The sequence below is a fragment of the Wenyingzhuangia gracilariae genome, from assembly GCF_056387575.1.
Genome location: NZ_CM150748.1, coordinates 2,055,344 through 2,170,686 on the forward strand (window position 1 = coordinate 2,055,344; position 115,343 = coordinate 2,170,686).

The following is a 115,343-nucleotide window of genomic DNA, read 5'->3' on the forward strand; positions in this document are numbered from 1 at the left end:
ATTACTTCTTCATCATAGGTAAATATTTTTCCAACATAAGGATACAGTACAAAAAACAAGAGAGCTAAAGATACCGAGACCACCAATGCATATTTTGTAATTATTCTTACCAATAACGCTAAATCTTTGTAATTATTTTCTCCTTTTAACTTTCCAGAAATAATGGCAGATACACTCGCATATCCATCAATAAAAAAAGCAAAAAACAACCAAATTTGAAAAGCAATAGTAAAGGCTGCTATGTAATTAGATCCGTATTTAGTTGCATAGGCATTAGACATTACCAAACTTGTGTTTAACGCAATGGTTCTTACCAGCATATTTAAACTAATTCCAATAGTTCTTTTTAATTCTGGATGGACTTTGAATATTATTTTTAATCGAAATGGTGTTTTTACAAACAACAAAATTAGTGCAAAAACAAACATTACAAACTGAGCTATTAAACTTGCCCAAGCAGCTCCTTCTATATGCATGGCAGGAATTACCCCTTCTATTCCATAGACCAACAAAAAATCTAACAGAATATTTAACACAGCTCCTGTGGCACTAATTACCATAGGCCAAAAGGTATTTTGTAAGCCTCTAAAAATAGAAAATACAGAAACAATAAACAGCAACAATGGAAACCCCAATGCTCTAATTCTGTAATAAGAAACCGTATAATTTAATACCAAACCATCAGCGTTATAAAGCTTAAATATTTGAATTGTTAATACATATGTAATTGCATAAACAATGCATCCTAGAACAATATTAATGGCAATCATTTGAGCAGGCAAACCTATTATTTTATCTAACTCTTTTTTACCTAAATACTCTGCTACTAAAGCAGCAATAGCCACTTTACTTTGTGTAAAAATCCACCCTAAAGTTGCAATAAAAGAACCTGCAAGCCCAACCGCTGCCAATGCCTCGGTTGCATTTATATTTACATTTCCTACAACTGCAGTATCGGTTAAAGAAAGTATGGGCTCTATAACTCCAGAAATAATAGCCGGAACCGCAATGCTGTTAATGTGTTTAAAAGAAAATCTATTTTTGCTCATTGATGAATTGAATCGATTCTGCTACTACTTTTTGTAAGTCTAAGGGCATTTCATTTTCTGTATAAGGCTGACTATTTCCCATAGCATGATTCATATTTTCTATCCAAATTAACTTACTATTTGGATTCCATTTGTTTACGTTTTCTGATTCTATAGGTTTTACCACAACATCTTCTGTACCGTGAACTAGTAAATGATTTGCTTTTAAATTTTTAGCCGCTTGCTCAATATCAAACCTTTCTTTGTTGTTGATATAATCTTTGTAGAACGAAAAATAATGAGGCATTTTTTGATGTGTTCTTGCGTTTTTAACAAAACCAACTCCTCTAACTTTCCACCACCATAATTTAAAACCTGTAGGAAAACGAGCTTTAAAGTCTGATACTCCTGCCCAAGAAATTACATTTTTAATTTTAGGCTCTTCGTTTGCTTTTAGCGTTACAATTCCTCCTCCTCTAGAATGTCCTATTAGTGTAATATTTTCTGTATCTATTTCTGTTTGTAACTCATCATGATCTAAAATAAAATCTATAACCGATTGCAAATCGTCCATTTCTTTGGTAAATGTATTTTGACCAAAAGCTTTTAAATCAGGAAAATCTATGGGTTGCTCTACCGTTCCTCCATTGTGCGAAAAACTAAACTTTGCAAAAAAGAAGTTTTGTTTAGCAAACTCAGTAGCCATTAAGTTCCACGCTCCCCAATCTTTGTAACCTTTATACCCATGACAAAAAATAACTATCGCTTTTTTTTGTCCGTTTTTGGTATAATGCAAGTCTGTTAAAATTGGTTTTTTATGTTTTCCTTGTACCTGAATGTTTTTATGAACCATTATACTTCTTTTTTAAATTTTTTATCTAAGTTCTCTACAAAAGTAAGTTTGTTGTCTAGAATTTCATCAATTAACGCAAATAAACTCTGTTTAAAATCTTCTAAAAATTCGGGAGTTACTGTATGTTCTTTTTCAAATCTATTCTCAGAAAAATTCATCGCTAAAAAACCTGCTTGAAAGTTTTTAAAAGAGTAGATTCCTGTTTGCAATTTATTCTGTTCAAGGTCAAAACTTTCTGTTTCTGTGTACAACAAAACATAAGTCATTACCTGTAAAATTTTATGGTATTTGTAATCTGTCATAACCAAAGATAAATCTGACAATTTTAAATCTTTAGTTTCTACTTTTCCTGTTTTATAATCTACAATTCTTCTTACTCCGTTTACCTCATCAACTCTATCTATTTTTCCTTTTAAAACTACTTTATGTCCGTTAGGTGTTAGCAAATCAACACTATATTCTCCTTCTAAACTTTTAACAATTATCTCTTTACCTTCTTGAATTTCTTTTAATTCTTTATTTAAAAAATTCATTACAAATTGATTGGCTACTTCATAAATCAATCTATTTTTTCCTGTAGTAAGATCTCCTTGTTTAAAGTGTTCTATGAATTTAGAGGACACCATTTCTTTGGCCTCTGATTTCATTTTTTTAATATCTGCTGGTATTAAAATTTTATTCAAATAGGGTTTGTATAAAAACTCTAAAGAATCGTGAACCACGGTTCCTAAAGTATTATGAGCTACCTCTTCTTCTACTTTGTCGGTTTCTCTTATTTTTAAAACAATTTTCTGATAAAAACCTAAAGGATCATTAACATAATCTATAATTCTACTTGGTGACACTCCTTTATTAAAATAGTTTTTTAACAAAGTAATCACTCTTTCTGTCTTTACAATTTCTCTAGGTTTTACCGTAGACATTTGTACTGGAGCCACTACTTTTTTATGAGTAACGTCTTGTTCTTTATCTATTAACAGTTGTGTTAAAAATCTACTCATTTCTCCACCACCAAAATCATTAGGTTGTGTATTATATAATAAATAAATATTCTCTGCTCTTTGAATTAATCTGTAAAAATGATATGAAAAAATAGCATCTTTAGCTAAATAAGTAGGCATTTTAAAGTGTTTCTTTACTTCAAAAGAAATAAAAGAACGCTCCGTTTTTCCAGAAGGAAGTATTCCTTCATTTACAGAAGAAAGTATTACATTTTTAAAATCTAAACAACGTGTTTCTAACACCCCCATTAACTGCATACCCTCTAAAGCCTCCCCTTTAAAATCAACCGTTTCTAAGGGTAATAATTTTTTAAAAATTTTATGCAATACTTTAATATTGGTAATGTATTGATATTGATTGTTTAGATTGATAATTTCTTGAAATACTTTTCTATACCCTTCTACATACAACAACTCTATTCCTTCTAATTTTTGATCTAAATGGTTGATGAAATCAATAATTCTATTTAGAAACTCTGACACACTTAATTTGTTCTGAAACAGAGCTACAATAACGGCATGAATCTTATATTGTTTGCAAAGATGTACAATAGTTTCTTGACTAATAAACACCAAATTATTTTGGGTAATATGCGCTATTATTTTGGCACTAATGTTTTCGGTAATTTTACCCAGATATGGATGTCTAAAAAAAGATAATAAGTCTTTATAATAAAATGTTTCTTTTCCTAGTTTTTGCTGATTTAAATGAGCATCAAACAAAGACTGAAACAACCCCGACAAAGGAATATTACTTAACGCATACCCCATAGTAACGTTTACTTTGTTTACATTTTGTGGAATGGAATTTAAAACCACAGGCAAAATAGATTCTTCTGCCAAAACAAATGCTGTTTCTTCTGGATTTATAGTACTGTTTAAAAAAGAAGTAGCTGCTTTTATTCCGGTAACATTTAACGGAGTTCCTAAAATTTGAATGTTTTTTTTCTGATTAAAATGGTTCTTTACAAATTTTTCTTTTTCAAGGGTTTGTAAACATTCCCATTCTTTAAAAAACTTTCTAATAAACAACCCGGCCTCGTGCTTATCTTCTAAATAATATTGATCTACATCCCAATAAATATGGTTGTGTTTCAATTCTAAAAAACTTTTAAAAATTTCTTCTTCGGCTGTATTTAACGCATTAAACCCAATAAAATGAAAATACTCGTCCTGATGAACTTTTAAATATTCTTTATGTTTATGATATGCTTCTTTATAGACCAATCCTTGATAACCCGCATTTTTTTCTAACAAAGAAACACTCAACTTTTGATAATATACATATAGATCTTTTACAAAAGACATGTAATTTTTTACTGTACTAGTAACTTCCTCTTTTTTAGGCGACCAATCTTTAATATTTTGAATATCTGTTAAGTAAGAAAATATTTCTTTAGGCTCTACTAAATGTCTATCTATTTCATTAAAATCTTGTATTGCTATAGTTGCCCACCCTATAAACCTTTCAAAAGTGTCTGGTTTTTCTCCTAAAAAAGTTTGATTGTAAATGGTAAAAAATTCAAAAATTAAAGAAACCTGATCCATGGTTTCTAAACCAGAAATTTCTTTAATAAACTTTTCTATACTTATAATTTTAGGCAAAAAAGAAACAGTCCCCTGTAACTCTTCTTTAAAACATTTTTTTAAATAAATTCCTGCTCTTTCGCTAGGAACAATACATGTGGTATTTTTAAAATCCTGATGTTTGTGTACAATAGCTTTGGCTGTTTCTGCTAAAAAAGTATTCATGTTTTTATATAAAAAGAAGATATATAAAGGAACGGATTTTTTAAATACTATAAAAAATTAGACCTTAAAAAAGCCGTTCTAAATTAGAACGGCTTTTTTAAACTATTGTTAAGTTTATTTAGAATTTAAGGCAGTAATTACCACTCTTCTATTTAAAGCTCTACCTACAGCTGTTTTGTTAGAAGCAATAGGTTTGGTTTCTCCATAACCTTCTGCTTTTAATCGCCAATCTTCAATACCGTGTGTTCTTAAATAATTTACCACTGCTTGCGCTCTATCTTTAGATAATTTTAAATTGTAAGCATCGTTCCCTTGACTATCACAATGTCCTTCAATTTCAAACCTAATTCCGTCAAACTTTTTCATTACACCAACAATTAAATCCAATTTTTCTGTTACTCCTTCTTTAAATTCCGTGCTATCTACATTAAACTGAATTGTTTTTGCATATTCTCCTAACTGATCTTTAGCTTGCTGAGTTAAAGCTATTGGACAACCGTTATTAGATTTAGGTCCTCTTTCTTTTACACAATTATCTATATTATCTGTAACACCATCTCCATCTGTATCTGGCCAAGGGCATCCGTTATTTTTTAAGGGACCAAATTCATTAGGACACTTATCATTTTTATCAGCCAATCCATCATGATCTGTGTCTGGACATCCACCATCTTTTACAGCTCCTGGTATGTTTGGGCATTCATCTTTGCTATCTTCCACTAAATCTCCATCGGTATCTGGGCACCCCATAAACCTTATAGATCCTTTAGTATAAGGACATTTGTCATTAATATCTAAAACCATATCTCCGTCCGAATCTGCCTTTTTATTTTTTACTGGTTTTCCAAACCTGTAAACCAAAGATACCGAGTGTTGAAAATGATATCCTGGAACATACTTGACATTTCCTATATGAGAATCTCCAAAAACTTCATTTGATTTATAAGCGGTTTCAAAGTTTAATCCCAAAGATTCATTAAACCATGTGTTAAAACCTAGCGCAGGTGACAAAACACCTCCCATATCTTTATCTACCCAAATAGTTCCAATACTAAATTTAGCATACGGATCAAACCATCCTGATTTTCCCCATAGTTTATTAATATCATATCTTATTCCTAAATCTACAGAATAATAATTCTCTTCGGCAACAGTCCCATTTGCTCCTTCATCTATTTTATTAAAAGAACCTGTTATGTCTGCACTAAATCCATTTTTTAAATACCTAGCTACATACAAACGCGTAATAAAAGGAACGTTGTTCAAATCCTTATCTATTCTTATGTAATCTTTAACTTGTGTTCCTAACCTTCCTATTCCTGCATTAGAAATATCAATAAAATTGGTTCCAACTCCTATTGCCCATGGTTTTTTTTCATTCTGAGAAAATGATTTTACAGAAAAAGCCAAGAGCATTAATAACGATAATAGTGTAATTTTTTTCATAATGTTTCTACTTTTTGTTTCCTCAAAACTACTAATTATGAGTACTGAAAAAACAAAATTGACGAGCATCAACCCTATCTACAACAAATACATACAGTCTAACAAAAGCAAAAAAAAACATAAAAACCTAACAAACAGAAACTTAACAACACAAGCAAAATGATTGTAAAATTTAAAACCATCCTTTAAATTGACAATTATCAACATAAGAATTGACCTAATGCAAAAAGGGCATTCCTATATAGGAATGCCCTTTAATTTTAAAATTTTATTCTTCTTATTTTTCAATAGCTGTTAAAACAACTCTTCTGTTTAATGCTCTACCAGCAGCAGTATTATTACTTGCAATTGGCTTTGTTTCTCCATAACCTACAGCGTGTAATCTCCAGTCTTCAATTCCATGAGAAGTTAAATAATCTACCACAGCTTGTGCTCTGTCTTGAGATAACTTTAAGTTTTTAGCATCGTTTCCAGAACTATCAGAATGCCCTTCTACATCAAAACGAACACCTTCAAATTCTCTCATTACATTTACAATAACATCTAAAGTTTTTGTTACACCAGGTTTAAATGCTGTTTTTCCTGAGTTAAACTGAATTGTTTTTGCATATTTACCTAATTGTTTTTTAGCTTCTTCAGTTAATTTTACAGGACAACCATTGTTAGATTTTGGTCCTCTTTCGTTAACACAGTTGTCTAAATTATCCGTAACTCCGTCACCATCTGTATCTTTCCAAGGACATCCTCCGTTAGCTACAGCTCCATATGTTTTTGGACATTTGTCTAAATGATCTGCTAATCCATCTTTATCTGAATCTGGGCATCCTCCATCTTTTTTAGGTCCTGCCAACGTTGGGCATAAATCTTTATTATCTGCAACTCCATCTCCGTCTGTATCTGGACATCCTCCAAACTTTCCTGCTTTATTAGGACAAGCATCGTATTTATCTGCGACTCCATCTTTATCTGAATCTGGGCATCCTTTAGTAGCTATAGTTCCTGCCAATTCTGGACATTCATCTTCGTTGTCCGCAACACCGTCTCCATCCATATCAGGACATCCTTTTAATTCTTTTTTACCTGCAATTTTAGGACAAAGATCATCTGCATCTAAAACTCCGTCAGAATCTGTGTCTTTAGCTCCAAATTTTAACACTAAAGAAATAGAGTGTTGAAAGTGATAATCTCCAATATATTGAGCACTTCCTACTCCACTTGCATCAAACAAAGCACTTGTTTTGTATGAACTTTCAAAGTTTAAACCTACTTTGTCATTAAACCAAGTATTGAATCCTAATGTTGGAGACAATTCCAAAGCAGAATCATCTTCTACCCATGCTCCTCCAACACTAAATTTAGCATACGGATCAAACCATCCTGTTTCTCCAAAAATTTCGTTCAAATCATATCTTAAACCAAAGTCTAAAGAGTAATATGTTTTTTCACTTACTTCTCCTCTAGGAACTTCATCTATAGAATTGATAGCTCCAGCAATGTCTACTGTAAATCCTTTGTTTAAATATTTAGCTACGTACAATCTACTTAAGACTGGTAATACATTATTATCAGAAATACCTATGTAATCTTTAAATTGACTAAATGGACTAGAAATTCCATATTGAGTAACATCTACCATGTTAATACCTACTCCTATTGCCCATGGGTTTTTTTCATCTTGTGCAAAAACTTTTGCTGACAAAATAAAAATAGCAATGAATGATACTATTGTAATTTTTTTCATAATAACTTAAATTTAGTTTGTGCAAATGTACAAAACTAACATACGTTAGGTCTAAAATTATCGTTACATTAACTTAATCACAGGTTGTGATGTACATAAAACACGTTTTTATTTAATTTAAAAGATAAAAAAAATTACTTATTTATAGCTTTTTAATTTCAATTTCATGGTTGCAATACACCAAATATTTATTTTGAACTACATACCCTAAGTTTTCTAAAATATTGGCATAGTTTTCTATTTGCAATTGGTGTTGAGTATAAAAACTTCCTGTTTTATAATCTATAATAATCGCTTTATTGTTCCAAAAAACAACTCTATCCATTATATTAACCTTACCACTTTGGGTTAAAAAAGATCTTTCATTATAAACTTCTACACCTTCTTTATAATAAGCTTTCAATTCTGGATGATGAACAACGTTGTCTATAATTTGTTTTGCTTTACGCTCTACTTCTTTAGGCAAGCCCTGTTGTTGAATATAGGTATGGGCTAAAGAAATTTGTTTTATGGAGTTAACTTTTTCAAAAGCTTGGTGAATTATGTTCCCAAATAAAGTGGCTTCATTATCTTCTTCCTTCTGCTGAACCACTACAATTTGATTTTCTTTTTTATCGGTGCTTATAAAATTTTGCAACACCCAACCATCTTCGGTTTCTTCTGGCCTTGATAACCTTTTAGGGCTTCCCAATTCATAAACAAACTCATTACCTTTTTCCGAAATAAACAATTTAAAATAATCTGAATAATTTTTGATTGTTTTTGATGTGCCTTTTTTGCTATCGCACAGCACAAACAACTGTTCTTTTGCTCTAGTTAAGGCTACATACAATAAATTAAAATTATCTAATTGTATATCTTTATTTACTTCTTCTAGTGCTGTTTCTCCTTGGCTGCCATACATTGCAAGTTTACTAGACACTGGTATTTGAAAACTTTCAAAATTGTTAAACAATTCTTTTTCTTTTGTATGATACCAAATTTTTTCGTTCTGAATGTATTCTGTATCCAAATCAAATGGAAAAATGACTACTGGAAATTCTAACCCTTTAGATTTGTGAATGGTCATAATTTGCACTGCACTTTGTGTAGAAGAAACCTCTACGGTTAACTTTTCTCTTTTACGTTCCCAAAAAGTTAAAAATGCTTGAAGACCTCCTGATTCTTTTAACTGAAATTGCAACACCAAATCTAAAAAAGCTTGTCCAAAAACATCCATAATAGATTGCAGATTAAAAGCTCTTATTATATACTCCAACCCATCGTATAAAGACATTGAAAAAAATTCGGCCAATTTAAATTCAACACCTAAAAAAGATAATAACTCTTCTACATTCTCTGTTTTTAAGCAAGTTTCATAAAATTCGTGTTCCGCAATTTCAATTGCCAAATGCCCTTTAAAAAAACTTAAAATTTCTATCAATTCTTCTTTATCATCTTTGTTATCTAACCAACGCATAAAACGGACAAAGAACTGAACTAGTGGATTGTTTTTTAACAACAAACTATCTGGCGATATTACTTCTATTCCTTTAGAAACTAAATAATTTGCCACAGCTACTCCGTGTGCTTTTTTACGAGTTAACACACAAATATCTCCTTTACAAAAACCTTTTTCTTCAATTGCTAAAATTTGTTGATATACTTTTTCTGAATAAAACTCTTCAAGTTCAAATTCTTCGTTTCTTTCAAAAACTTCCAACCTTACATATCCTCCTTCTTTTGAATTTATTCCTTGATGTTTTTCTTGATTGTAAATTTCCTGATAAACAGGGTCTTTTAAATAAGATGATATAAAAGAAAAAAACTGATTGTTAAAGTTGATTACATTACTGTAACTACGATAGTTGGTTCCTAAAGTTAGCACCTCTTTATCTACAAAGAATTGTTTGTTATTTGGGTTGGATAAATCTACAAATTGCGAAGCTTTTCCTCCTCTCCATCTGTATATGGATTGTTTGGCATCTCCCACCAACATTAAACCTCCTTTATTCTGAGACAATGTGTTATGAATTAATGGAATTAAATTTTGCCATTGCAATTCCGATGTATCTTGCATTTCATCAATAAAAAAATACTGAAATTTTTCGCCCAAACGTTCATAAATAAAAGGTACAGGTTCGTCTTTTATTTGTTTGCTTATAAACCTGTTAAACTCTGCATTTAACCTAAAGTTATTTTCTTCTTTTAAACTAGAAAACTCTTTGTTTATGTGACTAAGTACAGCTAGTGGCACCAACGATTTTAAAATCTTTTTAACTAAAAAGTATTGTCCTAAGTGGTCTTCACATAATTTTTGAGACATTGTGTATATGGCAAACAACTCGTCTTGAATCAAATCAATTTTGTCTCTATCGGCTAATTTGGAAGGGTCTTTAGGTTTAGTTTTTGCATACAACACTCCTTTTTCCATATTTCCAATCAATCGTTTCCCTGCCAACTCTTCTTCTTTTAGCATCCAACTTCCTAAAAACTTTTTAAAATAATTGGGCAAATCACCACTTGCAAAAGAACTGTGAGTAATCCCGTTTTCATCAATTAAAGCTAAGGCTTGTTCTCCTACTTCTTTAAATGCCTTTTCGGTATCTTGTAAATACTGTCTTAATTTATTTTCTAATGTTTTAAAATCAGACAAATTGGTGTTTACCAATTTAGAAACCTCTATTTCGTTTTCTTCGTTTAGCAAAAGACGAGCTACATCTATTAATGATTTGTTGATATCCCAAGACTTATCATTATTTACTTGATGAAGTGTATAATTTACCAACGTTTCTGTTAATTCTGTATCATCTCCAATTCTAGATATTAAAATATCTATAGTTTCTTCTAACAAAGGTTCTGCATCCATTTCCACTTCAAAATCTAGAGGTAAACCCAAGTCTAAAGAAAATGTTCTAATTAATTTATGCGTAAAACTGTCAATGGTAATAATGTTAAAACTGGCATAATTATGTAAAATGTTTTTAAGAACTTTTGTTGATTTTTCTTTTATTTCATCATTGGTTAAACCCGTTTCTTTTTTTAATACCTCAACAATTTGATTTTCTTTAGCTACTGAAGCATCTTTTAACGTATTCAACACACGTTGTTTCATTTCTGCAGCTGCTTTATTGGTAAATGTGATTGCCAATATTTTCTGAAATTCAAAATCTCCAGAGGTTAGTACTATTTTTAAATACTCTTTTACCAAGGTAAATGTTTTACCACTTCCGGCAGAGGCATTGTATACTTTAAAGAAACATTCTGAAATCATAGCTTAAAAAAAAAGAGATTGTCTAAATTAAACAATCTCTTTTAATTAAAAGGTTTCTAAACCTTACTCTTTTTTAGATGTATTTACTCTTTTTATTTCTTCTGTAAACACATCTAAACTTGTATTTTTCTGCACAAGTTCTACAGCTTTTTTTACTACTTGTTCGTGTGTAGATAAAGGAAAACCAATTCCTACAGCTAATTTTTCTAATAATTTTACAGACAATTCATAAGATGCTTTATCTACCAACAGCATGTCTGTAAGCTTGAACAATCTTTCTATTCTTTCCTCGTAATTAGACGGTGGATTCATAGGATATTGTTCTGGTTTTCTAATAATACTCCTATAAGCTAAATCACTAATATTTAACTCTGCCTTAATTTTTTTAATCAGCTTAATTTCATCTCTATTTAGCTTTCCATCAGATTTTGCAATCTTTACAATATTTGCTAAATGACCTCTATTTTTCTTTTGTGTTCCGCTAAGGAAAATATTTAGTATTGACATATTTTTTGTTTTTTTATAACGTTGTTTCTTAAAAATAAGTTTTTAAACTCACTTTTACAACTCCAAAAAACATACCAGCTTCCTACAAAATTATCCTCTAAACAAAAAGAAGTTTTGCTTAACTCCTTCTAATTCAGAGTTTTTATTATCTGATATATAAGAAACTGCCTTGTTTGTAAATTCAGCTCCTTTTGTTGTTAAGCTAACAATTTCACCATCAATTTCAATCATATTATTTTGCTTAGCTAATTTTAATACTTTTTTAGCTCTTTGTACACTCCAATTAATATGCTCTTGCAAATGATTTATATTACGTTCTTTTTCTTCTTCATGATTGGCTATGTGCAACAAAAATACTAGCAGGGCTACTTCTGTTTTTTGTTGCTTAATTTTATACCATTGCGAAACATATCCTTTATTAGGAGCAAATAAGTATACTCCAAAAAAAAGAACTCCCAGAACAGTTGCAATAGTACCAGCAATAGAAGCATTAATAGCATGCGCACACCAATATCCGGTTATAGAGGCAAATACCCCAACCAAACAGGCACCTACCATCATTTTTTTTAAATTGTCTGTAAGTAAATACACGCAAGCTGCTGGCACAATCATAAATGCAACTACCAAAACAGCTCCAATTGCATCAAATGCTCCAACCGTTGTTACCGATGACACAGTCATTAATCCATAATGAATTCCAATAGGAGTAAACCCTAAAGAAGCTGCCAATCCAGAATCAAACGTGGCTACTTTTAATTCTTTATAAAACAACAAAAGCAAACTTATGGTTAGTGTTAAAATTCCTCCTATCATCCACAAAGATTTTGGTCCCATATCTACTCCAGCATAAAACCACCTATCAAAAGGAGCAAAAGCAACCTCACCTAACAAAACCGCATCTACATCCAAATGCACATCTCCAGCATTTTTAGCAATGAGTATAACCCCCACACTAAATAAAGAAGGAAACACCAAACCAATGGCCGTATCTTCTTTTACCAAACCTGTTTTTTGAATGTATTCTACCAACACCACTGTTAAAACTCCTGTAAGTGTTGCCATCAAAATTAATAGAGGTGACGCTAGATCTTGAGTGATAAAAAAACCGATCACAATTCCTGGTAATATAGAATGACTAATTGCATCGCTAATTAAGGCCATTTTTCTTAACACTAAAAATACCCCAGGCAATGCACAAGTAATGGCCACCAAACTTAATATGATTTGTATTTCTATTTGTGGATTTGTCATATTTGTTGACTATATAGGTTTTTAGCAACTTGATATCCTTTTTCTGTTAAAGACCAATCGCTTTTATTTAATAAAATCAAATCTTCGGACTGCAATCTTTTTAAGCTTTTACGGGAGTATCCTTGAAAATTATTTAACAACTGTATTTTGTGTGGATGAGAAATATTATCGTGGGTTTTTACAATATCGTACATAAAAGACAGTGTTTTCATCAACTTTAAATCGTTCCTATTTTTCCACAATTTTATTTGCTTAAACAACAACCCTCTAATAGGCGAAAACACAAAAGATATCACTACAAATAACGTAGCTATTAACACAATTACAGGACCTGTAGACAAGTTGTTTGCACTGGCACTAATTGCGGTTCCTAGCACCCCAGAAAAAGCACCAAACAAACCTGCCAACACAACCATTTTAGACAAACTATTGGTCCATTGTCTTGCCGCAGCAGCGGGTGCCAATAACATCGCACTCATTAACACCACCCCAACTGTTTGCAACCCCATTACAATGGCAATTACAATAAAAGAGGTAATTAATGTATTTATAAACTTTACATTAAACCCTAGTGTTGTGGTATAATCAGCATCAAAAAGCACCATTTTAAATTCTTTCCAAAACACAATCACAATAAGCAATGCTACCCCTGTTAACACAGACATTAACCAAACATCTGCTGCTAACAATGTAGCCGCTTGTCCAAACAAGTATTTTTCTAACCCAGATTGATTTGCATTTGGTAATTTTTGAATATAAGTTAACAACAACATTCCAAAACCAAAAAAAGTTGACAATACAATCCCCAAAGCCGTATCAGACTTTAAATGAGTTTTAGAAATAATTCCTTTAATAAAAATAGCCGCCACCAAACCACTTAACAACGCACCTAATAACAAACCATTACTGTTTTTTACTCCTAAAACCAAAAACACAATGGCTATTCCAGGCAACGATGCATGAGAAATAGCATCGCCCAACAAACTTTGTTTTCTTAACACCGCAAAACTTCCCAACACCCCACAAACAGCTCCCAAAACAGCGGTTCCAAGAGTTATAATTTGCAAGGTATAATCTCTCATTAACAAATCTACATACTCCCTTATCATAACTTTCCTTCCGTAATACTGGTTTTGTAATTTATTCCATAGGTTTTGGTTAAATTATCATCATTAAAAATATCTGCCACAGGACCTGTAGCTATTTTTTTTACGTTTAAAAACGTTACCCAATCAAAATATTCTGGAACCGTTTGCAAATCATGATGCACTACAATTACTGTTTTCCCTGCTTTTCTTAATTCTTTTAAAATCTGTATAATGGCTTTTTCTGTAGTAGCATCTACTCCCTGAAAAGGTTCATCCATAAAATAAATGGCTGCATTTTGCACCAAAGCTCTAGCCAAAAAAATACGTTGTTGTTGCCCTCCAGACAATTGAGAAATTTGTCGGTTCTGAAACGGCAACATTCCTACTTTTTCCAAAGCCTCTAAAGCTTGCTTTTTTTGTTTTTGCCCTGGTCTTTTAATCCAACCTAAAGCACCATAAGTCCCCATCATTACCACATCTAAAGCAGTGGTCGGAAAATCCCAATCTACACTTCCTTTTTGCGGAACATAAGCCACCAAATCTCGTTGTTTTTTATAGGGTTTTCCATACACAGTTACAGATCCTGCCAAAGGTTTTATAATATCTAAAATAGATTTTAACAAGGTAGATTTTCCTGCTCCATTAGGCCCCACAATAGCCATTAACACTCCTTCTGGAATTTGCAAATCTATATCCCACAACACAGGTTTGTAGTTGTAAGCTACCGTTAAATCATCAATAGCTATGGCTATTTTTTGTTCCATAATTTTTGTTTTTGGGTGTTCCCCTTCCCAAAATTTCGGGAGGGTCGTGCTTTCCTTACTCGCTTTTAAAGACTCTCGACTCCGCCCGAGCACCTTTAAAGAGCTCAAACAGGCCAGTCAATCACTAACACAGTTTATAAAAAGAATATAATATTTATAGAATTATCTCAGTTCTCGACTTCGCTCGAACACCAAATTCTGTACTCCTCCATACCTACTTCAACGCATCCACAATCGTATTCACGTTGTATTTGTACATTCCTATATAATTTCCTGTTTCTTCGGTAAGATTTCCCAATGCATCAGAAAACAATTCTCCTCCAATAATTACTTCTTGCCCTTTAGATTTTACCGATGCCTGCAAAGCTTCTACCGTTCTTTTAGGCACAGAACTTTCAACAAAAATAGCCTTGACTTTATTTTGTATAATAAAATCAGAAATACGCTGCACATCTTTAACTCCAGCCTCTGTAGCTGTAGATAAACCTTGCAAACCCACCACCTCAAAATCAAACTCTTTTCCAAAATAAGAGAATGCATCATGTGCCGTTACTAAAATTCTTTTTTCCTTAGGCAACTCATCTATTTTGGTTTCCATTTCCTTTTTTAAATCCCTTAATCTTTTTGTGTAGGCCGTTCCGTTCTTAGCATACAATGCTGCATTTGTAGGATCTATTTTTATCAATTCGTTCACCAACAATTCAGAAATGCTCCTCCAATTGTCTATAGAAAACCATATATGCGGATCGTGAGAACTTGCAAATGCTTCTGAATTTATTATTTGCTCATGGTTTAAAAAATTTCCTAAAGCAATGGTTCTTTTTCCCATTGCATTCATTTTTTCAAACACATCTACCAACTTACCTTCTAAATGCAAACCATTATAGACTATTAAATCGGCTCCACTTAATTTGGCCACATCTCCTTCTGATGCTTTGTACAAGTGGGGATCTACACCTGCTCCCATAATTCCTTTTACATCTATAGCATCTCCTCCCAACGTTTTTACCAAATCGGTAATCATGGTAGTAGTGGTAACTACAGTAAACTTTTCGTTTTCTTTTTTAACTGTTGGTTTACAGGCCGAAAAACCAATTAACAACACCAACAATGAGCTTAGTTTTTTCATCTGTTTTAATCGTTTTGCTTTACGTATAAGTTGCTAGAGATTTGTTGCGATATAGATATTTTTTGTCCGTTAATTAAAAGCAACATAGAGTTATCAAAGTTCTCTTTATGCAACACCTTTATTTCTGCTCCTAGTTCAATATCGGCATTGTCTAAATACTTTAAAAATGCGCTAGAACTATCTTTTACTCCTACAATTTTACTTTCTTCATTTACTTTTAAAGTAGACAAAACCGTAACATTTCTTTTGATAAAATTCCCATCCTTATCCGGAATAGGGTCTCCATGTGGATCGTATCTAGGAAACTCTAAAAAAGCATCTAAACTATTGGTCAATTTTACCGATTTAACATGCTCTAGCTGCTCTGCCACTTCGTGAACCTCATCCCATTGAAAACCCAAATAACGAACCAAAAACACCTCCCAAAGTCTATGTTTACGGATGACATGTATGGCTATTTCTTTACCACTAGTAGTTAAAGAAACTCCTTGATATTTTACATAATTCACCAAATCTTTTTCGGCTAATTTTTTAACCATATCGGTTACCGATGAAGCTTTGGTTGCTAACTTTTCTGCTATTTTATTAGTACTTACCGCTTTGTTGCTCACAACAAACAAGCTATATATAGCCTTTAGGTAATTTTCTTCTGTTTGTGACAAATCAAATTTCATTATTACAAATATAGAAAAATTAACAACACATTGTTTTAAAATTATTTTTAGACAAGTCTAAAAATTTATATAGATTTACATAAATTATTTTATCCCTAAAACTAAAATGAAAAAAATAACATTTCTACTCTTGCTATTTACCTTTGTTTGTAATGCACAACAAACAATTCTTAAAGGAAAAGTAAATTGTAATGGAGTACCTGTGCTTGCCAATATTTCTATTAAAAATGAAACTAGCACTAGCACAAATATAGATGGGTTTTATGTTTTAAAAACCAAACAAACAAATCCTGTTGTTTTAGTAGAAGCTATCGGTTACAAAACTCAGGAAGTTTCATTATCATTATTAAATCAAAACAACAAAACAATAAACTTTGAACTTAAAGAAGATATTTTGGGCTTAGACAAAGTGGTTGTTACCGCCACAAGAGGTTATTTAAATCGCAAAAAAGCTCCGGTAATTGTAACCGTTACCGATGCCAAAGTTTTAGAAGCCACACAAGCTGTAAGTTTGTCTGAAGGCTTGAACTTTCAGCCAGGATTGCGAATGGAAACCAATTGCCAGAATTGTGGAACCTCCGAAGTAAAAATGAATGGTTTTGGAGGTTCTTATTCCCAAATTTTAATAGATAGTCGTCCTATTTTTAGCGCTTTAAATAGTGTTTACGGATTGGATCAAATTCCAGCAAACATTATTAAACAAATAGAAGTGGTTCGTGGTGGTGGTTCTGCTTTGTACGGTTCTAATGCCATTGCTGGAACCATTAACATCATCACAAAAGATCCATCGGAAAACAGTTTTAATATTGGGAGTAATTTGGCTTTGATTGGAGGAACATCCGAAGACAAAACTTTAATGTTTAACGGAACCGTAATTAATGAAGATTTTAACACAGGTATTGCACTTTTTGGAATGAAAAGAAATAGAGATGCTTATGATGCCGACAACGATGGTTTTTCTGAAATAACCAGTCTAGAAAACACTTCTTTTGGTTTAAAAGCCTTTACTAGACCTAACGACAGAAAAAAAATAACCGCTGAGTTTAATGCAAATAACGAGTACCGTAGAGGAGGGAACAAGTTGAATCTTCTTCCTTTTTTGGCAGACGTGACCGAACAAATAGAGTCTACCGTTGTTTCTGGAGGATTGACTTATGAATATTTAACTCCTAACAAACAAGATAATTATTCTACATACGCTTCTACCTCTGTTTCCAAAAACAAAAACTTTTATGGAGGAATGGCTGGTAACGAACAAACAGATGCAAACATTAAAGAAAGTATTGAAGGTTTTGGAAACTCTAAAGACATTACCTTTGTTACCGGAACGCAATACGCTCATAAATTCAACAATTTTTTAAACAATACAGGGACTTTTACAGGAGGTATAGAATACAAATACAACAATATTGATGATCGAAAAGAAAACCCAGATTTTGAACCTATTTTACAAACCACTCACATTCTTGGAATGTATGCACAACAAGAATGGATTGTTAACCATAAACTTAGAATTTTAGGAGGACTTAGAGCAGATATTCACAATTTAGCGGATGAATTTGTAGTCCTAAATCCTAGAGCAAATATTCTATACAGCATAAACAAAAATTTAAGATGGAGAACCAGCTATGCCAAAGGCTTTAGAGCTCCACAAATCTATGGTGAAGATGTACATGCAACATTAGCTGCTGGAGAAATTAGCAGAATTAGAAATGCAGAAGGATTAAAATCTGAAATATCGCATAGCTTTTTAACCTCCCTAGACTTTACAAAAGAATTAACCCACGGAGATTTTTCTTTGGTTACCGAATTCTTTTACACCAAATTAAACCACGCTTTTGCTTTAGAACAAGGAACAGAAACAACTCCAGATTCTAGTATTTTTGAATGGATTAGAAGCAACTCTTCAGGAGCCAAAGTATATGGAGTAAATATAGAAGCAAAATATGCCCCAAATCAAAAATGGTTAATCCAAACGGGTACTACCTTGCAAAGAGCTTTTTTTGATGAAAAAATAGCATGGTCAGAAAATCAGCCAAACGAGGCCACCACAAAATTTAATAAAACCCCTAATATTTACGCTAATTTTGTAACAACGTATGCTCCCGTAAAAGAGTTTCAAAATAACTTATCGGGAGTATTTACAGGCCCTATGTATGTTCAACATTTAGCTGGGTTTATTCCCAATGACAAGCTAGAAAAATCACCTGCTTTTTTTGAACTTAACTGGAAAAGTTCCTATCAGTTTTTTATCGATGATCATCAACATACGTATTTTGAAGTATCAGGAGGAATTCAAAATATATTTAACAGCTATCAAAGTGATTTTGATCAAGGAGTAGATAGAGATGTAACTTACATTTATGGACCACAAAGACCTAGAACTTTTTTTATAGGATTAAAATTTGGAATGTAATCCCGACATTTTTAACATAAAGTAAACTTCAATAGCAAATGCTATTGGAGTTTCTATTTTTAGTTCATCAAACTTTGATGAATCATTGTTTTAAGTAATGTAGGCTCACTACCAGGTCCAATAGTTAATAGTTTGGCCCCTGTAATAGGTTCTCCATTAAAAGACCTAACAAACACCTCTCCACTTGGGGTTCTTTCAAAATAAGTATATCCTTTTTCTTGCCCAATTATAGTACATCCTTTTATTCTAAGTATGCTTTTGGGTAGCTTTTTACAAATAGTATATATACTATCTACATTGGGCAAATTTGGTAAATCTACAGAACAAGAGGCCCAATGTGCTTTTTGATGTTCTAACTTTTGAGCAATGTTTTTAGAAGGTACATGCTCTGGCAAAAAATCAACCTCAATTTTATCCATAGTAGTAATTTGAGCCAAAGGATTTAACCTCTTCAAATCAGCCACAACAAGCTCTAATCTACTTTTAGAAATTTCATCAATATGAGTTAACACTATTAAAGACGATACTTGAACTTGACTGGCTTCCAACTCATTATGCTCTCCGCGTTTTTGCCAGTTTTTAACATCTACAACAGATATTTGTATGGGAGGCAAAAACTGCTCGTTTAACCCCACTCCTAAAAACTCCATTAAAGTACAAGCATCAGAGGTTCCGTTGGCTTCTATAAACGTAATTCCATTAGGCCGTTTTGGAATCCGATTGACATAATCTCTTAATTCATTAATTCCACTACAACAAATACAACTCCCTGTTAACGCTTTAATATGTTTGATGTCTACCTGCTTTAAAAACTGCTGAGCATCTATATATGCATTTTCATAATCATTGAGAATAATAAATGGATTCCATTCTTTTTTGTAAGAATGACTAACTAAATAATTTAACAATGTGGTTTTACCAGCTCCTAAAAAACCAACAATAGTAATAATAGCTTCCATTCTTTTATTTTTTCTTAGGTCTAAAAGGTTTTATCACCTCTTGATTACACTCTAAATAAGGACCTTCCATTAAATCTATACAATAAGGTATGGCAGGAAACACAGCATCTAAACATTCTCTTATAGACTTGGGTTTTCCGGGTAAATTAATTATTAAACTATTCCCTCTAAGTCCCGCTGTTTGTCTTGAAAGAATAGCCGTAGGTACATGTTTTAAAGATTCTGCTCTCATGAGCTCTCCAAAGCCAGGCATCATACGATCACACACAGTCTCAGTAGCTTCTGGAGTTACATCTCTCTTAGCGGGACCCGTACCTCCTGTGGTAATAACCAAACAACAATTTTGATTATCCACCATTTCTACTATGGATTTTTCAATCACGTCCTGCTCATCTGGAATAATTTTATATACTTTTTCCCAAGTAGATATTAAATAATCATGTAAGGTATCTATAATTGCTTTTCCGCTTATATCATCATAAATCCCTGCACTTGCCCTATCACTTATGGTAATTATTCCTATTTTAATGGCTGACATATATTATGTGTTTTTTCAATAGCTCTTAAAATATTTAAGTCTAAACTACATATTTTTCTTATTATCCATTTGCGCAGCATTTATTTACATTGCATTGGCAATACTTTTTATTGTATAGGTGCAATCCTATTAATGTTATTGCAGGTATATATATTATTTTCTCGTTTAAAGGGAACCATACTAATTTTTCATTTACAATTACCATAAACAACACCGTCCAACTAAACCAAAGAGCAGGTTTCATCCACATACTTGTGGTTGTTTGTGTACTACGATAAATAGCAAAACAAGAAATAACTAAAAAAAAATAATCTATAAACTTCCACCATGTTGGTACTCCATGGCTACATGCCAATGAACAACTTTGCACCATAAAAATAAAAGGTGTGGCAACACAATGCACTAGACATAAAGTACTTGCTATAGCACCTACATTGTCTGATTTTTGATTTGATAATATCATTAAAAATATTTATTACAACTAAGTTGCAATAATACACAAACACAGCTACAAATGCAACAACGATGCATTTAGAAAATTAAAAGAGTATTCTTCTTATGATCTACTTAAAATTTAACAGAAACCCATTCCACAATAAATACAAAACTTAGGACAATCATCTTAGGCATCCAAACAACAAGAATGTGTGTAATCAACCTGCACTTGTTTTTTTTATCTTTTGTATACTCATTTTTATCAGCACATAATTTTAAGAACAAAAAACACACAACCCCCCTTTAAAACAAAGGCTATTGATTTTATACACTAGTAAAAACAAACCATCTATTTAAAATAAAACCAAGCAAGCTAAAAAAGTTCTGTTTCGTTTTTTTACGTTGATAAATTCGTATTTTAGCTACCAATCATAATAACAAAATAAGGACTCATAATGGCAAAAGAGACAAACGAAAAAGAAGCTAAATTAAAAGCATTACAACTTACTTTAGACAAGTTAGACAAAACTTATGGTAAAGGTGCTGTAATGAAAATGGGAGAAATGGCTGTACAAGATGTAGAAGTAATTTCTTCTGGATCTTTAGGTTTAGATTTAGCTTTAGGTGTTGGAGGATATCCTAAAGGTCGTATTATTGAAATTTACGGGCCAGAATCTTCTGGTAAAACCACTTTAACTATTCACGCCATTGCAGAAGCACAAAAAGCGGGAGGAATTGCTGCTTTTATTGATGCAGAACATGCTTTTGATCGTTTTTATGCAGAAAACTTAGGAGTTGATATTGACAATTTAATTATATCTCAACCAGATCATGGAGAGCAAGCTTTAGAAATTGCAGAAAACCTAATACGCTCTGGTGCTATTGACATTATTGTAATTGACTCTGTAGCTGCTTTAACTCCTAAAAGTGAAATTGAAGGAGAAATGGGAGATTCTAAAATGGGATTGCACGCTCGTTTAATGTCTCAGGCTTTACGTAAATTAACAGGAACTATTAGCAAAACAAACTGTACGGTTATTTTTATCAACCAGTTGCGTGATAAAATTGGGGTAATGTTTGGAAACCCTGAAACAACAACAGGAGGAAATGCCTTAAAGTTTTACGCTTCTGTTCGTGTAGATATTAGAAGAAGAACACAATTAAAAGATGGAGATACTGTAATAGGAAACTCTACCAAAGTTAAAATTGTAAAAAACAAAGTAGCTCCGCCATTCCAACAAGCTGAATTTGACATAATGTATGGAGAAGGAATTTCTAAAGTTGGTGAAATTTTAGATATTGGTGTAAACTATGGAATTATTAAAAAAAGTGGTTCTTGGTTTAGCTACGGTGATACCAAATTAGGACAAGGTAGAGATGCTGTAAAAGGATTGATTAAAGACAATCCTGAATTGGCAGAAGAACTAGAAGCAAAAATTATTGAGGCTATTAAAAATCCAGAAGGAGAAGAATAAGCCATACAAACACACGTTATTAAAAAGCTCACTAAAACATGGTTTTAGTGAGCTTTTATTTTCTACTTTAACTTCTAAAAAATTAAAGATTAATACCTACAAATGCTTGATACATGGTATTAAAAGCATCCGTATTTTTGTAAGCCGAAGTTAATCCGTGGTAATACCTTACCCCAATAGTAATTCCTGGATTAATTGCAATTCCAATTCCTCCATTAATTCCCAAATCAAACGTATTTGGAGTTGTAGTTTCTGTAGTAGAACCAAAAATCAAATCTGTTTCTTCTTTTTTATTAATATTTACTGCAAACTGAGGTCCAACTTCTATATACAAAGGTTTTGCTACATAACCTTTAAACATTAATGGAACTTGAATATAATCCATTTTTACCGTACTAGCTGCACCATCTTTAAATCCTAATTGTGAATAAATAATTTCAGGCTGAAAAGATACATTTTCTGTTATAGGGTGCTCTCCATAAACACCAATATGAAATCCATTTCTATGATCTACATCATTATCCGCTTTTAGAGAAGACAAATTGTAACCAGCTTTTATTCCAAAATAAGATTCTTTTTCATGTTGTTGAGCAAATGCCATAGTTCCTACAAACAACATAATTGATAAAATTTTACCTTTCATACTATTAAATTTTATGGGTTAGTATGTTTTGTTTTCCAAAAAACATACCAAATCAATATTTACTTTTCTATAGGCACCACAATATGAACGGTAGTTCCTTTGTTTTTTTCTGATGATATTCTTAACTCTCCTCCAATATAGTTAACACGCTCTTTCATAAACCTTAATCCATTTCCTGTTCCTTCTGCGGTATTAGAAACATTCTTTGTATCAAAACCTACTCCTCTGTCTTCTACTTTAATTTTTAAATAAGAATCTGTGTGGTCTAGAGTTATTAATATGTGTTCAGACTCCGAGTATTTTAATGCATTGTTTACAGCCTCTTGCACAACTCTATAAATATTTACCTCTACATTAGTTTCTAACCTCTTATCAAACTCCGATACGTTTTCATATAGCACTTTATGCCCGGTAAAGTTGCCTACCATATTGCTCATTTTTCGAATTGCAGAAGCAACTCCATGATCTGTTAATTCTGGCGGAGCTAAACTAAACGTAACCGCTCTAACGTCTTTAATTAATTGACCAAACACCTCTTTTAAAGACAATAAACTTTCCTCTGCTTTTGTTTGGTTTGTTAAATCAATTCCATCAATACTAAAACGCAAAGCCGTTAACATTTGCCCAATTCCATCGTGTATATCTTTCGCAATACGTTTACGTTCATCTTCCTGAGCTGTCATAATTTGTTGCGACAAATCTTTTTGAGACTGTACCTCTGCTACAAATTTATTTCTACTAACTCTTTGCATTTCTAAACCTGCGTGTTTACGTTTGGTAATATCATGACACACAATTAACCTACGCTTAGAATTTTTAAGATTGTCCATATTAATAATAGACATTTCTATCCAAAACACATCTCCTCTGTGGTTGGTTAATCTAAGTTCTTTGTTTACTAATTCTCCAGTAGCGGTGCTTAATATTTTACGAATTTTATGATGTTGATTGTGTTTGTATGTTAAAACTTCTTCAAACTTTCTAAAGGTTAAATCTTCGTTATGCCCTAAATACTCTTCAAATTTTTTACTGATATAAGCAATTCTATTCTCATCGGTTATGGTAGCATATAACACGGCATTGTTCACCGCAAAATTTAATTCTCTAAAACGCAGTAAAGTGTTTTCTCTAGAAGACAAAGGCCTATCTGTATTATGAACATTGTTTTTAATGGCTAACAAATCTGTAATTAAATCTAAATAACTAATATAGGTAGGCCTAATTAACTTGAACAAAATCCAACCTAAATACCCTAAAACAAAAACCGAAATTAAGGCTAAATTTATTTTTAAATTGTTAACATCTTCCTTGGTCATTAAGACCGTATTTTCTTCGGACAATTGATTTTGTATGACATAACTCAATACAATTACAATCACAAACAACAGAAAAAAGGCTCCTGAAATTTTAGATCTTCTTTTTTGTAAAATTGATCGTTCTCTATCCGATAAATACGTATCTAACAACCCCATAGTTTATGCTAATGCTTTTTGTACCAATGCCAATCCTGTTGATGAAAATGGCAATTGCAATGCTGCATTATGACCTTTTTCAGACATTTTAGCCCATGTTTTTTGAACAATATCTATTATTTTTTCTTCACTGTGTTTACTTGCAAACTCATCAAAATAATACTCTAAAAAAACCAAACAAATTACATCTTCTATAGCTTGTGTTAATTCATTTTTTTTCAGTTGTTTTTTTAACAACATCATTTTTACCTCCTCAATTAAATCGTTATCATACCCTACAGAACTTAAAATTTCTTCTGCTTTTTGTGCATGTAATTTTTTCAACTCATTTCTCCATTTTAAATAACCAACTCTATCCATAGGATACTCTTTTCTAGGTATTTCCCATCTACAAATGTGTTGGCATCTGGCGGCTAATTTTAAAGACTCCGGAGCATCTGGTATAAACTTCTCCAATCTCTGTGTCATTCTTACCCCATATATATATTCTTTTGCAAATGTTTCCCCATTATACACTTCTGTATTAGGATCTTTTTTATTTGCTTTATCTATTAACTCTATAGCTTTCTGGTATTTCATAATTATTTATTTACGCTTAGCTTATTTACTTTTACAAATTTGATACTGCAAAGTTCGTTAAAAAACATACAAATTTTACTCTATTGTCAAAATAATAGCTAATTCGATCAAAAATTACGTAGATTTTTTTGTGTATTTACGTAATTTCGTTGTAGTTTTACGTAAAGTTTTATTAAGTATCTGATATTATATTATTTAAATGAATCAAATTAACATTCTACTGGTTGATGACCACTTACTTGTAAGAAATGGATTGCGTTCTTTACTAGAAAGTGAACCAAATTTTACGGTTGTTGGAGAGGGAACAAATGGGCAAGAAGGTGTTGATTTAACACTAGAATTAAATCCAGATATTTTAATTATTGATGTTAGAATGCCTATTATGAATGGTATTGAAGCTGTTGCCAAACTTTCTGAAATTGGTACAGCAACCAAATCAATAATTCTTTCTATGCACGATTCTGAAGAGTATATTTTAAAAGCAATCTCTGCAGGTGCAAGTGGCTATTTATTAAAAGACACAAACAAAGATGAATTTGTAAAAGCCATTACAAGTGTACATAACGGTGGAAAATACTTTAGTGGAGATACTACTGATGCTATTGTAAAAAGTTTAATTAACGGAACTAGTAACCCTGCTAGAATTAGCCCTATACAACAAACTAGCAATGCCGTTTCTAAATTAACCAAAAAAGAATCGGAGATTTTAGAATTTATTTTGAACGGTTTTACCAATTTAGAAATTGCTGAAAAATTAGGAAAGAGTAAACGAACCATAGAAACACACCGCTTTAACTTAATGAAAAAACTAGATGTAAAAAATCTTGTTGAACTATCTAAAAAAGCACAAGAATTAGGTTTTCTATAATTCCCAACCTACATCATATTATTTATTTTGATAACTTTAGTAAGAAATTAACTTGCTATGTTAGAAAAAGTATACGCTGCTGCCTTTTTGGGAGTTGATGCCACTATTATTACGATAGAAGTAAATATAGATAAAGGTATAGGATATCATTTGGTTGGATTGCCCGACAATGCTGTAAAAGAAAGTAATTTTAGAATTCATGCAGCTCTAAAAAACAACAACCTACATTTTCCTGGTAAAAAAATAACCATTAATATGGCTCCTGCAGATATGCGTAAAGAAGGAACCTCTTACGATGTTTCTTTAGCTGTAGGTATATTAGCAGCCTCAAAACAAGTAGATTCTCAAAAACTAAAGGAATACATTATAATGGGCGAACTGTCTTTAGACGGAAGCTTACAATCTATAAAAGGAGTATTACCCATTGCCATTGAAGCTAAAAAACAAGGATTTAAGGGAATTGTTTTGCCAGAAAAAAATGCTAAAGAAGCTGCTTTGATTGATGATTTTGAAGTTTATGGTTTAAAAAATTTAGATGAGGTACTTAATTTTTTAAACAATACGCAAACATTTACCCCTTTGCTATTTGACACCGAAAAGTATTTAAACGAAATTGAAAACAAATTTAGCTACGACTTTATGGATGTTAAAGGGCAAGAGTCCGTAAAAAGAGCTTTAGAAATTGCTGCTGCTGGCGGACACAATGTTTTACTAATAGGCCCACCAGGATCTGGTAAAACTATGCTAGCCAAAAGACTTCCTAGCATTCTTCCATCTATGTCTTTAAACGAAGCCATAGAAACCACTAAAATTCATTCCGTAGCAGGAAACACCAAAAACAAAGAAGGATTAATTTTAGAACGTCCCTTTAGATCACCACACCACACAGTTTCCGATGTTGCTTTGGTAGGAGGTGGACAATACCCACAACCCGGAGAAATTTCTTTAGCCCATAACGGAGTATTATTTCTAGATGAACTTCCTGAGTTTAAACGAAGTGTTTTAGAAGTAATGAGACAACCTTTGGAAGACAGAGAAGTTACTATTTCCAGAGCAAAATTTACCATTACCTACCCTAGTAGTTTTATGCTTATGGCAAGCATGAATCCATCTCCCAGCGGAGACTTTATTAATGATGATAACAAAATACAATCTTCCTCTTTAGAAGTTAAAAAGTATTTAAATAAAATTTCTGGTCCTTTGTTAGATAGAATTGACTTACACATAGAAGTAAACCCTGTTCCATTTGAAAAATTAAGCAATGAAATTCCTGCTGAGCCCAGCAAAAAAATAAAAGAAAGGGTTCAAAAAGCTAGAAACATTCAAACAGAACGATACAAAGACAAAAAAAACATTCACTACAATGCACAAATGGATGTAAAACAAATTAAACAATACTGTAAATTAAACGCCGAAACTAAAAATCTTCTAAAAAAAGCAATGGAATCATTCAATCTTTCTGCTAGAGCTTATGACAGAATTTTAAAGGTAAGTAGAACCATAGCCGATTTGGAAAATTCACAAAACATAGCTCCTCAACACATTGCAGAAGCCATACAATACAGAAGCTTAGATAGAGAACATTGGATTTAAAATCAACTATTTTTTCTTTTTAGATAAACATTGTAAATCAAACCAAACATAATTAACAAAACTCCTAAAAGAGTCCAAGCATTGTATATTTCTCCAAACCAAAAAGCTCCTATTAAAATCATAAAAACAACTTCTAAATATTTTAATGGTGCAATAATGTTTGTTTCATAAGATTGAAATGCTTTTGTTAAATACAATTGCCCCACATAACCAAACACACCTAAACTTAATAGCAATATCCATTCTATTAAATTAGGTTGTTTCCACCTACCAATAGACATTACACCTCCAAAAATAAATGCCATTGCCATAAAATAATTAATAATTACTAACGAATTTTCTGAGTTTCCTATTTTACGAATTAATACAAAAATTATCCCTAAAAATATTGCTGACAACATAATTAAAATTAAACCTACAGAATTTACATCTACTCCAAAGCCTTTAATAATGACAACTCCAACAAACGCTATTACAAACAAAAGCCACTGCAAAGGTTTTATTTTTTCTTTTAAAAAAAGAAATGCAAAAATTGCTGCAAAAATTGGTGATGTATACCTTAACGAAACCGCAGTTCCTAATGATAAATAATTTAAAGACTCAAAAAAACAAGTTAAAGAAATTACACCTGAAAGCCCCCTAAGGAGTAACCATTTTTTTTGATTTCCTAAAATTGGTATTTTTTGTTTTATGATTAGCGGAATTACAAAACACAATGTTCCTATAGACCTAAAAAACACAATTTGATAAGCACTAAAATCATTTAAATATTTTGCAACAGCATTCATAAACGAAAATGCTACAACGCTAAAAACCATATATAAAATTGCTTTGGAGCCTTTCATAAACAAATACTTTACTACTTAAAAAGTGTTAGAGCTTATAAAAATAGTATTAATAGGTTTTAAACCATGCTTACAAGCATGTAAATATCTAAAATTAACAGAAAACCTTTAACGGAGTTTCTTAAATTTAAGATATAAACAGTATCTTTATTTACCCCTTATTAAATAATTTTTACATTGAAATATAACAATATACAATCCCCAGTAATTGTTACTTGCGGTTTTATTAGCACCCTTATTGGAGCTATTGTTTTGGTTGGTTGGTTTTTAAACAAACCAGAAATTATCCAAATAAACGCTGCATTTGTACCCATGCAATTTAACACCGCTTTAGGATTTTTTCTGAGCGGAATTAGTCTTTTACTAGCACACTTTAAACAACACACAAGAGCAAATCTAATTATTGGTTTTGTTGGCTTAATAGGTATTATTACATTGTTAGAATATATAGCTAACATTCACTTATTTATAGATGAGTTATTTATGAAACATTACATAACTCATAAAACATCTACACCTGGTAGAATGGCCCCTAATACCGCACTGTGTTTTTTCCTTACATCTATTGGTATTTTATACACAAATACAAACAAACACATACAATTAAGTTCTTTTATTAGCTCTTTAATATTTGGTTTAGGGCTTACTGCTTTTGTAGGTTATTTTATCAATATAGAAGAAACATACGCTTGGGGATATTACACCCAAATGGCCATACACACTGCTTTTACTTTTATGGTTTTAGGTATTGGGTGTTCCTTTTTAAGTTGGAAAAACCTTACCTCTAACAAATCTAGAACCTCTGCTTTAATGGGCTATTTAATAGCCATTCCCGTTACCATCCTTTTAATTGATGTAAACACTCCTCTTGGAATTGGAATTGGAACTATTTATGTAACTCTAATATTTCTTGGCTGGTTTATAAACATCAAAAATATTACGCTATACTTAGCATTGTTGGCTACTTTTTTAATTTACTTAGGCTACAAATACTCCCCCACAGGTAGTTCTCCGGAAATTGCCATGACCAATAGAATTTTGTCTGCTTTATCGGTATGGATTGTTGCACTTTTGTTGTGTAGCATAAAAAGAAATACGCTTAAATACAAACAAAAAACACAAGAGTATACTTCAAAACTAGAATCTAAAAATAAAGAACTAGAACAATTTGTATACATATCCTCTCACGATTTACAAGAACCTTTAAAAGTAATCACTTCTTTTGTAGATTTTTTAGAAATGGAATACAATACAAACGCAAATAAAGAAGTCTCATTTTATATTTCTTCCATAAAAAAATCTTGTGAGAAAATGAGTAATTTAATCAACGGGCTTTTAAACTACGGAAGAATAAATGCAAATCGCAAAAAAAAGAAAGTTGATTGCAATATACTTTTGAAAAAAATTATTCAAAAAAAAGAGATTCTTAGCAACACCAAAGAAATAGATATTAAACTCTTAAAACTACCTACTGTTTATGGTAACAAAAAGAACTTATCTATTTTGTTTTCCAATTTAATAGACAATGCTATTAAATTTCAACCACCTAATTCTACTCCAAAAATTAAAATTTATGCCTCTGAAAACTCAAATTATTGGGAGTTTTATGTAAAAGACAATGGTATTGGTATTGAAAAACAATATCTAAACAAAATTTTTCTTATTTTTAAAAAACTTCACCATTCCGATGTATATGAAGGTGATGGAGTAGGCTTAGCACAATGTGCTAAAATTGTAGAACAACACAATGGAAAAATTTCCGTTATATCAACCCCAAAAAAAGGTAGTACATTTCTATTTACCCTAAAAAAAGAAAATGAAACAACTAAAAAAAATTCTATTAGTAGATGATGATGAATTGATAAATTTTATACATAAAAAAATAATATCTACCTCTGGTAAAGTACAAGAAATTACCACCGTAAGAAGTGCATTAGAAGGTATTGAACATCTAAAACAAACAGCTGATTTGCCAGATTTAATTCTGTTAGATTTAAATATGCCTGCTATTAACGGATGGGAATTTATTGAAAAAACAAAAGAGTTAAGTATTCAATCAATTCCAAAAATCATTATTCTAACAACCTCTGTAAACCCCGATGATAAAATTAGAGCCTCTAAACTTAAAGAAGTTCATGAGTTTCTAAACAAACCTCTTAAACCCGAAATATTTTCAAATGTAATTAACAAACACTTTAGTGAGTCTTTGTAACTATAGAATTATAAGTTTTAAAACCTGTGTTCTTATTTTACTGCTTGATATTTTAAATCCTTTTTATTAATTTAGAAAGAGTTGAATAAACTAAAATCATAAATTATGCTACCATTTAGAACAGAAATAAGAAACAGCCCTAAAAGTCAAACCATTAAAGTATATATTAACGACACGTCGTGCGACAAAGAATGCAAAGAGTTGTTGGATAAAATAAGTGGTATTGAAACTATAGAAATTCAAAAATCTGTTAGCAGAAATAGAGTTGAAGAAAATTTAACCATTTACATAAAAGAGGATGCTGATGTTAACAGGGTTCAAAAACTAGTAGAAAATAAGTTAGATGAGCATTTTGCTTTTGACTAAAACAAACATAACGGTATTTTTAAATAAAAAAAGAGCGTTTTCTATAAATAGAAAACGCTCTTTTTTTATGCTTTACTTAATCTTATTTGTAAACTTCTTTTACAAACTCTTCATAAGAAACTTCTTTTTCTTTAAAAGAAACTTTCTCTTTAAATAAATCTAACATTTTAGAACTAATTAATTGAGATTGTAATCTTTTAGCCTCATCTTGATTTTGCAATACACGCATTGCAATATCTTCTAATTCTTTATCTTCAGGATTGTTTTGTCCGTATTGAGCCATTTGTTGTTTGATAAACCCAATAGCATAATCCTTTAATTCTTGAAAGTCAACTTTTACATCATTATCTGCCATCAACTTCCCTTCTATCAATTGGTAACGCAATCCTTTTTCAGATTTTTCGTACTCAGCAGCAGCTTCTTCTTCTGTTAAAGGCTTTTCTCCTGCAGTACCTAACCACTTAATTAAAAACTCTTTTGGTAAATCAAAAGTTGTGTTTTCTATTAAGTTTTCTGTAATCGCGTTTAATAAATATTGATCTGCTTGTTGTGCAAATTGCCCTTCAGCATCTTCTTTTATTTTAGCTCTTAATTCATCTTCTGATGACACAACTCCTTCTCCAAAAATTTTGTCAAAAAACTCTTGATTAATTTCTGCTGCTTCTGTGTAATTAATTGCTTCTACTGTAAAAGTTAATGGAATTTCTAACCCTTCTACCTCATCTACTTTTAAACCTAAAGACTGAGCTAATTTTGTGTTCTCGTTAAACAAGTTTTTTGTTTTTAACTCTAAAACATCTCCTACTTTAGAACCAATAAACTTTTTTGCGTTTAATTTTCCTTTAATATCTTCTAAAGTTACTGTAGCTTTAGTTTCAATTGCTTTTTCTTCATTTTTAAAAACTCCTTCAATTGTAGAATTCTCAGCAACTTCTTCCTGATCTATTTTATTCCCTAAACGAGTCTGTAAATTTTCAACTTCTTTGTTAATCAAATCATCGTTTGCAACAATATTGTATTTTGTAACTTTTGCCTTAGCTAAGTCTACATTAATTTCTGGTGCCAATCCTAATTCAAATTCAAAAGAAAAATTTTCTGTATCCCAGTTAAAGTTTTCATCCATTTTTGGAAGTGGATTCCCTAAAATGTCTAATTTTTCTTCAACCAAATAGTTGTTTAAAGACTCTTGTAATAATTTGTTTACCTCGTCAACCATTACAGATTTTCCGTATTGCTTTTTTACCAATCCCATTGGTACTTGCCCTTGTCTAAATCCAGGTATGTTCGCTTTTTTACGGTAATCTTTTAATACAGAAGTTACTTTATCTTGATAATCTTCTGCTGTAATATCAACTTTAACTATTGCATTTAATGCATCGATATTCTCTTTAGTAATGTTCATTGTGACTATTTTATTTAAAATCTCTAAAAAATTGGGTGCAAAAATACGTTTTTTTTGTTAAGCTACAAAAGGTATAATTAATTGTTGCTCAATAGCTTTAATTCTTTTGCTTCTTATTTTAAAAAATCAATAAGCTTATTATAAAATTCCAATGGATTTTCGGCATGCAACCAATGTCCTGCATTTGATACTGTGTCTATTTTTGCATTTTCAAAATGGGCCGTTATCAATCCAAAATCATCATCTAAAATATAGTTTGATTTTTGACCTCTTAGAAATAAGGTTTCTCCATCATAAGTAGTAAAAGAAGACAATGCCTCCCCTACTTCGGGATTGTGTTCTGTTAAACTAGCCAAATTAAAACGAAAAGCCATTTCGGTTTTGGTTTTTCTGTACACGTTTTTAAGCAAAAATTGACGAACTCCTTCTTCTGGAATGGTTTGTTTTAAAACATCATCTACCTCTGATCTTAATTTTAACTGAGAAAAATCTACACTGTTTAAAGCATTTATAATAGTATTATGATGCGGTGCGTAATATTTTGGAGCAATATCTGCCACCACCAATTTTTCTACCAACTCTGGATATTCCACAGCAAACAACATGGCTGTTTTTCCTCCCATAGAATGTCCTAAAACAATAGCTTTTTCAATATTTTTTACTTCAAAATAGTGTTTCAAATCTTCCACCATTAATTCATAACTAAACTCTTCAGAATGAAAACTACGTCCGTGATTACGCTGATCTACCAAATGAACTTCAAAATCTTTGGCTAATTTATTTGCGTGCGATTTCCAGTTATCTCCCATCCCAAAATATCCGTGAAGAATAATTAACGGAAAACCTGTACCTACTATATTTGAATGTAACAACTCCATTATAAAACGTCTTGTAATTTATACAAATACATGCTTACTACATTTTGCAAACCATAATACAAAGCTTCTGATATTAAAGCATGTCCTATAGAAACTTCATCTAATTCTGGAATGTTTTTAGCAAAAAAGTTAATGTTTTTCAAACTTAAATCATGCCCAGCATTTACTCCCATTCCTAATTGCTTGGCCAATTTAGCAGCTTCGGCATATTCAGTAATTACTCCTGTATTTCCTTTTGCATATGCTACCGCATATTTTTCGGTATACAACTCTACTCTATCAGCACCTGTGCTTGCTGCTGCTGCTATCAAAGCAGGGTTTCCGGTATCTATAAAAATAGACGTTCTTATTCCTGCTTCCTTAAACTCGGCAATAACATCTGTTAAAAAAGATTGATGTGTAATGGTATCCCAACCAGCATCAGACGTAATATTATCATCACCATCTGGCACCAAAGTTACTTGAGCTGGTAGGGTATCTAACACTAGTTTTTTAAATTTAGGAATCGGATTTCCTTCTATATTTAACTCTGTTGCTACTGCTTTTTTTAAGTCAAACGCATCTTTATAGCGAATATGTCTTTCATCGGGTCTAGGATGAATGGTAATTCCTTGTGCTCCAAACTCCTCTATATCTTTGGCAACTTTTACTAAATTTGGCACATCACCTCCTCTAGAATTTCTTAATGTTGCAATTTTGTTAACATTTACGCTTAATACCGCCATATTCTGTATTTTTATGATTGCAAAAATATTTAAAAATAGAACAACAACTAACAAATTTCATTAATTTGAACGCTATGGAACTAACAGATTATATTTCTACAGATAAAATAACGGTAACCAATCAACAAACAGTAGCGCAAATACTTACTGTTTTTAATGATATTCATTACTCTCACATTCCTGTTACGCATCAAAAAAAACTGATAGGAAATATAGCTAAGGAAGATTTAATGTGCATTGATGATACTTCTCAAAAATTATCGGAACTAGAATATTTATATGAGTTTTTCTTTGCTAAAAACACAGATACTTTGTTAGAAGTATTTTCTAATTTTGCGGTTAACAATACCAGTTTGCTTCCTATAGTAAATGATCAAAATGATTATACAGGTTACTTAGACATTAATGATTTACTTGACTGTTTTGCAGACACTCCTTTTTTAAACACCGAAGGAAGCATTATTTTACTAGAAAAAAACACCAAAGAATACACAATGTCTGAAATCTGTCAAATTGTAGAATCTAACTCCAACACTGTTTTAGGTTGTTTTTTGTTTGATCAGAATGAAGAAACCACAAAAATTACCCTAAAAGTAAAATCAATAAACATTAACGAACTTATACAATCTTTTAGAAGGTATGATTATGCTATTTTAAATGATTTGTCTGAAGATTCTTATCTAGAAAGTCTAAAAAAACGCTCAGAATACTTTATTAAATATTTAAACATTTAAATTCGCAACATCAAAGCTAGTTGAAATGAAAAAAGTAGCCATATTTGGACAAGTGTATAAAGATTCTCACGAAAAACATTTATCTACACTTATAAACACCCTAAACAAAGCAAAAGCTTCTATTGCTATATATAAAGATTATGCCAAATCTGTACAAGAAACTGGACTAACTTTTGTAAACAATCTTGAACTTTTTGACAAAACTACACAGTTAGACAACTCATACGATGCATTGATTACATTGGGTGGTGACGGAACCATTTTAAGAGCCTTTGATTTAATTTACCGATTAAACATTCCTATTCTAGGAATTAATTTAGGAAGACTTGGTTTTTTAGCAACTGTACAAAAAAACGAAATTCCAGAAGCCGTTGCTGCTTTTTTAAACAGCGAATACACTATTGATGAACGTGTTATGCTAAAAGTAAAAAGTAACGAAAACAAAAAAGAATTTACAACACTTGGGTTTGCTTTAAACGATTTAACCATTGCTAAAAAAGACACAACTTCAATGATTGGAGTAGATGCGTATTTAAATAATGAATACCTAACTACCTATTGGGCAGATGGTTTAATTATATCAACCCCAACAGGTTCTACAGGTTATTCTTTGAGTTGCCAAGGCCCCGTAATTATGCCCAACACTAATAATTTTTTAATTACTCCAGTAGCACCACATAATTTAAATGCCAGACCTATTGTTATATCTGACAACACCATTATTAAATTAAAAGTTTTACGAAGAGAAGATCAGTTTTTAGCTTCCTTAGACTCTAGAGTAACTGCCATTGATGTAGAAACAGAATTAATTGTAAGCAAAGCCGATTTTTCTGCAAAAATAATTACCCTAAAAGATCATACCTTTATCAACACACTAAGAGATAAGCTATTATGGGGTCAGGATACTAGAAACAAATTTTCTAACAAACAATAATCCGTCCTCTCTTTTAGTTATATTAACTATATTTGCCAAGTCTTATCATAATTATGAGAAAGTTAATTTACTTACTCCCTTTACTATTTATCCACCACATCGGATTTTCACAGGTATACGAAGCCGGATTTACGTATAACCTTACAAATGTGATGGGCGAAAAAAATCAAAAATTTTCTCTAAACGCATCTAACAAAACTTTTGGGTTTGTGCTAAAGAAAAACATGAATCCTAGAATAGCTTACCGTTTTGCAGTGAATTTAATGGAGTTTGATTATACTCAAATTGCTGAAGTTTCGGCAGGTATAGATTTTAACTTTACAGATTATAATTTAATCAGAACCAATTCTACCAACAAACAAACCCCATATCTTATTTTTGAACTAACCTCACTAGCATATTATGTAGGAAACCAAACAAGGTATACAATAGCTTTGCCCATAGGATTAGGTTATAAGTATGGAATTGGAAAAAATCTTGCTGCCTCCGTAGAAGCAAAAGTAAGAGCTACTTTTACAGACACTTTAGATAATATTGCAACAAATAAAAGTACTTTAGATGCTTATTATTATATTGGAGCCTCTATTTATTATACTTTTGGCTGGCCTAAGGGTAGTAAAAACCAAATTAGATTCTAAATGAGTTTATTAGAACAAATAAAAAACAATAAAATTCCTAAGCACATTGCTATTATTATGGACGGTAATGGTAGATGGGCTAAAAAACAAGGAATGGCAAGAATTTTTGGTCACAGAAATGCTTTAACAGCCGTTAGGGAAGCCGTAATTGGTGCCTCTGAAATAGGTACAGAAGCCATTACCTTATATGCTTTTTCTACAGAAAATTGGAATAGACCCAAACTAGAAGTAGATGCTTTAATGACTTTGCTAACCAAATCATTAAAAAAAGAAGTTCCAGATTTTATGAAAAATGGGGTAAAAGTAAACGCTATTGGTAGACTAACAGACCTTCCTAAAAATGCTTACGAAACCTTACATGAAGTTATTAATGTAACAAAAAACAATACCAAAATTACACTTACCTTTTCTTTAAGCTACGGAAGTAGAGAAGAAATTTCTACGTGTATTAAAAAAATTGCTCAACAAGTTAAAGAAGGAACCTTAGAGGTTAATAATATAAACGATCATATTGTACAACAAAACCTGTACACACATAATTTACCCGATGTAGATTTAATGATTCGTACAAGTGGAGAACAAAGGTTAAGTAACTACTTACTTTGGCAAATGGCCTACGCAGAATTATATTTTACAAATATACTTTGGCCTGATTTTAGAAGAGAGGACTTGTACAAAGCTATTTATACATATCAAAACAGAGAAAGAAGGTTTGGAAAAACCAGTGAACAATTAGAAGGAGAACATGAACAAACTACTTAAAAGCTACTTTTTTACACTTATTATATTCGTCACTAATCTAGTATTCTCTCAAGACAATCAACCAGATTTATCAAGTCCCAAAAGGTACCTTTTAGGAGGTATTACCGTAACAGGAACTAACGAATTTTCTGAAGAGTCTGTAATTTCTTACTCTGGATTAAAAACAGGTCAAGAAATTAAAATACCCGGAGACAAACTAACGAGTGCCATTAAAAAACTACACAAATCTAACAAATTTAGCAATGTAGAAGTCTACGCTACTAAAATTGATGGAAATACTATTTATTTGGAAATTGCCATCAAAGAATTGCCTCAAATAAATAAAATCACCTTTTTAGGAGTTAGCAAATCTAAAGCAAAAACTTTTCAAAAAGACACTGAATTGGCTACAGGAAAAATGCTAACAGAAAACCTAATAACCTCTACAGAAAACTACATTAGGCAGTACTATGTAGACAAAGGTTACCTTAAAGCTTCTGTTAAAATAACCACCAAACCAAACGCTTCCAATGCCAATCAAAGAGATGCTATTGTTAGAATAGACAAGGGTGATTTGGTAAAAATTAAAGAAATTGTAATTACAGGTAACAAACAATTTACAGACAAAGATGTACGTAAAGCACTAAAAGATACCAAACGTAAATTTTGGGGTCGATTTTGGAAACGCTCCAAATATGTAGAAGATGCTTTTGAAGAAGACAAACAAAATTTAATTGACAAATATAGGCGTAAAGGATTTAGAGATGCTCGAATTCTATCGGACAGCATTAGCTGGAACGAAAAGAAAAACACTATAAACCTTCACATTACACTAGAAGAAGGAATTAAATACTTCTACAAAGACATTCTTTTTCTAGGAAACAAAACTTACCAAACAGACTTTTTACAAAAAATACTTAAAATTCAAAAAGGAGACGTTTACGACTCTAAAACACTTGAAGAACGAGTAAAAGGAGACGGAACTCCAGACTCCGAAGATATTTCTACATTGTACCAAAACAACGGTTACTTATTTTCACAAATCAACCTAGTAGAAACCAAAGTGGAAAACGACTCTATTACCGTAGAAATCAGAATTCACGAAGATGACCCTGCAACCATTAGTCATGTTTCTGTAGTAGGAAACGAAAGAACTAATGACCACGTAATTTTTAGAGAATTAAGAACTCGTCCAGGAGATTTATACAGTAAAGACAACATTATCCGTTCTATACGTGAACTAGGTCAAATGGGATTCTTTGATGCAGAAAACATTACTCCAGACTTAAAACCAAACTACGCAGACAAAACCGTAGCTATAGAATATAGTTTAGAAGAAAAAGGATCTAGCCAAATAGAACTACAAGGTGGTTATGGTGGAGGATCTTTTATAGGTACCTTAGGATTATCTTTTAACAATTTCTCTATTCGTAATATTTTTAACAAAGAAGAATACAAGCCACTTCCTTTAGGTGATGGTCAACAACTATCACTAAGGTTACAAGCCAGTAGATTTAATACCTCTAACAGTATTTCTTTTACAGAACCTTGGTTAGGAGGTAAAAAACCTAGATCTTTTACATTCTCTATCTACAACCAAAAACAATACGGATATGGTAATTCTTTTTACGATGTAGATAAGAGTCAAGAATTAAACATTTTTGGTATTTCTGTAGGAATAGGTGAACGCTTAAAATGGCCAGATGACTATTTTACTTTATCCAACGCAATTAGTTACCGTCGTTACAAAGTAGATAATTTTAACTTTGGTTCTATTATAGATTTTGACAACAACCAAGGTGTTTCTCACAACTTATCATACAACATAACATTACAAAGAAACTCAGCTGGACCAAGTTTAATATTTCCTAGATACGGATCTACGTTTACTGTAGAAGGTAAATTCACCCCTCCTTATTCTTTATTTTCTGACAAAGAATACAAGAGTAACAATGAACGATTTGAATTGTTAGAATATTATAAAATTAACCTTAAAGCAAAGTGGTATACTGCGTTAATTGATAAATTTGTATTAATGACCAATGTACAATTCGGATATTTAGGTAGCTACAATAGTAAAAAAGGACAAATTCCTTTTGAACGTTATTACGTAGGAGGAGACGGATTAAACACCAACAGTTTTGATGGTAGAGAAGTTATTGGACTAAGAGGATATGAAAACTCATCTCTATCTGGTTTCGCCACAGGAACAAATGGAGACTTAACATCAGGAGACAATGTTTATGACAAATTTTCTATGGAAGTTCGTTATCCTATTACCTTAAAACCTTCTGCATCAATTTATGCACTTGGATTTTTAGAAGCTGGTAATTCTTTCAGTAATTTTGATACCTTTAACCCGTTTGACATTAAGAAATCTGCTGGTTTTGGAATCCGTATTTTTATGCCAGCTTTTGGACTACTAGGAATTGACTTTGGACATGGATTTGACAACGTTCCTGGAGCCGTAGAAAAATCTGGTTGGCAAACGCATTTTATCATTGGACAACAATTCTAAAAAAAATGGCATGATTATTTCTAACTGTACTAATAAGATCTTTCAAAAAATATTTATATTTTCACTTTTTTGTACAATTTCTGTAAATGCACAACAATTACAAAGAATCGGTTTTGTAGATATAGAATACGTTTTAAGTAAAATTCCTTCTTATGCTGATGCACAAAAAAAATTAGATACAGAAACAACTACATGGAAACAAAATTTAGATAAAATGTATCTAAAACTAGACACCATGAAAAAGGAATTTCTAAACGAAAAACCTTTGTTAACAGAAGATTTAATTAAAGAAAGGGAAGCAGAAATAACAGCCTACGAAAATGAAATAACAAAAGCAGAAAATACTTATTTTGGAGTAGAAGGAAAACTTTACCAGTTGCGTAAACAACTTGTAACCCCTTATCAAGATTTGGTATACAATGCCGTACAAACTATAGCTAAGCTTCGTAAATATGACATGATTTTTGAAAAATCTTCCTCTATTGTTATGCTATATACAAATAACAATTACGATATTAGCGAACTCGTTTTGAGATATCTTCAAAAATCTCAAAAAGAAATAGAACAAGAAGAGGCTGCGGTTAAAAGAGAAGAAGCTAGAAAAGCTAGAGAAAAAAGAATAGAAGAACAAAGAAAAAAACGAGAAGAAGCTCTTAAAAAAAGAGAAGAAGAACGAAAAAAACGATTAAACAAATAACGAAATGAAAACAGTAAAAACTACCTTATTAATTGCAATTATAGCTTTAGGATTCACGCACTTTACACAAGCACAAAAAATTGCACACATTAACTTAGACGAAGTTGTTGCATCTATGCCAGAAGCTAAAGCAATGCAAGCAGATATGGAAAAACTAGGAAAGACTTATGAGTCTGAAATTAAAGCTGCCTCTACAGCTTTAAAAGCAAAATTTGACAGATATACTGCTGAAGAAAAATCTAAAACTCCAGAAGAAAATCAAAAAAGAGCTATAGAAGTACAGCAAGAGCAAAGTAAAATTGGACAGTTACAACAAGCTGCTCAACAAGAATTACAAAAAAAACAAAATGAATTGTTAGAGCCAATTATTGAAAAAGCTCAAAACGCAATTAAAGCATACGCAAAAGAAAAAGGAATTCAGTATGTTTTAGATGCTAGAACTATTATTTATTCAGAGGGAGGAGAAGACATTTCTTCTGCTATCAAAACTAAATTAGGAGTAAAATAACAAACACATTTTTAACAATAACAAAAACGCTATTTTTATAAAATAGCGTTTTTTTTTATTCGTTAGTTTTATCGAAATTTGTAAAATCTATTTATATAGCATGAGTAAAAATCCTATTGGTGTATTTGATTCTGGTGTTGGAGGTACTTCTATTTGGAAAGAAATTATCCAAAGACTGCCCAATGAAAACACTATTTATTTAGCAGATAGTAAAAATGCCCCTTACGGAGAAAAATCCAAGCAAGAAATTATAGACATTTGTATTAAAAACTCTGAGATACTTATTGCCAAAGGAGCTAAAATTATTGTGGTTGCTTGTAACACAGCAACCACCAATGCTATTGATGTGCTTAGAGCAAAATACAACATTCCATTTATTGGCATAGAGCCTGCCATAAAACCAGCAGCTTTAGCCACAAAAACTAAAGCGATTGGTATTCTAGCAACCAAAGGAACTTTAAGCAGCGATTTATTTCATAAAACCGCCAATCAATTTGCAGCTAATTTATTGGTTGTAGAACAAGAAGGAACAGGTTTGGTTCCTTTAATTGAGCAGAATAAAATGGAAAGTTTAGAAATGGAGAATTTGCTAAAACAATTTCTGAATCCTATGATACAAAAAAACATAGATCACTTGGTGTTGGGCTGCTCACATTACCCTTATTTAATTCCTCAAATAAAAAAACTAGTAGGAAACAAAGTAACCATTATAGATTCTGGATTTGCCGTGGCCAAACAAACCGAAAAAATACTTACAGAATTAAATCTTTTAAACACATCTAATAAAGCAGGAATGCATATTTTAATTAGTAACAAGTATCTTAAAACACTCCAAAACCTTACAAAAGATGTTGTTCTAAATAAAAAAGTAGTCTTTGTAAATAAATAAGCAACAAAGTGTTGTTTTTGGTTTAAAAAAAGCTACTTAATACTTGGTATGTGCGTTAATTTTAAAAGCCAAAACCAATTAAAATGAAAAAAGCGATAAGTTTATTATTTGTAGTACTTACTTTTCTATCCTGTTCTGCTAACACTAGCCTTACTGTAGATAATGTAGATAAACCAAAAGAGGAAAACAATTCGTCAAAAGAAATAATAGATATAAATCCAGGAGATGTATCAGACATGAGTTTGTATCCATCAAAACCCTATTATGAAGAAGGAGCAGGCTATAAAGGAATAGAATTGGAAGACTTATCTTCTGATAGGATAAAGACTTTTACCTCTGGGGGTAACGATTCTGAAAGATTAAACAATCTTATTAATGAATTGAATGAAAAAGGAGGAGGAAAGATTTTAATTCAAAAAGGAGACTACCTGCTTAAGGATATCTATTTAAAGTCTAACATACATATTACTATAGAGGCTGGTACAACCATAGCTATGGATCACGATAGATGGTATAAAGGAATTAAAAACTTTTTGTTTAATCTTGGTATGGTAGAGGGAGAACCAGTTGTTGAGAATGCTAGAATTGTTGGTTTGGGTGATGTACACACAAGACCTAAGATAATTTTAGAAAAGCTCCAAGAAAAACCATACAGAGCTATTGCTATAGGTTATGTTAAAGATGTACTAGTAGAAAACTTTACTGTAGATGATGATTTGACTAAGGGCTCTGCCGTTGCTTTTAACCCCGTTAAAGTAGATGATGATAACGCTCATATAGCCGAAAATGTAACGATAGCAAATGTTAGTTTAACTGGAGGTTCTATAGGGTATGGTTTGGCACAAACCAATGTTGGTAAAAACATATTACTTAAAAACTTGTCTTGTGAAGGTGGAATGACTTGTAGAATAGAAGCTCATACTGGTAGACAATATGATATAGGAGTTTCTAATATAGTTATTAAAAACGTTGCAAGTATTAATGGCAAAGCAGCTGTATTATTACAGCCTCACTCAGTTCTTAATGGTCGTGTTTATGTGGACGGAGCAAAATCTGAAGGAAGTGCATGGACTTTGTTTTTAAGAGAAGGCTTTGTGGCTAAAGATTCTAAAAGAAAAGCTAAAGGAAGTTTTTCTCAAGATTCCACTTTTAAAAATATCAGTTTAGAGTCAACAGATAATAACGCAACTTTATCCTATAAAAACTTTAAATACGTTCCTAGTGAGTTACATCATTTTTATAAAACTCCGGAATTTAATCCTGTGCTGAATGATGCGAATTACGCTTTAACCGATTCGGGGGATTTAACTAATGAGAGTGCTATAATTGGATCTTCCGTTGCTGTAATATTTACAGATGCTAGTTATCCTATGAATCTTCCAACTGAAGAGGAAATTGCATTATTAGGAAAAACAGAAAATAGACTAAAAATTATAGACAACAAATAATAATACAAAGGCTCCAATAAATTGGAGCCTTTGTATTATTCCTTATACCAACCTGAATATTTTACATAAGCATCGGAAATTCTGTGAACTTCTCCTTCTAAAAGTTCTTCATTAATATCTTTTATTTTTTTAGCAGGAGTTCCAGCATACACACTTCCAGATCTTACAATTGTGCCCTTAGTTACCACAGCTCCAGCAGCAATAATGGTATTAGATTCTAACACACAATCATCCATTACAATAGCTCCCATTCCTATAAGAACATTATCGTGAATTGTACAACCGTGTACAATAGCATTGTGTCCTACAGATACTGAATTCCCAATAGTTGTTGGCGACTTTTTATAGGTAGCATGAACTACTGCCCCATCTTGAATATTTACTTTATTCCCCATGGTAATTCGATGAACATCTCCCCTAATAACAGCATTGTACCACACACTACAATCATTCCCCATAGCAACCTCACCAATAATCACACAATTTTCTGCTAGAAAACAATTTTCCCCAAATTGAGGTTTATTTCCGTTTAATTCTTTGATAATCATCTTTAATTGTTTTAATCAAAAGTAAATAATTGTAATATTGTAAAAAAGAATAAAACGTGTCAATTCCAAATCATCAAACCATTATTGCTGTAGATTTTGACGGAACCATTGTTAAAGATGAGTATCCCAAAATTGGACCTCCTCAACTTTTTGCTTTTTCTACATTAAAAAAAATGCAAGAAAATGGATATCGATTAATTCTTTGGACCTTAAGAGATGGTAAAAAACTAAATGAAGCGGTAGAATTCTGTAAACAAAATGGTGTTGAGTTTTATGCGGTAAACAAAAATTATCCCGAAGAAATTGTAGACAATAATAGCATCCGAAAAATACACGCAGATCTATTTATTGACGATAGAAATATTGGTGGTTTTATAGGTTGGGGAAAAATTCATCAACTCCTTTTTAGTGAAGATGCAATAGAAGAACCTAAAAAGAAAGGATTCTTTGGTTTCTTTAAATAATGCTATCTTTGCACCTCATAAAACAGGAATATGATTGTTATTAAAAGCCCAGAAGAAATAGAATTGATGCGAGAAAGTGCATTAATTGTATCTAAAACATTAGGAATGTTAGCCAAAGAAGTAAAACCTGGAGTTACCACACTAGCGTTAGACAAAATGGCTGAAACCTTTATTAGAGATCATGGAGCTGTTCCTGGTTTTTTAGGCCTGTATGATTTTCCTAATACTTTATGCATGAGTCCTAATGAGCAAGTTGTACACGGAATACCCAACAACACACCTCTAAAAGATGGAGATATAATTTCTATAGACTGTGGTGCTTTAAAAAATGGCTTTTATGGAGACCATGCTTACACATTTCAAGTAGGAAATGTAGCTCCTGAGGTAAAAAAACTATTAGACATTACCCAACAAAGCTTGTATGTAGGTATAGAACAATTTAAAGCAGGAAACCGTGTTGGAGATGTTGGTTATGCCATTCAAGAATTTACCGAAGACCACGGATATGGTGTAGTAAGAGAACTTGTTGGACACGGATTAGGAAGAGAAATGCACGAAGACCCACAGATGCCAAATTACGGAAAACGTGGTAGAGGTAAAAAATTTGTTGATGGTATGGTCGTTGCTATTGAACCTATGACTAACATGGGAACTAAAGACATTATTCAACTAAACGATGGTTGGACCATTTTAACAAAAGACAACAAAGCCTCAGCTCATTTTGAACATGATGTAGCCATTATAAACGGAAAACCTGAAATACTATCTACATTTAAATACATAAACGATGCTTTAGGTATTGTTACCAATATTGAAGACAAATACAGAATTACACCTTACGGGGCTTAAATGAATTTGTTTAAAACTATATTAAATGTAATTCCAAGACCTTGGCTAATTAAGGCTAGCTATGCTGCTAAGCCTTTTTTAAATTTATATTACAAGGGCAACAACTTTACAGACCCTATTAACGGAAAATCGTATCGTAAATTTTTACCTTATGGTTATGAACACCAACGTGAAAATGTATTAGCTCTCGGAACTTTGTCTTTAGAAAGGCACAGACTATTGTGGTTATATTTAAATCATCACACCCATTTTTTTAAACAACCTCTAAAAGTATTACACGTTGCTCCTGAGCAATGTTTTTACAAACTCTTTAAAAATCAAAAAAATTTAGAATACACAACTACTGATTTATTTTCTCCCTTAGCCGATGTAAAGGCTGATATTTGCAACTTGCCTTTTGCAGACAATTCTTACGATGTTGTTTTTTGCAATCATGTATTGGAACATATTGTAGAGGATACAAAAGCAATGTCTGAATTGTACCGAGTTTTAAAACCTGGTGGATGGGGTATTTTTCAAGTTCCACAAGACGTTAGTAGAACAACTACTTACGAAGACTTTAGCATTACCGACCCTAAAGAAAGACAAAAACATTTTGGCCAATACGACCATGTACGAATTTATGGGTTAGATTATTTTAAACGACTTGAAAACGTAGGTTTTAAGGTGCAACAATTTAAAACAGTCGAACATTTTTCTAAAACTGATATTTTAAAATATGCGTTGATGAAAAATGAAATTCTTCCTATAGCAATCAAACCTAATTCCTAGTCTTTAAATTCTAAATTAGAGCTGGAAAATGTTTTGACTTCATCGTTTTCTAAATACACCAAAAACACTTTCATTTTAGGGAAATTAGCAGCAATTTTTTTCGCTTTCTCAAAACCCATTGCCATAAAAGCCGTTGCATAAGCATCTACCTCGGCACAACTGGTGGGAGCAATTACAGAAACACTCAACAAATCTGTTTCTGCAGGAGAACCCGTTTTGGGATTTAGAGTATGAGCTATTTTCTTTCCGGTAACCTCATCAATTCTAAATTTCCTATAATTACCAGAAGTTGCTATAGACTCATTTGCTAAACGAGTAATTTTTTGTAAGCTTCTTGAACCATCAAAATTAGGTTCTTCGATTCCTACAGTCCAATACTCCCCTTTGCTATTTTTACCTCTTGCTCTAATTTCACCTCCAATTTCTACCAAGTAATTTTCAATCTGCTTGCTTTCTAAAAACAACCCTAGTACATCTACACCATATCCTTTTGCAATGGCATTAAAATCAATATAAATTTCTGAGGATGATTTTTTAACCGTATCAAAGCTAATACTCATTTTATCAAACCCTACATAATTCATTAAACTATCTACCTGTTTTTGGGTTGGCTCTTGCTTAATTTTAACAGGACCAAACCCCCAAGCGTTTACCATTTTACCCACTGTGGGGTCAAAATACCCATTTGTATTTTTATACACCTCTTTTGCCAAAACAAATACATTTTTAAAGTGCTCATCTACTTTAGAACTTGTTAATCCTTCATTTAGCTGACTAATAATGGAATTAGAATGGTAAGTAGACATTGAACTATTAATTTTTTTAAACAATGAATCTATACTTTGGCCTAAATTTTGATTGTTTTTATCTGAATATTTGATATGGAAGGTGGTTCCGAAGACATTTCCTTGAAGTTTTAAATATTCAGCCTTTTTATGTTTACAACTAACAATTAAAAAAAATAAACAGAACACAAATAATTGTGTTTTTAATAATTTTTGGAGATTAGATAGGTACATATAAAATAGGTTTTTAGTAGAAAGTTATTATATTTGTTTAAACAAAAATACAATTTATAGACCATGAAAAAAGTTTTGATATTAATCGTTTCAGTTTCTTTAGTTGCAACATCATGTGTATCTAAGAAAAAGTATACAGATTTACAAGCTGAACAAGCAGCATTACAAGACAAATTAGCTTCTTCTCAAAAAGATTTATCTGCTTCTAAAGTAGATTTAGGAAAAGCTGACAATCAAATCGCTTCTTTACAAGATAGAATTAAATTCTTAGAAAAAGGAAACGAAAAGTACTTAGAAAATGTTGACAACTTGATTGCAGTATCTAAATCGGCTACTGAAAACATGAGAGAAACATTGTCTCAATTACAACAAAAAGATGACTACATTAAGTACATCAAAGAAGCAAACTCTAAAAAAGATTCAATCAACTTAGCTGTTGCTTTCAACTTAAAGAAAATTTTACCTAACGGTTTAAATGATGAAGACATTTCTGTAAACATTGAAGGTACTAAAGTATTTATCTCTATCGCAGATAAATTATTATTCAACTCAGGATCTTACAGAATTTCTAAAAGAGCAGAAGCTATTTTAAAGAAAGTAGGTACGGTTGTTAACGAATACCCTAACATGGATGTTATGGTAGAAGGTCATACTGATGACAAATTAGTTAAAGAAGGTGCTGCTATTAAAGACAACTGGGACTTATCTGTACAACGTGCTGCTGCTGTAGTTCGTGAGTTACAAACTAAGTACGATGTTTTACCATCTAGATTAATTGCTGCTGGTAGATCTCAATACGCTCCTGTAGTAGAAAACAGTACAGCTGCAAACAGATCTAAAAACAGAAGAACAAAAATTATCATCATGCCTAAGTTAGATGAGTTTTTTGAATTATTAGATGCTGAATAATTAAAAGGATTATAATCATTTTAAAAAGCCTGCTGTAAAAACAGCAGGCTTTTTTATGTGTATATACTTCGCTTTAAAGCCCTAAAACAAGGTATATACAAATCATCTGAAAAATTAAAATATAGAGTATAATCAACCTGCTTTTATTTTATGAAAAATGAATTCATCGAACTAAAACACATAGAACTTGAAATTCTAAATAATAGAACGCATCACTTTAGAAGCTTTATTGATCAATATTTCTGTTATAAGCACAATTATATTACAAAATCTGGTAAGGCAAATTGGTCTAAAATTCCCTGGAATGAATATGTATCTATTGAAGCTAACAAAACTCGTAATAAAAAATTAGTCGTTGAGAAAGAACATATAATACCTTTAAATGTAATTGAGAAAAAACTACTTGAACTAGGAAATAAAGTCACTACAGAAAGTATCAAAACAATCTTAGATAAGTATGTAAAATTTGCTACTATAACAAAAATTGAAGATCAAAAACTAAACAACAAAGGTTTGAAAAGCAAAATGCCAAATGAATTTTATGACCCAAAACACAAACTTTATAAAGATTTATTTGCCCGATATAAAATAGCTAAAATTGAACTAATAAAATCTAAACCTTAGATTTTATTAAAAGAAGTATAAAAAAAAGAGTGAGCGATTTAAAATCGCTCACTCTCTTAATTTTTACAATACTTAAAAGTATACTTATATGTTTGCTTTCAAGAATTCACGGTTCATACGAGCAATGTTGTCTAAAGAAATTCCTTTAGGACATTCAACCTCACAAGCTCCTGTATTGGTACAGTTACCAAAACCTTCAGCATCCATTTGTGCCACCATGTTTCTAACACGATCTGCAGCCTCTACTTGTCCCTGAGGTAACAAAGCGTATTGAGATACTTTTGCACCCACAAACAACATAGCAGATGAATTTTTACATGTAGCTACACAAGCTCCACATCCAATACAAGTTGCAGCATCCATTGCCTCATCAGCAGCATGCTTAGAAATTGGTAAAGCGTTTGCATCTTGTGTGTTACCAGAAGTATTTACAGAAATAAATCCTCCTTGGTGTTGAATTCTATCAAAAGCAGTACGGTCTACTACTAAATCTTTAATTACAGGGAAAGCTTTTGCACGGAAAGGCTCTATGTAAATAGTATCTCCGTCTTTAAACTTACGCATGTGCAACTGACAAGTTGTAATACCTCTATCAGGTCCATGAGCTTCACCATTAATATATAAAGAACACATCCCACAAATTCCTTCACGACAATCGTGATCAAATGCGATAGGCTCTCCTCCTTCATTAATTATCTGTTCGTTTAATACATCTAACATTTCTAAGAAAGACATATCTGGAGACACATTGCTAATGCTATAGTCTACCATTTTACCTTCATCGTTGGCTCCTTTTTGTCGCCAGATTTTAAGTTTTAAGTTCATATCCATAATCTTTCTTATTTGTATGATCTCGTTTTTAATTCGATATCGTTAAACTCTAATTGTTCTTTATGTAAAACTGCATCAGCAGGTTCTCCTTTGTATTCCCAAGCAGATACAAAAGCAAAGTTTTCATCATCACGTTTTGCTTCTCCTTTTTGAGGACCTTCAGTTTCAGCAGACTCTTCACGGAAGTGACCTCCACAAGATTCTTCTCTTACCAAAGCATCTTTTGCAAACAATTCTCCTAATTCTAAGAAATCTGCTACACGTCCAGCTTTTGCCAATTCTTCGTTATAAGTATCTGCAGATCCTGGAACTTTAACATCTTTCCAGAATTCTTCTCGCAATGCTTTAATTTCAGCCATAGCTTCTGTTAAACCTTGTGCGTTACGAGCCATACCCACTTTGTTCCACATAATTTTTCCTAAACGTTTGTGGAAATGATCCACAGATTTAGTTCCATTATTATTTACAAAGAAATTAATTTGTTCTTTTACTGATTTTTCTGCTTCTTCAAACTCAGGTAAATCTGTTGGAATTTTTCCTGTTCTAATATCATTAGATAAATAATCACCAATAGTATATGGTAATACAAAATATCCATCTGCCAAACCTTGCATTAATGCAGAAGCTCCTAAACGGTTAGCACCGTGGTCAGAGAAGTTTGCTTCTCCAATACAGTAACATCCAGGAATGGTTGTCATTAAGTTGTAATCTACCCAAGTACCACCCATTGTGTAGTGAACTGCAGGATAAATCATCATAGGAGTTTCGTATGGATTCTCATCTACAATTTTATCGTACATCTGGAACAAGTTTCCATATTTAGCTTTTACAACCTCTTTTCCTAACTTATCTACTTTCTCTGCAGAAGGATTGTGATCTCCATGAATTAAAGCTTGCTCTCTTCCGTAACGCTTAATTGCATCCGCAAAATCTAAATAAACAGCTTCTCCTGTAGCATTTACTCCAAAACCAGCATCACAACGTTCTTTAGCTGCACGAGAGGCAACATCACGAGGTACTAAGTTTCCAAATGCAGGATATCTTCTTTCTAAGTAGTAATCTCTTTCGTCTTCTGATAAATCCGTAGGTTTTTTCTTACCTTCTCTTATTGCTTGCGCATCTTCTAATTTAGCAGGAACCCAAATACGTCCATCGTTACGTAAAGATTCAGACATCAATGTTAATTTAGACTGATGATCTCCCGAAACTGGAATACATGTTGGGTGAATTTGTGTATAACAAGGGTTTGCAAAATACGCTCCTTTTTTATGGATTTTCCATGATGCAGAAACATTAGAACCCATTGCGTTTGTAGATAAAAAGAATACGTTTCCGTAACCTCCTGATGCAATTACTACTGCGTGTGCAGAATGTCTTTCTATTTCCCCAGTAACTAAGTTACGAGTAATAATTCCTCTTGCTTTTCCATCTACCAAAACAACATCCATCATTTCGTGACGGTTGTACATTTGAATTTTTCCACGACCAATTTGACGGTTCATAGCAGAATATGCTCCTAATAACAATTGTTGTCCTGTTTGTCCTTTTGCGTAAAAAGTTCTAGATACTAATACCCCTCCAAAAGAACGGTTGTCTAACAAACCACCGTAATCACGAGCAAAAGGTACACCTTGTGCTACACATTGGTCAATAATATTTGCAGAAACCTCAGCCAAACGATATACGTTCGCTTCACGAGCACGGTAATCTCCTCCTTTTACAGTATCGTAAAACAATCTGTAAGTAGAATCTCCATCTCCTTGGTAGTTCTTTGCAGCGTTAATACCTCCTTGAGCAGCAATAGAGTGTGCTCTACGAGGTGAATCTTGATAAGCAAATGCCTTTACGTTGTAACCTAACTCAGCTAAAGTTGCAGAAGCAGAACCTCCTGCCAAACCTGTACCTACAACAATAACATCTATATTACGTTTGTTTGCAGGGTTTACTAAGTCGATATGATTTTTATAATTAGTCCATTTATCAGCGATAGGACCTTGTGGTACTTTAGAATCTAATGCCATAGTTTAATGTCTTAGTGTTGATTGAAATGGTGGAACAAAGCAATAATGATAAATCCTACAGGAATACCAATTGCATATATTTTTGATACAGTCTCTAATTTAGCAGCACGCTTAGCACTCATTCCGCTAGATTGGAATGCAGATTTAAATCCGTGTAACAGGTGCAATGCTAAAAATGCGAAAGCAGCTACATAAGCTCCTGTTCTTACAGGACTGTGAAATTTTTCTACCAATTCGTGGTAATATCTATTAGGATCTGTTGGCAAATGTGCAATGTACTTGTGGTTAATTTCTGGAAACCAAAAATCAATAAAGTGCAATACAATAAAGGCTAAAATTGCCAAACCTGAATAAATCATGTTTCTACTTACCCAAGATGAATTTGCAGCCCCATTATTTTTTACGTATTTAACACTTGCTTGCTTGTTACGAGCTTCTAAAATGAATCCCATTACAAAGTGAAAAACTACCCCAAAAATTAACACTGGTTGTAATGCAAATTGTACTGCTGGGTTAGTACCCATAAAATGAGATAACTCATTAAACACATCAGCACTAAAAATAGATGTTAAGTTAATTGCAAAATGTTGCAACAAAAAAAACATTAAAAAGAAAGCAGAAGCAGCCATTGCTACTTTCCTTCCAATCGAAGAAGATAAAACTCCACTCATTATGTTATAGATTAATTTTGTTAATAAACGATAACAAATTTAAACCATTTGAATGATTAACACATGACATTCGTCATTTTAGGCCTTAATTTAGATAGATTACAAGGAAAAATTTAAAGAATTATCAAATCTCTAATTTTGATAAAAAATTTTAACACCCAATTAGAGCCATTTCTACGTATTTAATAAAAACATGAAGCTAGATTTTCTAAAAACTTAAATAGAGTAGTCTTTATTTTAACTTTTCTTAGTTTCTAACTTAAAATCTTAAAAATAAAATTCAACCAACTATTTTACAATTAGTTAACTCTAGTATTCGTTTATTTTTTTAGTAAAAAGTAAAAATTAGATAAAATTTTAACAAATCTGTTTTATTTTAAGCCTAGCATTATTTTACACCCCACATTTTTAGCATATTTGCAATCTTAAATTTTAAACAACTCGAAATTAAAACAATATAAATATGAAAGTAGCAGTAGTAGGAGCTACCGGAATGGTAGGAACGGTAATGTTAAAAGTATTAGCAGAAAGAAATTTTCCTGTAACAGAATTAATTCCTGTTGCATCGGCACGTTCTGCAGGTAAACAATTAGAATATAAAGGTAAGAACTACACCGTAGTAACTTTAGAAGATGCTGTTAAAATGAATGCAGACGTTGCTTTATTTTCTGCTGGTGGTGATACTTCTTTAGAATGGGCTCCAAAATTTGCTGCTGCTGGAACAACAGTTGTAGATAACTCATCGGCATGGAGAATGGATCCTACTAAAAAATTAGTAGTACCAGAAATTAACGGTGATGTGTTAACTGCTGAAGATAAAATTATTGCCAACCCAAACTGTTCTACCATACAGTTAGTAATGGCTTTAGCTCCTTTACACAAAAAATACAAAATGAAGCGTTTAATTGTTTCTACTTACCAATCTGTTTCTGGAACAGGAGTTGCAGCTGTTAGACAATTAGAAAACGAACAAAACGGAATTACTGACGGAGAAATGGCTTACAACTATCCTATTAACCGTAACGCAATTCCTCATTGTGATGTTTTTATGGAAAACGGATACACTAAAGAAGAAATGAAGTTAGTTAAAGAACCTAAGAAAATTTTAGGTGATGATTCTTTTGCTGTTACAGCAACTGCAGTTAGAATTCCTACTGCTGGTGGACATTCTGAAGCTGTAAACGTAGAGTTTGCTAATGATTTTGACTTGGCTGAAGTTCGTGCTATTTTAGAAGCAACTCCTGGTGTAATTGTACAAGATGATTTGGCTAATAACATTTATCCAATGCCTGCTTTGGCTCACGATAAAGACGAAGTTTTTGTAGGACGTATTCGTAGAGATGAATCTTTACCAAACACATTAAACATGTGGATTGTTGCTGACAACTTACGTAAAGGTGCAGCTACCAACACTGTTCAAATTGCAGAATATTTAGTAGAAAAAGGGTTATTACCTGCTTAAAAAAAGCACAATAACACAAGCATAAAAAAATACCCAAGTTTAAAACTTGGGTATTTTTTTGTTTCTTATTTTTTATCCTCTAATTCTAATTTCTCTGCAAAATATTCGCAAAAATCTCGCATTGTTGCAGACATTTTTTCATCATTTGTTGCTCTTTCAAAAGTATCTGCCATTTGCACCAATGTTTGATGAAAAAACACCTTCATTTCATCTACTGGCATTTTTTTTGTCCATAAAGGCAAATACAATGTTTCTTTTGCTTTGGCATCCCATACCGATAATAAAGTAGCCTTTGCTTCATCTTTAGACACGCCACCATCGGTTGCAGACCATTTTATACTTTCTGGAATTTTATTCTCATCCAATCCTATTTCAAACTCTATTTTTGATTTATGTGCTACTGCCATCTTCGTTTATTTTTGGTGTACAAAGATAAAGAATTTGTTCTCCATAAAGTTTAGGAATAAAATCAAATTGTAAGCTTACTTAATTGTCTCTTACTTCGTAATCTTCTTTACCTCTGTTTTTTATTTTCTGAATTAGTAAATAAATAATGATTCCTACCGAAACCATGAGTAAAACAAAATAGAACATAAGCATTAAAAACCCCAATTTGTCCATTCTATTTTAGTTTTACAGCTGTTCCATATGCTAAAATTTCTGAAGCTCCTTGAGTGATTGTAGAAGTGGTTAGTCTAACATTTACAATGGCATCTGCTCCTATTCTTTTTCCATCGTTAATCATTCTTTGTAAAGCTTGTTCTCTAGAATGTCCTTGTAATTTGGTGTACTCATCTAACTCTCCCCCAACAAAGTTTTTTAACCCTGCCATAAAATCACTAGCTACACTTTTGGCTCTTACTGTGCTTCCTCTTGCAATTCCTAAAATTTCTACAATCTCTTTGTTTGGAATTGTTTCTGTAGTTGATATAATCATAGTTTTTGTTTTAAAAATACAAATTATGAATTACATCCTATTATTTTTTTCGAGGTTTAAAACCTGATTGATTTAATAACATTTGAGCTTCTAATTTCATTAATTCCTCAGGAGAAATATCATGTTTATCCATATATGATTTTACAATTTGCAAGCCCATATATTTGCCTATTTCTCCTGGAGAGTCTTTATCAATAGTGGTATAAAATTTAGAAAATGGTGCTACATCTATAAAACGTTGTTTTAGTTTGCTATTGTTGTTATATAACAATTCATTTTTTATAAAATAACTCCACACCGAAACTTCATTATTTTGTGCCCATTTCATTTTTTGAGCAGTATACCCTAACAAAGTTTCGTCCAATGCATTGGGGACATATAACTTTGCTATGTATATTTTTTTTCCTTCAAAAATTATTTGTCCTAAGAAAGTTCTATCTCTTGTAAATTTATATTTTGATTCAATAATTTTTTTAGCCACCTCTGTAACCATATGTTTAGGTGTAAAAGTTTGAGTTAAATAAGTAGGATATGCTGCATAAACCTCATGGTTTTTCCCTAAAAACATATCTAAAGAAATCAACAACAAACCATTGGCATACAAAACTCTATCTTGATAAGAAACCCCTGTTAAATCGGTTACTACAACAGGAGTTTTAAAATCTTTTTGATAAAACTTAACATGCTGAAACAAACTTTCTAATTCCTTTTTCTGAACGCTAAAATCTCCATAAACCTTATTCACCTCTTTGTACAAAAATTGCTGCAATGTATCGTTCATTCTATTTACCACAATACTATCTGGCATTTGAGCAGGAAACATATACGGATACTCTTTTTTTAGTTTCCCTAAATCTTTAGGTGTTGCAGTAAATAAAGCTTTGTGAAACAAATCAAACTGTACCGTTACCTTTACTTTGCTAATTTCTAGCTCTTTTTCCGATTTAGATTTACAACAAAATAGCAGAAATGTAACCAACAATAGACACATCCATTTTTTCATACAGTACAAGATTTTTAAGTAAATTTGTGAGAACAGGAACAAAAATAACAAATAAGCAACATGGAAACTCAAAAGATAGCTGAACATATTATTACATGGTTAAAAAACTATGCTAACAAAGCCGGTGTTAAAGGTTTTGTAGTAGGTGTTTCTGGTGGAATAGACTCTGCTGTAACCTCTACATTGTGTGCTAGCACAGGATTACCTACTGTTTGCGTAGAAATGCCTATTCATCAGCATCCAGACCAAGTAACTAGAGCTCAAGAACATATTACACAATTAAAACAACGTTTTACAAATGTTTCTGATGAGCGTGTTGATTTAACAGAAAGCTTTGAAACCTTTAAAAAGGCGGTTCCTAGTTCTGAAAACAACGATGTTTTAAACCTAACTTTAGCCAATACAAGAGCAAGACTACGAATGACCACTTTATACTACATTGCTGGTTTACACAGTAGTTTAGTTGCAGGAACAGGAAACAAAGTAGAAGATTTTGGTGTTGGTTTTTACACCAAATATGGTGATGGTGGTGTAGATGTAAGCCCCATTGCAGATTTAGTTAAAAGTGAAGTTTTTGCTTTAGGAGCTTATTTAAAAGTTCCAGAAGCTATACAAAATGCTGCTCCTACCGATGGATTGTTTGGAGATAGCCGCACAGATGAAGATCAATTAGGAGCTAGTTACAACGAATTGGAATGGGCCATGAAAAAACAAGAACAAGGTGCTAATGTTACAGACTTTGAAGGTAGACAAAAAGAAGTGTTTACCATTTACACAAGACTAAACACTATTAACCAACATAAAATGCAACCAATTCCTGTTTGTGAAATTCCAAAAAATTGGAAACAGCAACTTTTTAAAGAAAATCTGCCCAAAAACGATAAATAGATTTAAGATCTATCTTTTATTGGCTTAGTATTTATATCTTTCGCAAATACGATAATCATTTTTTAATTTAAAGAAAGTAGATGGCAGAAAGTTTCGAAAAAAAAGAACGAGAAAAGAAGAAAGCAAAAAAACGTAAAGAAAAAGCACTCCGTAAGGAACAGCAAAAAGAGTCTGATCAAAAAACGGCTGAATTTATGTATATGGGGCCTGATGGGCAATTAACAACCGAGAAACCAGACCCAACAATTCAGAAAGAAGAAGTCTCTTTGAGTGACATTCATATTAGCACTCCTAAAAAAGAAGATTTAGAACAAGAAGACCCTGTTAAAATTGGAATTGTAAACCATTTTAACACAGATAAAGGGTATGGGTTTATAGACCAAAAAGAAACAGGGCAAAGTTTTTTTGTGCATATAAACAATATTGAAGGGACTATTAAAGAAGGAAACAAAGTTTCTTTCGAAACAGAACAAGGAGCTAAAGGTATGGTGGCTGTAAAAGTTAAATTATTTGTGGCTTAAGCCATATATAATTTAATTATTATTTTTAAAAATAATCATATCACAAACAAACAGTTAATCAACTGTTTAACATCATCAAAATAACTTTTACATTAGTTTGTAAAAGTTATTTTCTTTTTTATAAAACTTTCTTCACAATTAAAGGTCAAACCAAACATATACCATAAAAATTAGATCTTATGACCTTTTTATTCAAAAAACATACTATTGTCCTTACCTGTATCATGCTAATGATAGGTGGTTCTTTATTTGCTCAACAAAACTTTCAAGGTAAAGCTTACTACTTTTCCAACACAAGTATGGATATGAGTAGGTTTGACAATCCTGATTTTAGCGAAGAACAAAAAAAACGAATTCTGGAACGTATGAAAAATATGTTTCAAAAAAAATTCGTTTTATCCTTCAACCAAACAGAATCAATCTATAAAAAAGAAGAAAAATTAGAAGCACCTACACAAGGTGGAAACGGAGGACGTGGTGCTAGATTTGGAGCAATGATGAGTGGTGCTACCGATGGAGATCGATACAAAAACATTCAATCACAAGAAATGTTAAAAGATGCAGAACTTTTAGGAAAAAAATTCTTAATCAAAGATGATTTAGAAAAATTAGAATGGAAAATGACAGGTGAAACCAAAAACATTGGACAATACACTTGTTTTAAAGCAACTGCAAAAAGAACGGTTAAAGAAGTAAGAACCCCTGGACCACCCCCAAGAGGAAACAATAAAGACAAAGAACCTTCTGCACTACCAGAAAAAGAAATTACCGTAACCGCCTGGTACACAATGCAAATCCCTGTAAGTCACGGTCCTGATGTATATTGGGGATTGCCAGGTTTAATTTTAGAGGTAAATGCTGACAAAACCACTATTTTATGTTCTAAAATTGTGTTAAACCCTGAAGATAAAATCAACATAAAAAAGCCAACTAAAGGAAAAGAAATTTCTGAAAAAGAATATGCAGAACTTGCAGAAGAAAAATTTAACGAAATGAGAGAAAACTTTAGAAGAGGTAGAGGACAGAATTCAGCTAGAAGAAGATAACCCTATGAAAAAGAATTTATTTTTTCTATTGCTGTTTATAACAACAATAGGATTTTCTCAGGTAAAAGTACAGGGAATTGTAAAAGACAGCATCCAAGAGCCTATGGTCTTAGCAAATGTGGTGGCTATAGATCAAAGTACTAAAATGCTAGATTCTTACAGCATGACCAATGATGAAGGTTATTACAAACTAAATTTAAAATCTAACACAACCTACACGTTGCAAGTAAGTTATATTGGTATGAAAACCAAAGAATTTACCCTAACGACAACCAATGCAGACGTACAACAAGATTTTATTTTAGAAGCAGACAATCAATTAGATCAGGTAGAGTTGGTTTATGAAATGCCTGTGGTTGTAAAAGGCGATACCTTAATATATAATGCCGACTCTTTTTCTAACAAAACCGATAGAAAACTAGGAGATGTATTAAACAAATTACCTGGAGTTGCTGTAAATGATGACGGAGAAATTGAGGTAGACGGAATTGCTGTACGAAAAGTAATGGTTGAAGGAAAAGATTTTTTTGATGGAGATTCTAAGTTAGCCACACAAAACATTCCTGCCAATGCTTTGGATAAAATTGAAGTGTTAAAAAATTACGATGAAGTAAACCAGTTACGAAGCGTAAGAAATAACGATGAAAGTATTGCCATTAACATACGATTAAAAGAAGGAAAAAAGAACTTTTGGTTTGGAGAGGTAACTGCAGGTACTGGCTTAGATGGTCGTTACTTGGCACATCCTAAACTTTTTTACTACAGCCCCAAATACAGTTTAAATGTAATTACTGATTTGAACAATATTGGAGAAGTTCCTTTTACAAGAAGAGATTATTTTAAGTTTACAGGTGGTTTTAGAGGCTCTAACAGAAATAGCGGAACCGAGTTTAATGTAGAGTCTACAGACATCGGTTTCTTAACTATGCAAAACAATAAAGCCAAAGAAATAGACACCAAATTTGCAGCAGGAAACTTTAACTACTCTCCTACCAAAACTTGGGATTTAAGCGGATTTGCTATTTACTCTGGTAATGAAACCGAAATTGCACAAAATAGCTCTAAAACCTATGCCGATGGATTTAACCAATCTGATGAAACTACGGTAAGTAATACCACTCAAAAATCAGACTTAGGATTGTTTAAGTTGAGTTCAAAATACATTCCTAACAGTAGCAATCATTTAGATATTGATTTGTTTGCTAAAATATCTAAGCAAAGCGAGTACAACGATTTTTATTCTTCTATACTTCAAAATATAGATGAAAACCAAGGTCAAAATCCTTTTACCTTAAATCAAAATTTAAATTATTACTACACCTTAAACGAAAAGAACATTTTTGCGGTAGAGGTTCAAAATTTAATTCAAGATGAAGATCCTTTTTACCAAGCCATTTTAGAAAGCAACAACAACACCTTTAAATTTGCTGATGTTTTAGGATTAAATAACACACAAGCCAGCTACAATTTACAGCAAGACAAACGTGTAAAAACAAATAAGTTAGATGCCAAAGCAGATTACTGGTATGTGTTAAATGACAAGAGCAACATCAATCTAACCTTAGGAGGGATGACAAGTACACAACGTTTTAACTCTGAAATTTTTCAGATTTTAGACAACGGAGATATTTATACATTAGACAATACCCAAGGAAATATTGATGTTACCAACGATGTAACCTACCACTTTAAAGATGCTTACACAGCATTACAGTACACCCTTAAAGAAGGTATTTTTACATTTAGACCTGGAGTTTCTGTGCATTTGTATGATACCGAAAACAAACAATTTGGTACTGACACAAAAGATACATTTGTACGCTTTTTACCATCGTTCAATACACTTATCCAATTAAAAAAATCGGAGACCTTAACCTTTAATTACACCATGAAAAACACGTTTACAGACATAAATCAATTGGCAGAAGGTTATGTATTTAACAATTACAACTCTTTATTTTCTGGAAATAGCGAATTGGAAAACTCATTAACTCATAATTTAAGTTTGCGTTTTTTTAGTTTTAATATGTTTAATTATACAAACATTAATGCAACAGTTAACTATAGCAAACGTATAGATCAAATTAGAAATATTACGCAACCTATAGAAGGGAGTACCAACCAAACCTCTAGCCCGTTTAACTCTAATTTTGATGATGAATCTGTTAGTTTTAACGGACGTATAGAAAAAACAGTTTGGGATATTAAAGGAAGTTTGGGAGCCAATGTATCGTACAGTAAATTCAACCAGTTTATTACCGATCCTGTAACCAATGAAGATGAAGTAAACGTAAACGAGTCTTTAACACAAACATACAATACAAAATTCAATACCAATTTTGACAAAGCTCCAAATTTTGAAATAGGATACAGTGTAAAAATAAACCAATACAACCAAGGAACAGGAGACACTACGTTTTATACGCACAGTCCGTTTATTAACATGGATGCTTATTTTTGGGATGGCTTTTTATTCACAACAGATTACACGTATTCTAACTATCAAAACCAAGATAGAACGTTAAACAAATACAACTTTTTAGATGCTAGTTTGTCTTATCAAAAAGAAGATAGCAAATGGGAATACAAACTGTCTGCTACCAACTTGTTAAACAACAAATCTTTAAACACAGATACCATTAACAATACATTTACCAGCACTAGTGAGTATTTTGTACAACCCAGATATGTGGTCTTTAGTGTAAAATACAATTTGTAAAAAAACACCTTTTCAAACTCAAACCCTTCTTATAGCAATATAAGAGGGGGTTTGTTTTTTTATAGATAAATAACTACACATAAAACAAAGCTCTATTGTTTTCCTAACACACCTAAAAAGCTACTTTTCGGAAACGATTTCATGAATAAAATGTAGATTTTATACTAGACTTTTACTAGATTCTACAACTTCTTTAAAAAGAAGAATATATATTTTGATAATATAGCACTACAAACATTTTTTGTAAATCATTTAACAATGAAAAAACATTTATTCAATTCGTTAATACTAACGATGATTTTGCTTATTAGCCAAAATCTATGCTCACAAAACCAAGCTCCTGTAGAAGGACACTGGAGACAAGTAGCTCCAGGAATGGCAGGAAGCAACAGAGCCATTTATGCAGACAGCAAAAACCCCAACAAACTTTGGGTGGCTCCCGACATGGGAAACGATTACATTACGCTTGATGCAGGAAAGCATTGGGAAACCATTGTACCTACAAATGGAATATGGACAAAACGCAATACGTTAAGCGATGTCTGTGTAGTCAGTGATCCAAAAGACAACCAAATTGTATTAAGTTTAAAAGGAAAATTCATCAACTTAAGTACAGATGGAGGCTACAACTTTCATAAAATAGCATCTTATAAAAAAGGAACCGGTCCTAAGTCTAGTTTATACACAGCGTATCCACATCCAACAGAAAAAGATACTTGGTATCTAGGTTGTGGACTAGACAATAAAGAAGTCCGAACAGGTGTCACCCCTAACCCATTAAAAGGGATTCATCAAAACGAAAGCAAAGTGTGGAAAGTAACCCACATCAGTTCTAACAAAAGAAGTATAGAACCTGTAGACGGAACAGGAATGGAAGCGGCAACAGCTGTGTTTGATTTGTTTGCGCATCCAGATGTAAAAAAGTATCCTAATATGTTGTTCGCAGCCACTTCTACAGGTTTTTACCGAAAAGACAATGCTGCTACCAACTGGGTAAAACTTATAAATGGTGCTACCAAAGCAGATTACAATTGGGACAAAAACTCCCAAACATTAACAGTATATGTGCTGCAACAAGCCACTTACCAGCTACAAGACGACAATTTGGTTTCCAAAGGTGGGGTATTTAAAACCACCAAACCTGCCACAATAACTGCAAGCAACACATGGGAAAACACCTCTGAGAGTTTGTATATTGACCTAACACAAACCAAAGTACAACGACAACTTTTTGATTGGATGCTCAAAAAATGGTTTGGCCTAACGCACAAAACTAGCACACAATACCCTACTTCATTTTTTCAGAACTATACAGATATTTTATGCGACCCTACCAATGCAGAAAAAGTATACATGTCTGTATGGGGAGGTTCTGAAAACAAACCTGTACGTGGTCCCGTTTGGACAACTACCAACGGAGGAAAACAATGGTTTGCTGCCTTTAGAGCGGGAGTTGGTTTTGACAAAGATGCTTATTGGAAAAACAAACAACCCCATCATACAGGTAGAAATGTGGATTTGCAAATTCACAAAAAGAAATTTCCAGACCATTGGAGATACGGTCGTAGAGCCGTACGTTCTATGGCCATTACTGCGGACGGAACACTGTACGCATCTTCTGTAAAAGGATACTACACTGCTATCTACAACGCAGAAAAGGACCAATGGACTAGTGCAGATAACACTTACAAAGACGGATACTATTACGGACATGGAAATGCAGATACAGGAGCATTTAATGTAGTACCCGACAAACATCATCCTAGTGAAATGTTTTTGTTGCAATACGAATTGTCTGCATGGAAATCGTCTAACAATACGCATCCTGAATATCCTGGAATTGTAGGCGTAAAACCAATTCCAGCACTCATCGACAAAGGAAAAAAATGGGCTCCAGGACAACCGTTTAATACCCCTACCACCGTAGCCAATCATCCCACAGATCCTTCTATATTTTACGTGATGTCTTCTCGTACAGGTGAGGTGATGAAAATTAGCGAAAACGGTCAGAAAAAAGAAATTATGGGCGAGCCTATTGAAGTGCCTGATATCATTATTGTTCCTAAAATGAAAGTGGTTTATTGGTCCGACTTAACCATTGTCAACGGTGGAAAAACCATGTATGCCGTTGCTGAAATCATAGATACAGACAACAGACCCATGGGACAAGTACGTATCTTTAATCCAAAATCTAGAAAAGGGTTGTACAAATCTTTAGACGAAGGAAAAACATGGACCTGTGTAAACAACAATTTACCCACTACAGCAGGCGGACGTAAAAAAAACGTGATATATGGTACCAACAGTGCTGCCATTAAATCATTTGTTATGGATCCTGCAAAAGAAAACATATTGTATGCAGCAGTAAGAAAATACAGAGCCCCTCAAGGCAAATCCGGTTGGGTGCAAGGAGGTTTGTTTAGAACGGAAAATGGTGCGCAACAATGGTCAGAAATAAAAATTCCGAATGGCATTCAATCTGTTTGGGATGTTTGGTTACAACACAAAAACGGAAAACCTAGCAAAATTTATATTACTGCAGGTGGAGACGGAAGTGTTGCCGATGTAGGTATAGGAGGTGTTTGGGTAGCCGATTACAAAGCCAATGGAAAGTACAAAACCTCTAGTTGGAAACAGATTTTTGATCAACATCCTTTTGTCTCTCATATTGCAACCAGTCCTTTTGACGAGAATTTGATGATGATTGTTACTAGAGAAACATCAAGCAATCACAAAAAAGATGCAGGAACTTTTTACAGCACCGATGGTGGAAAACACTGGACAAAATTCAACCAAGGTAGAGGAGGTATGATGATTGGTGGTGTTGCATTTGATTCGGGAACTCCCAACCGAGTGTGGGTAGCTTGTGAATCTTCTGGAATTTATACCGCTTTACTACCCTTGTCTAACTAAAAATTGTAATTACACAAATAGCAAAGCTCTGTTAATAACTAACAGAGCTTTTTCTATTAAGGCTGTTTTTCACTTAAATATTTCCAATAACGTTTAGGCACATGTTGTACGTGTAGTTTGGTGTTTTTTCTAGACTCAATATTGGTACTTTTAAAATAATCTTTCCACAATTGTTGAAACTCCAGTTCTATAGGAGCAAAAATTTCATCAGAAGTTTGTGTGGGGTCAAAATTGGAATTGAATTCTAAATGGATAATTTCTACTTTATGTAAATCGTAAAACAATCCGTAATTTCGTTTCCAATCGTAAATAACCCATTGCTGGTCTGCGTATCTATTTTTAAAGTGATTGCTAATCAACGAAAGCACATCAAAGTCTGGTGATATAACAGCAAAATACACCCCGTCTTTGGTAAGTTTAAAGCGCACAAAAGCTTCCATTCTATGTTTTTCCCTTCCTACACTCTTGGCCAATTTGCTAATTTTTAACACAGCAGGATGCCCATAATCCAGCCCTACATTTTCTTTAGAGGCGAGAATATACTGAACGGCTTGTAAAATAATGTTTTCAACTCCTTGAGTTTCACTTAAAAAAGCCGCGTACAACTTATAGGTTGCTTTATTTTTGGTTTTCTCTTTTAATTTTTTCCAGACCCTGTCCGCTTTGTCCTTGTCACTCATCACGTGCAAAGCTTCTCCAAACAAAACTTGTTGCTGCTGGTGTTGTTTCTGTATAACAATGTCTTTGAGTTTCAACTCATACACAGTAAAAACAACGGTTAAAAGTCCGTCAAAAGTAGCATCATATGTAACCGTCTGAATCATTTAAGCACCAAATAAAGAAAGCTGATTGTTAAAATTACTACGGTATTTACTTGTAGATTGCTGCTGAATAAGTCCTTTTATTTGATGAGCAGTTAAATCTTTTCTTTCGAATTTACTAGAAGCACAAGTCATAAAATACTGAGCTCTGTTAAGGGCAATTCCCAACTTTTTTAAATGCTCCCTATTTAAATTTCTATGTTTTCTGGCTTGTAAAATTTTAGCAACAGAAGTCATCCCCACCCCAGGGATTCTTGCCAACATTCTTTTATCGGCTTTGTTTACATCCACAGGAAATTCGTGCAAATTTCTTAATGCCCAGCTAAGTTTAGGATCAATGTCTAAATCTAAAAACTGATGCTGTTCGTTTACAATTTCATCGATCTCAAAACCATAAAAACGATACAGCCAATCTGTTTGATACAATCTATTTTCTCTCATCACAGGAACGGGAGTGCCAATTTGTGGCAATCGATGATCATGGCTGATGGGAATGTATCCAGAATAATACACACGTTTCATTCCGTATTTTTTGTACAAAAAATTAGAGGTTTTCATAATCTGTAGGTCGTTTTCTCCTGTAGCTCCAACTATCATTTGGGTACTTTGTCCTGCGGGTGCATATTTGGGAGTGCTTTTGATTATTTTTCGTTCCGATTGGTACTGAATAATTTCGTTTTTAACCTTCTGCATAGGTTTTAAAAAATCAGCCTGATTTTTATCGGGAGCTAACAACTTTAGCCCTTGTTTGGTTGGTATTTCAATGTTCACACTCAACCGATCTGCATACAAACCCGCCTCTCTCATCAGCTCATCACTTGCTCCTGGTATGGATTTAAGATGAATATATCCGTTAAAGTTTTCTTCCAACCTCAGCTTTTTAGCCACCGCTACCAAACGCTCCATGGTATAATCGGCATTTTTAAAAATTCCCGAACTCAAAAACAGCCCTTCTATATAGTTTCTTCTGTAAAAATTCAGAGTCAAATCAACTACTTCTTGCACTTTAAAAGCTGCTCGTTTGATATCATTACTACTGCGTGTTACACAATAAGCACAATCAAAAATACAGTGATTGGTTAACAATATTTTTAGCAACGACACACAACGTCCATCTTGAGTATAGGTATGGCAAATTCCAGATTTAGAAGCATCTCCCAACCCTTTGTTTTTATTCTTTCGGTTGCTACCGCTAGAAGAACAAGAGACATCGTACTTAGCAGCATCGGCCAAAATTTTTAATTTTTCTTGAATACGATCAAAAGACATAGTAATGAATGTTTTAATTGTTTAAAATTAAAACTTACAAGTGCAACCTACTCACACAGGTATTTTTTTCTGATATTTAGAAAGGCTATAAATTTTATTAGGTTTTTTTATAAAAATCTTGATAAGCGTTTCTGTATTCAAAAAGAAGACTTCTTTCTGTTTTTCTAAATATCATCACTAGCTATTTTTAAACATCTTTTCTTTTCAATTGTCATACACTATGCTAAATAGTTTGTTTTCTAACACTAGATTTTAACCTAACAAAACAATTGTCTTATAAGATGAGACTTATGTAGTCCATATTTAGATATTGTATTTATAAATTCGAAATTATTAACGATGACAAATTATAAGAAATCATGATAAAAAATGCAGTATGGATCGCACTCTTTTGTTGCCTAACTAGCTTACAAGCCCAACCTCCTAAAATAGAAGGAAAGGAATGGAAAAAAGTAAAAGCATTGAGCGATGAGTTCAATGGCAAAAAAATAAACACTAAAAAATGGAACATAGAACCTTCAGAGCACTATGAGTTGCGATGGATGGGACGTGCTCCTGCCTTATTTCAAAAAGAAAGTTTTTCTATAGGCGATGGTTATTTGCGTATTGAAGTAGGAGAATTAGACAACCCTGTAACCTTAGGAAAATCAACCTACAAATACCACGGAGGAATTTTACGTTCGTACAAAAAAACCAACATTGGGCATTATTACGAGTGTAGAATGAAAATGAACAAAACCGAAATGGGGGGTGGTTTTTGGTTGTGTCACCAAGGGACATGTGAACAAAAACACGAAATTGACATTACCGAATCTGTAGGAGTGTTAACAAAAAACACACACAAATGGGCACATGACTGGGATCGCATCATGCACTCAAACGCCATTCATAGAGGAACAGCTTGTAACAAATCGGTAAGAGATCAAAAAGCGAAGTACTTGGATGTAAAAAATCATGAAAAATTTTATACCTATGGATTTTACAGAAAAAGCGAAACAGAATTGTTGTTTTATTTAGACGGTGAATATGTTTACACACTAACCCCGCCTGTACCTTTTGATCAAGATTTAATTTTGCAATTTTCTATAGAAGCCTATGATTGGAATCCGATTCCAGAAAAAGGCAGCAAAGTAGCTACAGGAACCAAAGACGAAAGAACCACCTTAGTGGATTGGATTAGAGTTTACGAATTGAAGAACAACTAAAAAATGAAAAAAATAGCATTCCTATGCTTGGCAATACTATCTTTTAGTTATGTGCAAGCAAAGAAAAAACCCAACATTATTTTCATCATGTCAGACGACCATGCAGCACATGCGATTGGAGCTTATGGAGGACGATTATCTAGTTTAAATCCTACTCCAAACTTGGACAAACTAGCAGCAAATGGTATGCGTTTTACCAATGCGTTTTGTAACAATTCTATTTGTACTCCAAGTAGAGCCTCTATTATTAGTGGCCAATACCCACAGACAAACGGAGTGTTAGACCTAGATCACAAATTAGATACCGACAAACAGTACTTACCTATAGAAATGAAAAAACTAGGATATAGCACGGCTATGGTAGGAAAATGGCATCTAAAAAATGAACCCGTAAATTTTGATTATTACAAAGTATTGCCTGGACAAGGAAAATATTTCAATCCTTCTTTTTTAGAAAAAGGAAAGGGTACTTGGCCTAAAAACAAAGTAAAAACAAAAGGGCATTCAAGTGATGTTATTACAGATATTACAATAGATTACTTAAAGAATAGAGACAAAAAAAAGCCATTCTTTTTGATGCATCATTACAAAGCACCACACGATTTGTTTGAATATGCCCCACGTTACGAAGATTATTTGGCAGATACAGAAATACCAGAGCCTTCTAGTTTATACTATCAACCTAATTGGGGATCTGAGGGAGTGAGAGGAATCAACGATTCGCTAAAAACTTACATCGGAACCTCAGTTTCTGACCGTCATATGTACCGCAACTACAACTGGATGCTAAATGGTGGTAAGTACAAAGGACAAGAATCTGCACACCAAGGATACCAAACCTATATGAAACGTTATTTACGCTGTGTAAAAGGTGTGGATGACAATTTAGGTCGTTTGTTTGACTATTTAAAAAAAGAAGGTTTGTGGGAAAATACGGTCATCATCTATACTGGAGACCAAGGAATGATGTTGGGAGAACACGATTTGCAAGACAAGCGTTGGATGTATGAGGAATCTATGCGCATGCCTTATATTGTTCATTATCCAAAAATGATCAAACCTCAACAGGTTTCTGATTTGCTTATCAACAATACAGACTATGCTCCTACGATGATTGAATTGGCTGGAGGAAAAACTCCAGACTACATGCAAGGAAAAAGTTTCATCAACACCTTAAAAGGAAAAGAAGAAAAAAACTGGAGAGAAACTACGTATTACCGTTATTGGATGCACATTATTCACCACTATGTACCTGCTCATTTTGGAGTACGTTCTAAAGACTACAAGTTGATTTTTTACTATGGAAAACATTATATGGATCCATCAGAGTTTAAAAATCACTACTGGGGAAAACAATACTATGGTATAGACAGAGAAACACCTCACACTTGGGAGTTTTATGATTTAAAAAACGATCCACAAGAATTGCAAAACCAATACAACAATCCAAAATACAAAGAAGTAATTGCCAAACTAAAGCAACAACTTAAACAACAACGCATAGACCTGAACGAAACAGACAAAAATTATCCTGAAATTCAAGCTATTGTTAACAAGTATTGGGAGGATTAATGCTATTTATTTACATTATAAAAAGTACGCTTGCTCACTCTTTTTGAGCATCGTACTTTTTTATTTACTCCTCAATAACCTCCAACTCTACCAACTCACAATTTACATCCAATCTATTCAATCCTTCTACTTTAAACAACGCATTAAAATAAGCTTTGTTAGAAGGTAGTTGTTGGTAAAACTCTTCCAACCAAGTTATATTGGTAAACCTGTCTACAGTTGCCATTACCCCAATATCATGATCAGACACAAAAAATAAAGCCTTGTGTCCATCACTCACAGGCACGTAAGAAACCATGGCATATTCTACCAACTGATTTTCTCCATGTTTAGATTGATATACTGTTTTTTTTCCATGATCATTTTTTATAAAAGCATTGGTTTTAGCAGAAAACTGTTTGCTGTTTTTTAAAAAAATCTCTTGAGTCAAACTCATTGTTTTTTGCTGGCCTATGTAGAGCAAATTTCCTCTTTTAACAATATCATATGTAAATTCACTTTCAGGTTTTGGTACCATCGTCGCTTTGTGTTTAGCAAAAATTGTAGCCAAATTCAAAATAGAAAACGGAATAGACTTGGTAAAAAACGTATAATCCGACAAGAACAAAGTGTCTTTAGGGTATTTTTGTTGATAAGCAATAAATTCCGAAGAACTATTCACCCCATCTCTCATAAAAAGAGAACCTGGTGGTTTGTTAGGTTTGTGCAACACCACATGATCAGCTAACACTACGGTATTAACAACCTCTGAATTCATAAAACTTTGCCAACAATACAACTCTTCTTTTATAAAAAACTGACGATTGTAATAACCTAACAACATCAAAATTAACAAGCTTAATACAAGTGTAGTTTTGATTTTTTTATTAGAAGAATGAACCGCTACACTTTTAGTACTAAGCTGCTCTTCTCTTATAGTTTGTTGTTCATTGGCCCATACAAACTGTAAATCATAACTTCCTTTTTCCAAAACAAACAACAAACCATCTTCTTTTCCCTCATCAGCATAATAAGCAGCTATTTTTTTTCGCAAATTGTACATATACACACGTACCTTTCCGTCATCTTTTATTGCATTGTAACTTTCTTTAAAAAGTGCCATTCCTATAGTTTGCTCTTTTAAAGGCTGCTGAAGTAATGATTGTTCTGTTAAGAATTGAAGCAATTGGGTATAACGTTGCGATTTAGAAAAATGGCGAGAGGCTGCTATTTTTTCTAAGTACTGATAAACTTGTTCTTTGGAAATGGATGTTTTCATCAACAAGTAAAGATAACTTTTTCACGAAACATAAAACCGAATTAAATAAAGTCTATCTAGGGTAAAAAAAGCTGCTTAACCTCAAACTATAACAAACCCATCAAAACAAACAACAATCCATTAAAAAACAACTACTTAACACCACTATTAACCGTTAATAGTTTCGGTTAAACTTTTTTTTTAAATAATTATTATCTAATTTTTAAAGAACTTACAATGCTGTTTTAACCAATTACAAAACCTATAAAAATGAAGCATCTCCTTTTTACAACATTGTTTTTTATCACTATTACAACAAAAGCACAAGTAAAAAAAGTTTCAGATAGATATCCCATATTATACAATATGGTACACCACAACCCTGGAGAACCTAGATTTAACACCAAATATACAGAACCTGCTTACATTAAATCTTTAGGCTATAATGGACAAACTCCAAAATTTGAAATCCAGTGCGCAGTAACTTATGACGATTATGAAAACAATTTAGTTCCAGACAGGACTCCAGAAAAATTATGGATAGAACGCAAAGCAGCAGATATTAGAATACAACTAAACAACGCACAAAGAGCAGGAATGCCTATGTACCCTTTTACAGATGTGTTGGTGGTTCCTAAATCGGTTATGGAAAAGTACGGTGATGAAATGAAAATTAATGGCAAACTATCTATTCAAAAAAAGAGAACACAAGAAATATTAAAAGCCCAAATTGCAGAAATTTTTAAACGCTTTCCAGAATTAGGAGGTTTAACTATTCGCTTTGGAGAAACCTATTTACACGACACACCTTATCATGTAGGAAACAGACCTGTGTATACTCCAGAAGATCATGCAAAAATCATTAATATTTTAAGAGAAGAAGTTTGTGTAAAAAGAAATAAAAAAATCTTTTACAGAACCTGGGATTGGGGAAAAATCAAAAGAAAATTCCATTTAGTACCCGAAGTTTATTTAAAAATTACCAATGCGGTAGCACCTCATCCAAACTTGTATTTTTCAACCAAGCATGTAAATGGAGATTTCTTACGAGGATTGCCTTTTAACAAAACGCTAGGAATTGGTAAACATCAACAAATTGTAGAAGTTTCCATCAATCAAGCGGGAATGTACGGTAGAAATGCACATCCATACTACATTGGAAAAGGAGTGATTGAAGGTTGGCCAGAAATGGAACAAAAAAAAGGAATTCGTGATTTGTACAACAATAAACAAGTTAAAGGTTTTTATACCTGGACTTGGGGTGATGGTTGGTTTGGCCCCTATTTTGGGAACGAATTTTGGATGGATTTGAATGCACACATTATTCAAGAATTTGCCAAAAACCCATTAAAACCAGAAGAAGCTATTTTTAACGATTACGCTAAAAACACCTTAAAAATGTCTCCAAAAAACATCCGAAAGTTAAGAGATTTATGTATGCTTTCTGTTGATGCAGTATTTAAAGGACAGGCTACTAGTTTGCAACACACTTCTCCTTGGTGGATTCGAGATCATTTCTTTACTGCTTTAGACATGTCCATTTTTGTAAAAAAGGGAATCGACAAAAAAGTATTAGCAGAGAAAAAAGAGAATTTACAACGTTGGTACCAAATGGAAGAATTGGCCAACAGCATTCAACTTCCCAACAAAAAAGACGAAGATTTCATCAGAGTCTCTACTACTTACGGACGAATTAAATACGAACTCATCGAATTGATTTATCGTACACAAATTCTATTTGCAAGAATGGAACTAAAAGAACAGGCTCTAGATACCAGAGAAGCACAATATATTGTGACTCGCTATCATCAAAAATGGAAAGAATGGTTCCAACTCAAAAAAGAAAATGCCAACTGCCCCACTTTATATGTAGATTACGAGTCAATACATTGTCAAGGAAACGAACCGTTTATCAAATCTATTGAAAAACTAGAAAATTTATTAACGACAAAATAAATCCGTAAAACCTCCTACCAGCTCAATTTGTTTAAAACAACTTTCTTTTTATGAAACATTTTAACTTTATAACTCACATTTTTTTAACACTTATTGTTTTTTCTCTTCAAAGAACAAATGCACAAAACCTAGGTACAGACAAACAAGTTTACACCCTAGGTACCGAACCCCATACTGCTACGCATTATGTTTTTGCCAATAAAGATGCAGCTCTAAAGGGTGATTACAAAACCTCTCCTTACTACCAAAGTCTAGAAGGAAATTGGAAATTTAATTGGGTAAAAAATGAAAGCGAAAAACCCAAAGATTTTTACAAGCCTTCGTTTGATGTGAGTTCTTGGAACACCATATCCGTGCCCTCTTCTTGGGAAAGACAAGGCTACGGAAAACCATCGCACCGAGGTTTGGGAACTTTAATAAGAGAAGGAAAAATAAAAATCCCTAGACTGCCAGAAGACAACCCTGTAGGGAGTTATAGAACCACTTTTAAAATTCCAGCGAACTGGAAAAACAGGCAAACTCTTTTGCACTTTAACGGTGTAGGAAGTGCCTTTTACGTATGGGTAAATGGCCATAAAGTAGGCTACGATGAAGATTCTTTTACAAGTACTGTCTTTGACATCAGTCCGTATTTAACCGAAGGCACCAACACCTTAGCCGTTCAGGTGCAACGTTGGTCTACCGGGAGCTATTTAGAATCTGGTGACACTTGGACCTTTAGCGGAATTTTTAGAACCGTGTATTTACAAAGCAAACCACAGGTACAAATTAGAGACTTTTTTTTAAGTTCCGATTTGGACAGCACTTATCAGAACGCCACTTTTAAAGCCAAAATAAAAATATACAACAATACCGAAAAGGTTGTTCAGAAATACAAAGTCAACATCGCCATTTACAACAATGAAAACCAGCTAATTTCCGACCCTAAATTTGCTACCAAAGGAATTGGATGGAAACAAGGAAATCCGGGTACGGAAACCGTATTCGATTGTGAAACCTTTATTAAAAACCCCAAATTATGGTCGGCAGAAAAACCCAATTTACACACCGTTGTGATGACCTTGGTAGATGAAAAAGAACAAGTGGTAGAAATCACTCGTTCTAAGTTTGGTTTTAGAGAAGTAGAAATTAAAAACTTACAATTACTAGTTAACGGGCAACCTATTCTGATAAAAGGTGTAAACCGAGGAGAAACCGATCCACAAGCAGGAAAAACGCTTACTACCGAATCTATGATTCAAGATATTTTGTTGATGAAACAACACAACATCAATGCCGTACGTTCTAGCCACCACCCCAACGACCCACGTTGGTATGCTTTGTGTGATGAATACGGTTTGTACGTAATGGATGAAGCTTTGGAATCTAGCGATCAATCTGTACGTACCAACGTATTGCCTGGTAGCGATATTTCGTGGATGGCAAGTGCACTAGATCGAGTAGTGGCTATGGTAGAACGTGCAAAAAATCATCCTTCCATCATTATTTGGTCTTTAGGAAATGAATCAGGTTTTGGACAAAATTTTGCTTTGATGAGCGATTATATCAAACGATTTGACCCTACTAGATTGATATCCTATGACGGTAGAGAAACCGACCGTTGGGAAGTAAAAGATTATTTTGACATGAACAGCTCCATGTATCCTTTTATTGAAGATGATGGCAAACAAAAGCATTGGAAATTGCTTGATTTTTGGGCTACCCCTCGTTATAACAAACCTTATATTATGATAGAATATGCGCACGCTCAGGGGAATTCCTTAGGGAATTTTGCAGATTATTGGCGTGTAATTGAAAAAAATCCTTCGTTTTTGGGAGGGTATATCTGGGATTGGGTAAATCAAACTTATGATGAAAAAATGCCGAATGGCAAAATTCGCCAAAGCCACCGTTTGGATTATCATCCGTTAGACAGTTTGCCTGTAAACGGCGATTTTTCTGAAACGTGGAAATTAACCAACGAATGTGCCAAAGGATTGGTATTTGCCGATAAAACACCCAAACCTACTTTGTTAGAAGTAAAAAAAGCACAACAGTTTATTACAACAACCCAGGTTGAAGGAAAAAATCATGTGTTTGCCATAAAAAACAAATACAACTTTACCAACTTAGAGGAGTTTGCTGCAAGCTGGACACTCTTAAAAGAGGGGCTAGTAGTTAAACAAGGAAACATTGCATCTTTGGATCTTGAACCTGGAGCATCCAAAGAAATCTCAGTGTCTTTACCAAAATTCAAAAACGGATCCGAATATGTGTTGCAATTCAGCTATCGTCTAAAAAACAATACTTTGTGGGCCAAAGCAGGATTTGAAGTAGCCAAAGACGAAATCATTCTTCAGAAAAGAAGTTCATCCACCCAAAAAACAAGGGGTACTGTTACAATTAAAGAAACTCCAACAGAAATTACTACGCAAACAAAAAACAGTAAAATTCGTTTTAACAAAAACAATGGAACTATTACCTCTATTCTTGTTAAAAACAAAGAATTGATTGCACAGTCTGGTAAAGTAACAGGGCCTAAATTAAATGTATTCCGTGCTCCTATTGAAAATGACAATCATTACAAAGAAGGATGGAAAGCGGCTGAACTGAACAAGTTAACAGAGAAGGTAATTTCTGTTAAATCTAAGCAAATAAACCAATCTTTGGTGTCTGTAAATATTGTTAAAGAATTCAAATCAGATTCTATTTCTTTTGTTCATGAATGTATTTATAACATTACAGGAAAAGGTCAAATCACTCTAAAAAACAAAGTAACTCCAAAAGGAGGAAAAAGCTTAGAAGTGCTGCCAAGAATAGGGATAAAACTTGGATTGGCACAAGGTGTAGAACAGGTGAATTGGTATGGACGTGGACCTCAAGAAAATTATCCTGACAGAAAAGAATCCGCATTTTTAGGACAATACCAAAGTACCGTAACCCAATTGTACACTCCTTATGTAGTGCCACAAGAAAACGGAGCTAGATCGGATGTTCGTTGGCTTACTTTAGGATTTAAAAATCAAAAAAAACCAGCCATTAAAATAAGTTCAGACCAACCTTTTGTTTTTTCGGCTTTGCATTACGATGCCTTAGATTTGATAAAAGCAAGCAGACCTGCATTTTTAAAAGACAGAAAAGAAACCATTTTGTGTTTGGATGCTGAAATGCTTGGATTGGGGAATGCTAGTTGTGGCCCTAAGCCTTTACAACAATATTTAGTACCTGTAAAAACCTATGAGTTTGAATTTACTTTAAGTTTTTAAAATAAAATCAAACAAAAAAACCTGACTCATAAAAATGAATCAGGTTTTTTTAATTCTTTTGGTGGAGGTGCCGGGAATCGAACCCGGGTCCAAACAAGCAACCTCGTAGCTTTCTACATGCTTAGTTTCTATGCTATTGTCGGCCGTAAGCTGACTAAAAACGATCTACCTACAGCTTAGCTTTTTTAGCTTCGGAAAAGCACCAAAGCTTTACTTTTCCTATTTAGACTTTTACGACATCTCTAAATTGCACGCGGTCTATCAGCGCTGGCATGAGATGCATAGCTTGCTCACCTTGTGAGCCTAGGCCTTATCGTACTATTAATTCAGATAATTAGGCAGCCATGGCGAAAGATTCTTCACCGTTTATTGTTTTGGAACCTCGATTTACGAGAATGAACTCCATCTCTCGGCATGCTTACTAGTCAATTGATCTCGCTGTCAAAACCAGTCACCCCCAAAAATTTCAAAGAAGATTGCAAATGTATATATTTATACCCACAAATTAGATACCAAGATACAATTTATGAACAATTTGTCAGACAACACATATTTAATCAAACTAGCAAACACCAAAATGCCTTTTGGCAAATACAAGGGTTATGATTTGATTAATTTACCAGAACATTATATTGTATGGTACAAAACCAAAGGATTTCCTCCAGGAACTCTTGGCAAAATGATGGCCGAAGTGTATGAATTAAAATTAAATGGCTTAGAAGATCTTATTAGGCAACTGAAAAAATAAGTAAATTGTACTGAGTCCTTTTTGTATATAATCTTCTCAATAAAATTTCACATCAGAAAATTAGAATAAGGTTATCAAGCGTAGTTAAAACACATAGTTTTTTAACTACGCTTGAACACCTCTATAAAGTATTGATCACTTTTCTGATGGCAGTTAAATCTGTTAACAATTTTTCTAAGTGTTGAATATCTAACATGTTGGCTCCATCTGATTTTGCATTGGCAGGATCAAAATGAGTTTCTATAAACAAACCATCTACTCCGGCAGCAATTCCTGCTCTGGCAATAGTCCCAATCATGTCGGGTCTACCACCTGTTACTCCACTTGTTTGATTGGGTTGTTGTAACGAATGTGTTACATCTAAAACTGTAGGAGCAAATTGTTTCATTTCTGGAATTCCTCTAAAATCAACAATCATATCTTGATATCCAAACATGGTTCCTCTATCGGTAATCCAAGCCTTATTAGAACCTGCATCTTTTACTTTTTGAACAGCATGTTGCATGGCTCCAGGACTCATAAATTGTCCTTTCTTTAAGTTTACTACTTTACCTGTTTTGGCAGCAGCTACTACCAAATCTGTTTGACGAACTAAAAAAGCTGGAATTTGCAAAACATCTACATATGCTGCAGCCATGGCAGCATCCGAAATTTCGTGAATATCTGTTACCGTAGGAACATCAAAAGTTTCAGAAACTTTTTGTAATATTTTCAAGGCTTTTTCATCACCTATTCCTGTAAAACTATCAATACGAGAACGATTTGCTTTTTTAAAACTTCCTTTAAATATATAAGGAATCTTTAATTTATCTGCAATAGTTACTACTTGCTCTGCAATTCTTAAAGCCATGTCTTCTCCTTCTATAGCACAAGGTCCGGCTAGTAAAAAAAAGTTATCGCTGTTTGCGTGTTTAATTTTTGGGATTAGATTTAAGTCCATCTTGTTTTTTATTTCTGTGGGTTCAAAGATACATTTTTACGAAAATCAACAAGTAGTTCTTAATACAATTTTCTCCATTACATTCTGAAAACCACTCGAACTGACATTTTGTCATTATAAAAAATCATTAGATTATTTTACCATAATCTTAGCACCTTTGCTACGACTGCTAAACTCTGGAGCATACATACTTTGTATGGTGGTAATTCCGTTGTTAAACATTCCTTTGTGGCTCACTCTTAAATCGTACTCAAAAACATAAACTCCCTTGCTTATTCTATCAAAAAAGAAATGAGTGCTTGCATCTTTGGTACTTTGATAATATCCCAATCGGTCTTGCCACTTGTAACCAGAAAGCACCTCTACAGGTTCTAAACCAGATGCTCTCATGTCTTTCATATGAATAAATTCCATTGCTCTATCTGTAGACAATTCTATTCTAACCGTTAACAAATCACCCACTTTTAAAACCGTATTATTTTCTACCTCCGTTAACAACGGTCCGTTAGCAGTATTGGTTTTTACAAATACTTTTTTATTGAGTTTTAAAGGTGTGTTTGCAGACTTAATTTTATCCAAATCTTCAAAATATTGCCAATACAATCCGCCCCAAGCAACACCTTTGTCCTTTTTAGTTAAAGTAACCGTTGCCATGTTTGTATTTATTTCTGCGGGTTTCCATTTGGTTTTAAAATACCCTGTTCCTGCTTCTACTTTTACATTTTCTAAAGCACTTACCTCTAACTTTTTTCCTCCAATATTAATAGCTACAGCATCCTCTATAGCCAACCAATCTGACCCCTGTAACAACAACGCATAAATTGCTTCTGAAGTAGCTTTGGTGGTTTTCCATTGTTGTGTTTGCTTATTCTTTAACAACCACTTTTTTAACTCATCAACTTTTTTTGTATTGTTTGCTACTTCCGAAAACACTTCTATTAGCAAGCTTTGTGTTTCTATAGGAGATTGATACCAATACCAACTTGCTTTGTTTTCTTTCCAATACATTCCCATTTCATCACTTGTAATGCTATTTTCTTCTAAAGATTTTAATACATTATTAGCCGTTTTTAAATGGTTATTTCTGTGTTGAATTAACGCAATTAATCCTTTGTTATACAAGCTTTCTTGTTTCCAATATTTTGTAGTTTGATGAAAGTAATAATCTACAGCCTCTTTTAACTTTTTATTTGTAATTGGCTGTATATTAAAACTACGGATGTATAAATATTGTAACTGAACACTGTACAAGTGTTTTTTATTTAAATAATCTTGAGCTAATAATGATCCTTCTTTATCGGTTTTTGCTTTTGATTTTATATTTTCTGCACGCACTAACAATCGCTCATAATCTTCTAACAATTCTGCATCTACATAAGTCTGTGCTTTTTCAATAATTTTTTCTATTTTTTTATGATTGATGTTTACTCCCAAATGTTTTAAGTGAGCAAAGCCTTGCAAAATGTGTTGAGTAATGTATCTGTTAGGATAGTCAGATCCGCTAAACCAAGGAAATGCACCACTAGGAAACTGCATTTTTTCTAACTTATGAATGGTTTGCTCTAGGCTGTTTTCTAGTTTAGACAAATCGAACAACAAAGCAATTCTTTTCTTTTGTTCAGTTTCTGATTGCGCATCTCTTAACCAAGGAGTTTCTTGAATAATAATGGATTTTAACTCTTGATTTTTTTCCAAATTACTAATCAACGTTTCTGAACTTGCCCATTGATCAAACACCTTTTTAATTTTAGGATTGGAGTTTACAATATGACTTGCCAATTGATTTGCATAATACCTTGCAAAAGTTTGTTCTGCACACTCATGCGGATATTCCATTAAATAAGGTAAGGCTTGCACTGCATACCATGCAGGATTAGATGTTATTTCTAACGTTAACTGATGGTGTTTTAAACTTTCTGAAGTATTATTTTTTAACCCCTTTAGAGTAAACGTTTTGGTTTCTCCGCCATTTACCCACAAAGGCAACGTTTCTGTAACCAACATTCTGTTAGACAATACTGGCAACACATTTTGTTCTCCATCAGAAAAATCATTACTAGCCGCTACAATTTTGTACTGCACAGCAGAAACATTTTCTGGAATTTGCAATTGCCAAACTACTGATGTATTTCCTTTACTAGTTACGGTAAAGTCTTTTGTGGTTTGATGGTTTTGCAACAACGCATCTATGTTTTTACCCGTAGTAGGATCGGTTAGTTCTAATTTTACTTTTCCTTGCTGTACTTCTTTACTTAAATTGGCAATTTTTGTACTGAATGTAATTTCATCTCCTTCTCTTAAAAATCTTGGAGCATTTGGAGTTACCATCAACTGCTTTTGTGTAACTGTAGTTAAACTTTTTACTCCAGTATTCAATTCTTTATCATGAGCTAACAATTGTAATTTCCAACGTGTTAAATCTTCTGGCATGGTAAACTCAAAAGACACTTCTCCGTTTTCATCGGTTTTAAGCTGTGGAAAAAAGAAAGCGGTTTCGTTAAAATTGGTTCTAGCTTTTACGGCTCCTAATTTTGCAGCTATTTTTTTAGCTCCTGCTTTAGTAGCTACTACAATAACTCCATTAGCACCTCTTGTTCCATATAGAGCTGTTGCTGCTGCATCTTTTAACACATCAATACTACCAATTTCATCTATATTTAATTGTGGATCTTTATCATAAACGACTCCATCAACTACATATAATGGGTTGTTGCTAGCCTCTAAAGAAGCCATTCCCCTAATTTGAATGTTATCTTCAGCCTCCGATCTTGTTGTACTTATAATATTTACTCCGGACACCTGACCTTGTAAAGCTCCTGTTACTTCTTTCTTTTTTTGAGTACCGTAACCAACTACCACAACCTCATCTAAACTTTTACTGTCTTCTTCTAAAACAACTACATAACTATTATAGGATTTTTCTATTTTTAGTGTTGCTTTTTGGTAACCTAAATACTGTAAAGTCAACACATCATTCTCCTTAGCTTTTAGCTTTGCTTCTCCCTCAAAATTTGTAATTGCTAATTTAGAAATTGAAGATCCTGAAACTGTAACTCCAACTATGGGTTGATAATGCGCATCTACAACGGTTAATTTTATTTGATCTTTTGCCAAAGTGGCATCATATAATTTATTGATGTTATTCAGTTCAAAAACCTTATGTTTTATAGAACTAAGGTAATTTCTATGTACATAGCTATTGTTGGTAAAACTAAATCCAAACCAATTGAACTCATCGGCATTTAGCCAATTTTTATGATACAATCCTCTATTCCCTATTTGACGAACTGATATTGTACTTGTACGAAAATTAGCATATGAATTGATTGTATTACTTGCTCTATACGTTGGCAACTGTACAGGATTAAAATTCCAACTATGTGGCTTAAACTGATCTAAAGAAACATCGTACATAGAAGCCAACACCTCTGCTGTTGCCTTTTGCTGATTGGCTCCTTTAATTTTAAAACTCCACTTTTGAGTAGCTCCTGGTTGTAACAAATCTCTAAACGTAAGGGTTTCTATACTTAAATCTTTAGATTTGTGTGGAACTGTTACGTTTATAACACCACTAGCTATTGCATTATAATTTACTCTGTGCCATTTAATAGCAAAACCTCCTCTATTTTTTTCTGTTACAGGAATTTTAATTTTTTTAATTTGATTGTTTAACTCTATTTGATGAATGGCAATTATTTTGTGATTTTTCTCTATTTCTACAAAAACATTTATATTTTTTGCTGATGAACCTACAGAAAGAATCACCTCATCTTTAGGCTGATATACTTGTTTGTCTAAAAATATTTGAAACAATTGGTTGTCTGCAACTTTTTTAGCTTTTGGGTTTGATACTGTAAACAACTGTTCATCTTTTACCAATTGCCCCCACTTGTCTTTAGAAGTAGCAATAACTATATATTTACCTAACTCCCATTTTTTTGTTTTTCCCAAACTAACTTTGGGTTCTTTTTGGGTATCAAACTTTTTAGAAAGAACTAGTTTTCCTTTTTCCCATTTTTGAGGATCCTGATCTTCTTGTTTGTACGTTTCAAAAGGAAATAATTTGGCATATTCTTCTTTAGAAAATTTTTGAATATCTGGACTAGACCAGGGTCTATTTCTATACACCATTTGTGGAGCCACTAGCTTATAAATTTTTAATTCTCCTTGTGTGGCTACAAATTGTCCGTTTAAGTTTTCACTATCTATGGTCAATAAATTTTTGTCACAAACATCTATCTTATTTTTAACCGATACTTCTAGCCTTAAGGCATGATATCCGACAGCAACTTCTGTTTCTGCACTTCTGGTTTCTCCATTTATATCTGTAACATCGGCATAAATGGTATAGTAAAAAGTAGGCTGATTTTTTTGATCGACATTCACATCTGGAAAAGCTTTAAACTTTACCTTATAATCCCCATTGCCATCTGTAATCGTTTCTCCATTTGCTATTTCTGTTGGATCAGGAGAACGACCCCACCAACACCATCTTGGAAAACGAGCTTTTCTCACCACTCTATACACCACTTTTGCGTTGGTAATTTTACTTCCAGATAAGGCTATCGCTTCTCCATTTACGGTTATAGAATCGTTTACTTTATACGTTTCTTTTATGGGTGCAAAGGAAGTTTCAAACTTAGGTCTTTTGTATTCTTCTACAGCTATTTTGGTAGATACATAGCCTATTTGTTCTCCTTTTCTAAATACTCTAAAACTGTATTGCCCATTTAATCCGCTAGTAGGCAATTCAAAAGTAGAAGCTACCGTTCCAAATTCATTCAGTTCTAAAGTTACCTTTTTTACTTGCTGATTATTTACATCGTACAAAGCAACCTCTACAGATTGATTTGTCTCTATTTCTGTAATTTCTCCTTTCTTTTTTAACACAATGGTTTTAAAAAACACTTTTTGCCCAGGTCTATAAATACTTCTATCGGTAAACACAAACGGTTTATAACTAATAGCTGAACTAGTGTTTTCTGTATAATTATTATAGTTATACAAATAAATATTCTCAAAAAAAGCGGTATCTGTTTTAGTGGTTACTTTTGCTGTAACATTTCTATAGTAGTGATTGTTTTTAAATTGAAACGCTCCATTGTTATCGGTTGTAAAAGTTCTATTTATTTTATAGTCCCTCTTATAGTTTTTATCCTCATTTTTTAAATCAACTTTTACATTCTTATAAGGACTTCCATTTTGTCTGTTTAACACCTGAAAAACATTGTGTTCTTTTTTTAAGAATGTTAAGTTGGTTTTCTGAAAATACCTATAAGTACTATGTTTTTGATTTTTGTTGTACTTGGCTACCAAAATATACTGCCCTTGTGGAACATTTGGCAACAATACTTCTGTGCTGTGTTTTTGGTAATCTTTTTGATCTAACAATACCGATTCCCACTCTTTAAAAATCGTTAACGTATTAATTATAGAATCTCTTTTTCTACTTATTTTCTCATTTTTTAACTGCTTATATTCTTTTGTGTTTAACTTGTAAATAGTTCCATAAAAAGCGGTTACATTTCTATAGGTAATTAATGCTTTTAATTGTTCTTGAACTGGCACATATTGTTCTATTTTACAGGAAACCTCTTTGTATTTTATAGAATTTATCAATGCTTTGTATTTGCTAAACAAAGAATGTTTTGGATATGTTTGTAACAGTTCTTCACAAATATCTAATGCTTTTAAAAAATCATATTGGTGTTTTTGATTAAATGGGCTATAAGTTTCTGCAAAATCATAATAGGTTTTTGCAATTTCAAAATCTATATAAACTCTTGCTTCTGAAGATTTGTATTGATGCTGTATTTCTTTTAAAAACGCTAATTTTAGTTCATTAAAATGAGTTATGCTATTGTTGTCTTTTATATAATCAATTGCTAGTAATAAAGATTTAAAATATTCTTGCTGATTTCTTTTTTTATGAAACTGAATTAACTCCTGATACAACTTTAAAGACAAGTATTTGGTAGACAAACTATCTTGGGTTCTAAAATGATAAGTTTCTATTTCTGATAAATATTCCTTTTTATCAATAACAAAAGGTTCTTTAGGTTGAGTAATACTACTTTCACTTTTTTTGTAAAAATTCAGTGCGTTGTGTACTAAAAACTCAAACAATGTAGAGGTTTCGCTTAACTGATTTTCTTTGATTAAAACCTTGTAATCATCTATTTTAGTGTTTTTAAGCAACTCTTTTTCTTGTAAAGAGGCATTAAAATGTTTGTGAATTTCTGCATATAAAGTTTTTAAATCCCAAGTTCTAAAGTCATCATTATTTACCTTTTTTTGGGTTTGAGTTCTGTGGTAAAAACTCCACCTATGAGCCTGAAAATACTCTAGATACATTTGCCCCAACAAACTGTGTAAAAGTGCTTTTGATACTTTGTTGTTTGTTGCTTTTATTTGCGATTTAAAATTGTTGACAATTTTTAACTGAGCGTTTTCTTCTAAGGTTAATGCAAATTTACTTTGATACAATAAGCATCTAATTTTTTGCACCTCGTTCTTTTCTTTTACCGCTTTACTGTAAATAGCATCTACCTTTTTTAAAGAGGATTTTGGCAATAGCTTTAGCTCTTCTTCATATACTTTTAACCACAAATCTTCATATGAACTATTTTTTTTCTGAGCTTGTATTGCACATGATAAGCATAGAAAAACAACAAGAATACATTTTTTCATAACAGCAGTTTTTTTGAACAAATTAACAATTTATAAAACTCTATTAAAATTTTATATCAATTAGAATACCAACTTTAGGTACCTCATAAAAAAAGCCCCTGTAAATACAGAGGCTTTCTTTAAATTTTATTTTTTTTAGAATTTATAACGTACACCTAACGCTATTTCTAAAGACAAGTCGTTATCTCCATTAATAAGTCCAAGTTCTGGTCTTGTGTCTAAAGATAATTGCAACGGAAACTCAAAATTATACTCAATTCCCACATTACCATCTGCATTTACAAATGTTTCGCTACCTCCAGGATAATCTACAGAACCAATTCCTGCACCCGCACCTGCAAACCAGTTAAAACCGGGAGCTAAAGCACTTAAGTCCCATACCCATTGGTAAACTCCAGATAACTTATAAGCATCTACATTGTTATTACTTCTTATTCCTAGATCTAATTGCAATCTGTTAGCATCAGACAAAGCTCTTTGGTAAGAGATTTCGTACCCTAAACCATCATTATCACCTAAACGCAAACCAATGGCATGTTTAGACAACTCTTGAGCTTGCGATGCCAAACCTGCTAACAGCAATGCTGCTGTAAAAATTAATTTTTTCATAAGTACTTATTTTATATTCAACGCTAAATATAGCAAAACAAAACAGTCAATACAGAATTCATTTCTTAAATTTACTTTTTAAGATTCTCAAAAAAAATCTCACATGAACATACATTTTATTGCTATTGGAGGTAGTGCAATGCACAACTTAGCTATTGCTTTACATAAAAAAGGATATCAAATAACAGGTAGTGATGATACTATTTTTGAACCTTCAAAATCTAGATTAGCAAACAAAGGATTACTTCCTCTAACTTTTGGATGGTATCCCGAAAAAATAACCAAAGATATTGATGCTATTATTTTGGGAATGCACGCAAAGCCAGACAATATAGAATTGTTAAAAGCACAAGAATTAGGGTTAAAAATTTATTCTTATCCTGAATTTTTATACGAGCAATCTAAAGAAAAAACAAGAGTAGTTATAGGAGGATCTCATGGAAAAACCACCATTACCTCTATGATTTTACACGTTTTAAACTACAACAACATTCAGGTTGATTATATGGTAGGTGCCCAATTAGAAGGGTTTGATACCATGGTACACTTAACTAAAGAAAATGAATTTATAGTTTTAGAAGGAGATGAATATTTATCTAGCCCTATAGACAGACGACCAAAATTTCATTTATACAAACCCAACATTGCTTTGTTAAGTGGAATTGCTTGGGACCATATTAACGTGTTTCCAACATTTGAAAACTACCTAGAACAATTTTCTATGTTTACAGACTCTTTAACTCCTGGTGGAATTATGGTTTATAATCAGGAAGATGAATACGTAAAACAAGTGGTAGAAAGTTCTGAAAATACTATAAAAAAATATCCATATACCACTCCTACTTACACAATAGATGATGGTACTACTTTATTAGACACTCCTGAAGGAGATTTGCCTTTAGAAATTTTTGGAAAGCACAACTTACAGAATTTAGCAGGTGCCAAATGGATTTGTCAGCACATGGGAGTTGGAGAAGAAGATTTTTACGAAGCTATTGAAAGCTTTAAAGGAGCTAGCAAACGATTGGAGAAAATTGCAGAAAACAACAACGCTGTTCTTTTTAAAGATTTTGCTCATTCGCCTAGTAAAGTTGCAGCAACAACTACTGCTGTTAAAAACCAATACAACAACAGAACCGTAATAGCTTGTTTAGAACTACATACTTACAGCAGTTTAAATGCAGAGTTTTTAAAAGAATACAAAGGTGCTTTAGACAAAGCTGATAAAGCTGTAGTTTTTTATTCTCCTGATGCTGTTGCTATTAAAAAATTAGACGAAGTTTCTAAACAACAAATAAAAGATGCTTTTAAAAGAGAAGATTTAATTATTTACACCAATCCAAACGATTTTAAACAGTTTTTGTTTGAACAAGATTTTAACAATACCGCAACCTTATTAATGAGTTCTGGTAATTACGGAGGTTTGGATTTTGACGAGCTAAAAAAACGATATTAATTTAAAAAAAACGGCCATTTAAAATTGGACAGCCCCCAAAAAGTTGGACGGTTAAAAAATTAATTATTGATATGAGCTCGATATTTTATCGGGCTCATTCCATTTAAAGCTACTGATATTCTATCATTATTATAATAGCAAATATATTCATTAATTTCCTTTTCTAATTGCTCAATCGAGTTCCATTGTTTTAGATAAAACAGCTCAGATTTTAAAGTTCCAAAGAAATTTTCAATAATAGCATTATCTAAACAATTCCCTTTTCTAGACATACTTTGAATCATCTTGTTCTTTTTTAAGATATTCTGATATTTTTCCATTTGATATTGCCATCCTTGATCCGAATGTAATAACACATTTGCTGCTTTATACTTTTTAAAAGCTTTCCCCAGCATTTGAGTTATTTGTCTAAAATTAGGACTCCTAGAAATTTGATAACTAATGATTTCTCTACTACATAAATCAATAATTGGAGACAAATAAAGTTTTTGACCTTTAACTTTAAACTCTGTAATATCTGTAGCCCATTTTTGATTGGTTTTAGAAGCCTTAAAATTCCGTTTAAGTATATTGGGAGCTATTTTACCTTGACTTCCTCTGTAAGAACGATACTTTTTAACTCTAATCAAAGATTTTAACCCCATGGACTTCATTAGTCTTAATACTGTTTTATGATTGATGATAATCCCTCTGTTGTTTAGTACTAAAGTGATTCTTCTATAACCATACCTACCTTTGTGTTGATGGTAGATTTGAGTAATAAACCTTTTTATAGATTCATATTTATCAGGCTCTTTACTTTTTTGTAAATGATAATAAAAACTACTTCTAGCCATCTTTGCATGATGTAACAATACCGACAAATCATGCTTATGCCTTAACTCATTTATGACTATTGCTTTTTCTCTCTGGCTTGAGCTAAGGCTTGTAACTTTTTTAGCAAATCAAGTTCTGCTTTTAAAGATTGATTCTCTTTTAAAAGTTTTTCTTCTCTAGTTAATGGTATAGATTTATTTTTTCTAGACTTGGGTTTCATTCCGATAGGTCTTCCTTTAGGTTGATTTTTAAGACCTTTCAAACCTAAGGATTTATATCTTCTTTGCCAATTAATAATACTAGCACCACTTCCAATATCAAATAGAATACATGCTTGCTCTAAAGAAAGATGTTCTTTTTCTATTCGTTGTAAAACATCAAGTTTAAATGATGATGTATATTGTTTATTTATCTTTGGTAACAAACCTTGAACTCCTTTGTGTTCATATTGCCTACACCAAAGAGAAAGAAGAGAACTATCAAAACCTAGCTCTTTACTCAAACTAGTTATAGAGCGTTCTCCTTTAAGAACTAACTTCACACATTCTTGTTTAAAGCCTAATGTGTATTTTACTTTTCTAGACATAAAAATACCCCCAAATTGTGTCTAACATTTTGGGGGCACTCTAAATGGCCGTTTTTTTTAATGCTTTTTTCTTTTTTTCTTAAAAAAATTCTTTTCTGGATTGTAATCTTTATTTACTGTAGGCATTTGTGCATTTACGCTTTTTCTCCAAGTTTCCAAGTCCTTTACTAATTCTTCTGCCTTTTTTGGATACTTAGTAGCTAAATTAGTAGTCTCTCCAATGTCTGTTTTTAGATTGTACAACTCTAAAGTATCCTGTTCAAAAACCTGAATTAGTTTCCAATCTCCTTTTCTAATTGCACTATAAGGTTTTGCTCCTCCTGGGTGATAATGTGGATAATGCCAATACACAGCATTTCTTTTAACAACTCCTTTATTTAATAACAACGGACTTAAATCGACCCCATCTATATTTTTAGGAGATTTCACAAAACTATTGGTTAATCCCATTAAACTAGGAAATATATCTGCTGAAATAGCTACCGTTTCTGTAACAGCCCCTGCTTTTATTTTATTGGGCCATTTAAAAATTAAAGGTACCCTAACACCTCCCTCATACACATCTCCTTTTCCCGATTTTAGAGGAGTATTTTTGGTAGGTAGTAAATGACCTCCGTTATCACTATGAAAAACTAAAATAGTATTTTCTTCCAATCCGTTTTCTTTAAGAGCTTTTACCACTGTTCCTAAAGCAGTATCCATATGCTCTATCATGGCTGCATAAGTTGCATTTTGATGAGTCATTCCTTTTTTAATCAACGCTTTGTATTTCTGAACAACTTCTTTTTTAGCCTGTAACGGCATGTGTACATTGTACAACCATAAATTCATAAAAAAAGGTTCTTTTTTATGTTTCTGAATATAAGCTACAGCTTCTTTAGCCAACCTATCGGTAAGATACTCTCCTGTTTCACCATCACTCAATCTAGGATTGTTGTACGGTGAAAAATATCCTTTACCTCCATCTGCCTTAGGAGAACCTGCACTAAAACCTCCAATATTCTCATCAAATCCTTGGTTTTTTGGCCAGTATTTAGCATCCTCTCCCAAATGCCATTTCCCTAAATGAACGGTTTTATATCCGTTTTTTTGAAACATTTCTGCAAGTGTTACCTCATCCAAATCTAATTTTTGATTCCATTCAGGAATTTTCATTTTAGCGTAAGGTTTTTCATGTCCTTCAATCCAATCTGTTACATGCAATCTAGCAGGATATTTACCTGTTATAATACTAGCTCTTGTTGGAGAACAAACCGTACAAGATGCATATGCATTTGTAAAAGACATTCCATCAGAAACTAGCTGATCAATGTTTGGTGTTTGGTATAAATCACTTCCAAAAATACGAGCATCTGTCCACCCCATATCATCTACCAAAAAAAGAATTACGTTGGGCTGGGAGCTATTTTCTTTTGATGCTGAATTTGATTTGCAAGAATTTAATAAAAAAGTAAAAGCAATTGCAAAAAGTAGTATTGTATTTTTCATTGATAAAATAAATAAGCACGCTCAAGCTACTAAAATAAAATTAGTATTTACAAAAAATGGAGCTATTGAAAAACATTCAACAACTCCATTTTTAAAAAACTATATAATAACAAGCTTAAAAACTTTTTCCAATACCAATTCCTATAGAAATGTTTGAAATACCATCGGTAGCATGATCGTAGAAAAAACTTGGTGCCACATCCCAATGATGTCCCAATGTTAAATCATATTCCAAGCCTATTCTTACCAAATCTTTTACTTCACCATCTTCAAATATAACCCCTGGCCCTAACACAAACTCTAAATGTTTGATAGGATTCCACAAAGCATCTAAAGTAACCACTACAGGATATCTTCGATCTACAAAACCTCCATGTAATTCGGCAGATTCTTTACTCGAAATCAATTCAATATCTGTAAAAACCCCTATTCCCCATTTTTCTTTGAACCAATATTCATAATCCAATCCAAAAGAAGGAATAGACAGTACATCTTTATTCCCTAGCTCAAAACCAAGATTTAAATAAGAATGTCCTAAAACCACACTAACCCTGTGTTTTTTTTCTCTGACTTCTTCTGTTTCTTGTGCCATTACAACAGGTGACAAAAGCAGCCCAACGATTATAATAATTTTGTTTTTCATGTTTGTTTTGTTTGTATAAGACAAAAATATTAAGAGTTTTTTATCTTTTAATATGAGCTCTACTAATTTTACGAAAACGTATGATAGTAAAAGAGCCTAAGATTTCCATGAACAGAAACCTCAGGCTCTAAAACAAACTAAAACTAAACTACATGAAAAATAGTATCTTAATTCCAACCTCCCCCTAATGCTTTGTATATGTTTACATACGCATTCATTTGGTTCTTTTTGGTTTCTATCAATTCAAATTTTGATTCCAACGCATCTCTTTGTGTTAGTAACACTTCCATATAATCTGCTCTTGCAGACCTAAACAAGTTGTTAGAAATTTTTATAGATTCTGTAAGCGCACCAACCTCTTCTTTTTTAAGGTCAAAACTCTTTTCCATATTGCTCATTTTAGACAGTTTATTTACCACCTCTACATAAGCATTTAAAATAGTACGCTCGTAATTATACACTGCTTGTATTTGCTTTGCATTTGCATTGTAATAATCTGCCTTAATTGCATTTCTATTAATTAACGGTGCTGTTAAATCACCTGCTAAAGAATACAACAAAGACTTAGGTGTATTTAGCAAATACTTTGCATTAAAAGCCTGATAACCGATTCCTGCTGAAATTCCTAAAGACGGATAAAACCTAGCTTTGGCCACTTTTATATCTAATTTTGCAGCAGCCAATTCTAGTTCCGCTTGTTTAACATCGGGTCTATTTTCCAACAATTCTGATGGAATTCCTACATGCACTACATCGGGTTCTAAGTTTATAAACCCTTGATGATTTCGTTCTATAGATCCAGGATATTCTCCCACCAAAAAGTGAATTCTATTTTCGGTTTCAACAATACTTTGTTCAATTTCAAACTGAATACTTTTGGTACTATACACCTGAGCCTCAAACCTACGAACCGCCAACTCTGTAACTTTAGCTGCTTGCTTTTGTAATCTAACAATTTTTAAAGCATCGGTTTGTATTTTAATGTTTCGTTTTAAAATTGCCAACTGATTGTCTAAAGCCAGCAATTCATAATAAGAATTAGCTATTTCTGCAATTAGGTTGGTTACCATAAAATTCTTTCCTTCTACACTAGCTAAATATCTACTTACAGCAGATTTTTTAGCATTGTGCAACTTGTTCCAAATATCTATTTCCCAAGTTGCATGTGCACCAATCATAAAATCTGGCAAAAATTCTGGATTTTCTTTAGTTCCTTTAATAGGAGTAGTAGCATCGTTAGCACCTTGACTGGTGTAACGACCTACTTTTTCTCCTCCTGCACCTGCTACAATACCAACAAAAGGTAAATACTCCCCTTTTTTAGCTCTAATTTCATTTCTAGCAATTTCAATTTCTTGCATCATAATATTCAATTCCTGATTATTTTGCAATGCAACATCTATCAATTTAGCCAAATGAGGATCGGTAAAATATTCTTTCCAATTCATTTTTACCGCGTTTACTGTATCTTTTAAAGTATTAAAACTATCAGGTACATTTGTATTTGCTGTTTTTTGAACTAAGTCTGGAGTTTTACATGCCCACATAGTTAGTATTACTCCTATTACCGTTAGCCTATAAAGGCCTTTTGTTTTATTTATCTTTTTCATCTGTTTCTTCTTCATTTATAGAATATGTATCTACTGCGTGGACAAAGTTATCTGTTAATGAATCGTCTTCTTCATCTTTAATTAACTTACGACCATCAGCCAAACTACCAAAAATGTAATACAACCCAGGAACAATAACAACTCCAAAGATGGTTCCAAACAACATCCCTCCAAGTGAAGCTGCTCCAATTGTAAGGTTTCCTACAGCACCTGGCCCTGTTGCCATTAACAAAGGAATTAGACCGGCAATAAAAGCAAACGAGGTCATTAAAATAGGTCTAAAACGAGCTTTAGCTCCTTCAATTGCAGCGTTTAATACAGTGATGCCTTCGTGATGTTTTTGAATAGCAAATTCCACAATCAACACCGCATTTTTACCAAGCAGCCCTACTAACATAACGAGTCCTACTTGTGCATAAATATCGTTAGCAACTCCTGCAAATTTAATCAACATAAAGGCCCCAAAAATACCTGGTGGTAAAGAAAGAATTACTGCTAATGGAAGAATAAAGCTTTCGTACTGAGCAACTAACACCAAGTATACAAACACCAATACTATAATAAATATATAGACCGCTTCATTTCCTCTTGCTACTTCATCTTTTTGAAGTCCTGCCCAGTCAATATCATATCCTTTAGGCAACGTTTCTTTTGCTACCTCTTGAATTACTTTAATAGCCTCTCCACTACTATATCCTTCGGCTGGAGAACATCTAATAGAAGCTGAATTGTACATATTGTACCTGTTAACCTCATAAATTCCTTGTGTTTTTTTCATTTTCATAAATGAAGAATAAGGAACCTCTTCGTCTCTATCATTTTTAACATATAGTTTCATGATATCTTCAGGAAGTCTTCTGTACTTTGGATCTGCTTGTACATATACTTTAAAGTAACGTCCATATTTAATAAATCCTTGATCGTAAGTACTACCTACCAAAATAGATAAGTTTTCCATAGCCTCACCAATAGAAACTCCTTTCTGCATTGCTGCTTGGTTATCGATTTCCAATTCGTATTGAGGATAATCTGTACTATAAAAAGTAAATAAAGAGGTTAATTCTTTTCTCTTTTCAAGCTCAGCCATAAACTCTTTGGTTGTTCTGTCCAAACGTTTATAATCTATCGTATTATTTTTATCTAACAACTGTAAAGCAATACCTCCTGCAGCTCCATATCCTGGTACAGCTGGCGGATTAAAGAATTCTATTTTTGCACCAGGAATGTCCTTTGCTTTTTCTTCTAATTCTTCTATAATCTCTTTTACAGTGTGCTCTCTTTCTCCCCAAGATTCTAAGTTGATTAATAGTGTTCCTGAGTTAGAACCACGACCTTGAGTTAAAATTTCATAACCTGCTAATGCTGAAACAGATTTAACTCCCTCTACTTCCTTAGCAGCCTCTTGCAACTGACGACTTATTGCATATGTTCTTTCTAAAGTAGAACCTGCTGGTGTTTGAAGCACTGAATAAATCATACCTTGATCTTCATCAGGAACAAATCCAGATGGGAGGAACTTAGATATTCCAACAATACTAATCGCAAAAATGATTAAAACTCCAAAAGTAACAGTTCGTCTGTGTACAATTAACTTTAAGACTCTAACATATCTATTAGTAAGTCCATTAAATTGCTTATTAAATCCATCTAAAAACTTATCAATAAAGTTTTTCTTCTTTTCTTTTCCGTGATTATTTTTTAGTAAAATAGCACACAAAACAGGTGTTAAAGTAAGAGCTACCGTACCTGAAAGTACAATTGAAGAAGCCATTGTAATAGAGAACTGACGATAAAAAATACCCACTGGACCCGACATAAAGGCTACTGGAACAAATACAGCTGTCATTAATAAAGTAATCGCTATTACTGCTCCACTAATTTCTCCCAATACTTTTCTAACAGCATTATAAGGTGTAATATGTGGTTCCTCTTCAAATTTGGCATGAACAGCTTCTACTACTACAATAGCATCATCGACCACAATACCAATGGCGAGTACTAATGCAAATAACGTAATTAAGTTAATGGTCAATCCAAAGGAAAGCATTACAAAAAAGGCTCCAATTAAAGATACTGGTACTGCTAAAATTGGAATTAATGTAGATCTCCAATCACCTAAGAAAATAAATACAACAATAGCTACTAATATAAAAGCATCTCTTAAGGTATGAATTACCTCTTCAATAGAGGTGTCTAAGAAATTAGATACATTGTAACTAATTTCATAATCAACTCCAGGTGGAAAATCTTTTTTAAGTTCTTCTAACTTTTCTTTCAAACGGTCAATTACCTCAGTAGCATTACTTCCATATGCTTGATTCAACATAATAGCTGCAGAAGGATATTCATCTTTATTTGAATAAACATCATAAAATTCACTTCCTAACTCTACATCAGCGACATCTCCTAAATGAAGTACTTCTCCATTAGGTTTTGACCTTAGAATAATATCTTTATATTCTTGAGCCTCATTAAATCGACCTTTATAAGTCAATACATACTCTATAGACTCCGAAACTTTACTATCGGCTCGACCCAATCTACCAGGAGAACCAATGATACTCTGTTTATCAATGGCCTCCATTACATCTTTTGTAGATATGTTGTAGGCCCTCATTCTATCTGGTTTTAACCAAACACGCATTGCGTATTGTCTTGTACCTATAATTTTTGCTTGTCCTACACCACTTACCCTTTGTAACTCAGGCATTACATTTACGTATGCATAGTTAAAAATATACTCCATATCAACATTTGTTGTATCCTTACCATAAAGGTTTACATACATCAACATGTTTGGCATTAACTGTTTTACAATTAACCCTTCTAACTGAACAAGTTTTGGCAACCTGTTCTTCATCTGGAGCACACGGTTGTTTACATTTACAAGTGCTTGATTGGGATCTGTTCCTTTGTTAAAAACAACGGTAATGTTTGCCTCTCCTGAACTAGCTGCTGTAGAGAACATATACTTCATTCCAGGAACCCCATTAATAGCTTGCTCCAAAGGAATAAGAACGGATTTTGTTAATACCGTTGAACTTGCTCCCGGATATGCTAAGTACACAACAATCATTGGCGGAGCAATGTCTGGGAACTGTGATTTAGGTAACGTTTTGATGGCCAATGTTCCCATAAACACAATAAGTAATGAAATTACTATTGCTAAGGCTGGCCTATGAATAAATTTTTGAAACATATTGTTTTATTTTTTTCTTAGAAATGCAATTATTCGGCATGTAAATCTAAATGAGCAATTACATCATTAGGATCTTTAAGCTCATATTTAATTTCTTGATTTTCTTTAACTTTTCTAATTCCCTCTAAAAGAATTTTATCATCTTCTTTTAAACCATTAGTAATTACAAATAAGTTTTTCATTTCAGTTCCTGTTGTAACCATTCTTGATTCAAGAACATTATCTTTATTAACAACATAAACATACTTCTTATCCAAAATTTCATATGTTGCTTTTTGAGGAATGATCATGACATTCTTTAAAGGAACATCCATTTGAATATTACCTGTTTCTCCATGTCTTAACAATTGATTTGGGTTTGGGAAAGTTGCTCTAAAAGGAATGTTACCTGTTTCATTATCAAAATCTGCTATAATAGTTTTCACATAACCGTCATACTCAAAAAATTGAGTATTTGCCATTTCTAATTCTACTTTTAACGGATGTTCTTTGTCTATTTTTTGGTTTAGATTAAGGTATTCTGCCTCTGGAACGTTGTAATACACCCACATTTGGCTATTGTCAGATAAACTTGTTAATAAATCTCCTTCATCAATTAAACTTCCCAAACGCACATGGAAACGATCTATAATTCCATCAAAAGGAGCTCTAATTTGTGTAAATTGTACATGCACTTTTTTTAATGCTAACTCCGCTTTTGCTTTGGCCAATTTTGCTTTTGCCATAGCCAACTCATTTGGAGAAACTACATTTTGACTAGCTAACTTTTTAGTGTTTTTATATTCAATATCAGCAAATTTCACTTCAGCCTCAGCACTTTGCATCTCAGCCTCATACAACTTGGGCATAATTTGAAACAATAGTTGTCCTTTTTTAACAAACTGCCCTTCATCCACATAAATTTTTTCTAGGTAACCTCTTTCTTGAGCCCTTAATTCGATATGCTGAATAGCATGAATTTGACAGACATAATTCTTTTTTATAATAGTATCTTTTCTAATTGGATTGGTGACCAAATAAATATCTTCTTTTTCATGTTTTTTTTCGTGTTTACAGCTTGTATAAGATAACAAGACACACAGCCCCACGACAAGTATGAGTGTTTTTTTCATAATAATTCGGTTGTATTTAAAATAGTATTTTGTTCGTTTTTTTAAAAATGTGTATTACAGATTACACAATGCTATACAGCCAATAATAGCCATAAGCATACATCACAGTTTATAGATATAAACTGCTTAAACTTAAAGATGATTAAACAATGAATTTTGTTTAACCTTTTAACTAAATCAAATTCTGATAACGCAAAAAAGAATATGTCTTTTTAAAGACACATAAGAAAAGTTCTTAGTGTAAGAACTTTTTAAAGCTACAACACCTAAACATGGTTCTTGTTTGTATACCTTATTTAAGTGGTAATAGGTTGGAGTAATTTTAGAATGAGACTCTAACTCTTCTTCATCTTCTTCATCAACTTCTAATACACAATCATCTTTACGATGGTGATCTGTATGGTTTGCGTTGTTTAGAAAACTATTTTCTTTATGAAAAGAGGTCTCGTTTGTAGAAACTGTCTTAAGAAACTCTAACTCAATAGATGTGCTGTTCTTAAAATGAGCATAGCCTTGGCTATATCCACTAAGAAAAACCAGCAGTAAAATTAAAACTCTATTAAAAAACTTCTTCATGACAAAGCGAAATTAAATAAAATGAAATTCTAAGACAAGAAACTTTTAAAAAAAGTAGAAATCTGAAAACCAAACAGGTAACATTTGCCTGTTTTTAGAAGTAAAACTCTAGTGCAACTTTACGTGAAAAAATTATTAAGTTTTTGAATATCTTAACAATTCAGCTATAAAATTAGCCTTTATTCGGTTGAAATATTATATTTGCGGACTTACATAAAATTTAGTTGAGAAAACACATATAAAAAAATGCAAAACAAGGGACTTATCAGATTATTTGCGATCCTTTTCGGATTGGTTAGTTTGTACTCTTTATCTTTTACTTTTTTCGCAAACAAAGTAGAAAAAGAGGCCAAAGCATACGCATACGCAAATGCAGAAGAAAACAATGGTAGAGAAATTGCTAGACTAGAAAAGGCTTATTTAGATTCAGTGGCTAACATTGAAGGTGTTTTAGGGTTTGGAAAATTTACCTATAACGACATTAAGGACAAAGAAATTAATTTAGGTCTAGATTTAAAAGGTGGTATTAACGCTACTTTACAAGTATCTGTAAAAGATATTTTAATTGGATTGTCTAACGACTCTAAAAACCCAATTTTTAACAAAGCCTTAGAAGCAGCAAGCGTTGCTCAAAAAAATTCATCTCAAAGCTATTTTGAGTTATTTTATCAAGAATTTGAAAAAATTGCTGGAGACACTAAATTAAGCGATCCATCAATATTTGGAACTAAAAACTTAAGAGATAAAATTAAGTTTAACACAACAAACTCTGAAGCAAAAGAAATAATTGCTAGTGAAATTAATGCTTCAATATCTACAGCTTTTCAAGTATTACGTTCTCGTATAGATAAGTTTGGAGTTACACAACCAAACATTCAAAGAATTGGTACTTCTGGTAGAATTTTAATTGAATTGCCAGGTGCAAAAGACGTAGAACGTGTTAAAAAATTATTACAATCTACAGCAGAATTACAGTTTTGGGAAGTTTATTCGGGTCAAGAATTGGTTCAATTCTTAGTAGCTGCGAATCAACAAGTAGCAGAAACTATTGAAACCGAAACTCCTGCAAAAAAAGAAAAGGAAGAAGGTGACGACTCTATTAATGATTTGTTAGGTGATGTAGAAAATGATTCTATCAACCAACCAAAAGTAGTTAGTTTATTTAGCTACTTACAACCTACAGGTCAAGCATCTTCTGTAATTGGTTATGCTGCTGTAAAAGATACTGCTAAAGTTAATCAGTACTTAAACAAAAAAGAAGTTAGAGCTTTATTAACTGGTGAATATAAATACACTAAGTTTTTATGGGATGCTAAATCTAATGACGACTTTTTATCTTTATACGCAATTAAATCTAACAGAAACGATAAAGCTCCTATAGAAGGAGATGTAATTTCTGATGCAAGTCAACAATTTGACCAATTAGGAGCAAACCCAGAAGTAAGCATGACCATGAACGGTAATGGAACTAAATTATGGGCAAAAATGACTGCTGATAATGTAGGGAAATTTGTAGCTGTAGTTTTAGATAATTATGTATACACTGCACCTAGAGTAAACGATGCCATAACAGGAGGTAGAACTTCTATTTCTGGTAACTTTACTATTGAAGAAGCTACCGATTTAGCAAACGTTTTAAAAGCGGGTAAATTACCAGCTGCTGCTCATATTATTCAATCAGAAGTAGTAGGTCCATCATTAGGGCAAGAAGCTATTAATGCATCTATGATTTCTTTTGCTATTGCCATCTTACTAGTATTGGCTTGGATGATTTTATACTACGGAAAAGCAGGTTGGTATGCTAACGTTGCTTTGTTAGTAAACATTTTATTCATTTTTGGAGTACTAACTTCTTTTGGAGCTGTATTAACCTTGCCAGGTATTGCAGGTATTATTTTAACCATTGGTATGTCTGTAGATGCCAACGTTATTATTTACGAAAGAATTAAAGAAAATTTAGCTGCTGGTCAAGGTATTGGAGCTGCAATTTCTAACGGATTTAGTATTAAAGGTGCCTTATCTGCTATTATAGATGCCAACATTACTACCTTATTAACAGGTGGAATTTTATATGTATTTGGAACAGGACCTATTCAAGGTTTTGCCTTTACTTTAATTGTAGGTATTTTAACATCGTTATTTACCGCTATTTTTATCACAAGAATGTTGTTAGATGCAGCAACTACTAAAGGAAAAACGCTAGCCTTTGCAACTGCAACAACTAAAAAGTGGTTTGCAAATATTAACATAGAATTTTTACAAAAACGTAAAATAGCTTATATTATATCTGGTGCAATAATTCTTATTGGTATTGGGTCTTTATTTACCAACGGTTTAAACTACGGAGTTGACTTTGTTGGAGGTAGAACATATACCGTTCGTTTTGATAAAGAAGTAAAAGCATCTGATGCAGCACAGTCATTAAAAGATATATTTGGTTCTGCTCCAGAAGTAAAAACTTACGGATCTAACAATCAATTAAAAGTAACTACAAAATACTTAATTGAAGAAGAAGGACCAGAAGTAGATGTAAAAGTACAAACTGCTTTATTTAACGGATTGAAACAATATTTACCTGAAGGAACGACCATAGAAGACTTTAAAGGAGGTTTTGATGGACAAACTATTGGAGTGTTTTCTTATGCCAAAGTAGAACCTACCATTGCTGATGATATTAAAGAATCTGCTGGTTTGGCTATTATAGGGTCTTTAATTGGAGTGTTCTTATACATTTTATTAAGATTTAAAAAGTGGGAATTCTCTTTAGGAGCTGTAGCTGCAGTATTCCACGATGTTTTAGTAGTATTAGCTGTATTCTCTTTAACCTACAAATTAATGCCATTTGACATGGAAATAGGTCAATCATTTATTGCAGCAATCTTAACTGTGGTAGGGTACTCATTAAATGATACCGTAGTAATTTTTGATAGAATTCGTGAGTTTACAACAGAACATCCAAAGTGGTCTTTCTTAGATGTTGTTAACAAAGGATTAAGCTCAACTTTAGGTCGTACCATTAACACATCTATTACTACATTAGTGGTGTTATTAGCTATCTTCTTATTTGGAGGTGATAGCATTAAAGGATTTATGTTTGCTTTAATTATTGGAGTTGTAGTAGGTACTTACTCTTCACTGTTTATTGCATCACCAATTATGTATGATGTAGCTAAAAAAGCGAAAGAAAAAAAATAAGACACTGTCTTTCTTAAATACAAAACCGCTTCTACACACGAAGCGGTTTTTTTATATTCTTTAGAAAATGGAAATTAAACTACACGACAAAATATTTGAACCTTATTTGTCTTCCAATAATATTCAAGAAGCTGTTTTTAATGTTGCCAAACAAATTGAAAAAGACTACAAAAACGAAACACCTTTATTTTTAGGAATTTTAAATGGATCTTTTATGTTTTGTGCAGATTTGCTAAAACAATACAAACACAGTTGCCAAATAAGTTTCATTAAACTAGCTTCGTACCAACAAAGTACCTCAACAGGAATCGTAAATCAGCTAATTGGTTTAAATGAAGACTTAACCAACAGAAGCGTAATTATTGTAGAAGATATTGTAGACACCGGAACTACCTTAGAAAAAATTGTAACACTTTTGCAAAAACACTCTATTAAAGAATTTAAAGTAGCAAGTCTATTTTTAAAACCAACAGTATACAACAAATCTATCCCTATAGACTATGTTGGGTTAGAAATACCTAACAAATTTATTTTAGGTTATGGATTAGATTATGACGGGCTTGGAAGAAACTTACCTGAAATTTACAAACTAAAAGAAAAGTAAGATTTAGATTTCTTTGTTTTAGGATTTCAACTGTTATCCGTACATTTGCAATCTGTTATTAAATAATTATTATTTCCTGACTCACAGGAATTTAAAAACACTCAGATGAAAAACATAGTTTTATTTGGCCCTCCAGGTGCAGGAAAAGGAACACAAGCAGACGTTTTAAAAGACAAATACAATTTAGTACACATTTCTACAGGAGATGTATTTCGTTTTAACATGAAAAATGAAACAGAATTAGGTTTGTTAGCAAAATCTTACATTGACAACGGAAACTTAGTGCCAGATGAAGTAACTATTAACATGCTAGAGGCAGAAGTTGAAAAAAACGCTGAAGCTAACGGGTTTATTTTTGATGGATTTCCAAGAACAGAATCTCAAGCAGAAGCTTTGGATGCATTCTTATCAAAAAAAGGAGCAACCATTAATGCAATGATTGCTTTAGAAGTTGAAGAAGATGTATTGGTAAATCGTTTATTAGAAAGAGGAAAAGTATCTGGTCGTGCAGATGATCAAGACGAATCTAAAATTAGAAATCGTTTTAATGAATACAATACAAAAACAGCTATTGTAAAAGATTATTACGAAAAACAAGACAAATATTACGGAATTAACGGTGTGGGTTCTATTGAAAGCATTACTGAATTAATTTCAAAAGTTATAGATTCTTTATAAGCATCTATTTTTTACAAGCTTTAGGCTATAAGCAAACACGCTTATAGCCTTTTTATTATTTTTACAGAATATTACAAACATATTTCACGCACCTATAACCTAAATCACCCAAAAAAATGACAGACGGTAATTTTATTGATTATATAAAAATATATGCAGCTTCTGGTAAAGGAGGACAAGGTTCTATGCACTTACACAGAGAAAAATACATAGAAAAAGGAGGACCAGACGGAGGTGATGGTGGTCGTGGTGGACACGTAATTTTACGTGGAAATAAAGAAATGTGGACATTGCACCATTTACGCTTTTTAAAACACACCAGAGCAGGACATGGTGGTGCTGGTAGCGCTAGTAGAAGTACAGGTGCCGATGGTGAAGATAAATACATAGAAGTCCCTTTAGGAACTATTGTACGTGATGCAGATACTCAAGAAATATTATTTGAAATAACTGAACACCAACAAGAAATTATTTTGTGCGAAGGTGGTAAAGGTGGTTTGGGAAACTGGCATTTTAAAAGCGCTACCAATCAAACACCAAGATACGCGCAACCTGGTATGCCTATTGTAGATGGATGGTTTCAAATTGAATTAAAAATTTTAGCCGATGTTGGTTTAGTTGGGTTTCCAAATGCAGGTAAATCTACCTTACTATCTGTAGTAACTGCTGCTAAGCCTAAAATTGCAGATTATGCTTTTACAACTCTAAAACCTAATGTAGGAATTGTTGGTTACAGAAATTACCAAAGTTTTGTAATGGCAGATATTCCTGGAATTATTGAAGGAGCAAATGAAGGTAAAGGTTTAGGACATTACTTTTTACGACATATAGAACGTAATTCCACCTTATTATTTATGATTCCTGCAGATTCTGATGACATTAGAACTGACTACAAAATTTTACTAAACGAATTAAAATTACACAATCCGGAATTATTACACAAAGACAGATTACTAGCCATTACCAAATGTGACATGCTAGATGATGAATTAAGACAAGAAATGGAACAGGAGCTTCCTGAGGGCATAAAAACCTTATTTATATCATCCCTTGCAAATATTGGTATTACCGAATTAAAAGACGAGCTTTGGGCCATGTTAAATAAAGACATTGATTAAAACAAAAAGTCCCTAATAGTGTTATTAGGGACTTTTTGTTTTTAATTGTCTTATTTGTGCTTTGCACACTTTACAATTTCATCATTTCTTTAATAGACTTTACCAACTCTATAGAAGCATCTATTTCAGCTTTTCTAATTGCTACAGATTCTATATTAAAACCTATAGGCATATTTTTTTCTTTAGCAAAACCAATTAAATCGTTAGCAATGTATTTGCAAATACCAATAGATGCGTTTAAAATATCTGGCGATACTTTTAGCTCGTTTTCCAACCATCGTTGTATATCTATTCCTAGCCATTTGGTAAACTCTAATGTTTTTAAAGAACCAATAGGGGTTAAAGTAAATATAATTGGCATAGGCTTAATTCCTTTTTCTTGTGTGTAAAAATAATAATCAGACAGCATATCTTTGGCATTGTCTAAATTATAAACACACTGAGATATAAAGAAAGAACAACCGTTCGCTATTTTATTAGACAATCTAATATGTTCATCTCCTTTTATAAAATGACGTTCGGGAATAGTTACTCCCCCCATTTTAATACTCGTTGCAGATTCTTTTTTTATCCTATAAGCATCTTGCAAAGATAAATTTACTTGCTGCTCTTTAGATGGAGCTCCTACAAACACAGTTAAATCAATACTTTTTTCATTTTCTAACAACCATGTTTTTAAAGATTCTTCCGTAAACTTTCCTACACTTTTGTATATAATTTTAGGAATTTCTAAATCTTTTAAATAGGTAGTTGCATATTCATCTGGTGACCATGTAGACATAAAAGGAAATGGCCTTGGGTTATTGTTTCTTGACGTTTCATCTTGAATATCATACAACACCAAACCATCAATATCTAATCCTTTTAAACGGTCTATTTGTCGTTGAGCAATACCTTCTATTTTATCTTTATCGGTAGATTTTTTTGGAGGTGTTAAACCATAAAAAAGATACCCTCCTTCCCTATTTTCTATTTTATTTTTTAAATCTTGTGATTTCATAATTTCTTTTTGTGTTGAGCTTGCTCTGTTAGCTGTAATTTAAAATGCTTATTGCATTTTTTAATTACACTCCAAATTGTTGAAAATGATGATCTAAGTGTTTTTGAAATAAGTTACTCCATTCTTTTGCTGTTAATCTACCAAAAGAACCTGTTAACCTTCCTTCAAAATAATGTTCTCCTTTTTCAAAAGCCCATTGCATATTTTGCAACAACTTAGATTTTTCTTCCTCAAATTCTTTATCGTCAACCACTACATAATAATCTGCAGTTTTTGAGTTTTTAGGATAAGGTTTATCTCCTACAATTGTTTTTTTTAAAAACGTTTTAACAAAAAAATGCATAAAGGGCTGCAACTCTATTCTTACTTTTCCTCTAGAGGTATCATAAGTAAGGTTTAAATGAGCTAACATTTGCGCAGCAGTCATTTTACCCCATAACGGTTTAGAATTTGCCGTTAGCTTATCTAACCGTTTTTTGTTGATTGCTAAAGTTTCAACTTTAAAAATACTTGGATAAGACATATCAAGGTTTTTTGAGGTTGTAAATATAAACTTTAAGACAACATCATTACTGCTTTTTGCAAAGCGGTTACTAAAACGTTTATTTCTTCTTTAGTATTGTAAAAAGCTAAAGAAGCTCTAAGTGTACCTGGAATTTTAAAACGATCCATAATTGGCTGAGTACAATGGTGTCCTGTTCTTACTGCAATCCCCAGTTTATCTACAATAGTACCAACATCAAACGGATGCAGATCTGCTATATTAAAAGAAATAACACTGGCTTTGTTTTTTGCTGTTCCATAAATTTTTAATCCCGGAATGTTACTCAACTTTTTGGTTCCATAAGCCAAGAGCTCTTGCTCATAGGCCTCTATGTTTTCCATTCCTATTTTATTAAGGTAATCTATAGCAGTTCCAAAAGCAATTACATCAGCAATATTGGGTGTACCTGCTTCAAACTTATGAGGTAATTCTGCATAGGTTGTTTTTTCAAACGTACAATCTTTAATCATTTCTCCTCCTCCGTGGTAAGGTGGTAATTCATTTAAAATTGCTTCTTTTCCATATAAAAAACCAATTCCGGTTGGTCCGCACATTTTGTGTGCTGAACAGGTAAAAAAATCACAATTTAATGCTTGTAAATCTATATTAGTATGCGGACAAGATTGTGCTCCATCTATCAACACCCAAGCTCCAACTTTGTGTGCTTTTTCTATAATTTCTTCCACAGGATTTATGGTTCCTAAAGCATTAGAAATGTGATTTACAGCTACAATTTTTGTATTTTCCGTTAATAAGCCTGCATATACATCCATTAACAGCTCTCCTTTATCATTTATAGGAATTACCTTTAAGGTAGCTCCTGTTCTCTCGCACAACAATTGCCAAGGAACAATGTTTGAGTGATGTTCCAATGCAGAAATAATAATTTCATCTGTGTTTTTAATTAACGATGTTAAGCTACTTGCTACCAAATTAATTGCCTCCGTAGTTCCACGAGTAAAAATAATTTCGTGCTCATGTTTGGGGTTAAAGTGTGCTTTTAATTTTCGTCTAGTGGCTTCAAACTGATCTGTTGCTAACTGACTTAATGTGTGTACACCCCTGTGCACATTAGAGTTTATAGTGGTATAATAATTTGTAATTGCATCAATCACCGCTTGTGGTTTTTGACTGGTTGCTCCGTTATCAAAATAAACTAATGGTTTTCCGTTTACTTGTTGTTGTAAAATAGGAAAGTCTGCTCTTACTTTATCAATATGTATCATAGATAAAAATCTTTGTAACAAAGGTACTTTTTTAAGTGCATATGATAAAAACCTCAACCAACTCTTTTGGTTATAGACTCATTAAAAATTAGTAACTTGTTTAAAAGTTATTTTAAATGAAAATTCTAAAAATGATTGGTATTAGTCTAGTCTTAATAACGATCTTAGTTTTTGCTTTTAATTATCCTAAACTAAAATTAATTTCTGGGTTTGCAGCAAAAAACATGGCTAGTAGTTTTTTTTTAGCGCAAAGAAGTGTTGAAAGTGTTAACAAAGCAGACAATTACGGTCCCTTAACTAAATTTGCAACCACTATAGTAAACAAAACCACACAAACAGCAACTGCAACTGTTATAGGAATGTCTAAAAAAAGTGCAGTTTACAGAAAAGGAGTTGGGGCTGTGCTAGTAAACAATCCTAATTATTTTACAAGTGATTATGTGTCTCCTCACAGAAATTTTACTCCTATCCAACAACCTTATCCTTATGGAAATTTAGCCCCAGAGAAACATTCTTTTAAGAATATTGATACCAAAACATTAGACAGCCTAATAAACAATTGTTTTATAGAAAACCATCCCGATGGAATTAAAAGAACACGTTCTATTCTAGTTCTTTACAAAGGAAAAATTATTGCAGAAAAATATGCCAATGGATTTAACGAACACTCTCTTTTACAAGGCTGGTCTATTACCAAAAGTTTAATAACAACAAGCTTTGGAATATTAGAAAACAAAAATTTATTTAACATATACGCTCCCATTACCGATTTTCCTAATTGGTTACAAGATGATAGAAAACACATAACCACAAACCATTTATTAAGAATGGAAAGCGGGTTAGAATGGGAAGAAAATTATGGCAAAGTGTGCGATGTAACCAAAATGCTTTTTGAAGATGTAGATGTAACCGAAAGAGCTTTAAACAAACCTTTACAAAACAACATAGAAACTGTATTTAATTATTCTTCGGGTACAAGCAACATTTTATCGGCATTGTTAAGAAAGCAATTTAAAAGCACTCAAGCTTATATTGATTTTCCTTACAAAGAATTGATAGATAAAATTGGAATGCACTCTATGATTTTAGAAACCGATTTGTCTAACAATTATGTAGCATCATCTTACAGTTGGGCAACCACTAGAGACTGGGCTAAATTTGGACAATTAATGTTAGATAAAGGATCTTGGAATAATGAACAAATTTTACATCCAAACTGGATAGAATATATTAGTACTCCCAACAAAACGTCTAAAGGAGAGTATGGTGGGCAATGGTGGTTAAACAAAGGAAACTACATGCCTAATGTTCCTAAAGATTGCTTTTATGCAGATGGTTACCAAGGACAGCGTATTTTTGTAATCCCATCCAAAGACTTGGTTATTGTTCGTTTTGGAGTTACACAATTAGGAAGAGTTGGTTTTTATCCTTTGTTTGATAAATTAATTGGTAACATCTGCAAGACAATTAAATAAATGAAACCTCTAAAACAAAATAACGTTGTATCTGACTGTTTGTTAGAAATAGGATCTCTTTTAATGGGTTCTGGTGCCAGTACCAACAGAATTAAAGTAACCATAGAAAGAATTGCCGAAACTTTAGGTTACGAAACTGAAATATTAGTTACTCATAAAACTGTTTTGCTACTTTTAAAAAACAAAAAAACAGATAAAGTTTTTAATCGATTTAAAAAAACAGCTCCACACGGTGCCAATTTTAAATTGGTATCGGGTATTAGTAAAATGAGTTGGAAAGTTGTAGAAGAGCAATGGACTACAGACCAAGTAAACAAAGAAATTATGCGCTTGCAAAAAGCAACAAGATATCCTTTTTTACTTACATTGTTTATGGTAGGCTTAGCTGATGCTGCTTTTTGCAGATTATTTGGAGGTGCTTATGCAGACATGACAATTGCCTTTACAGCCACCTGTATTGCTTTTTATGTTAGACATCTTTTGTTAAAAAAACAATTTAATTTTTATCTCTGCACAACCATTGTGTCTTTTACATCTTGTTTAATTGCTGGGTTAGCCGTTTACTTAAATATTGGTGTACAACCCAATTTAGCTTTTGCTACTTGTGTATTATTTTTAATTCCAGGAATACCACTAATTAACTCTTTTACCGATTTAATTGATGGAAATGTAACCAATGGTTTAGTAAGAGGAATTAACGCAATGCTGATTGCTTTTTCTATTGCTTTAGGAATGTTAGGAAGTATGTATATATATAATTTTTAAAATGATTCATCAACTAGAAATGGCCTTATGGCTAGCCGTAGCATCCCTTGGATTTGCTGTTTTATTTAACGTACCCAAAAGAACCTTATTAGCCATTGCTTTGCTTAGTTCTTTAGGAGGCTCTTGCAAATTAATTTTAATGAATTTTGATCTTCATATTGTAATTTCCACCTTTTTTGGAGCCTTACTTATTGGTGTGTTAAGCATTCCTATTGCACACAACAAACATGCTCCTCCACTTGTATTTTCTATACCAGCTGTAATCCCAATGATTCCCGGTGCTTTTGCTTACAAAAGTATGCTTGGTTTTATACAACTTACTGGAAACATTAATCAAACAGCTTATGACTTGGCTCTAAACCAAACAATTAGCAATGGAATTAAAGCTGCATTTATATTATTAGCCCTTACAGCCGGTGTTTCTTTTCCTATGTTAATTAGTAGAAAAGAATCTGTTAAAACAATGAAGCTTAGTTAAACACTTTATTTTTTAACCAACAATACTTGTTCTTTTTCTAACATTAAATACCCTTCATCGTAACAATAAAAATATTGATTTCCTGTTTTTGTTGTATATATAGATGTAAAAAGATTAAAATAAAATCCTTTTTCATCTAATACGGCTTTGGCAACTTTTGTTTTTCCGGTTGTGTTTAACTCGCACAAAATTTTATAATTCTTTTTAAGTGCATTGTTAATATTCCTTACCAAACTCTTGTTTCCTACTTCTAATTTGTTGTTAAAAGCATTTCTACAATGGTCGTTGCAAAACTTTTTGTCAGATCGTCCTACAACCTTTTCTCCACACTCTAAACATTTTTTTTCTTCCATAACAAATTGATTGTTTGTCAAATATACAAAACCGATTGTAAACGACTACAATCGATTACATTCGAATACAATCACTTAACAACCGAATAAACCTCTTGTACACTTTCATCTTTGCAGTGTTGAACAACATCAACAAAACATTTATAAACAATAAAAAATATACGTTATGAGTAATTTAAGAAACAAAGTACAGTTAATTGGACATTTAGGAGCAACTCCAACATTTAAAAATTTGGGCAACGATAAAAAAGTAGCTAGTTTTTCTTTAGCTACAAAAGAAACTTTTTATACCAAAGATGGAGAACGAAAAGAAGATACCCAATGGCACAATTTGGTTTGCTGGAACAAAACAGCCGACATTGTAAAACAATACTTAGATAAAGGTAGTTATATTGCTATTGAAGGTAAATTAACTACAGATGACTGGGAAGATAAAGAAGGAAACAAACGATATACCACTAAAATTGTAGTTAATGAATTAATGATGCTTGGCAGCAAATAATTCTATAAAAAAGAGAGCTGATAGACATTTATCAGCTCTCTTTTTTCTATTGCATAGATTATTTTACAATCAAACTAGAGTTATCACTCTTTAGTTTATCAGAAACTGTTTTTATCAGAACATTTCCTTTGTTTGTAGATTTTACAAATACTACTGCCTGTCCGTTAAAAAACTTTCTTTTAGGTTTGGATAGGTTTTGTAAGTTGGTTGGATCTCCGTTTCCTGAAGCCAAAAACGTAGCTGCACCACTTACATCAATGTCCATGTTTTTATTGTAATGCGGACATAGATTTCCATTTTTATCAACCACAGAAAGTACATATACTCCTACTTCTCCAGATTTTATCTGCTTTTTTTCAGGTTCTATTTTTATGGCATACGGAGCTCCTGCAGTTACGTTAACTTTTTCTGCAACCTTTTTTCCTTTTTTATTATATGCTATAATTTTAACTTCTCCTGGTTCGTATACCACATCATCCCAAACAATTGCATAAGCTTTAAACAAATCCCAATTACCCCCTCCTGATGCTGGTTTTAAGATACTGTTATTTTCGTAACTATGTTTTGTTAACGGAACTTTACTCTTTACTCCGTAACTTTTCCCATTAACAAACAATTCTGCTTTAGCATAAGAAGTATAACAAACTACTGGAAAAGATTTAACATTTAAATTTGGCCAAGTCCAATGCGGGAAAAAGTGCAACACCTCTTTGTCTTTTTTCCATTGTGTTTGATACAAGTAAAATTTATCTTTTTCCAAACCAACAAAATCAACAGGAGCAAAATAAGAACTTCTAGACTTTGCATCGTGATACGGAGAAGGTTCTCCTAAATAATCGTAACCCGTCCATACAAACTCTCCATATACCGTTGTGTTTTTTTCTTGTGAAGCAAATTCTTTATAGGCTGGGTATCCCCACGGAACATTTGTAGTTTCATAGTTTCCAGGATGTCCATCTGCATACACTTTGGTGTTTAATGAATTTCCCCTTTGATTGTGAATGGTATCAAAAACAACTGGAAATTTATAACTATTACGCACACTTACAGCCCCACCTGTTTCACTTGCATAAAACTTTAGATTCGGATATTTTTCTCTGATAACCTTATAAATCCCAGGCTTGTAATTAAAACCAGCAACATCTACAGTAGCTACCAACCCATTTTTAAAAGCTCCCCAGGCATTGTTAAAACCAGCTGTGGTAGCCCTTGTTGTGTCTACAGATTTTACAATGTCATTTAAGTATCCACAAATTTTAGGATTCCCTCTGTATTGTTCTAATATTTCATTACCAATACTCCACATAATCACACTCGGATGATTTCTATCTCTTAAAATCATATCTGTTAAGTCTTGCTTAGACCATTTGTCAAAATGAATAGAGTACCCGTTGGTTACCTTACCTATTTGCCATTCATCAAATGCTTCATCAATAGCAAATAAACCTATAGAATCACAGATATCCAAAGCTTCTGGTGCTGGTGGGTTGTGTGAAAAACGAATGGCATTCACCCCCATTTCTTTCATTTTAACCATTTGTCTTAAAAACAATTCTTTGTAAAACGCAGCTCCAGTTGGCCCTAGGTCGTGATGCATATTTACACCTTTAAACTTTACTTTTTTATTGTTTAAATAAAATCCATCTACTTCATAACGAATGTTTCTAATTCCAAATGTTGTGGTATACGTATTTACTTTTTTACTACCCTTCAAAATAGCTGTTTCTAACTTGTAAAGGTTTGGTGATTCTATACTCCAAAGACTTGGCTTAGTAATTTTAAACGTTTCGGTAGTCTTTTTAGTATTGTTAATAACTACTTGTTGCGTTTTTAAAGCAACTTGTTTTCCTTTAGGGTTGATAATTCTATTTTCTACCGTGTAGGTTCCATTACCCAACAGTTCTAAATCTAAATGTATTTGAGCTTTTCTTTTTGTTACTAAAGGAGTTGTAACAAATGTCCCCCACGTTTTAACATGAGTTTTATTTGTTTTTATTACCGATACTTTTCTATACAAACCTGCTCCTGGATACCAACGAGATTGACTGTTAAAGTTCTCTAACCTTACTGCAATGCTGTTTTTTCCTTGTTTTAAAAAGCGAGTAATGTCAAAATAAAAAGAAATGTAACCAAAAGGTCTTTCTCCAACATAGGCTCCATTTACATATACTTTGGCATTGCTCATGGCTCCATCAAAAAGCAATTGTACTTTTTCTTTTAACTCATCGGCTGTTAACTGATAAGTAGTTCTGTACCAACCTATTCCCACATATGGCAATGCTCCACTTCTACCAGTTCTGTATTTAGGTTCTGTTTCTCCATCTTGAATGACCATGGTCAACTGTACATCATTGGCAAAATCAAAATCACCTTTAGCAGCCCAATCATGAGGAACAGTTACGTTTTCCCAATCAGAATCGTTAAAATTTTCTTGAAAAGCTGCTCCATAATCATAATTAGAAAATTTCCAGTGTTTTAATAGATCTATTTGCTGTGAAAATGAATTTACAAAGCTTAAGAACAAAAAAGATAAAGTAAAGAATGTTTTCATACTATTTTGGTTTAAAATTATTTGTGCATATAAAACACAAGAACTTCAAAAATCCATTATTAACCAGCAAGTATGTTGTATTATATTAACTTATAATTCTATTTTATTGACAATACTAAAAAAGCACCTTAAACAAGGTGCTTTTTTAAATTATGGTGCAGGGATGTGTTGTAACTTATGCACTTCATCTATTTCTTTTAACAACTCGTTGGAAAGAGTTGTGTTTATGGTGTCTATATTTTCTTTTAATTGGCTCATTTTTGTTGCCCCAATAATTGTAGATGTAACAAAAGGCTGTTGCGTAATAAAAGCTAAAGAAAGCTCTACCAAGCTAACATTGTATTTTTGTGCCAATTCGTTATATTTTTGGGCTAAAAACATTGCTTGTTTGTTACTATACCTGTTGTAATTTGGAAACTTTTCTATTCTAGAACCTTCTGGCAAATTGTTGTTAAAATATTTACCGGTTAATACTCCAAAAGCCAAAGGTGAATATGCTAACAAACCTACATTTTCTCTCATTCCCACCTCTGCCATTCCTACCTCATAACTTCTGTTTAAAAGAGAATAGGGGTTTTGCACCGTTTTACATCTAGACCATCCTTTTGAATCTGCCTCTTGTAAATGTCTCATGGTACCCCAAGGAGACTCATTAGACAAACCATAGTGTTTTATTTTCCCTTGTTTTATTAATAAATTCATTGCCTCTATTAATTCAGCAATTTTATCATTCCATTCTTCTTTAGAGTTATGTTTGTAACCTAACTGTCCAAAAAAGTTTGTATTTCTATCGGGCCAATGTAACTGATATAAATCTATATAGTCTGTTTGTAAACGTTTTAAATTTTGCTCTACAGTTTCTATAATTAATTCTTTCGTAAATTGTTGTGGCTCTCTAATGTAAGAGAGTCCTGGGTTTGGTCCTGTAATTTTACTTGCCAAAACTACTTCGTCTCTCTTTTTATTTTTTAACCACGTACCTATAATTCTTTCAGAATTTCCTTGTGTTTCTTTTCTCCCTGGAATTGAATATAATTCGGCAGTATCAATAAAATTAACTCCTTGTTCAAAAGCATAATCTAACTGTTGATGTCCTTCTTCTTCGGTATTTTGTTCACCCCAAGTCATGCTTCCTAAACATATTTTAGAAACTTTAATATTTGTATTAGGTAGGTTGTTGTATTTCATTTACTCATTATTTTTGGCTGATAAAAATACATAAAAATCAAGAGCATCTATTACTGGACACTCTTGATTTTAATCACTTTATTAGCTTGATTTTTACTTTTTATAAGATAATTCCGGCAATACATGCGGTAATCCAACTAGCCAAAGCACCACCAATCATTGCTTTGAATGCTAGCTTAGCTACTTTTCCTTTTTGATTAGGTGCTATTCCTGCAATACCTCCAATTTGAATTCCGATAGATGCAAAATTTGCAAAACCACACAACGCATAACTAGCTATTTGCGCTGTTCTAGCAGATATTTGATTCGTTTTAACCATTGCTCCTAAATCTTTGTAAGCAATTAATTCTGTTAAAGCTATTTTTTCACCTAACAGTGTTCCAAAAGCCCCAGCTTCTTCCCAAGAAATTCCCATTACATAAGCCAATGGTTTAAACACATACCCCAACAACTGACACAAAGACAAATCTATTAAGTTCAACAAACCATCTACCAAAGCAACCATTCCTACTATGGCAATTAACATGGCTGCAATATTAGCTGCTAACTTCAATCCATCAACCGCACCATCGGCCATAGCTTCTAAAGCATTACACTCATTTTTTTCCTCATTTAAAACAACCTTTCCTGCTGTTAATGATTTTTCGGTTTCTGGACACATAATTTTAGCAATCATAATTGCAGCAGGAGCACTCATTATAGAGGCTGCCATTAAATGCCCTGCAATTCCAGGTATGTTGGTTAACATTTTTACATAAATAGCCATTACTCCACCCGCAACAGTTGCAAAACCACCAATCATTACAGTCATTAGTTCTGATTTGGTCATTGATTTTACAAAAGGTTTTACCAACAAAGGAGCTTCTGTTTGTCCTACAAAAATACTCCCTACCACACTTAAGGTTTCTCCTCCACTTGTTCCTAATACTTTTTGTACTATCTTAGAAATACCTTTTATTAAATATTGCATAATTCCTAAATGATACAATAAACTCATAAATGCAGAAAAGAAAATAATGGTAGGTAAAACCCTAACTGCAAAATTCACAATTGGTGACTCTACTTCACCTGAAATAAAGGAAGCAAATAAAAAATCTCCTCCTTTGTCTGCATAAGACAAAAGTTTATTAATCGCAACATCAAAAAACTTAAAAAAAGGAAGTCCTATAGGAGTTTTTAAAATAACAAACGCAAATGCCAATTGAAGCCCAAAGCCCTTAATTACAATGCCATAGTTTATTTTTTTTCTATTATTACTTAATAAATAAGCAACCAACAACAGCACAACAACACCTATAACTCCTATATATTTCTCCATAAAATAATTAAAACAGTTAAGATAAGTATTTCAGAAAAAAAACAATCCCTTCAAATACTTGAAGGGATTATTAAATTATTAAATTATTGATAGCTTTTATTCAGTAATTTCATCAAACTGAATATTTACTCCTAATTTATCGGCCATTAACTGGTTGATCTTTTGTTTTAAAGCAGGAATTTTAACTTCCTTAATTGCATCAGAACAAAAAGCAAACATTAACAATGCTTCTGCTTCTTTTTCAGGAATCCCTCTTTGTTGCATGTAAAACAATGCTGATTTGTCTAACTGACCAATGGTACATCCATGAGAACATTTTACATCGTCTGCAAAAATTTCTAACTGTGGTTTTGAGTTGATTGTTGCCTCATCAGAAATTAATACAGAATCATTTTGTTGATATGCATTAATTCTTTGTGCTGCTTGGTCTACAATTACCTTTCCGTTAAAAACTCCTGTAGATTTTCCTCCGTAAATTCCTTTATAGGTTTCGTTAGACTGGCAATCTGGCGATTTATGTGCAACCAACGTGTGATTGTCTACCAATTGGTTTTCTTCTAAAATGGTTACTCCATTTAAAATGGAATCACAACCTGATCCATTTTGATAAAATGATAAGTTATTTCTGGTTACATTTCCTCCAAAAGAAAACGTATATACAGAGGCTACCGTATTTTTTTCTTGGGCAACAAATGTTGCATCTACTAAAGAAGCATCATTTTTATCATTTTGAATTTTATACAAATCAAAAATTCCGTTTTGTGCTACAAACACCTCTGTAACCACATTGTTAAATGTAGCTGCGTTGGCAATAGATTGATGACGTTCTATAAATTTAACCTCAGCATTTTCTCCAACAGTGATTAAATTTCTAGGCTGTAACAACATAGCTGATGTTTCTCCAGAAGCTAAGTAAATTAACTCAATAGGTTTAGAAACTGCTTTGCTTTTAGCTACTTGAATAACCACACCTTCGTTTGTAAACGCAGTGTTTAAATCGGTTAAACTTGTAAATCCTTTGGCTAATCTATTGTATTTCTCTTTAAAAATATCTTGATAAGAAGCATCTTCTATAGCTTCTGACAATAATTTTACAGAAACTTCTTCTATAGTATCTGACAATGATGCTTGAAAAACTCCATCTACAAAAACCAATTTGTATGAATCTAATCCTGCTACTATAAATGGAGCAATGCTTTCTTGAGTAATGTTAGTTGCCTTTGCAGACTCTATTCCATACTCTTTTTTTAAGACACTTCTTAAGCTTGTGTATTTCCACTCTTCATCCTTAGTTGTAGGGAATCCTTTTTCGGAAAAGGCTTTAAAAGCTTCTTTTTTATAATTTTCTACAGATGCATTTTTAGAATCTCCTTTAAATGCTGCTGTTAATTTATCTTGTAAACTCATTTTATAAGTTTTAGGTGATTTGTAAAATAATACTGAGAAAAATTGCTCTCTTTTAATTTTTAGCTATCCTATTTTACCAACCAATCGTATCCTTTTTCTTCTAATTCTAGAGCCAATTCTTTTCCTCCAGATTTGATGATTTTTCCATCTGCTAAAACGTGTACAAAATCTGGCACAATATAATCTAACAAACGTTGGTAGTGCGTAATTACAATTACTGCATTGTCTTCAGACTTTAATTTATTAACACCATTAGCTACAATACGCAAAGCATCAATATCTAATCCAGAATCTGTTTCATCTAAAATGGCTAATTTTGGTTCTAACATGGCCATTTGAAAAATTTCATTACGTTTTTTTTCTCCTCCAGAAAATCCTTCGTTTAAAGAACGAGACAAGAAATCTTTTTTAATTTCTAATAAAGCCGATTTTTCTTTAATTTTCTTTAGCATTTCAGCTGCTGGCATATCTTCTAAACCATTTGCTTTACGCTTAGCATTAATTGCTGTTTTTATAAAGTTGGTTACCGTTACTCCTGGAATTTCTACAGGATATTGGAACGATAGAAACACTCCTTTGTGAGCTCTTTCATCAGGAGATAAATCTTCTAAATCTTCACCATCTAAAGTAATGCTTCCTTCGGTAACTTCGTAATTTTCATTTCCTGCAACTACAGAAGCTAACGTACTTTTTCCTGCTCCATTTGGTCCCATAATAGCGTGAACCTCTCCTGCTTTTACTTCAATATTCAATCCTTTTAAGATATCGTTATCTTCTACTTTTGCGTGTAAATTTTCAATTTTTAACATTGTTCTAGCTTTTGGCTTTTGAAATTTATCTATGTGATATGTTTTACTTTTTTCTTTATTGATCTTGTTCTCTTTATAAAAAAGACCATTGTTGTTTCTCTTTTCCATATCACAAGCTTTTGTTATGTTTTTATCTTACCCTACAGACCCCTCAAGGCTGATTTCCAATAATTTTTGTGCTTCTACAGCAAACTCCATTGGCAACTTATTTAGTACTTCTTTACTAAATCCGTTTACAATTAACGCAATGGCTTTTTCTGTATCTATACCACGTTGGTTACAGTAAAACAACTGATCTTCTCCAATTTTACTTGTAGTTGCTTCGTGTTCTATTTTAGCGGTTTTATTTTTAGCTTCTATATAAGGAAATGTATGTGCTCCACATAAATCTCCCATTAACAAAGAATCACACTGTGAAAAGTTACGTGCATTTTCTGCCTTAGGGTTTACTCTTACCAAACCACGGTAACTGTTGTGTGAATGCCCTGCAGAAATTCCTTTTGAGATAATAGTACTCTTGGTATTTTTTCCTAAGTGCACCATTTTTGTTCCTGTATCTGCTTGTTGATAATTATTAGTTACAGCAATTGAATAAAACTCTCCTGTAGAATTATCACCTTTTAATATACATGATGGATATTTCCATGTAACTGCAGATCCTGTTTCTACTTGTGTCCAAGACACTTTTGCATTGGTTTCGCAAACTGCTCTTTTAGTTACAAAATTATAAACACCACCTTTACCTTCGGCATTTCCTGGAAACCAGTTTTGTACCGTAGAGTATTTAATTTCTGCATCATCTAACGCTACCAATTCTACAACCGCTGCGTGTAACTGATTTTCATCTCTACTTGGTGCTGTACATCCTTCTAAATAACTTACAAAAGAACCTTCATCTGCAATTACTAAGGTACGTTCAAATTGCCCTGTTCCTCCTTCGTTAATACGGAAGTAGGTAGACAATTCCATTGGACATGTAACTCCTTTTGGAATGTAACAAAAAGATCCATCAGTAAAAACTGCTGAATTTAAAGCTGCGTAAAAATTATCTGTCTTAGGAACTACAGATCCTATATATTTTTTCACCAATTCTGGATGCTCTTTAATAGCTTCTGAAATTGGACAGAAAATAATTCCTTTCTCGTTTAAAGTCTTTTT

General features: G+C 32.6%; 96 protein-coding genes and 1 other RNA gene (2 of these 97 running past the window's edge). 41 read left to right on the forward strand and 56 right to left on the reverse strand.

The window, feature by feature from the left end; genetic code table 11:
• The 12 genes from ACY2IJ_RS09010 to ACY2IJ_RS09065 all read right to left on the reverse strand — a co-directional run.
• Positions 1 to 1,049 carry the 5' portion of an MATE family efflux transporter gene (locus ACY2IJ_RS09010; RefSeq protein ID WP_476724030.1) on the reverse strand. Its footprint begins 298 nt before the window's first position, so only the first 1,049 of its 1,347 coding nucleotides appear in the window; the start codon lies at positions 1,047 to 1,049; its stop codon lies beyond the left edge, outside the window.
• Entirely contained in the window at positions 1,036 to 1,881 is an 846-nt protein-coding gene (locus ACY2IJ_RS09015) for an alpha/beta hydrolase family protein (RefSeq protein WP_476724031.1), read from the reverse strand. The genes ACY2IJ_RS09010 and ACY2IJ_RS09015 overlap by 14 nt, the downstream gene beginning before the upstream one ends.
• Complete coding sequence (locus ACY2IJ_RS09020; protein ID WP_476724032.1) at positions 1,881 to 4,634, reverse strand: PD-(D/E)XK nuclease family protein; 2,754 nt, start codon at positions 4,632 to 4,634, stop codon at positions 1,881 to 1,883. The genes ACY2IJ_RS09015 and ACY2IJ_RS09020 overlap by 1 nt, the downstream gene beginning before the upstream one ends.
• 114 nt (positions 4,635 to 4,748) lie before the next feature.
• Entirely contained in the window at positions 4,749 to 6,080 is a 1,332-nt protein-coding gene (locus ACY2IJ_RS09025; RefSeq protein WP_476724033.1) for an OmpA family protein, read from the reverse strand.
• A gap of 277 nt (positions 6,081 to 6,357) precedes the next feature.
• Positions 6,358 to 7,821: an OmpA family protein gene (locus tag ACY2IJ_RS09030; RefSeq protein ID WP_476724034.1), complete on the reverse strand. Its 1,464-nt coding sequence runs from the start codon at positions 7,819 to 7,821 to the stop codon at positions 6,358 to 6,360.
• 142 nt (positions 7,822 to 7,963) lie between these two features.
• Positions 7,964 to 11,074 carry a UvrD-helicase domain-containing protein gene (locus tag ACY2IJ_RS09035; protein ID WP_476724035.1) on the reverse strand — a complete coding sequence of 1,037 codons (3,111 nt, stop codon included), beginning with the start codon at positions 11,072 to 11,074 and terminating at the stop codon, positions 7,964 to 7,966.
• 63 nt (positions 11,075 to 11,137) lie between these two features.
• Positions 11,138 to 11,581 carry a hypothetical protein gene (locus ACY2IJ_RS09040; RefSeq protein ID WP_476724036.1) on the reverse strand — a complete coding sequence of 148 codons (444 nt, stop codon included), beginning with the start codon at positions 11,579 to 11,581 and terminating at the stop codon, positions 11,138 to 11,140.
• A 90-nt stretch (positions 11,582 to 11,671) separates the two neighbouring features.
• Entirely contained in the window at positions 11,672 to 12,832 is a 1,161-nt protein-coding gene (locus tag ACY2IJ_RS09045) for a metal ABC transporter permease (protein WP_476724037.1), read from the reverse strand.
• The gene (locus ACY2IJ_RS09050) at positions 12,829 to 13,941 is read right to left on the reverse strand and encodes a metal ABC transporter permease (RefSeq protein WP_476724038.1); all 1,113 of its coding nucleotides are present in this window, start codon (positions 13,939 to 13,941) and stop codon (positions 12,829 to 12,831) included. The genes ACY2IJ_RS09045 and ACY2IJ_RS09050 overlap by 4 nt, the downstream gene beginning before the upstream one ends.
• Positions 13,938 to 14,684: a metal ABC transporter ATP-binding protein gene (locus ACY2IJ_RS09055; RefSeq protein WP_476724039.1), complete on the reverse strand. Its 747-nt coding sequence runs from the start codon at positions 14,682 to 14,684 to the stop codon at positions 13,938 to 13,940. Before ACY2IJ_RS09055 ends, ACY2IJ_RS09050 begins: the two co-directional genes overlap by 4 nt.
• Positions 14,685 to 14,898: 214 nt before the next feature.
• Positions 14,899 to 15,813 (reverse strand): metal ABC transporter solute-binding protein, Zn/Mn family, encoded by a 915-nt coding sequence (locus ACY2IJ_RS09060; RefSeq protein WP_476724040.1) that lies wholly within the window; start codon positions 15,811 to 15,813, stop codon positions 14,899 to 14,901.
• 5 nt (positions 15,814 to 15,818) lie between these two features.
• Positions 15,819 to 16,487 (reverse strand): metal-dependent transcriptional regulator, encoded by a 669-nt coding sequence (locus ACY2IJ_RS09065; RefSeq protein WP_476724041.1) that lies wholly within the window; start codon positions 16,485 to 16,487, stop codon positions 15,819 to 15,821.
• Positions 16,488 to 16,593: 106 nt separating this feature from the next.
• On the opposite strand from ACY2IJ_RS09065, the gene ACY2IJ_RS09070 reads away from it, so the two are divergent.
• Complete coding sequence (locus ACY2IJ_RS09070; RefSeq protein ID WP_476724042.1) at positions 16,594 to 18,903, forward strand: TonB-dependent receptor; 2,310 nt, start codon at positions 16,594 to 16,596, stop codon at positions 18,901 to 18,903.
• Positions 18,904 to 18,962: 59 nt separating this feature from the next.
• Here ACY2IJ_RS09070 and ACY2IJ_RS09075 read toward each other — a convergent pair whose 3' ends face one another.
• From ACY2IJ_RS09075 to ACY2IJ_RS09085, 3 genes are all read right to left on the reverse strand, one after another.
• Positions 18,963 to 19,862 (reverse strand): GTP-binding protein, encoded by a 900-nt coding sequence (locus ACY2IJ_RS09075; protein ID WP_476724043.1) that lies wholly within the window; start codon positions 19,860 to 19,862, stop codon positions 18,963 to 18,965.
• 4 nt (positions 19,863 to 19,866) lie between these two features.
• Entirely contained in the window at positions 19,867 to 20,400 is a 534-nt protein-coding gene (gene mog, locus ACY2IJ_RS09080) for a molybdopterin adenylyltransferase (RefSeq protein WP_476724044.1), read from the reverse strand.
• 61 nt (positions 20,401 to 20,461) lie between these two features.
• On the reverse strand, positions 20,462 to 20,863 hold the full coding sequence (locus ACY2IJ_RS09085; RefSeq protein WP_476724045.1) for a MerC domain-containing protein: 402 nt from the start codon (positions 20,861 to 20,863) through the stop codon (positions 20,462 to 20,464).
• Positions 20,864 to 21,290: 427 nt separating this feature from the next.
• On the opposite strand from ACY2IJ_RS09085, the gene recA reads away from it, so the two are divergent.
• Positions 21,291 to 22,310 (forward strand): recombinase RecA, encoded by a 1,020-nt coding sequence (recA, locus tag ACY2IJ_RS09090; RefSeq protein ID WP_476724046.1) that lies wholly within the window; start codon positions 21,291 to 21,293, stop codon positions 22,308 to 22,310.
• 82 nt (positions 22,311 to 22,392) lie between these two features.
• Here the strand turns inward: recA and ACY2IJ_RS09095 are convergent, their stop codons facing one another.
• From ACY2IJ_RS09095 to ACY2IJ_RS09105, 3 genes are read right to left on the reverse strand one after another with little or no spacing between them, the layout of a single operon-like run.
• Positions 22,393 to 22,953: a porin family protein gene (locus ACY2IJ_RS09095; protein WP_476724047.1), complete on the reverse strand. Its 561-nt coding sequence runs from the start codon at positions 22,951 to 22,953 to the stop codon at positions 22,393 to 22,395.
• A gap of 59 nt (positions 22,954 to 23,012) precedes the next feature.
• The gene (locus ACY2IJ_RS09100; RefSeq protein WP_476724048.1) at positions 23,013 to 24,425 is read right to left on the reverse strand and encodes a PAS domain-containing sensor histidine kinase; all 1,413 of its coding nucleotides are present in this window, start codon (positions 24,423 to 24,425) and stop codon (positions 23,013 to 23,015) included.
• A 3-nt stretch (positions 24,426 to 24,428) separates the two neighbouring features.
• Entirely contained in the window at positions 24,429 to 25,004 is a 576-nt protein-coding gene (locus ACY2IJ_RS09105) for a DUF4202 domain-containing protein (protein ID WP_476724049.1), read from the reverse strand.
• A gap of 199 nt (positions 25,005 to 25,203) precedes the next feature.
• On the opposite strand from ACY2IJ_RS09105, the gene ACY2IJ_RS09110 reads away from it, so the two are divergent.
• A complete protein-coding gene (locus tag ACY2IJ_RS09110) occupies positions 25,204 to 25,872 on the forward strand; it encodes a response regulator (RefSeq protein WP_476724050.1) in 669 nt (222 codons plus the stop codon).
• A 57-nt stretch (positions 25,873 to 25,929) separates the two neighbouring features.
• On the forward strand, positions 25,930 to 27,465 hold the full coding sequence (locus ACY2IJ_RS09115; protein WP_476724051.1) for a YifB family Mg chelatase-like AAA ATPase: 1,536 nt from the start codon (positions 25,930 to 25,932) through the stop codon (positions 27,463 to 27,465).
• A gap of 2 nt (positions 27,466 to 27,467) precedes the next feature.
• Here the strand turns inward: ACY2IJ_RS09115 and ACY2IJ_RS09120 are convergent, their stop codons facing one another.
• Positions 27,468 to 28,310 (reverse strand): DMT family transporter, encoded by an 843-nt coding sequence (locus ACY2IJ_RS09120; RefSeq protein ID WP_476724052.1) that lies wholly within the window; start codon positions 28,308 to 28,310, stop codon positions 27,468 to 27,470.
• A gap of 177 nt (positions 28,311 to 28,487) precedes the next feature.
• Between ACY2IJ_RS09120 and ACY2IJ_RS09125 the strand changes: the two genes are divergently transcribed.
• The 3 genes from ACY2IJ_RS09125 to ACY2IJ_RS09135 all read left to right on the forward strand — a co-directional run bounded on the left by ACY2IJ_RS09125 (position 28,488) and on the right by ACY2IJ_RS09135 (position 30,888).
• A complete protein-coding gene (locus tag ACY2IJ_RS09125; protein WP_476724053.1) occupies positions 28,488 to 30,161 on the forward strand; it encodes a sensor histidine kinase in 1,674 nt (557 codons plus the stop codon).
• Positions 30,127 to 30,522, forward strand: a complete 396-nt coding sequence (locus ACY2IJ_RS09130) for a response regulator (RefSeq protein WP_476724054.1) — start codon at positions 30,127 to 30,129, stop codon at positions 30,520 to 30,522. Before ACY2IJ_RS09125 ends, ACY2IJ_RS09130 begins: the two co-directional genes overlap by 35 nt.
• A 105-nt stretch (positions 30,523 to 30,627) precedes the next feature.
• Positions 30,628 to 30,888 carry a hypothetical protein gene (locus tag ACY2IJ_RS09135; RefSeq protein ID WP_476724055.1) on the forward strand — a complete coding sequence of 87 codons (261 nt, stop codon included), beginning with the start codon at positions 30,628 to 30,630 and terminating at the stop codon, positions 30,886 to 30,888.
• Between the two features lie 82 nt (positions 30,889 to 30,970).
• Here the strand turns inward: ACY2IJ_RS09135 and tig are convergent, their stop codons facing one another.
• The 3 genes from tig to ACY2IJ_RS09150 form a co-directional block, all read right to left on the reverse strand.
• Positions 30,971 to 32,290, reverse strand: a complete 1,320-nt coding sequence (tig, locus tag ACY2IJ_RS09140) for a trigger factor (RefSeq protein ID WP_476724056.1) — start codon at positions 32,288 to 32,290, stop codon at positions 30,971 to 30,973.
• Between the two features lie 113 nt (positions 32,291 to 32,403).
• Positions 32,404 to 33,168, reverse strand: coding sequence for an alpha/beta fold hydrolase (locus ACY2IJ_RS09145; protein ID WP_476724057.1), 765 nt, complete (start codon positions 33,166 to 33,168; stop codon positions 32,404 to 32,406).
• Positions 33,168 to 33,893: a pyridoxine 5'-phosphate synthase gene (locus tag ACY2IJ_RS09150; RefSeq protein WP_476724058.1), complete on the reverse strand. Its 726-nt coding sequence runs from the start codon at positions 33,891 to 33,893 to the stop codon at positions 33,168 to 33,170. The genes ACY2IJ_RS09145 and ACY2IJ_RS09150 overlap by 1 nt, the downstream gene beginning before the upstream one ends.
• Before the next feature lie 74 nt (positions 33,894 to 33,967).
• On the opposite strand from ACY2IJ_RS09150, the gene ACY2IJ_RS09155 reads away from it, so the two are divergent.
• From ACY2IJ_RS09155 to ACY2IJ_RS09195, 9 genes are all read left to right on the forward strand, one after another.
• A complete protein-coding gene (locus tag ACY2IJ_RS09155; RefSeq protein WP_476724059.1) occupies positions 33,968 to 34,627 on the forward strand; it encodes a CBS domain-containing protein in 660 nt (219 codons plus the stop codon).
• A 25-nt stretch (positions 34,628 to 34,652) separates the two neighbouring features.
• Positions 34,653 to 35,561: an NAD kinase gene (locus ACY2IJ_RS09160; protein ID WP_476724060.1), complete on the forward strand. Its 909-nt coding sequence runs from the start codon at positions 34,653 to 34,655 to the stop codon at positions 35,559 to 35,561.
• 53 nt (positions 35,562 to 35,614) lie between these two features.
• Positions 35,615 to 36,199: a DUF6089 family protein gene (locus tag ACY2IJ_RS09165; protein ID WP_476724061.1), complete on the forward strand. Its 585-nt coding sequence runs from the start codon at positions 35,615 to 35,617 to the stop codon at positions 36,197 to 36,199.
• Complete coding sequence (locus ACY2IJ_RS09170) at positions 36,200 to 36,961, forward strand: isoprenyl transferase (RefSeq protein WP_476724062.1); 762 nt, start codon at positions 36,200 to 36,202, stop codon at positions 36,959 to 36,961.
• Positions 36,945 to 39,458, forward strand: coding sequence for an outer membrane protein assembly factor BamA (bamA, locus tag ACY2IJ_RS09175; protein ID WP_476724063.1), 2,514 nt, complete (start codon positions 36,945 to 36,947; stop codon positions 39,456 to 39,458). The genes ACY2IJ_RS09170 and bamA overlap by 17 nt, the downstream gene beginning before the upstream one ends.
• 10 nt (positions 39,459 to 39,468) lie before the next feature.
• Positions 39,469 to 40,155 (forward strand): OmpH/Skp family outer membrane protein, encoded by a 687-nt coding sequence (locus tag ACY2IJ_RS09180; protein WP_476724064.1) that lies wholly within the window; start codon positions 39,469 to 39,471, stop codon positions 40,153 to 40,155.
• Between the two features lie 4 nt (positions 40,156 to 40,159).
• Positions 40,160 to 40,663 carry an OmpH/Skp family outer membrane protein gene (locus ACY2IJ_RS09185; RefSeq protein ID WP_476724065.1) on the forward strand — a complete coding sequence of 168 codons (504 nt, stop codon included), beginning with the start codon at positions 40,160 to 40,162 and terminating at the stop codon, positions 40,661 to 40,663.
• Between the two features lie 100 nt (positions 40,664 to 40,763).
• A complete protein-coding gene (murI, locus tag ACY2IJ_RS09190; RefSeq protein WP_476724066.1) occupies positions 40,764 to 41,552 on the forward strand; it encodes a glutamate racemase in 789 nt (262 codons plus the stop codon).
• 83 nt (positions 41,553 to 41,635) lie between these two features.
• The gene (locus ACY2IJ_RS09195) at positions 41,636 to 43,000 is read left to right on the forward strand and encodes a hypothetical protein (protein ID WP_476724067.1); all 1,365 of its coding nucleotides are present in this window, start codon (positions 41,636 to 41,638) and stop codon (positions 42,998 to 43,000) included.
• A gap of 35 nt (positions 43,001 to 43,035) precedes the next feature.
• Here ACY2IJ_RS09195 and ACY2IJ_RS09200 read toward each other — a convergent pair whose 3' ends face one another.
• A complete protein-coding gene (locus ACY2IJ_RS09200; protein WP_476724068.1) occupies positions 43,036 to 43,548 on the reverse strand; it encodes a gamma carbonic anhydrase family protein in 513 nt (170 codons plus the stop codon).
• A 56-nt stretch (positions 43,549 to 43,604) separates the two neighbouring features.
• On the opposite strand from ACY2IJ_RS09200, the gene ACY2IJ_RS09205 reads away from it, so the two are divergent.
• The 3 genes from ACY2IJ_RS09205 to ACY2IJ_RS09215 are packed head-to-tail and all read left to right on the forward strand — an operon-like array spanning position 43,605 to position 45,632.
• Complete coding sequence (locus ACY2IJ_RS09205) at positions 43,605 to 44,012, forward strand: BT0820 family HAD-type phosphatase (RefSeq protein ID WP_476724069.1); 408 nt, start codon at positions 43,605 to 43,607, stop codon at positions 44,010 to 44,012.
• Positions 44,013 to 44,042: 30 nt separating this feature from the next.
• On the forward strand, positions 44,043 to 44,861 hold the full coding sequence (map, locus tag ACY2IJ_RS09210; protein ID WP_476724070.1) for a type I methionyl aminopeptidase: 819 nt from the start codon (positions 44,043 to 44,045) through the stop codon (positions 44,859 to 44,861).
• Positions 44,862 to 45,632, forward strand: coding sequence for a class I SAM-dependent methyltransferase (locus ACY2IJ_RS09215; RefSeq protein WP_476724071.1), 771 nt, complete (start codon positions 44,862 to 44,864; stop codon positions 45,630 to 45,632).
• Here ACY2IJ_RS09215 and ACY2IJ_RS09220 read toward each other — a convergent pair.
• A complete protein-coding gene (locus ACY2IJ_RS09220) occupies positions 45,629 to 46,651 on the reverse strand; it encodes an FAD:protein FMN transferase (RefSeq protein WP_476724072.1) in 1,023 nt (340 codons plus the stop codon). The two genes, ACY2IJ_RS09215 and ACY2IJ_RS09220, sit on opposite strands and share 4 nt — an antisense overlap.
• Positions 46,652 to 46,714: 63 nt before the next feature.
• On the opposite strand from ACY2IJ_RS09220, the gene ACY2IJ_RS09225 reads away from it, so the two are divergent.
• Both ACY2IJ_RS09225 and ACY2IJ_RS09230 read left to right on the forward strand, forming a co-directional pair.
• A complete protein-coding gene (locus tag ACY2IJ_RS09225) occupies positions 46,715 to 47,560 on the forward strand; it encodes an OmpA/MotB family protein (protein WP_476724073.1) in 846 nt (281 codons plus the stop codon).
• A 150-nt stretch (positions 47,561 to 47,710) separates the two neighbouring features.
• The gene (locus tag ACY2IJ_RS09230; protein ID WP_476724074.1) at positions 47,711 to 48,184 is read left to right on the forward strand and encodes a hypothetical protein; all 474 of its coding nucleotides are present in this window, start codon (positions 47,711 to 47,713) and stop codon (positions 48,182 to 48,184) included.
• 84 nt (positions 48,185 to 48,268) lie between these two features.
• On the opposite strand, the gene ACY2IJ_RS09235 is transcribed toward ACY2IJ_RS09230, so the two are convergent.
• From ACY2IJ_RS09235 to ACY2IJ_RS09245, 3 genes are read right to left on the reverse strand one after another with little or no spacing between them, the layout of a single operon-like run.
• The gene (locus ACY2IJ_RS09235; protein ID WP_476726550.1) at positions 48,269 to 49,009 is read right to left on the reverse strand and encodes a succinate dehydrogenase/fumarate reductase iron-sulfur subunit; all 741 of its coding nucleotides are present in this window, start codon (positions 49,007 to 49,009) and stop codon (positions 48,269 to 48,271) included.
• Positions 49,010 to 49,023: 14 nt separating this feature from the next.
• Positions 49,024 to 51,036, reverse strand: a complete 2,013-nt coding sequence (locus ACY2IJ_RS09240; protein ID WP_476724075.1) for a fumarate reductase/succinate dehydrogenase flavoprotein subunit — start codon at positions 51,034 to 51,036, stop codon at positions 49,024 to 49,026.
• 11 nt (positions 51,037 to 51,047) lie between these two features.
• A complete protein-coding gene (locus tag ACY2IJ_RS09245; RefSeq protein ID WP_476724076.1) occupies positions 51,048 to 51,707 on the reverse strand; it encodes a succinate dehydrogenase cytochrome b subunit in 660 nt (219 codons plus the stop codon).
• Between the two features lie 463 nt (positions 51,708 to 52,170).
• On the opposite strand from ACY2IJ_RS09245, the gene ACY2IJ_RS09250 reads away from it, so the two are divergent.
• Positions 52,171 to 53,169: an aspartate-semialdehyde dehydrogenase gene (locus ACY2IJ_RS09250; protein ID WP_476724077.1), complete on the forward strand. Its 999-nt coding sequence runs from the start codon at positions 52,171 to 52,173 to the stop codon at positions 53,167 to 53,169.
• A gap of 65 nt (positions 53,170 to 53,234) precedes the next feature.
• Here the strand turns inward: ACY2IJ_RS09250 and gldC are convergent, their stop codons facing one another.
• The 4 genes from gldC to gldB form a co-directional block, all read right to left on the reverse strand.
• Complete coding sequence (gene gldC / locus ACY2IJ_RS09255; protein WP_476724078.1) at positions 53,235 to 53,576, reverse strand: gliding motility protein GldC; 342 nt, start codon at positions 53,574 to 53,576, stop codon at positions 53,235 to 53,237.
• 79 nt (positions 53,577 to 53,655) lie between these two features.
• A complete protein-coding gene (locus tag ACY2IJ_RS09260) occupies positions 53,656 to 53,790 on the reverse strand; it encodes a hypothetical protein (protein ID WP_476724079.1) in 135 nt (44 codons plus the stop codon).
• Between the two features lies 1 nt (position 53,791).
• Positions 53,792 to 54,106 carry a YbjQ family protein gene (locus ACY2IJ_RS09265; protein ID WP_476724080.1) on the reverse strand — a complete coding sequence of 105 codons (315 nt, stop codon included), beginning with the start codon at positions 54,104 to 54,106 and terminating at the stop codon, positions 53,792 to 53,794.
• 40 nt (positions 54,107 to 54,146) lie between these two features.
• A complete protein-coding gene (gldB, locus tag ACY2IJ_RS09270; RefSeq protein ID WP_476724081.1) occupies positions 54,147 to 55,109 on the reverse strand; it encodes a gliding motility lipoprotein GldB in 963 nt (320 codons plus the stop codon).
• Between the two features lie 60 nt (positions 55,110 to 55,169).
• On the opposite strand from gldB, the gene nadE reads away from it, so the two are divergent.
• The 5 genes from nadE to ACY2IJ_RS09295 all read left to right on the forward strand — a co-directional run bounded on the left by nadE (position 55,170) and on the right by ACY2IJ_RS09295 (position 63,196).
• The gene (nadE, locus tag ACY2IJ_RS09275) at positions 55,170 to 55,997 is read left to right on the forward strand and encodes an NAD(+) synthase (RefSeq protein ID WP_476724082.1); all 828 of its coding nucleotides are present in this window, start codon (positions 55,170 to 55,172) and stop codon (positions 55,995 to 55,997) included.
• A gap of 80 nt (positions 55,998 to 56,077) precedes the next feature.
• A complete protein-coding gene (locus tag ACY2IJ_RS09280) occupies positions 56,078 to 56,518 on the forward strand; it encodes a cold-shock protein (RefSeq protein ID WP_476724083.1) in 441 nt (146 codons plus the stop codon).
• Positions 56,519 to 56,697: 179 nt separating this feature from the next.
• Entirely contained in the window at positions 56,698 to 57,564 is an 867-nt protein-coding gene (locus ACY2IJ_RS09285) for a GLPGLI family protein (RefSeq protein WP_476724084.1), read from the forward strand.
• A gap of 4 nt (positions 57,565 to 57,568) precedes the next feature.
• A complete protein-coding gene (locus ACY2IJ_RS09290; protein WP_476724085.1) occupies positions 57,569 to 60,283 on the forward strand; it encodes a carboxypeptidase-like regulatory domain-containing protein in 2,715 nt (904 codons plus the stop codon).
• 258 nt (positions 60,284 to 60,541) lie between these two features.
• Positions 60,542 to 63,196 (forward strand): sialidase family protein, encoded by a 2,655-nt coding sequence (locus ACY2IJ_RS09295; protein ID WP_476724086.1) that lies wholly within the window; start codon positions 60,542 to 60,544, stop codon positions 63,194 to 63,196.
• Positions 63,197 to 63,252: 56 nt separating this feature from the next.
• On the opposite strand, the gene ACY2IJ_RS09300 is transcribed toward ACY2IJ_RS09295, so the two are convergent.
• A complete protein-coding gene (locus tag ACY2IJ_RS09300; protein WP_476724087.1) occupies positions 63,253 to 64,020 on the reverse strand; it encodes a TIGR03915 family putative DNA repair protein in 768 nt (255 codons plus the stop codon).
• On the reverse strand, positions 64,021 to 65,286 hold the full coding sequence (locus ACY2IJ_RS09305; protein WP_476724088.1) for a putative DNA modification/repair radical SAM protein: 1,266 nt from the start codon (positions 65,284 to 65,286) through the stop codon (positions 64,021 to 64,023).
• Between the two features lie 359 nt (positions 65,287 to 65,645).
• Between ACY2IJ_RS09305 and ACY2IJ_RS09310 the strand changes: the two genes are divergently transcribed.
• Positions 65,646 to 66,491: a LamG domain-containing protein gene (locus ACY2IJ_RS09310; protein WP_476724089.1), complete on the forward strand. Its 846-nt coding sequence runs from the start codon at positions 65,646 to 65,648 to the stop codon at positions 66,489 to 66,491.
• Positions 66,492 to 66,494: 3 nt separating this feature from the next.
• A complete protein-coding gene (locus tag ACY2IJ_RS09315) occupies positions 66,495 to 68,063 on the forward strand; it encodes a sulfatase family protein (RefSeq protein WP_476724090.1) in 1,569 nt (522 codons plus the stop codon).
• A gap of 64 nt (positions 68,064 to 68,127) precedes the next feature.
• Here ACY2IJ_RS09315 and ACY2IJ_RS09320 read toward each other — a convergent pair whose 3' ends face one another.
• On the reverse strand, positions 68,128 to 69,321 hold the full coding sequence (locus ACY2IJ_RS09320; RefSeq protein WP_476724091.1) for a hypothetical protein: 1,194 nt from the start codon (positions 69,319 to 69,321) through the stop codon (positions 68,128 to 68,130).
• Positions 69,322 to 69,570: 249 nt separating this feature from the next.
• Here ACY2IJ_RS09320 and ACY2IJ_RS09325 point away from each other — a divergent pair, with 249 nt between their 5' ends.
• Both ACY2IJ_RS09325 and ACY2IJ_RS09330 read left to right on the forward strand, forming a co-directional pair.
• Positions 69,571 to 71,256, forward strand: coding sequence for a hypothetical protein (locus ACY2IJ_RS09325; protein ID WP_476724092.1), 1,686 nt, complete (start codon positions 69,571 to 69,573; stop codon positions 71,254 to 71,256).
• A 50-nt stretch (positions 71,257 to 71,306) separates the two neighbouring features.
• Positions 71,307 to 74,501, forward strand: coding sequence for a glycoside hydrolase family 2 TIM barrel-domain containing protein (locus ACY2IJ_RS09330; RefSeq protein ID WP_476724093.1), 3,195 nt, complete (start codon positions 71,307 to 71,309; stop codon positions 74,499 to 74,501).
• A gap of 59 nt (positions 74,502 to 74,560) precedes the next feature.
• Here the strand turns inward: ACY2IJ_RS09330 and ssrA are convergent.
• Positions 74,561 to 74,960: a transfer-messenger RNA gene (gene ssrA / locus ACY2IJ_RS09335) on the reverse strand.
• Between the two features lie 67 nt (positions 74,961 to 75,027).
• Between ssrA and ACY2IJ_RS09340 the strand changes: the two genes are divergently transcribed.
• Positions 75,028 to 75,249: a DUF3820 family protein gene (locus tag ACY2IJ_RS09340; protein WP_476724094.1), complete on the forward strand. Its 222-nt coding sequence runs from the start codon at positions 75,028 to 75,030 to the stop codon at positions 75,247 to 75,249.
• A gap of 121 nt (positions 75,250 to 75,370) precedes the next feature.
• Here ACY2IJ_RS09340 and kdsA read toward each other — a convergent pair whose 3' ends face one another.
• The 3 genes from kdsA to ACY2IJ_RS09355 form a co-directional block, all read right to left on the reverse strand.
• A complete protein-coding gene (gene kdsA / locus ACY2IJ_RS09345) occupies positions 75,371 to 76,189 on the reverse strand; it encodes a 3-deoxy-8-phosphooctulonate synthase (RefSeq protein ID WP_476724095.1) in 819 nt (272 codons plus the stop codon).
• Positions 76,190 to 76,321: 132 nt separating this feature from the next.
• A complete protein-coding gene (locus ACY2IJ_RS09350) occupies positions 76,322 to 82,879 on the reverse strand; it encodes an alpha-2-macroglobulin family protein (protein WP_476724096.1) in 6,558 nt (2,185 codons plus the stop codon).
• A gap of 135 nt (positions 82,880 to 83,014) precedes the next feature.
• Positions 83,015 to 83,488, reverse strand: a complete 474-nt coding sequence (locus ACY2IJ_RS09355) for a hypothetical protein (RefSeq protein WP_476724097.1) — start codon at positions 83,486 to 83,488, stop codon at positions 83,015 to 83,017.
• A gap of 103 nt (positions 83,489 to 83,591) precedes the next feature.
• Here ACY2IJ_RS09355 and ACY2IJ_RS09360 point away from each other — a divergent pair, with 103 nt between their 5' ends.
• Positions 83,592 to 84,944 (forward strand): UDP-N-acetylmuramate--L-alanine ligase, encoded by a 1,353-nt coding sequence (locus ACY2IJ_RS09360; RefSeq protein ID WP_476724098.1) that lies wholly within the window; start codon positions 83,592 to 83,594, stop codon positions 84,942 to 84,944.
• A 59-nt stretch (positions 84,945 to 85,003) separates the two neighbouring features.
• Here ACY2IJ_RS09360 and ACY2IJ_RS09365 read toward each other — a convergent pair whose 3' ends face one another.
• The 8 genes from ACY2IJ_RS09365 to ACY2IJ_RS09400 form a co-directional block, all read right to left on the reverse strand.
• On the reverse strand, positions 85,004 to 85,840 hold the full coding sequence (locus ACY2IJ_RS09365) for an IS3 family transposase (RefSeq protein ID WP_476726541.1): 837 nt from the start codon (positions 85,838 to 85,840) through the stop codon (positions 85,004 to 85,006).
• Positions 85,837 to 86,346 carry a transposase gene (locus ACY2IJ_RS09370; protein WP_476724099.1) on the reverse strand — a complete coding sequence of 170 codons (510 nt, stop codon included), beginning with the start codon at positions 86,344 to 86,346 and terminating at the stop codon, positions 85,837 to 85,839. Before ACY2IJ_RS09370 ends, ACY2IJ_RS09365 begins: the two co-directional genes overlap by 4 nt.
• Before the next feature lie 57 nt (positions 86,347 to 86,403).
• Positions 86,404 to 87,834, reverse strand: a complete 1,431-nt coding sequence (locus tag ACY2IJ_RS09375; RefSeq protein ID WP_476724100.1) for a sulfatase — start codon at positions 87,832 to 87,834, stop codon at positions 86,404 to 86,406.
• A 115-nt stretch (positions 87,835 to 87,949) separates the two neighbouring features.
• Positions 87,950 to 88,477, reverse strand: coding sequence for a hypothetical protein (locus ACY2IJ_RS09380; protein WP_476724101.1), 528 nt, complete (start codon positions 88,475 to 88,477; stop codon positions 87,950 to 87,952).
• Between the two features lie 167 nt (positions 88,478 to 88,644).
• Entirely contained in the window at positions 88,645 to 90,087 is a 1,443-nt protein-coding gene (locus ACY2IJ_RS09385) for a TolC family protein (RefSeq protein WP_476724102.1), read from the reverse strand.
• Positions 90,071 to 93,286: an efflux RND transporter permease subunit gene (locus tag ACY2IJ_RS09390; RefSeq protein ID WP_476724103.1), complete on the reverse strand. Its 3,216-nt coding sequence runs from the start codon at positions 93,284 to 93,286 to the stop codon at positions 90,071 to 90,073. Before ACY2IJ_RS09390 ends, ACY2IJ_RS09385 begins: the two co-directional genes overlap by 17 nt.
• Positions 93,287 to 93,315: 29 nt before the next feature.
• On the reverse strand, positions 93,316 to 94,398 hold the full coding sequence (locus tag ACY2IJ_RS09395) for an efflux RND transporter periplasmic adaptor subunit (RefSeq protein WP_476724104.1): 1,083 nt from the start codon (positions 94,396 to 94,398) through the stop codon (positions 93,316 to 93,318).
• A gap of 177 nt (positions 94,399 to 94,575) precedes the next feature.
• Positions 94,576 to 94,974 carry a hypothetical protein gene (locus ACY2IJ_RS09400; RefSeq protein ID WP_476724105.1) on the reverse strand — a complete coding sequence of 133 codons (399 nt, stop codon included), beginning with the start codon at positions 94,972 to 94,974 and terminating at the stop codon, positions 94,576 to 94,578.
• A 246-nt stretch (positions 94,975 to 95,220) separates the two neighbouring features.
• Here ACY2IJ_RS09400 and secDF point away from each other — a divergent pair, with 246 nt between their 5' ends.
• From secDF to obgE, 4 genes are all read left to right on the forward strand, one after another.
• Complete coding sequence (gene secDF / locus ACY2IJ_RS09405) at positions 95,221 to 98,169, forward strand: protein translocase subunit SecDF (protein WP_476724106.1); 2,949 nt, start codon at positions 95,221 to 95,223, stop codon at positions 98,167 to 98,169.
• Between the two features lie 67 nt (positions 98,170 to 98,236).
• Positions 98,237 to 98,773: a hypoxanthine phosphoribosyltransferase gene (gene hpt / locus ACY2IJ_RS09410; protein ID WP_476724107.1), complete on the forward strand. Its 537-nt coding sequence runs from the start codon at positions 98,237 to 98,239 to the stop codon at positions 98,771 to 98,773.
• A gap of 105 nt (positions 98,774 to 98,878) precedes the next feature.
• The gene (locus tag ACY2IJ_RS09415) at positions 98,879 to 99,451 is read left to right on the forward strand and encodes an adenylate kinase (protein WP_476724108.1); all 573 of its coding nucleotides are present in this window, start codon (positions 98,879 to 98,881) and stop codon (positions 99,449 to 99,451) included.
• Between the two features lie 116 nt (positions 99,452 to 99,567).
• Positions 99,568 to 100,569, forward strand: a complete 1,002-nt coding sequence (gene obgE, locus ACY2IJ_RS09420; RefSeq protein WP_476724109.1) for a GTPase ObgE — start codon at positions 99,568 to 99,570, stop codon at positions 100,567 to 100,569.
• Between the two features lie 70 nt (positions 100,570 to 100,639).
• On the opposite strand, the gene ACY2IJ_RS09425 is transcribed toward obgE, so the two are convergent.
• The 3 genes from ACY2IJ_RS09425 to ACY2IJ_RS09435 form a co-directional block, all read right to left on the reverse strand.
• Positions 100,640 to 101,569: a methylenetetrahydrofolate reductase gene (locus ACY2IJ_RS09425; RefSeq protein WP_476724110.1), complete on the reverse strand. Its 930-nt coding sequence runs from the start codon at positions 101,567 to 101,569 to the stop codon at positions 100,640 to 100,642.
• Between the two features lie 64 nt (positions 101,570 to 101,633).
• A complete protein-coding gene (locus ACY2IJ_RS09430) occupies positions 101,634 to 102,092 on the reverse strand; it encodes a DUF1569 domain-containing protein (protein ID WP_476724111.1) in 459 nt (152 codons plus the stop codon).
• A 32-nt stretch (positions 102,093 to 102,124) separates the two neighbouring features.
• A complete protein-coding gene (locus tag ACY2IJ_RS09435; protein WP_476724112.1) occupies positions 102,125 to 103,339 on the reverse strand; it encodes an aminotransferase class V-fold PLP-dependent enzyme in 1,215 nt (404 codons plus the stop codon).
• A gap of 116 nt (positions 103,340 to 103,455) precedes the next feature.
• On the opposite strand from ACY2IJ_RS09435, the gene ACY2IJ_RS09440 reads away from it, so the two are divergent.
• The 3 genes from ACY2IJ_RS09440 to ACY2IJ_RS09450 are packed head-to-tail and all read left to right on the forward strand — an operon-like array spanning position 103,456 to position 106,057.
• Positions 103,456 to 104,814: a serine hydrolase domain-containing protein gene (locus ACY2IJ_RS09440; protein ID WP_476724113.1), complete on the forward strand. Its 1,359-nt coding sequence runs from the start codon at positions 103,456 to 103,458 to the stop codon at positions 104,812 to 104,814.
• On the forward strand, positions 104,815 to 105,579 hold the full coding sequence (locus tag ACY2IJ_RS09445) for a threonine/serine exporter family protein (RefSeq protein ID WP_476724114.1): 765 nt from the start codon (positions 104,815 to 104,817) through the stop codon (positions 105,577 to 105,579).
• Between the two features lies 1 nt (position 105,580).
• Positions 105,581 to 106,057 (forward strand): threonine/serine exporter family protein, encoded by a 477-nt coding sequence (locus tag ACY2IJ_RS09450; RefSeq protein WP_476724115.1) that lies wholly within the window; start codon positions 105,581 to 105,583, stop codon positions 106,055 to 106,057.
• 5 nt (positions 106,058 to 106,062) lie between these two features.
• Here the strand turns inward: ACY2IJ_RS09450 and ACY2IJ_RS09455 are convergent, their stop codons facing one another.
• Positions 106,063 to 106,410, reverse strand: a complete 348-nt coding sequence (locus ACY2IJ_RS09455; RefSeq protein ID WP_476724116.1) for a hypothetical protein — start codon at positions 106,408 to 106,410, stop codon at positions 106,063 to 106,065.
• A gap of 166 nt (positions 106,411 to 106,576) precedes the next feature.
• Here ACY2IJ_RS09455 and ACY2IJ_RS09460 point away from each other — a divergent pair, with 166 nt between their 5' ends.
• Complete coding sequence (locus ACY2IJ_RS09460) at positions 106,577 to 106,912, forward strand: single-stranded DNA-binding protein (RefSeq protein WP_476724117.1); 336 nt, start codon at positions 106,577 to 106,579, stop codon at positions 106,910 to 106,912.
• A gap of 58 nt (positions 106,913 to 106,970) precedes the next feature.
• Here ACY2IJ_RS09460 and ACY2IJ_RS09465 read toward each other — a convergent pair whose 3' ends face one another.
• The 6 genes from ACY2IJ_RS09465 to sufB all read right to left on the reverse strand — a co-directional run.
• Positions 106,971 to 109,463 carry a glycoside hydrolase family 2 TIM barrel-domain containing protein gene (locus ACY2IJ_RS09465; protein WP_476724118.1) on the reverse strand — a complete coding sequence of 831 codons (2,493 nt, stop codon included), beginning with the start codon at positions 109,461 to 109,463 and terminating at the stop codon, positions 106,971 to 106,973.
• A 150-nt stretch (positions 109,464 to 109,613) separates the two neighbouring features.
• The gene (locus ACY2IJ_RS09470) at positions 109,614 to 110,651 is read right to left on the reverse strand and encodes an aldo/keto reductase (protein WP_476724119.1); all 1,038 of its coding nucleotides are present in this window, start codon (positions 110,649 to 110,651) and stop codon (positions 109,614 to 109,616) included.
• Between the two features lie 100 nt (positions 110,652 to 110,751).
• Complete coding sequence (locus ACY2IJ_RS09475; RefSeq protein WP_476724120.1) at positions 110,752 to 111,969, reverse strand: NupC/NupG family nucleoside CNT transporter; 1,218 nt, start codon at positions 111,967 to 111,969, stop codon at positions 110,752 to 110,754.
• Positions 111,970 to 112,065: 96 nt separating this feature from the next.
• Positions 112,066 to 113,376 carry a Fe-S cluster assembly protein SufD gene (gene sufD / locus ACY2IJ_RS09480; RefSeq protein WP_476724121.1) on the reverse strand — a complete coding sequence of 437 codons (1,311 nt, stop codon included), beginning with the start codon at positions 113,374 to 113,376 and terminating at the stop codon, positions 112,066 to 112,068.
• 68 nt (positions 113,377 to 113,444) lie between these two features.
• Positions 113,445 to 114,185 carry a Fe-S cluster assembly ATPase SufC gene (sufC, locus tag ACY2IJ_RS09485; protein ID WP_476726551.1) on the reverse strand — a complete coding sequence of 247 codons (741 nt, stop codon included), beginning with the start codon at positions 114,183 to 114,185 and terminating at the stop codon, positions 113,445 to 113,447.
• 135 nt (positions 114,186 to 114,320) lie between these two features.
• On the reverse strand, positions 114,321 to 115,343 hold the 3' portion of the coding sequence (sufB, locus tag ACY2IJ_RS09490) for a Fe-S cluster assembly protein SufB (protein ID WP_476724122.1). Its footprint extends 426 nt past the window's final position; the window shows 1,023 of its 1,449 coding nt (coding positions 427-1,449); the start codon falls outside the window, past its right edge — the gene reads right to left on this strand; the stop codon is at positions 114,321 to 114,323.

Coding starts and splice junctions, on each gene's coding strand:
- ACY2IJ_RS09015 (WP_476724031.1), bottom strand. CDS start 1,881: ATGGTTCATAAAAACATTCAGGTACAAGGAAAACATAAAAAACCAATT.
- ACY2IJ_RS09020 (WP_476724032.1), bottom strand. CDS start 4,634: ATGAATACTTTTTTAGCAGAAACAGCCAAAGCTATTGTACACAAACAT.
- ACY2IJ_RS09025 (WP_476724033.1), bottom strand. CDS start 6,080: ATGAAAAAAATTACACTATTATCGTTATTAATGCTCTTGGCTTTTTCT.
- ACY2IJ_RS09030 (WP_476724034.1), bottom strand. CDS start 7,821: ATGAAAAAAATTACAATAGTATCATTCATTGCTATTTTTATTTTGTCA.
- ACY2IJ_RS09035 (WP_476724035.1), bottom strand. CDS start 11,074: ATGATTTCAGAATGTTTCTTTAAAGTATACAATGCCTCTGCCGGAAGT.
- ACY2IJ_RS09040 (WP_476724036.1), bottom strand. CDS start 11,581: ATGTCAATACTAAATATTTTCCTTAGCGGAACACAAAAGAAAAATAGA.
- ACY2IJ_RS09045 (WP_476724037.1), bottom strand. CDS start 12,832: ATGACAAATCCACAAATAGAAATACAAATCATATTAAGTTTGGTGGCC.
- ACY2IJ_RS09050 (WP_476724038.1), bottom strand. CDS start 13,941: ATGATAAGGGAGTATGTAGATTTGTTAATGAGAGATTATACCTTGCAA.
- ACY2IJ_RS09055 (WP_476724039.1), bottom strand. CDS start 14,684: ATGGAACAAAAAATAGCCATAGCTATTGATGATTTAACGGTAGCTTAC.
- ACY2IJ_RS09060 (WP_476724040.1), bottom strand. CDS start 15,813: ATGAAAAAACTAAGCTCATTGTTGGTGTTGTTAATTGGTTTTTCGGCC.
- ACY2IJ_RS09065 (WP_476724041.1), bottom strand. CDS start 16,487: ATGAAATTTGATTTGTCACAAACAGAAGAAAATTACCTAAAGGCTATA.
- ACY2IJ_RS09070 (WP_476724042.1), top strand. CDS start 16,594: ATGAAAAAAATAACATTTCTACTCTTGCTATTTACCTTTGTTTGTAAT.
- ACY2IJ_RS09075 (WP_476724043.1), bottom strand. CDS start 19,862: ATGGAAGCTATTATTACTATTGTTGGTTTTTTAGGAGCTGGTAAAACC.
- mog (WP_476724044.1), bottom strand. CDS start 20,400: ATGTCAGCCATTAAAATAGGAATAATTACCATAAGTGATAGGGCAAGT.
- ACY2IJ_RS09085 (WP_476724045.1), bottom strand. CDS start 20,863: ATGATATTATCAAATCAAAAATCAGACAATGTAGGTGCTATAGCAAGT.
- recA (WP_476724046.1), top strand. CDS start 21,291: ATGGCAAAAGAGACAAACGAAAAAGAAGCTAAATTAAAAGCATTACAA.
- ACY2IJ_RS09095 (WP_476724047.1), bottom strand. CDS start 22,953: ATGAAAGGTAAAATTTTATCAATTATGTTGTTTGTAGGAACTATGGCA.
- ACY2IJ_RS09100 (WP_476724048.1), bottom strand. CDS start 24,425: ATGGGGTTGTTAGATACGTATTTATCGGATAGAGAACGATCAATTTTA.
- ACY2IJ_RS09105 (WP_476724049.1), bottom strand. CDS start 25,004: ATGAAATACCAGAAAGCTATAGAGTTAATAGATAAAGCAAATAAAAAA.
- ACY2IJ_RS09110 (WP_476724050.1), top strand. CDS start 25,204: ATGAATCAAATTAACATTCTACTGGTTGATGACCACTTACTTGTAAGA.
- ACY2IJ_RS09115 (WP_476724051.1), top strand. CDS start 25,930: ATGTTAGAAAAAGTATACGCTGCTGCCTTTTTGGGAGTTGATGCCACT.
- ACY2IJ_RS09120 (WP_476724052.1), bottom strand. CDS start 28,310: ATGAAAGGCTCCAAAGCAATTTTATATATGGTTTTTAGCGTTGTAGCA.
- ACY2IJ_RS09130 (WP_476724054.1), top strand. CDS start 30,127: ATGAAACAACTAAAAAAAATTCTATTAGTAGATGATGATGAATTGATA.
- ACY2IJ_RS09135 (WP_476724055.1), top strand. CDS start 30,628: ATGCTACCATTTAGAACAGAAATAAGAAACAGCCCTAAAAGTCAAACC.
- tig (WP_476724056.1), bottom strand. CDS start 32,290: ATGAACATTACTAAAGAGAATATCGATGCATTAAATGCAATAGTTAAA.
- ACY2IJ_RS09145 (WP_476724057.1), bottom strand. CDS start 33,168: ATGGAGTTGTTACATTCAAATATAGTAGGTACAGGTTTTCCGTTAATT.
- ACY2IJ_RS09150 (WP_476724058.1), bottom strand. CDS start 33,893: ATGGCGGTATTAAGCGTAAATGTTAACAAAATTGCAACATTAAGAAAT.
- ACY2IJ_RS09155 (WP_476724059.1), top strand. CDS start 33,968: ATGGAACTAACAGATTATATTTCTACAGATAAAATAACGGTAACCAAT.
- ACY2IJ_RS09160 (WP_476724060.1), top strand. CDS start 34,653: ATGAAAAAAGTAGCCATATTTGGACAAGTGTATAAAGATTCTCACGAA.
- ACY2IJ_RS09165 (WP_476724061.1), top strand. CDS start 35,615: ATGAGAAAGTTAATTTACTTACTCCCTTTACTATTTATCCACCACATC.
- ACY2IJ_RS09170 (WP_476724062.1), top strand. CDS start 36,200: ATGAGTTTATTAGAACAAATAAAAAACAATAAAATTCCTAAGCACATT.
- bamA (WP_476724063.1), top strand. CDS start 36,945: ATGAACAAACTACTTAAAAGCTACTTTTTTACACTTATTATATTCGTC.
- ACY2IJ_RS09180 (WP_476724064.1), top strand. CDS start 39,469: ATGATTATTTCTAACTGTACTAATAAGATCTTTCAAAAAATATTTATA.
- ACY2IJ_RS09185 (WP_476724065.1), top strand. CDS start 40,160: ATGAAAACAGTAAAAACTACCTTATTAATTGCAATTATAGCTTTAGGA.
- murI (WP_476724066.1), top strand. CDS start 40,764: ATGAGTAAAAATCCTATTGGTGTATTTGATTCTGGTGTTGGAGGTACT.
- ACY2IJ_RS09195 (WP_476724067.1), top strand. CDS start 41,636: ATGAAAAAAGCGATAAGTTTATTATTTGTAGTACTTACTTTTCTATCC.
- ACY2IJ_RS09200 (WP_476724068.1), bottom strand. CDS start 43,548: ATGATTATCAAAGAATTAAACGGAAATAAACCTCAATTTGGGGAAAAT.
- map (WP_476724070.1), top strand. CDS start 44,043: ATGATTGTTATTAAAAGCCCAGAAGAAATAGAATTGATGCGAGAAAGT.
- ACY2IJ_RS09215 (WP_476724071.1), top strand. CDS start 44,862: ATGAATTTGTTTAAAACTATATTAAATGTAATTCCAAGACCTTGGCTA.
- ACY2IJ_RS09220 (WP_476724072.1), bottom strand. CDS start 46,651: ATGTACCTATCTAATCTCCAAAAATTATTAAAAACACAATTATTTGTG.
- ACY2IJ_RS09225 (WP_476724073.1), top strand. CDS start 46,715: ATGAAAAAAGTTTTGATATTAATCGTTTCAGTTTCTTTAGTTGCAACA.
- ACY2IJ_RS09230 (WP_476724074.1), top strand. CDS start 47,711: ATGAAAAATGAATTCATCGAACTAAAACACATAGAACTTGAAATTCTA.
- ACY2IJ_RS09235 (WP_476726550.1), bottom strand. CDS start 49,009: ATGAACTTAAAACTTAAAATCTGGCGACAAAAAGGAGCCAACGATGAA.
- ACY2IJ_RS09240 (WP_476724075.1), bottom strand. CDS start 51,036: ATGGCATTAGATTCTAAAGTACCACAAGGTCCTATCGCTGATAAATGG.
- ACY2IJ_RS09245 (WP_476724076.1), bottom strand. CDS start 51,707: ATGAGTGGAGTTTTATCTTCTTCGATTGGAAGGAAAGTAGCAATGGCT.
- ACY2IJ_RS09250 (WP_476724077.1), top strand. CDS start 52,171: ATGAAAGTAGCAGTAGTAGGAGCTACCGGAATGGTAGGAACGGTAATG.
- gldC (WP_476724078.1), bottom strand. CDS start 53,576: ATGGCAGTAGCACATAAATCAAAAATAGAGTTTGAAATAGGATTGGAT.
- ACY2IJ_RS09260 (WP_476724079.1), bottom strand. CDS start 53,790: ATGGACAAATTGGGGTTTTTAATGCTTATGTTCTATTTTGTTTTACTC.
- ACY2IJ_RS09265 (WP_476724080.1), bottom strand. CDS start 54,106: ATGATTATATCAACTACAGAAACAATTCCAAACAAAGAGATTGTAGAA.
- gldB (WP_476724081.1), bottom strand. CDS start 55,109: ATGAAAAAATGGATGTGTCTATTGTTGGTTACATTTCTGCTATTTTGT.
- nadE (WP_476724082.1), top strand. CDS start 55,170: ATGGAAACTCAAAAGATAGCTGAACATATTATTACATGGTTAAAAAAC.
- ACY2IJ_RS09280 (WP_476724083.1), top strand. CDS start 56,078: ATGGCAGAAAGTTTCGAAAAAAAAGAACGAGAAAAGAAGAAAGCAAAA.
- ACY2IJ_RS09285 (WP_476724084.1), top strand. CDS start 56,698: ATGACCTTTTTATTCAAAAAACATACTATTGTCCTTACCTGTATCATG.
- ACY2IJ_RS09290 (WP_476724085.1), top strand. CDS start 57,569: ATGAAAAAGAATTTATTTTTTCTATTGCTGTTTATAACAACAATAGGA.
- ACY2IJ_RS09295 (WP_476724086.1), top strand. CDS start 60,542: ATGAAAAAACATTTATTCAATTCGTTAATACTAACGATGATTTTGCTT.
- ACY2IJ_RS09300 (WP_476724087.1), bottom strand. CDS start 64,020: ATGATTCAGACGGTTACATATGATGCTACTTTTGACGGACTTTTAACC.
- ACY2IJ_RS09305 (WP_476724088.1), bottom strand. CDS start 65,286: ATGTCTTTTGATCGTATTCAAGAAAAATTAAAAATTTTGGCCGATGCT.
- ACY2IJ_RS09310 (WP_476724089.1), top strand. CDS start 65,646: ATGATAAAAAATGCAGTATGGATCGCACTCTTTTGTTGCCTAACTAGC.
- ACY2IJ_RS09315 (WP_476724090.1), top strand. CDS start 66,495: ATGAAAAAAATAGCATTCCTATGCTTGGCAATACTATCTTTTAGTTAT.
- ACY2IJ_RS09320 (WP_476724091.1), bottom strand. CDS start 69,321: ATGAAAACATCCATTTCCAAAGAACAAGTTTATCAGTACTTAGAAAAA.
- ACY2IJ_RS09325 (WP_476724092.1), top strand. CDS start 69,571: ATGAAGCATCTCCTTTTTACAACATTGTTTTTTATCACTATTACAACA.
- ACY2IJ_RS09330 (WP_476724093.1), top strand. CDS start 71,307: ATGAAACATTTTAACTTTATAACTCACATTTTTTTAACACTTATTGTT.
- ACY2IJ_RS09340 (WP_476724094.1), top strand. CDS start 75,028: ATGAACAATTTGTCAGACAACACATATTTAATCAAACTAGCAAACACC.
- kdsA (WP_476724095.1), bottom strand. CDS start 76,189: ATGGACTTAAATCTAATCCCAAAAATTAAACACGCAAACAGCGATAAC.
- ACY2IJ_RS09350 (WP_476724096.1), bottom strand. CDS start 82,879: ATGAAAAAATGTATTCTTGTTGTTTTTCTATGCTTATCATGTGCAATA.
- ACY2IJ_RS09355 (WP_476724097.1), bottom strand. CDS start 83,488: ATGAAAAAATTAATTTTTACAGCAGCATTGCTGTTAGCAGGTTTGGCA.
- ACY2IJ_RS09360 (WP_476724098.1), top strand. CDS start 83,592: ATGAACATACATTTTATTGCTATTGGAGGTAGTGCAATGCACAACTTA.
- ACY2IJ_RS09370 (WP_476724099.1), bottom strand. CDS start 86,346: ATGTCTAGAAAAGTAAAATACACATTAGGCTTTAAACAAGAATGTGTG.
- ACY2IJ_RS09375 (WP_476724100.1), bottom strand. CDS start 87,834: ATGAAAAATACAATACTACTTTTTGCAATTGCTTTTACTTTTTTATTA.
- ACY2IJ_RS09380 (WP_476724101.1), bottom strand. CDS start 88,477: ATGAAAAACAAAATTATTATAATCGTTGGGCTGCTTTTGTCACCTGTT.
- ACY2IJ_RS09385 (WP_476724102.1), bottom strand. CDS start 90,087: ATGAAAAAGATAAATAAAACAAAAGGCCTTTATAGGCTAACGGTAATA.
- ACY2IJ_RS09390 (WP_476724103.1), bottom strand. CDS start 93,286: ATGTTTCAAAAATTTATTCATAGGCCAGCCTTAGCAATAGTAATTTCA.
- ACY2IJ_RS09395 (WP_476724104.1), bottom strand. CDS start 94,398: ATGAAAAAAACACTCATACTTGTCGTGGGGCTGTGTGTCTTGTTATCT.
- ACY2IJ_RS09400 (WP_476724105.1), bottom strand. CDS start 94,974: ATGAAGAAGTTTTTTAATAGAGTTTTAATTTTACTGCTGGTTTTTCTT.
- secDF (WP_476724106.1), top strand. CDS start 95,221: ATGCAAAACAAGGGACTTATCAGATTATTTGCGATCCTTTTCGGATTG.
- hpt (WP_476724107.1), top strand. CDS start 98,237: ATGGAAATTAAACTACACGACAAAATATTTGAACCTTATTTGTCTTCC.
- ACY2IJ_RS09415 (WP_476724108.1), top strand. CDS start 98,879: ATGAAAAACATAGTTTTATTTGGCCCTCCAGGTGCAGGAAAAGGAACA.
- obgE (WP_476724109.1), top strand. CDS start 99,568: ATGACAGACGGTAATTTTATTGATTATATAAAAATATATGCAGCTTCT.
- ACY2IJ_RS09425 (WP_476724110.1), bottom strand. CDS start 101,569: ATGAAATCACAAGATTTAAAAAATAAAATAGAAAATAGGGAAGGAGGG.
- ACY2IJ_RS09430 (WP_476724111.1), bottom strand. CDS start 102,092: ATGTCTTATCCAAGTATTTTTAAAGTTGAAACTTTAGCAATCAACAAA.
- ACY2IJ_RS09435 (WP_476724112.1), bottom strand. CDS start 103,339: ATGATACATATTGATAAAGTAAGAGCAGACTTTCCTATTTTACAACAA.
- ACY2IJ_RS09440 (WP_476724113.1), top strand. CDS start 103,456: ATGAAAATTCTAAAAATGATTGGTATTAGTCTAGTCTTAATAACGATC.
- ACY2IJ_RS09445 (WP_476724114.1), top strand. CDS start 104,815: ATGAAACCTCTAAAACAAAATAACGTTGTATCTGACTGTTTGTTAGAA.
- ACY2IJ_RS09450 (WP_476724115.1), top strand. CDS start 105,581: ATGATTCATCAACTAGAAATGGCCTTATGGCTAGCCGTAGCATCCCTT.
- ACY2IJ_RS09455 (WP_476724116.1), bottom strand. CDS start 106,410: ATGGAAGAAAAAAAATGTTTAGAGTGTGGAGAAAAGGTTGTAGGACGA.
- ACY2IJ_RS09460 (WP_476724117.1), top strand. CDS start 106,577: ATGAGTAATTTAAGAAACAAAGTACAGTTAATTGGACATTTAGGAGCA.
- ACY2IJ_RS09465 (WP_476724118.1), bottom strand. CDS start 109,463: ATGAAAACATTCTTTACTTTATCTTTTTTGTTCTTAAGCTTTGTAAAT.
- ACY2IJ_RS09470 (WP_476724119.1), bottom strand. CDS start 110,651: ATGAAATACAACAACCTACCTAATACAAATATTAAAGTTTCTAAAATA.
- ACY2IJ_RS09475 (WP_476724120.1), bottom strand. CDS start 111,969: ATGGAGAAATATATAGGAGTTATAGGTGTTGTTGTGCTGTTGTTGGTT.
- sufD (WP_476724121.1), bottom strand. CDS start 113,376: ATGAGTTTACAAGATAAATTAACAGCAGCATTTAAAGGAGATTCTAAA.
- sufC (WP_476726551.1), bottom strand. CDS start 114,185: ATGTTAAAAATTGAAAATTTACACGCAAAAGTAGAAGATAACGATATC.